Genomic DNA, 111,051 nt, shown 5'->3' on the forward strand with positions numbered 1-111,051 from the left:
AGCGCGGTTTGTAGTTTGGGTCGCAAGCTGCAAGGGCGGCCAGCGAAAGGATCAGAAGGAAGGTTTTCATCAAGAGTTTTTCGTTCTTTCGTTCGGCCGGTCAGACACCAAAGAACACACCGACGGGGCCGCGCCAGAACCCGACGCCTGCGCCGACGTGAACGCCATTTGATCCGACACCGACACTGGCGCTCATGGTTGGGGTGGTCGGCTCGCCGTCCGCACCGCACCCGGCCAGAGCAACTCCGACCGCGATCAGCATGAGGATGCGCATGACTTGTTTCACACCAGTCCCTTCCATCGCTCGGCCTGGGCGCGGACCTGATCCGGTGCCGTGCCGCCATAGGACTGACGTGAGTTTACCGAATTTTCGACGGTTAGGACAGAATAGACATCATTCGTGATATCGGCATGGACAGACTGCATATCCTCAATGGTCAGATCGGGCAGGTCGCAGCCCTTGCTTTCAGCCATAGCCACAAGCGCGCCGGTGACGTGGTGGGCGTCGCGGAACGGCAGGCCCAGAACGCGCACCAGCCAGTCAGCCAGGTCGGTGGCGGTCGAAAAACCGGAACCGGCGGCTGCGGCAAGACTGTCGCGGTTGGCGGTCATGTCCTTGACCATGCCCTCCATCGCCGCCAGCGCCAGCATCCAGTTGTCGGCGGCATCAAAGACCTGCTCTTTGTCTTCTTGCATGTCCTTGGAATAGGCCAGCGGCAGACCCTTCATCACCATCATCAGAGCAGTGTTGGCCCCGAAAATGCGTCCCACCTTGGCGCGGATCAGTTCCGCCGCATCCGGGTTCTTCTTTTGCGGCATGATCGACGATCCGGTCGAGAACCGGTCGGACAGCGTCACAAACCGGAACTGGGCCGAGGACCAGATTACCAGCTCCTCGGCAAAGCGCGACAGATGCACGGCACAGATCGAGGCGGTCGAAAGGAATTCCAGCGCGAAGTCGCGGTCGCTGACCGCATCCAGCGAGTTCGCCGCGGGGCGGTCAAAACCGAGCGCCTCGGCCGTCATGTGCCGGTCGATCGGGAAAGAAGTGCCCGCAAGCGCGGCGGCACCCAGCGGCGATTCGTTCATCCGGGCTCGGGCGTCGCGCACGCGGGATAGATCGCGGCCAAACATCTCGACATAGGCCATCATGTGGTGACCCCACGTCACTGGCTGCGCGGTTTGCAGATGGGTAAATCCGGGCATGACCCAGTCCGCCCCGGCCTCGGCCTGCGCCAAAAGCGCGCGGATCAGGGCCAGCAACCCGGTTTCCGCCGCGTCCAGCTGATCGCGGACCCAGAGTTTGAAATCGGTTGCCACCTGATCGTTACGGCTGCGGCCCGTGTGCAAACGGCCTGCGGGCTCTCCGATTACTTCCTTCAGGCGCGCTTCGACATTCATGTGGATGTCTTCCAGCGCGGTCGAGAACTCAAACTCACCCCGTTCAATTTCTGACAAAACGGTGAGCAGCCCTTCCCGAATGGCCTGCGCGTCACTATCAGTTATAACGCCCGTGGCAGCCAGCATGGCGGCATGGGCGCGCGAGCCTGCGATGTCCTGGGCTGCCATCCGCTGATCGAACCCGATCGAGGCGTTGATCGCCTCCATGATCGCGTCTGGTCCGGCGGCAAAGCGGCCGCCCCACATCTGGTTCGAGGATTGATCGGTCATGTTGGAAAACCCGGAGTTGATATGCGCCTGTTACGTCTGATCCCCCTTTATATGGCCCTTGCGCTGGGTGCAAATGCGGCTTTGGCCAGTGATGCCGAAACTCTGGCGCCGCTGCGGGACGGCAGCCTGAAACGGCTGATCCTGCACAAGGAACCCAAACCGGCCAAGACCATCGAGTTCCAGTTGGAAGACGACGGCGGGGTCGGCACACTTGAAGATTACGCCGGCAAATATGTGCTGGTGAATTTCTGGGCCACCTGGTGTGCGCCCTGTCGCAAGGAAATGCCCCAGATTGCAGAGTTGCAGGAAGAATTTGGCGGCGACAAATTTCAGGTTCTCACCCTGGCCACCGGTCGAAACACCCCTGCCGGGATCAAGAAGTTCTTCGACGAGAACGGAATCGTCAACCTTCCGCGCCATCAGGACCCCAGCCAGGCCGCCGCGCGTGAATTCGGCATCATCGCCTTGCCGATCACCGTCATCCTGAACCCCGAGGGACAGGAAATCGCGCGCCTGATCGGGGATGCGGAATGGAACTCGGACAGCGCCAAGGCGATCATCGCGGCGCTGGTCGGCACAGAGGGTGAAAGCTGAAAAAGACCATCGGTACAATCCGGTAATGTAGGCCCGTCCATTTCAATCTCGTGATATACTGTACCCGCCCCTCCTGTTGGGCGGGGCAGTTTGCGTTTTGGGAATGGAGGTGACGATGAGACCTGTGGTTTTGCTGATTGGACGCTTGCCGAATGTGATCGGGGATGTCGCGCAGCAACTGGATCACCTGCCGATTCAATGGCTGGGTGCACATGACCCTGAGGAGGTGCGGCGGCAACTGGACGCCGAACCCCGGATCGCATGCGCCATCATGGGTGCGGGGCTGGATGACAAGGTACGGGGTGAAATGGTTGGCATTATCGCCTCCCGCCGTCCGGATATCTGCATTCACCTGAAAGACCGCACATCGGGTCCCGAAGGTTTGGTTCCGTTCGTCCGGCGCGTGGTGCAGCATGAAATCCTGGAAAGTCTGGAAAAAGGCTGACGCGACGCCACCTTTGACAGTCCGTTATCCGCCTTGCAACTTGTCGGCGGGAGGACGGAATGCCGCTTGAAATCCTGCTGGTTCTGGTGGTCGGCGGTATCGCCGGAATTACCCTGTTGCTGCATGCGACGGGCAAATCCCGTTTGCGCCTGCTGACATCGGACACGGCGCGGTCGGAATGGCTGCGACATGCCCCGGAGGACTACATCATTGATGTCATGATTGCCCATGACGGCCATACGGCGCTGATCCGCACGGACGCTGGCAAGGGGCTTTTGTGGTCGTTCGGTGCGGATACCGTGGCGCGGCATTTGCTTGATTTCGACTGGATGGACCATCCCAAAGGCATCGAGGTTCAGTTTCATGATTTCAGCACCCCACGCGTAATCCTCAGCCTTGATGACAGCGAACGCCAGCACTGGCGTCTGATGATGGACCCTTCATGACCGACCAATTGAGCTTTCCCGACGCCGTGCAATGGGCCGTCCCGTTCTTCATCGCCGCCATTCTGGCCGAGTTCCTGTGGATCGCCATCAAGGGCCGCGGTGGGCGGTATGAGACGCGCGACGCAGTGACCTCGCTGGTCATGGGCGCGGGCAACATCGCCTCGGGCTTTATGCTGGGCTTCATCGCATACGCCTTTTTCATGTGGCTGTGGCGGATCACGCCGCTGGACCTTGGCACCTCGATCCCGGTGATTATCCTGTGCTTCGTGCTGGATGACCTGCGCTATTACTGGGTGCACCGGTTCGGCCACCGCATCCGCTGGGTCTGGGCCAGCCATGTGAACCATCACAGTTCGCAGCATTACAACCTGACCACGGCGCTGCGGCAGACCTGGACCTATACGTTCACCTTCATGATGGTGGTGCGCGCGCCGCTGATCCTGCTGGGGTTCCACCCCGCGATGGTGCTGTTCGTCGGCGGGCTGAACCTGATCTATCAGTTCTGGATTCACACCGAAGCCATCAGCAAAATGCCGCGTTGGTTCGAGGCGGTGATGAACACGCCCAGCCATCACCGCGCGCATCATGGCCGCAATGCGCGTTACCTGGATTGCAACTATGCCGGTGTCTTCATCATCTGGGACAAGATGTTCGGTACTTTTGTACCGGAACAGGATGATGACCGAGTCGACTATGGGCTGGTGCATAATATCGGCACGTTTAACCCGCTGCGCGTGGCCTTTCACGAATGGGTCGGCATCTGGCGCGACACGACGCAGCCCGGGCTGACATGGCCGCAGCGCCTGGCCTATTGCTTTGCGCCGCCGGGCTACAGCCATGACGGAAGCCGGAAGAATTCTGAGCAGATCAAGGCCAGCCATCTGGCCCGACATCCCGAAGATCGCGGAACGCCCGGATTTGAACATCTCGAGGAATTTCTGCCCGCAAAACAGGCGGAACAATCCTGAGCGCAACGACTACCTTACGCTGAATACTTGAAATTATTGGCCCGGGCTTCATATTAGAACGATGTTTTGATTTAGCGTGCCCGGAGGCCATTATGTCTCGTACAACGACCCTTTATACTGTTTTTGGCCTGACCGGCCTTGTCCTTGCCATGCTGACAGCCATTGGCGGAGGACCTTCGGTATTCCTGGGTTTGGGCTTTGCAATGATGACGCTGGGCCTTCTTGGGGCCCTGATCGGCGCAGCAACCACATTGCGCCAGACCAGCCGATCGGCCAAGTGATCCCCGGCACATAGCAGCTTTTACGCTTCTGTCTCGATTAACGTCAGATTCACTTCTTTGCTCTGATATGGGCATCAGACCCCTATCAATTTTACGCAAGGGTTGGGCGTGCCCATGCGGGACAGGAAACTGGCTGATCTGCCGGAAGGCGCGGACAATCCGCTGAACGCGGCGGTGGCTTCGCGCGATTTGTCGACGGTGCAAATGGCGACGGAGGCGGTGAAACACAAGCAATGCAAGCTGGCCTTTCAGCCGGTCATGCAGGCCAATGCCCCCCACGGCGTGGCGTTCTACGAAGGGTTTATCCGGGTGCTGGACGAAACCGGGCGGGTCATTCCCGCGCGCGAGTTCATGCCCGAGGTTGAAAACACGCCAATCGGGCGCGAGCTGGACTGTGTCGCGCTTGAAATGGGTTTGCGCACCCTGACGCGCAATCCGGGGATCCGACTGTCGATCAACATGTCGGCCCGCTCGATCGGTTACGCCCGCTGGTCGCGTATTCTTGAGCGGTTCATGAAAAATGACCCCGCTCTGGGTGAACGCCTGATCCTGGAAATCTCGGAAAGTTCGGCGATGCAGGTACCGGAACTGGTGGTCGATTTCATGGATCGTCTGCAGGCCCGCGGCATCGCCTTTGCGCTGGACGATTTTGGCGCCAGCAACTTTAGCTTTCGCCACTTTCGCGAGTTTCTGTTCGACGCGGCCAAGATCGACGGACAATTCGTGCGTGGTGTCAGCACGAACCCCGACAATCAGGCGCTGGTCAGAGCCCTGATCGCGGTTGCCTGCGAATTCGAAATCCTCGTGACCGCCGAATCGGTCGAAACCAAGCAGGATGCCGAGTTTCTGGTGGCCAGCGGTGTCGATTGCCTGCAGGGCTTTCTGTTCGGCGCGCCTTCGGTCAAACCGACGTGGAAAGCGGAAAAGACACAGGAGACAGGGACTTAACACCTGCCGCAACACATTTCAGCCTACGACCTGCCGCCCTGAGACAAGCTGCCCGTTGCTGCGCGTGCAGCATTGCGATATCCAAATGGTGCTGGAGCGGGGATCACGGGGCGCTCTTGATTGCAGGGGGATCCTCTACGATCTGCGCCGTCACATTTCCCACAGGACCATGACGGTAAAGGATTAATCGAATGACCAACGTAGTAATCGCATCCGCCGCACGTACCGGTGTCGGCAGCTTTGGCGGCTCGTTTGCCAACACCCCCGCCCACGATCTTGGGGCCGCTGTGCTTGAGGCCGTTGTCGAACGCGCGGGAATCGACAAAAGCGAGGTTAGCGAAACCATCATGGGCCAGGTTCTGACCGCCGCTCAGGGCCAGAACCCCGCGCGCCAGGCGCACATCAATGCCGGCCTGCCGCAAGAAAGCGCGGCCTGGGGCATAAACCAGGTCTGTGGCTCGGGCCTGCGTGCCGTTGCTCTGGGCGCACAGCACATCCAGCTGGGCGATGCCGACATCGTCGCCGCCGGCGGCCAGGAAAACATGACCCTTTCGCCCCATGCTGCCGCCCTGCGCGCCGGTCACAAGATGGGCGACATGAAATACATCGACACGATGATCCGCGATGGTCTGTGGGATGCCTTCAACGGTTATCACATGGGTCAGACCGCTGAAAACGTCGCCGAGAAGTGGCAGATCAGCCGCGACATGCAGGACGAATTCGCCGTTGCCTCGCAGAACAAGGCCGAGGCCGCGCAGAAGGCCGGCAAGTTCGCCGACGAGATCACGCCGTTCACCATCAAGACCCGCAAGGGCGACATCGTGATGGACAGCGACGAATACATCCGTCACGGCGCGACCATGGAAGCCATGGCCAAGCTGCGCCCTGCCTTCACCAAGGACGGTTCTGTCACCGCGGCAAACGCCTCGGGCCTGAACGACGGCGCGGCCGCAACCCTGCTGATGTCTGCTGAAAACGCCGAAAAGCGCGGGATCGAGCCGCTGGCCCGTATCGCATCCTACGCCACTGCCGGTCTGGACCCGTCGATCATGGGCGTGGGCCCGATCTACGCGTCGCGCAAGGCGCTGGAGAAAGCCGGCTGGTCGGTAGACGATCTGGATCTGGTCGAGGCGAACGAAGCCTTTGCCGCGCAGGCCTGCGCCGTGAACAAGGACATGGGCTGGGACCCGTCGATCGTGAACGTGAACGGCGGCGCGATTGCCATCGGCCACCCGATCGGTGCCTCGGGCTGCCGTGTTCTGAACACGCTGCTGTTCGAAATGAAGCGCCGCGACGCGAAGAAGGGTCTGGCAACCCTGTGCATCGGCGGCGGCATGGGTGTCGCCCTGTGCGTGGAGCGCGACTAAGTGCGTTGAGAACCAAATAGAAAAGGGCGTCCCACGGACGCCCTTTTTTGTTACAATCAAGCCTTACACCGTAGCTGCGACAATTTCGCTGAGCAGAAAAGCAAAGACCTGAACGAAACGATATTGCGCACCAATCTCTCTCAGAGTAACAGAATTACCAAGCCGACTAAATTTGGAGGACTCCTAAATGGCACGTACAGCACTCGTAACCGGCGGCTCCCGCGGCATCGGCGCAGCAATTTCCAAGGCGCTCAAGGCCGAAGGGTACAACGTTGCAGCCACCTATGCGGGGAATGACGAAGCCGCCGCGAAATTCACTGAGGAAACCGGTATCGCCACCTATAAGTGGAACGTCGCCGACTATGACGAGTCCAAGGCGGGTATCGAAAAGGTCGAGGCCGAAGTTGGCCCGATCGACATCGTTGTGGCAAATGCCGGCATCACCAAAGACGCCCCTTTCCACAAGATGACGCCTGAGCAGTGGCATCAGGTGATCGACACTAACCTGACCGGCGTGTTCAACACCGTGCACCCGGTCTGGCCCGGCATGCGCGAGCGTAAGTTTGGCCGCGTGATCGTCATCAGCTCGATCAATGGACAGAAGGGCCAGTTCGCGCAGGTGAACTATGCCGCAACCAAAGCGGGCGATCTGGGCATTGTGAAATCGCTGGCGCAGGAAGGTGCACGTGCGGGCATCACCGCCAACGCCATCTGCCCGGGCTACATTGCCACTGAGATGGTGATGGCTGTTCCTGAAAAAGTCCGCGAATCGATCATCGGTCAGATCCCGGCCGGTCGTTTGGGTGAGCCCGAGGAAATCGCGCGCTGCGTGGCGTTCCTGGCATCGGACGATTCCCAGTTCATCAACGGCTCGACCATCTCGGCCAACGGTGCGCAGTTCTTCGTCTGATCAAGAGCGATTGCAATTTTGAACGGGCCGGTCCAAATGGGCCGGCCCTGTCAATTTCAGATTCCCGAAGAGGCTGCCCCATGACCAGAATGCGCGCAACGGCCATTGGTTTTATTGCTGTGCTGCTGTGGTCCCTGCTGGCCCTGTTCACGGTCGGCTCGACACCGACACCACCGTTGCTGCTGAACGCCGTCTGCTTTTCAATCGGCGGCACCCTGGGCCTGATCTGGACCTGGGCCACCGGCGGAATGCAACAACTTGGGCGCGTACCCTGGACAACCTAACTGTTCGGAACGCTGGGTCTGTTCGGCTATCACGCCCTGTATTTCTCGGCACTGAGGATGGCCCCCGCGGCCGAGGCGGGTCTGATCGCCTATCTCTGGCCTTTGCTGATCGTGCTGCTGTCGGGGCTGTTGCCCGGCGAGCGGTTGCGCATCGGGCATCTGATTGGTGCCTGCTTCGGTTTCGCGGGCGCGGCGCTGATCATTGCCGGTGGCGGCAGCACCGGGTTTCAGGTGCAACACCTGCCCGGATATGCGCTGGCACTGATGTGCGCGTTGACCTGGTCGGGCTATTCCGTTCTGTCCCGGCGTCTGGGCGATACACCCACCAGTTCGGTTGCCGTTTTCTGCATGGCCGCGGCAATTGCCTCGGGCGCGCTGCATCTTGCCGTGGAAGAAACGCTCTGGCCCGCGACCGCATTCGGCTGGGCATCGATCCTTGCCCTGGGTCTGGGACCAGTCGGGCTGGCGTTTTATGTTTGGGATATCGGGGTCAAGCGGGGCGACATTCAGATACTGGGCACCGCGTCCTATGCGGCACCATTGCTGTCTACGCTTGCGCTGGTTCTGGCCGGGATCGCCGCCCCGTCCTGGGGTCTGGCGGTCGCGGCGCTGTTGATCACCGGCGGGGCCACAATTGCGGCGCGGGCCAGTCTGAAGTCCTAGTTCGCCCTGCCCTGAACTTGCATCGCCAATAACCTGTCGCGCCTTTGGTGCTTTCGGGACATTGGCGATACAGAGTGATTCAGGTCAGGTGCTGGACGCTTTAATTGGACAGGCGTTCGATCTCTTCCTTCAGCTTGAGCTTCTGCTTTTTGAGCTGCGCAATATGGAGATCATCAATTCCTGGCGAGCGTTGGGCTTTTTCCACTTCGAGACCGAGACTTTCGTGTTTTTTCTTCAGTTCCGTCAGATGTGCGCTCACGCTCATGGCGATCCTCCTTAGTTGGATGTCTGAGTATTACATGGGAAGTTGACCACATCGTTTCCAGCCTGTCACGCCGCAGACGCACAGAATCTGTCACAAATCCGACAAATTCGGCCGGTCACCGCCTATCAATCCGAAAATCCGGGCAGCGCGGCCCCGTTCCGCAGCACCGAAGTTACCTGGGGCGTATAGCTCTCACCGTCCCTCTCGTGCCGTGCGCCTTGGTGCAGGATCAGCGGGGAATGGAGCTGGAAGGCAGCGCGCCCCTCTTTCCGCGCGCGCAGAATGACCAGTTCGGCGTTTCGGGTCGCGCGCGGCGTCAGCGGCAGGACCTCGACTGAACCCAGTCTGCCGGCACAGGCCGACAACATGTCCGGCAGGCGTTCGGCCTTTTGGATCATGTGCAGATAGCCGCGCGGGGCAAGTCGCCTGGCGGCCACGCCGATCCAGTCCGACAGCGGTGTCTGCTCGCCCAGCGCCACCTGTCGCCCCGGATCCTGCGCCGGGCTGTGTGCGCCGGGGCGGTAATAGGGCGGGTTGGCGATAATGTGATCGAACTGTCTTTGCCTCAGATCATCGGGCAGATCGGTCAGGTTTGCCTGTATCACTTCCAGCGGCACATCGTTCTCTGCGGCGTTGCGCCGCGCCAGATCGGCGTAGGCGGGTTGCAATTCGACCCCCGTCAGGTGCAGGCCCGGCACGCGGGCGGCAAGGCAGAGGATGGCGGCGCCTGCCCCGCAGCCAAGCTCCAGCACGGTTTGGCCTGCCGTGGCTGGAACCGAGGCCGCCAGCAGAACCGGGTCAACACCTGCGCGATAGCCAGACAAAGGCTGCCACAGCCGCACGCGTCCGCCGAGGAACTCGTTGCAGCTCAGCTCGCTGTCGGAGAACCCGCTCATCGGCCTAAGGGGATGTCGTTGTCACGCATTACCCGTTCGGCGCGGATCAGGTCGTCGGCGCGCACCATCAGGCGGCGGGGGAAAATTCCTATACCGCCTTCGAGGATGCTCATATTTACGTCCATCTGAAAGCAGTCTATATCCTCGCCTTCAAGGAGAGCGGATGCAAAGGCCAGGATTGTCGGATCGGTGCTGCGCAATAGTTCTTCCATGGGGATGGATGTAAGGGCAAGGAGCGGCGGAAGTCGAGCCTTGTATCAGGAGTGTGATGAACGTCAGCACAATCTCGAAACCACATGAACGGCTGGCCGACATTCTGGCCGGTGAAATGGATGCGGTAAACCATCTGATCCGCACGCGCATGGCGTCGGAACACGCCCCCCGTATCCCCGAAGTGACCGCTCATCTGGTTGAGGCGGGCGGCAAGCGTCTGCGCCCCATGCTGACTCTGGCCGCAGCCCGTCTGTTTGGCTATTCAGGCGACCACCATGTGCGTCTGGCCGCGACGGTCGAGTTCATTCATACCGCCACGCTTCTGCATGACGACGTTGTGGACGAAAGCGCCCAGCGGCGCGGGCGGCCCACGGCAAACCTGCTGTGGGACAACAAATCCAGTGTTCTGGTTGGCGATTACCTGTTTTCCCGCAGTTTCCAGCTGATGGTGGATACCGGGTCGTTGCGCGTTCTGGACATTCTGGCAAACGCTTCGGCCACGATTGCCGAGGGTGAAGTGTTGCAGATGACGGCAGCCACCGACCTGGGCACCCACGAGGACATTTATCTGCAGGTGGTGCGCGGAAAGACGGCCGCGCTGTTTTCGGCTGCAACCGAGGTAGGCGGCGTGATTGCCGGTGCATCGGAAGAGCAGGTGAAAGCGTTGTTCAACTATGGCGACGCGCTTGGCATTGCCTTTCAGATCGCCGATGACCTGCTGGACTATCAGGGCGACAGCAAGGCAACCGGCAAGAATGTCGGCGATGATTTCCGCGAGCGCAAGCTGACCCTGCCGGTGATCAAGGCCGTGGCACAAGCCACTGCCGATGAACACGCCTTCTGGGAACGCACGATTGGCAAAGGCCGCCAGCAGGACGGCGATCTGGATCATGCACTGAGCTTGATGAACAAATACGGCACGCTGGAGGCCACCCGTTCTGATGCCATCGCCTGGGCTGCCAAGGCCAAAACCGCGCTGGAGTTGCTGCCCGATCACGAGATCCGGTCGCTGCTGCGCGATCTGGCCGATTACGTGGTCGCGCGCCTCAACTAAGCTGCGTTGCGCGACACCACCATTCGGAATGGGCCGCGCCGATCTCATAGGCCGCGAAATGCGCGGCCTTCATGGACGGGTAAAGCCCGAAACAGGTCGAGCCCGAGCCGGACATTCGCGACAGAAGAACACCGCGAGAGGCGTCGAGCTCATCCAGAACCCGCCCGATCTGAGGCGCAATGCCCATGGCTGGTACCTGCAGATCGTTGCGCTGGCCTTTCAGCCACGCGGCGCAGTCTTCCGCCGTTTCAAATGCAGGGATATCCTCGGGCATGGCCGGGTTGTCGCGCGTTTCCATCGCCTTGAACACGGAACCGGTCGGTACCCCGACGCAAGGGTTGACCAGAACCGCATAAAGCGGCGGCAAGGAAACTGGCTTGATCTGTTCGCCTATGCCCCGCATTCGCGCGGCTTTCGCCATCAAACAGACCGGAATATCAGCACCCAGTGACACCGGGTTCGGCGGCTTTCCGTTGCCCGATCCGGCGAGCACACGCAATGTCGCAGCCGCATCCGAAGACCCGCCGCCGATACCGCCCCCATGGGGCAACGACTTGTTCAGGGTAATTCGGCCTGTCCAGCCAACTGCATCCGCCGCCTGCCAAACCAGATTACGCTGATCGGATGGAACACCCCGGGCATGTTCACCGGTGACGTCTATGGAAAGGTCCGGGCCGGGCTCGAACGTCAGGTGGTCACCGATATCTGCGAACACGACCAGAGAATCCAGCAGGTGATAGCCATCTTCGCGCTGGCCGGTCACATGCAGGGTCAGGTTGATCTTGGCGGGGGCAAATGCCTCAGCCTTCATTGGCAACCTGAAGCGGCTCTGCGCCTTCTTCCGCCAGAACCGCGTCCAACCCGATCTCGAGCTTGCGCCGGATACGATCGGGATCGGCCTCACCATCGGTGTCGTCGGGGTCGATGAAGGACAGGGCGCGTTTCCACTGGAACTCGGCCTCGCGGTCGCGTCCAACGGCCCAGTAGACGTCGCCCAGATGATCATTGACCACCGGGTCGACCGGCATCAGTTCGATGGCGCGTTCCATATGCTCAACGGCTTCTTCATAGCGGCCGAGCCGGAACAGAACCCAGCCGAGGCTATCCACGATATAACCGCTGTCCGGGCGCGTGGCGACGGCGCGTTCGATCATTTCAAGCGCCTCGTCCAGCTTTTCGCGCCTTTCGACCAGCGAGTAGCCGAGGTAATTCAGCACTTGCGGCTGATCCGGGTTCAGTTCAAGCGCGCGGCGGAAATCCGCCTCGGCCTGATCCCAGTTCTTGAGACGCTCATGCGAAATTCCGCGGGCATAATGCAGAAACCAGCTGCCGCCCGCCCCGGTTTCGGTCAGCTCGATCGCCCGGTCGTAGGACGGCACGGCGGCGGCATAGTTTTCGTCCCGGCGCAACAAATCGGCCAGTGCCACATGAACGGACGGCAGGTTAGGGCGTTGTGCCGCCAGGTTCTGCAGAACTTCCGCTGCAGCGTCTTTCTTGCCTGCGCGCCCCAGAACCTCGGCCCGGCCCAGTTCGGCAACGTGAAAATCGGCGCTGTCGGAAGGCACTGTCCGATAGGCCGCAACTGCAAGATCAAACTGTTCCAGATCGTCCAGCAGCTCTGCCCCCAGCAAAATCGCGTCGACGTGATCGGGGCGCAGAAAGGTCGCCACACGTGTGTAGAGCAGAACATAGTTCTGTGCCGCTTCGCCATTCAGTGCCGCGCCAACCGAAAAGAAAACCTCGGCCATGCCGTCCCGCACCGAACCTATATGTGTGAAAGGCAGGGTTTCGCCGTCGGTCAGACGCGTCTCGTAGCCTTCGATGGTCGGGTCGCTGCCTATGGAAAACACTTCGTCCAGAAATGCCAGCGCATCGGCATTGCGGTCCAGTTGCGACAGGACCTCGGCCCGGGCAAGTGCAGCGCGGCGGCTGAAGCGGGCAATGGTTCCGTTGTTTTCGGCAAAAATTGCCTCAGCCCCTTCGAAATCGCCCACGGACGCAAGGGCCATTGCCTTATGATACAGCGAAAACTCCCTCAGACCGTCCTGCGTGGAAACCTTGTCAAACTGCTCCATCGCTTTGGTCATGGCGCCCTGCGCCATGTAGGTCCAGGCAATCATTAGCCCGTCAACCAGCGGCCCGACGCCTTGCGTTTCCGGATCAAGCGCCAGAAACGCGTCATATTTTTCGTCTGCCACCAAAGTCGCCGACAGCACCATGCGCGCGGCCTGGCTTGGCAAGTCGTTGTCCACGATTTTCTGCGCGACGGGCAGGGCCCGCTGGATCTCGCCCAGCGCGAGACGGGCCACGACCACGCTTTCCAACAGGTGCAGGTTTTCCGGATCAAAGCGCAGGGCCTGCGAGTAGTATTTCTCGGCCGCCGTATAGTCGCTTTCATAGATCGCCTGACGACCCGCAAGATACGCCCCGGCGCCAGTATCGGCCAAAACCGGAACGGCAATAGGGGAAGAAAGCACTGCAGCCAATGCCACGCGTCGAACCAGGGAAATCACCAGAATTCTGCCTCGCTATCGTTATCTGAACGACAAGCTAGGGCTTTGGCCCCTGAGAGGCAATGGCAGAGCCTTCACGACGCCGCCATTGCCCGGGTTTTCGCTTACATGTTTGGATAGTTCGGCCCGTCGCCGCCCTGCGGTGTGGTCCAGGTGATATTCTGGCTGGGATCCTTGATGTCGCAGGTCTTGCAGTGGACGCAGTTCTGGAAGTTGATCACGAATCGCGGACCGTTTTCATCCTCGACCATCTCGTAGACGCCCGCCGGGCAGTAGCGCTGCGCCGGTTCGTCGAACCTGGGCAGGTTGACCTTGACCGGGATCTCGGGGTCGGCCAGGCGCAGGTGGCAGGGCTGGCTTTCCTCGTGATTGGTGGCCGCGAAGGAAACGTTGGTCAAACGATCGAACGACAGCGTTCCGTCAGGTTTGGGATAGTCGATCGGCTTGTGCTTGCTGGCATCTTCGGTCGATTCCGCGTCGTTCTTGCCATGACCCAGAGTACCCAGTAACGAGAAGCCCAGCGTGTTGGTCCACATGTCCATGCCGCCCAGCACCAGCGAAGCAGTCAGGCCGTATTTCGACCAAAGCGGCTTGACGTTGCGCACCTTCTTGAGGTCGCTGCCGATTGCGCCTTCGCGCACGTCGGCCTCGTAGGCGGTCAGTTCGTCGCCCGAGCGGTCGGCTTTGATGGCGTCATAAGCAGCCTCGGCTGCGGCCTTGCCCGACAGCATCGCGTTGTGGTTGCCCTTGATGCGCGGCACGTTGACCATGCCCGCAGAACAGCCCAGCAGCGCCACGCCGGGTGCGACCAGTTTCGGCATCGACTGAAGGCCGCCTTCGGTGATCGCGCGGGCGCCGTAGGCCACGCGCTTGCCGCCTTTCAGCAGTTCGGCGACCATCGGGTGATGCTTGAAGCGCTGGAATTCCATGTAAGGATACAGGTGCGGGTTCTTGTAGTTCAGGTGCACCACGAAACCGACATAGACCTGATTGTTTTCAAGATGATAGATGAACGACCCGCCACCTGCGTTGCTGCCCAGCGGCCAGCCCATGGTGTGCGTGACCGAGCCTTCCTTGTGCTTGGCCGGGTCGATCTCCCAGATCTCTTTCATGCCGACGCCGTATTTCTGCGGTTCTTTACCGGCCGACAGGTCGTACTTGGCGATGACTTCCTTGGACAGTGAACCGCGGACACCTTCGGACAGGAAGACGTATTTGCCGTGCAGTTCCATGCCCGGTTCGGTGTTCGGACCATAGGAACCATCCGCTTCCAGACCAAAGACACCGGCCACCACGCCTTTGACTTCGCCATTGTCGCCGTAAACCAGTTCAGAACACGCCATGCCCGGGAAGATCTCAACGCCCAGCTCTTCGGCCTGTTCCGCCATCCAGCGGCAGACATTGCCCATCGACACGATGTAGTTGCCATGGTTGTTCATCAGCGGTGGCATCGGGAAGTTGGGGATGCGGATCTTGCCCGCCTCCCCCAGCATGTAGAAATTGTCTTCGTGCACAGGCACGTTCAGCGGCGCGCCCTTTTCCTTCCAGTCGGGGATCAGCGCATCCAGACCGCACGGATCCAGTACCGCACCCGACAGGATATGCGCGCCCACTTCCGAGCCCTTTTCCAGAACAACGACGTTCAGGTCGGCATCCAGCTGTTTCAGACGAATGGCCGCCGACAGGCCCGCGGGGCCTGCGCCCACGATCACCACATCGTATTCCATCGCTTCGCGTTCAATCTCGGCCATCGCGGGCTCCTTAGCTAACTTTCGGAATTGGCGCTTTCACTGCGTGGTCTGCGCAATTTTGTTTCACGGCTGATTACCCGGTCGGCAAGACCTTGGTCAATCAAAACACGGCGTAAAACAGCAGCAATACGGCAGTTCAGCCGTCTGGTGTATCACCCATGAGATACCTGGGACCGCTACCATTGGATTTTGCCCGGTCATCGGGGTTGTAAAGGGCGCATTTCGGCAGGCTGAGGCAGCCGCACCCGATGCAGCCATCCAGATTGTCGCGCAATCGTGTCAGGGTATCGATTCGCTGATCCAGCCGGGCGCGCAGGGTGGTGCTGATCTGCTTCCAGTCCTGCGGTGTGGGGGTGCGGTTTCCGGGCAGGCCCGACAGCACCTCTCGGATCTCCGGCAGGGTCAGGCCGAATTGCTGGGCGATCATGACAAAACTCAGCCGCCGGATATCGGCACGTTGATAGCGACGCTGCCCGCCTGCATTGCGCCAGGGAGCAATCAGGCCCTGCGCCTCGTAATACCGGATGGCTGAAACAGCCAGTCCGGTGCGCCGGGCCAGTGCGCCAATTGCCAGCCCTTCGGATGCAGCCATCGGAACCTCAAAAAAATTTCTTGACCTAAAGTTAGGTTTAGAAATTACGGTGAGTCGTGACAAGCCTGAATTCGCAAAGGAGATCCCATGATGGCGACGCTTGAACACACCAATTTCACTGTCCGCGACCCAAAGGCTTCGGCAGACTGGATGGAGAAGGTCTTTGGCTGGAAAACCCGGTGGGAAGGTCCGGCAATCGCTGGCGGCTATACGGTCCACGTGGGCAGCGCACACACCTATCTCGCGCTCTATGCGCCGGGCAAACCCATGCGCTCGGGTGAGAACAGTTACGATTATGTCGGCGGGCTGAACCATGTCGGCGTGCTGGTCGAGGATATCGATGCCACTGAAAGCAAGGTGCGCAAAGCGGGATTCAAGCCGCACAACCATGCGGATTACGAACCCGGCAGGCGGTTCTATTTCGAGGATGACAACGGCATCGAATTCGAGGTGGTGCAGTATGATTGAGTTGCTGTGGCTGGGAACCGAAGCGCATCACTGGCGCAGGGGCGACCTTCTGGGGCATCGCCGCAGGTATGCCTTGCCCCATCCAGACGGCGCGAGTTCGCGAATAAAGCACCGGAACCGCTGAGCCCCCTTGCATTTCACGCTGCATTTGGGTCAGGTATCTGACGACCCATCATTCGCCCCGACGCTTTGAGCGGCGGGGCGACTCAATTTATGCGTGGACGAAGACAAAATGGAAAAAATTCCCATGACGCCCGCGGGCAATGCCGCGCTTGAGGCGGAATTGAAGAACCTGAAGTCCGTCGAACGCCCGGCGATCATCGAGGCCATCGCAACGGCGCGGGAACTGGGCGACCTGAAGGAAAACGCCGAGTATCATTCGGCCCGTGAAAAACAGGGTTTTATCGAAGGGCGCATCAAAGAGCTGGAAGGTATCCTGTCGCTAGCTGACGTAATTGATCCGGCCAAACTGTCGGGCGCGATCAAGTTCGGCGCCAAGGTCAGGCTGGTCGATGAAGACACCGACGAAGAAAAGACCTGGAAAATCGTGGGTGAATATGAGGCCAATATCGAAAAAGGCCTGTTGAACATCAAATCCCCCCTTGCCCGCGCCCTGATTGGCAAGGAAGAGGGGGACAGTGTCGAAGTCCGCACCCCCGGCGGTGTGCGGTCTTATGAAATTCTGAGTATCGAGTACGCCTGATCGGAGCGTTGATCATGTCGGGGTCCAATCCTGACCGCGAAACCAAGCAACCGACATCTCTGGGCATCTATGATCGCCCCGGAGCGCCGTCGGTGAGCGGCATCGAGATCGCGGCTGTTGTTCTCAGCCTGATCTGGCTGGTTGTTTCAGTGGTTTTTCTGGTGCTGCCCGGCCGGGTCGAAACCAGCAGTTTTATCGTCACGCTGCTTGCAGTGTTCATGCCCGTGGCCATGATCTGGGTGGCGGCCATGGCCATGCGCGCCAGCCGTGTCATGCGCGAGGAAAGTGCCCGACTGCAGACGGCAATCGACGCGATCCGAAACGCCTATGTCACACAGCAGCAGCGCGCCGCCAGTACGTATGAGCCCGCCGTCAGCAAGAAGCTGGATGAAATCGCGCAGACGGCGAAGAAGACCGAAAGCGCGTTGGCTACGTTTTCTTCCAAGCGCCGCGAACCTGTGCGCAGGGCGGCACCATCACCGGGAGACCAGACCTCACTTGCGCTTGGCACACCAGCGGAAGACATCGCGCGCCCTCTGCCGACCGGTATCTTTATCCGTGCCCTGAACTTTCCTGAAACACAGGACGATGCCGAAGGGTTCGACGCCCTGAGGCTGGCGCTGAAGGACAGGAAGACCGCACAACTGGTGCAGGCCTCGCAGGATGTGCTGACCCTTCTCAGCCAGGAGGGGATCTATATGGACGACCTGCGTCCCGACATGGCCCGACCTGAAATCTGGCGCCAGTTCGCGCAGGGCGCACGCGGCCGTGCAGTGGCCGCTCTGGGCGGCATTCGGGACCGGTCCTCGCTGGCCTTGACGGCAGCGCGGATGAAGCAAGACCCGATTTTCCGCGACGCCGCGCACCATTTTCTGCGCCGGTTCGACAACATGATCGTGGAATTCGAGCCCATCGCCAGCGATGCTGAACTGACCGCGCTGGGTGAAACCCGAACCGCCCGCGCATTCATGCTGCTGGGGCGTGTCGCCGGTACGTTCGACTGACAGGCCGGGCTACAACCCGAAACTGGCATATGGAATGAACCGGACGGGGTCGCCGGGCCGGATATGACGCGCGCCGTCTTCGATCTCGACCAGTCCCTCGGCCCAGCTGAGGCCGCTGATCCGGCCCGAACCTTCTGACGCAAATACTTCGGCACGACCGTCCCGGACCCGAGCACGCAGATATTCTCGGCGACCAGGTTTCTTGCGTTTTTCAAAGCCGGCGGGCAGGTCAAACGCTTGCGGTTCCTGCCAGCCTTCACCGGCCATCAGCCCCAGGGCCGGGCGCGCAAAGATCAGCGTGCAGACCAGTGCCGCGACCGGATTGCCCGGCAAACCGAAGACCGGAGTGCCCTTCCACATCCCCAGCGCCAGCGGACGGCCCGGTTTCAGCGCAATGCGCCATTCATGCATCGCCCCGGCCTGCCGCAGCAGAGCGGAGACATGATCTTCGTCGCCGGAGGATGCGCCACCACTGGTCAGAATCACATCGGCCCGCTCGGACGCCTCGTCCAGCCGCGTCGCCAGCGCGTCACGATCATCGGCCACACGGCCCAGATCGACCGCAGAGAATCCCATCCGGGCTGCCAGAGACAGCAACATCGGGCGGTTGGCATCGAATATCTGCCCGGGTCCGGCGGGCTCTCCGGCTTCGACCAGTTCGTCACCGGTGGACAGAACCGCCACGCGCAGGGTCTTGCGCACCGGAACCTCGGCAATTCCCACTGCTGACAGCAGCGCCAGATCCGGGGGTGTCAGGCGGCGACCTGCGGCCAAAGCCAGATCGCCGGAGGCCACATCCTCGCCTGCCTTTCGGGTATTCGCGCCCTTCTTCAAAGGGCCGTGAAAGGCAATGTGGCCGTCCTGAACGGTCACATCCTCTTCCAGAATGACGGTATCCACACCCGCGGGCAGAGCCGCCCCGGTCAGAACCCGAAGGGCCTGACCGGGGGGAACGGTGCCTTCAAACGGTATACCCGCCGCCGCGCGCCCTTGGATCAGGGGCAGAACCTGTGCGCCTTCTGCAAAAGGCCCTACAAACCCATAGCCATCTACCGCCGTATTGGGTTGCGGCGGATTGGAGCGTTTCGCGATCTGATCCGCCGCCAGAATACGACCTGTCGCCTGCCCCAGTGGCACGGTCTCAGCCCCCTTCACCACAGCAAGCCGGTCCTGCAGCAAGGTCAGTGCCTCATCGACCGGGGTCCAGTCCACGCCTGCGGGCAGCGCAAAGCAGTCGTTTTGCAATGGCGGTGGTGTGATATTCGGTTTGTCCTGTGGCACGCCCAAAATCCATCCTTCTTCGGCTGCGCTGACGGTCAGCAGCCGGTTCAGTTCCGCCTCTGGCATCTGCGCCAGAGACATCGCGACCTGTTCGACCTGCCAGGCATCCCTGATCCGGTCATCGGGTTCCCTGCCCAGTGTCAGTGAGGGCCAGATTTCGACAAAGGCGACCGGTTTGTCCAGCACTTCGAACGGCCAGACGGCCACCTGCCCTGCAAATCGCCGGCGCAGGCGGGACAGAACCGGCAGCCCGGTCATCACCTGCCCGCCAACCGCACCGGATCCGCCCATCTGCCAGCAGGTGAAGCTGCCCTTGGCCAGAATTTCCACCTGTCGACGATCCGGGAAGGGATTGTGGTAGTCCGTTTTGGTCTTTGGCAGGCCCGGGACTTCGCGGGCCAGACCGTTGAACCAGAATGGCCCCTTGCCGCCGAATCCCTGGTTGATCCGGCCGGCAAGGTCGAAACGGTTATTGGCCTTTGGCGCGTCTTCGATCCGGTGCTCGAACCAGTCCCACAAGACCAGCGGATCGTCCGAGCCGGTCAGCGCGCGGGCAAACCCCCGGGGATAGCCAAACGGGAAGTCGAACCCCAGACACAGACGACGGCCTGCGCTCAGTTCCGTTTCGATCAGCCTTGTCAGCCAGTCTTCCGCTACTTGCCGGTTGCGCAGGTACTCCGCTTCGCCAGGGCCCCCATCGCGTACCACGCACCCCCAGATCGCATCCTTGCGGGGCGTTAGCCCGGTGTCATTTCCACCAAACCAATCGACCATCGCAAAGGTGTCGAATGCGGTCACAAACCAACCTCTTGCAGGATGAACGCAGCAATGCGCGCAGTGTCGTTCAGGTCAAAGACCGGGCGATCCAGATCCAGTGGCGTGTCGCTGGCCACCGCCCGGATCGTTTCATCCTTTAAAGCGATCAGCGGGTTGCCGGGTTCGGCCCGAAATGCCTCGACCTTGGGGTGGCCTTCACGTTTGTATCCTTCGATCAGGACCAGATCGACCGGTGATAGCCGGGCCAGCAGCGAGTCCAGAGACGGCTCGGGTGCGCCGCGCAGTTCCTGCATCAGGGCGACACGCTGCCCGGACGCCAGCAGAACCTCGGAGGCGCCGGCATCACGGTGACGGTTGCTGTCGGTGCCCGGCTGATCGACGTCAAAGGCATGATGCGCGTGTTTGACGGTTGAAACCGTGAACCCCCGTCCGGTGATCTCGGCCACCAGTCGCTCCATCAACCCGGTCTTGCCCGCGTTTTTCCAGCCGGTGACGCCGTAGACCCTCATGCCTGCTCCGGCAGGGTCTGCGCCCTTTCGAGGTCTTCGGGCGTGTTCACGTTGAAGAACGGATCGAAAGGGTCTGCCGGAAACAGCGCCTCGCGACCGTCATGTTTATCGGTCCACAAGACGACCTTGCGCAGCCCGTCCTGCAACGCGGCCCGCAGATCGTCGCGCAATGCGACTGGCCACAACCCGAATGTCGGGTGCCGGTTGACCCGCTTTCCACCGCCGGATTTCAGAGCTTCGTCACCCGTGCGCGGGGTCGTCGCCAGTACAAGCGGATGCGCCTGTCCTTCAGCCGCCTGCATCAGCCGCGCCACCAGATCGCGGGGAAAGAACGGCGTGTCGGCAGCAGCGGTGACGATGCTATTGGCGCCCTGCTCCGCGGCCCAGTCGAGACCGGCCAGAACACCGGCCAGCGGACCGGCAAAACCTTCGATTGTGTCCGGCAGCACAGGCAGGTTCAGGGCACTGAACCGGGACGGATCGCCATTGGCGTTCAGCGCCAGACCATCGACCTGCGGCGCCAGCCTGTCAATTACCCGGGTCAGCAGGCTTTGCCCGCCCAGTTGCAGCAGGCCCTTGTCGCCTCCGCCCATCCGGGTGGCCAGACCGCCTGCAAGGATCACGCCCTTTGGTTTGGTCATCCTGCGCTTTTCCTGCGATGTTTTTTGTCCTCAACCGCCACGGACGAGGGGTTGATATCCCGAACAAGACGATCCTCGCCGGACAGGCATACGAACCGCTGGCCGCGCATCCGACCGATCAGGGTCAACCCGACCTCACGTGCAATTTCAACGCCCCATGCCGTGAATCCCGATCGCGAAGCCAGAACCGGAATGCCCATCATCGCGGTCTTGATCACCATCTCGGACGTCAGGCGGCCCGTGGTGTAGAGGATCTTATCCTCTGCCAACTCACTCTCGGACAGCATCCAGCCTGCAATCTTGTCGACGGCGTTGTGGCGGCCCACGTCTTCCATATAGACCAGCGGGCGGTTTTCCCGGCACAGGACGGTGCCGTGAATCGCCCCGGCCTGAAGATACAGCGACGGGGTGCGGTTGACCCGGGCCGCAAGTTCATAAAGCCATGAGGTGCGGACCGAAACCTGCGGCAGGCGAACATCCTCAAGCCCCTCCATCATGTCGCCAAAGACGGTTCCGACTGCGCAACCGCTGGTGCGGGTCTTTTTCTTCAGCTTTTCCTCGTACGAGGTCTGGCGCGCTGTGCGAACAACCACGGTTTCCAGATCGTCGTCATAATCGACGCCGGTGATCTCATCATCCGCCAGCAGCATCCCCTGATTGCGCAGAAAACCCAGCGCCAGATATTCGGGGTAGTCGCCGATGGTCATCGCCGTCACGATCTCCTGCGCATTGAGGAAAATCGTCAGCGGGCGCTCCTCGACCACCGAGATCTGGCTGACCTCGCCGTTCTGGTCCACGCCTTCCACCGCGCGGGTCAGGCGGGCCGCGCCGGGATCAGGCGCGATGATGTAGTCCGACAGGTCCGTGTGCGTGGCCAATTGCAACCCTTTCCTAAGACCGCTAGTTGTGCTGGCGACACCATAGGATCTAGCCATGGCAGACACCACATCCAAGTCTTACTTCTGGAAGGGTTTTCGGGACGGCACGCCGTTTATCTTCGTGGCCATCCCCTTTGGCACGCTGTTTGGTGTTTTCGCGACCGAGGCCGGGCTGGATATCGTTCAGACCATCGCGTTTTCCGCAACGGTGTTTGCGGGTGCCGCGCAGTTCACCGCCCTGCAACTGTTGCAGGACAACACGCCTACGGCGATTGTGCTGATCTCGGCGCTTGCGGTGAACCTGCGGGTGGCAATGTATTCCGCCTCGCTGACACCTTATCTGGGGGCCGCCCCGTTGTGGCAAAGGGCCATTGCGGCCTACCTGACGGTCGATCAATCCTATGCTTGTGGGATCGTCCAGTTTGAAAAAGAGCCGAAGATGACTGTACCGCAGCGGATGGCCTATTTCTTTGGCTCGGTCACACCGATCACCCCGCTTTGGATATTCGCCACCTATCTCGGGGCGGTGCTGGGCGCGCAAATCCCGGAAAGCTGGGCGCTGGATTTCGCCCTGCCGATCACGTTTCTGGCCATGATTGGACCAATGATGCGGACGCTGGCGCATGTGATTGCGGCGCTGGTTGCGATCATTGTCGCCCTGCTGGCCGTTTCGGTGCCATTCAATCTGGGCCTGCTGATCGCTGGCGCGGCGGGCATGATGGCGGGCGCGCAGGCCGAACTGATGCTGGAACGCAGGCTGGAGCGGAAAGAGACATGACCCAGATTGACCCGGCAACCATGTGGATCATCATCGTCGGCCTGGCCGTCGGCAGCTTTGCCCTGCGTTTTACCTTTATCGGCCTTGTCGGAGATCGCCCCATGCCGCCGTGGCTGCTGCGTCATCTGCGGTACACGGCGGTGGCGATCATTCCGGCGCTGATCGCACCACTTGTTGTCTGGCCCGCCGCAACCGAAGGTCAGCCGGACCTGCCCCGCATGGCTGCCGCCGTGGTGGCGCTGTCGGTCGGTCTGGTCACCAAGAATGTTCTGGCGGCAATCTTTTCGGGCGCCGCCACGCTGTACGGGTTGCTCTACCTACTGAGTTGAGGTCGCGTCCAGTTGATTGAGGCGCGCGTTGTTCGCAGCCAGTCCCTTTTGCAGGTCCGCGTCGTCGTATTCACGGTATTCTTCCGTCACCACGCCCGGAATCTGGGCGAACTGTTCCGACAGTTTGACCGGGTAGAATGTGACGTCGATCTGTTCGAACCCCGGCACTTGCCTCAGGATACTGGCCGTCGAATGGGCGCAATACGCGCTGGCGACCGGGCCGGACTGCTTGGCCAGTTGATAGGCGATCTCGGCCTGTTGCGGCGTGACCTCGATGGTCTGGATGCGCGCATAGTGCGTCTCGCGCGCGTGCGAGCTGCGATAGGCGCGTTCGACAGCGGGCGTGATACCGTATAGGACATCATCCTTGTTCGGAACCACATCCGCACGGAACGATCCCGCAGGGTCAAAGATCACCCGCTCGCTGGCGCTGATCATCAGCGACGTATGCGCACCCGATCCGGTCCGGGTGTTGATCATCGTGTAAAGCGTCAGCGTCGACGGGCCGGGGTCACGGTAGGACCGTGCAGCGACCTCGGCCAGGTCTGCCTGCGGACGATTCGATCCGGTGCAGCCAGCCACGGTCACTGCCAGCAGGCAGGCAACAATTATTCTGAGCACGGTTCGCCCCGTTCAGGTCAAGACGCGAAAACCGCCAGGAACAATCCCAGGAAAGCAATGGCCACACAGCACCAGACTGTGGCTTTGACGAACCCTTCGAAGGTTTTGGTTTGAACTGTGATGTCCATCTCGCCGTGCTTGTGTTCGGCCATGTCGGAAGACTCCTGAATTCGCGTGTTTGGGCTTTGGATAAAGGAAAACGAAAGCGCTGTCACCACGTCATTCGCGCGCAGGTGACTGTGACCCGAATACCGAACAGCCCGGGAAACCAAAGCCCCATCGCCATGGCAGGCCGGAACAGGGGCCGCCACCAAATCGCACCGCCATATACATGGCATCCGCGGTGACCGAATGGGCGGTTCGGACCTGCTCGGGTGTCACCCCGTAGCGATCCGCGTATTCTTCGGCATGTTTATCGCCGTGTTGTTCGACGCAGGCGTGCAGTGCATCGTCCGCCGACAGGCGGGCGTCATAGCTGTCTTCGGCCCGCGTTGCGCCGCCGGCGTTGTGATAGGCGCTGTCATGGGTAACGCAGCAATATTCCCACGGAGGGTCGTTTTCATAGCGTGCGGCGAAGCTTGGGATCATGTCAGCCACCAATCGCCAGCTGGCCGACAGCCCGCCCGAGCAGCCATCGGTTTCAAATGGCGCCGCTTCAGCCCCGGCCGATTGTGCCATCAGGGCCTGATGGCCGGGCATCTCGATGCCGCGCATCAGATCTTGCGCGGCGGCGGATGTGCCAAGGGCGATCAGGACAAGCGCCGGTTTAAGGGCTCGCATCGCGCATCGCCTCTGTGTCCACGGTCATCCCGAACTCGGTGGCCAACCACAGCAGCAAACGTTCCGCCGGACCCATCTCGGCTCGGACGCGCAGAACCTCGCGGGCCATGGCAGGCCGGTCGGTGATCAGACCATCGACGCCCATCGACGCCAAAGCCGACATCTGCAACGGATCGTTCACCGTCCACACATACAAATCCTTGCCGGCAGCATGGACAGACCGGATTAGCCCGGGTGTCGCCATCGCCGCGTTCACCGCCAGAAAATCGCCATCCAACCCCGACAGATTGCCAACTGCGGTCGCGGCCAGAACACCGGCGCGCCATTCCGGGCGAAGGGCCTTCATCTTCTGCACCGCCGGATATTTCAGGGACATTGTGGCGATGCCGTCCTGCATCCCCATTTCTTCGACAATTGTGGCAACCCGGTTTTCCAGATCGACGTCATGGCCGTAATATTTCAGTTCGATGATCACCTTCGATCGGCCTTTTGCGGCTTCCAACACCTCACGCAGAGTCGGCGTGCGTTCCGAGGCGTATTCGGGTCCGAACCAACTACCGATGTCGATGTCCGCGACGTCGTCCATTGTGACATCCCAGACCTTGAGGTTGACGCCCGCCAGTTTCATGAAATCGCTGTCATGGGCGACGATGACCTCACCATCGGCCGTTTCCTGCACATCGATCTCAACCCAGTCCGCGCCATCCTCAATGGCCTTCAGAACGGCCGCCATGGTGTTTTCGGGACGCAAGGCCGCGGCCCCACGGTGGCCGATGACATCCGCGTGGTCGGGGGCCTGTACCTGTTCAAGCAACCGCTGCCCGAACCAGCCACCGACCAGCACTGCAAGGACGGCAGCCCCCAGAACACCAAATAGCGGCAACCTCAAGTTGCCCGGTTCGGGGTGGAGGATGTCTGACGTTTTTGCCTCGAAGAAACCGTCCAGCAGCACCGCCAAAGCGCCCAGCGCGACGGCTGCCAGAACAAGACCGGCCAGCGACCAGAGCGCGGCAATCACCAGCGTGTAGGTCAGTGCCAGTTGCAGACGACCACCTGGTTGCAGGGGCACGAGATCGAACAGAAACCCGGCCACAGCCGCAATTCCGGCTGCGATCGCAATGCGAATACCCAGCCACTGCGCCAATTCGATCTTGAGGCGTCCGCGTTTGCCCTCCATCCGCCCGGTGCTGGCCTCAAACGCGTCTGCGGGATTGCAGCTTTCAAACAGAACCAGATGCAGCGACAGGGCCCAGGCCGACAGCCTGCGGATCAAAACCCAGGCCAATGCCAGAACGATTAACCCGATCAGCAAAACCGCCACCCAGAACGAGGGTGGCTGGAAGGTCAGGTAATAGTTGATGTCGTATTCCGTCAGTGTCCACCACGCGACAACGGCGGCAATGGCTGCAAAGGGCAGAACCAGCAGCAACACGCGCAGGACAAACCGGACTGCAAAGCCGAACAAAGCGGGCAGTCGGGACAGGATCAGCCGGATGGCGGAACTGCCGGCGCGCCAGGGATCGGCCTCGCCCATGCGCAGAGAACCCGCCATGACGGAGAAGACAAACACTTCGGCCAGCAGAAACAGGCTGAGCGCAAGGATCGCCGCGATAAAGCCCACCGGGGACAGGATGAACCCGGCAATGGCCTGATCGGTCAGGGCGCTTTGATTGGACAGCGACACCGCCAGTTGCACGGCTATCGCCACGCCCGGCGCAATCAGCGCCACCAGCAAAAGTCGCACCGCAACATAGATCGGTACGAACACCCGACGGCGCGCCCAAGCCCCCCGCCAGGCCTCTGTAACGGTTGAGAAATGTGTCACGCGGCGCTCTCCTGAATGATACGCTCATTCAAGGCTGCGATTGCGTGAATTGCAAGCGGGACTGTCAGCTTTCTTCCAGATCCGCAGCCAGCCGAAAACCGATGCGGTTGGCAGGCTTGTCCTCGACCGATTTGGGCAGCGCGCGCAGCATCACGTTCAACTGGCTGACATGCTGTACCAGTTGGGTGCGCGCACCGGTGGCGTCCGAGCCGAAAAAGGTGATCACGTCAGGGTCGAAATAACCCATCCCCTCGATCCGCATCACCCCGGCATCGCCGCCGGTGAAGCCCATGGCAACCTCCTGATCGCCGTCCAGCGTCTTTTCAAAATTCTGGATATACAGGATCAGGCGTTCATAGGCCCACTGCGCCGGGCTTTTGGTTTCGACCGGTTTTTTCAGGCGGCCGGGAAGATCCTTGTTGCCCGATTGCGCACTGGAGTTGGCGTGGACCTCGTAACAGCGTGGCAATGCGGCGGATTCTGCGGCCTCGGCCGAGGTTTCGATCTGATCCTGCATGGCTTACCCTTTGCGCTGAAACTCCCACGCCCCGTCCGCGCGGCGCGACCGGGTTACAGCATCAATGTGGTAGAGATGGTTCAGATGTGCAACCGCCTCGACCAGCGCGAGACCGTATTCACCTTCGCCAATCGGACGCTTGAACAGGGGGGCAAAGCACTCGGCGGCAGAATTGGGCCGGTCCAGATGATCCAGCAGCCGCCGGAGCGCGCCGTGATGATTGTCGACCAGTTGCCGCATGCGAACCGGCAATCCGGTGAAGGGCAGCTTGTGCCCGGCCAGCACCAGATGATCGGGACGCGCCAGCGCCGACAGCCGCTCGCAGGCTTCCAGCCACTCGGCCACCGGATCCGCCATGGGTTCGGTGACATAGACACCCAGATTGGGGCTGATCGAGCTGATGATCTGATCGCCGGACAGGACAAGATTGTCATCGCGGCTCCAGAACGTGGCGTGTTCGGGCGCATGGCCATTGCCCATGTGAACGTCCCAGTCACGCCCGCCCATGCGGATCACGTCGCCCTGTTTGATCCGGGTATAGCCCAGCGGCATCGGATAGACGGTGTCGGCAAAGTTGAAGGGCCGGTCCGACATGCGCTTTGCCAGAATTTCATGCGCCATGCCCGCGCTGCGGTAGTAGTCCAACGTTTCTTGCGGCCAGGTTTCCTGCACGTCCAGCGTCAGCATCCGCGAAAACAGCCATGCGGTGCGGCTGGCCACCAGTTCAGCGCCGTGTTCGGTCTGGAACCACCCTGCATTGCCAACATGGTCGGGGTGATGATGCGTAACGACAACACGGGTCACAGGCTTGCCCGCCAGTGGCCCATCCATCAGCGTTTGCCAGATGCCACGCGACTTTCTGGACGAAATTCCGGTGTCGATCACCGTCCAGCCGTCGCCATCATCCAGCGCATAGACATTGACGTGATCCAGCGCCATGGGCAGCGGCAGGCGCAGCCAAAGGACGCCTTCGGCAATCTCGATCGCCTCACCGGGGGCCGGAGGGTCCGGCCAGGGGTAGTGCGTCGTCAATCGTTGCTCACCATCCTTCATGCCAGCAGCTCGTCCACGTTGAGCGCGAAGATGTCGTCCGCACCGTTTTGCGCCTGTGCCAGTAGGCCCGCATATTCGGGCAACAAAGCGTTGATGTAGAACCGCGCCAGCTTGAACCGCGGCCCATCGGGTTCCGCCAGCGCCGCCGCCAGATGATAATGCGCGCCCAGAACCCTCGCAAAAGCTTGCAGATATGGGACGGCCCCGGCAAAGCGGTTGTTCATTTCCGACTGGGAAACCAGCCATTCGGTGACCTCACGCAGGCTTTCGGTGGCTTCCCAGACCGGGCCGGCCAGTTCCGGCATGGTGGCTCGCGCCTGTTCTGCGTGATCTTCGATTTCATCCAGCAGCCGTGCCGCAGCCTCACCGCCGTCCATCATTTTGCGGGCGACCAGATCCATCGCCTGAATGCCATTGGTGCCTTCGTAAATCGCGGTCACGCGAACGTCGCGGTAATACTGGGCCGCTCCGGTTTCCTCGATAAAGCCCATGCCGCCGTGAACCTGCACGCCGGTTTCAGCGACACGCATGCCGGTCTGGGTGCCAAAAGCCTTACCAATCGGCGTCAGCAGTGCCGCGCGGGCCGACCAGTCCGCATCGCCGGTCGCGTTGGCCATGTCGATGGCCACTGCATTGGCCAGCAGGATGGCCCGTGCCGCGAACACATCCGCGCGCATTTCCATCAGCATGCGGCGCACATCGGCATGGTCGATGATCGTACCCGAGGGCGTCTTGCCCTGCCTGCGCTCAAGCGCGTAGGCCAGCGCATGCTGATAGGCGCCTTCCGCAACGCCGACGCCCTGCCCGCCAACACCCAGACGGGCATTGTTCATCATCGTAAACATCGCGGCCATGCCGCCATGTTCCTTGCCAACCAGCCAGCCCCTGGCCCCGTCATATTGCATGACGCAGGTCGGTGAGCCGTGCAGGCCCATCTTGTGCTCAAGCGACACAACCTTCAGATCGTTCGCCACGCCCGGATTGCCGTTCTCATCCGGGATGAACTTGGGCACCAGAAACAGGGAAATTCCCTTGGTCCCGGGAACGCCGTCCGGCAGGCGCGCCAGCACCAGGTGGCAGACGTTTTCCGCGAAATCGTTGTCGCCCCACGAGATGAAGATCTTCTGACCCGTCACCGCGTAGGTGCCATCCCCGTTCGGTTCCGCCTTTGAGGCCAGGGCGCCCACGTCCGACCCGGCCTGCGCCTCGGTCAGGTTCATCGTGCCGGACCATTCGCCCGACATCAGTTTGGGCAGGTAAAGCTCTTTCAGCTCGGCGCTGGCATGATGCTCCAGCGCCTCGATCTGGCCCTGGCTCATCAGCGGGGCCAGTTGCAGCGAAAGGCAGGCCGCGCTCATCATCTCGTTCACTGCGCTGGTCAAGGTCATCGGCAGGCCCATGCCGCCATATTCAGGATCGCCGCTTATCCCGATCCAGCCCCCTTCGGATATCGCCTTCCAGCCATCGGCATACCCCGGAGACGAGCGCAGAACCCCGTTTTCCAGCCGCGCCGGTTCCAGATCACCGGGGCGTTGCAGCGGGGCCATCACTTCTTCGCACATCCTGCCTGCTTCGGTCAGAATGGCGCTGACCACATCCGTACTGGCCTCTGAAAACATCTCGGTGGCTGCGATCTGGTCGAAGTCGATCACGTTGCGGAACAGGAATTCATAATCTGGGACTGGGGCGCGATACGTCATGGCTTCCCTCGGGGCTGTCAGTTCGGTTTGCGCAGGCGGGCTTGGAATCATCCGCGCACGGCACTATGCATCTGGGCTCGAAGGCATTACCTACTCTTCCCCATGTTACAAGCAATCAAAACGCGGCGTCACCAGTCATGATCCCCCACGGCACACTCGACCTGAGCGCAGATCCGGCCGGCATTTCGCGTGCGGCGGATCTGCTGCGGCAGGGTCTTCTGGTCGCGTTTGCGACCGAGACGGTCTATGGCCTGGGCGGTGATGCCCGTAATGGCGAAGCGGTCGCCGCGATTTATGAAGCAAAGGGGCGGCCCAGCTTCAATCCGCTGATCGCGCATGTCGCATCCGTTCAGGCAGCGCAGCGGTTCGTCCACTGGTCCGATCAGGCCGATCGACTGGCCGCCGCGTTCTGGCCCGGGCCTTTGACGCTGGTCCTGCCGCTGCGCGACGGACATGGCATTTCATCGCTGGTCACAGCCGGGCTGGACACGCTGGCCGTCCGGGTGCCTGCGCATCCCAGCGCGCGGGCATTGCTGGCCGAATTCGATGGTCCGGTGGCCGCACCATCCGCCAACCCCTCAGGACAGATCAGCCCGACCACCGCCGAGCATGTGCGCGCCGGCCTGGGTGGGCGTATCGCAGCCATTCTGGATGACGGCCCCTGCGGTGTCGGGCTGGAATCGACCATCGTCGGCCTGGCCGGAGAACCGGCGCTGCTGCGTCCGGGCGGCGTGGCGCTGGAACAGATCGAGGAAGTTCTGAACACGCGACTGCATCATCACCAGCCCGGGGACCTGCTGACAGCGCCGGGACAATTACAGTCTCATTATGCGCCGGACGCGCCTGTTCGGCTGAATGCGCTGTCCCGACAGGGCGATGAAGTCCTGCTGGGCTTTGGGCCGGTCGACTGCGATTTGAACTTGTCGGCTGATGGTGTTCTGACCGAAGCTGCGGCCAACCTGTTTTCTGCCCTTCATGCGCTGAACACAACAGGCCGCCCGATTGCGGTCTCCCCGATCCCCGACCATGGCCTTGGGGCGGCAATCAACGACCGGCTGCGCCGCGCGGCGGCCCCGCGCGACGGCTGATCAGGCGCGTCCTGCGCTGGCCGACAAGGTCAGGGGATCAACGCCCAGGGTTGCCAGCGCGGCTTCCCACTTTTCGTCATCAGCGACATCGAACACCAGTTTCGAGGTTGCATCGGTCGTCAGCCAACCATTCATGGCAATCTCGTCCTCAAGCTGGCCCGGGCCCCATCCGGAGTATCCCAGCGTCAGCATCGAGTTCAAAGGCCCCCGCCCCGAAGCCAGATCTTCCAGCACGTCCAGCGTGGCCGTCATGCTGAAATCGGTCGAAATCTGCATCGAGTGCAGGTTGGCTTCGTAATCAGCACTGTGCAGGACGAAGCCGCGCGACATCTCGACCGGACCGCCGAAATGGACCAGACGCTCACCTATGACGGGAATGTTGCAGGCAATATTGAGCTGCCCCAGCAATGTCTTGATGCGCAGGTCCGACGGTTTGTTGACAATCAGCCCCATGGCGCCGTCTTCACCATGGCTGCAGATATAGACAACCGAGTGGTCAAAGCGCGGATCGCCCATTCCCGGCATCGCAATCAACAGTTTTCCGGTAAGATCCATAAGCCGCCGTTTCTGACTGAGTCCTGTCTCAACAATGAACCCGTGGGACCACAATTGGCAAGGGATCGTCCGACATTTAGCGGTATTTCACCCCAGTGACCGGAACGTGACTTGGATTCGCGCGCCAGAGCGCGCATTTATGTAGTATGCGATCACTTCTCAGACCCGCCGCAGTTGCGCTGACCGCCTGTTTTGCCCTTGCCTCGCCTGCCCTGTCGCAGAGCGCGGGCAAACCTGTGCAACTGGATATTCTGGATGGCGGGCGCACTGCCAACGGTACCTATCTGGGTGCGTTGCGCCTGACCCTGAAAGACGGGTGGAAAACTTACTGGCGCGCGCCGGGCGATGCGGGCATCCCGCCACAGTTCGACTGGAAAGGGTCGCGCAACGTTGGCGACATTTCGATCACCTGGCCTGCGCCGGATGTTTTTGACCAGAACGGGTTGCGCTCGATCGGGTATCAGGATCAGCTGGTCCTTCCGGTCGAGATCACGCCAAAGAATCCTGCCAAACCAGTACGTCTGCGCGGTGAGATGGATCTGGGCGTGTGCAAGGATGTCTGCATCCCCGAGCGGCTGGGTTTCGATCATACTCTGGACAAGAACGCAGGACGCAACCCGGCCATTGCCGCCGCATTGGCACAACGCCCCTATTCCGCCAACGAGGCCCGTGTGGCCAGCGCCAAATGCCACCTGTCGCCCACAAAAGATGGCATGCAAATCGAGGCGCGCATCACCATGCCGTCGGCCGGAGGGACCGAGGTCGCCGTGATCGAGCCGGGCAATCCGGCTTTGTGGGCCGCACATCCCGAAACCCGGCGGCAGGGCGACACGCTGATCGCCCGGACCGAGGTGGTCAATGCATCGGGCAGCCCCTTTGCGCTGGACCGGTCAGCCGTCAGGATCACCGTGCTGGGCAGCAGCCACGCGGTTGACATTCAGGGATGCAGCGCGGGCTGATCCGGTGATGCAATACCCAAAAATCGGCGCTCTGGCCGTTGTTGTCCATCAGGATCAGGTGTTGCTTGTACAGCGCTGCAAGCAACCGGATGCCGGACTTTGGGGATTTCCCGGCGGTCATGTCGAATGGGGCGAGACCGTGATGCAGGCCGCGCAGCGCGAGCTGCACGAAGAAACATCGGTGATGGCTGAACCTCTGCAGTATCTGGACAATCTGGATCTGCTGCGTCGTGATCCCAACGGGCAGGTTCTGTCGCATTACCTGCTGGTCGGCGTAGCCTGCCGGTATCAGTCCGGCGATCCGGTTGCCGGCGATGACGCGATGGACGCGCGCTGGTTTCCCATCGATCAGATCACGCGCGGCGAATTGAGTATGAGCGCACGTGTCGCCGACCTGCTGGAGACCGCATTGGACGGGGTCAAGCCCCGATCCGGCCTCTGAGCCGCGCGTAAATCAGACCGGAAAGCGCAACGCTCAGCACCAGGATCAGCGCCGCACCAGCAACGAACACACCCAGTCCCATACGTAGAACCGCAGAACCATCTTCGCCGGGGTAAAAGTCGGTCAGAGCGGTCAGCGGCGTGCCCGCGACAGCGGGCCACACCATCGTCACCGCAAACCAGGCCAGCAATGCCAAACCGGTTATGACAATCATCCCTTGCACCACCCTATCCGGCGCGCGCAGGGCGCGACGCATTGAGGTCATCGGACGTGTCACGTCATTCAGGATGGCCAGCAGCGCAGGTACAAGCAACAGAACCAGAAGCATTCCGAACCCAAGACCGTAGACCAGCGTGATCACTGTGGGCTTGAGGAACTGCGCCTGCTGCGAGCCTTCGTACAGCAGCGGAGTGAGACCCAGAACCGTGGTCAAAGTGGTCAGCATCACCGGCCGCAACCTGTCGGCTGTGCCTTCGACAATGGACGGAAACAACCCTCTGTCCTGTTGATAGGCGTCGATGGTCGTCACCAGCACGATGGAGTCGTTGATGATTATCCCTGTCATCCCCAGCAGGCCCACGACCGTGAACATGCTAAGCGGTACAGCCCAGATGTAGTGGCCCCAGATGGCACCCACGAGGCCAAATGGAATGATCGCCATGACCAGCAACGGCCGTGTCCAGCTTGCAAAGACCCAGGCCAGAACCAGATAGATGCCTGTCAGGCACAGGATCAGACCGGTGCGCGCCTGCGACAGGAAATCATCTTCCTGCTCACTCAGCCCCGACATGCGCCATTCGACCTGCCGTTCGGAGGCGATTTTGGGCAGGATTTCCTGACTGAGGGCGCGTTCAATTTCAGCGGCGCGATCGGGGTCATCTTCAGAGATGTCGCCATTTACCGAGACCACCCGCAAGCCATTCTCGCGCCGGATCGTGGAAAAGCCCGACTTTCGCTGAACGGAAACGATATCGGCCAGCGGTACGTATATCCCTTCGGGCGACCGCATCAGTGTGCGTTCCAGAAAATCGGCCGTCAGTTCGCTTTCGGGCAGTTCAACCCGTATTTCGGCGCTGCGCGGACCATCTGGAAAGGTTGCGGCCTCGATGCCGTTCAGGCGGCTGCGCAAAACCCGGCCCAGCGTTTCAATCCGGAAGCCCAGGGCCTGACCCTGTGCTGTGAGTTCCAGGATGAAGTCTTCCTTGTCATAGGCCAGATCGTCCTGCAGCGCGGAAACCTCGGGGTATTTCGACAGTTCGGTCTGCAAATCCTCGGACGCCGATTTGAGCGTGTCGATCTCAGCCCCATAAAACTGGACATCGATCGCATCGCCGCCCGGGCCGGACCGCCAGCCACGAAACGTGACAAGCTCGACCTTGGGGTGGCGCGGAACATATTCCTGCAATTCGCCGACAAACTCGAAACTGGAATAGGGGCGCTGATCGGCATCGATCAGTTCGATGGAAATACCCCCCAGCAGCGACCCGTCCTTGCCGTCTGCCGCCGCAAGCCCATAGCCCGGCGTGTCGCCGATCTGGGCCAGCGCATATTCGATTGGATTGCGCCCATGGCGCTCCGCATAGATCTGACCCATCTCTTCGGCGGCCTGCTGCAACATGCGCATCATTTCCAGCGTGTCATCCCGCGTCGCCCCTTCGCGCATGATGAAGCTGCCTGTGACCGAACCACGCTCGGGCGCGTTGAAAAAGCGCCAGTTCACATCTCCACGGATAAACAGAGCGACCTGACTGGCCAGAATCACCACCATCACCGCGACAACCACATAGCGGGCCCAGACCACCCAGGCGATCAGTGGTCGGAACAGGTGGTCGCGCACCCAGCGAAAACCCTTGTTCACCACCCGGTTGGGCAGGTCATACCAGTGTTCCTTGGCCGAGTGTTTTATGGCATGGGCCATATGGTTCGGCAGGATCAGGAAACACTCGATCAGTGAGGCGATCAGGACGGCAATCACGGTAAACGGGACATCGCGGATCAACACCCCGAAGCGCCCGCCAACCAGGGTCAGGCCAAAAAAGGCGATAACCGTCGTGACTGTTGCAGCAAAAACCGGCATCGCCATGCGCCGGGCGGCCCGTTCTGCTGCAACCATCGGTGCCTCGCCCAATCGACGTGCACGGAAATCGGCATGTTCACCGACCACGATGGCGTCATCGACCACAATACCCAGTGTGATGATCAGGCCGAACAGTGAAACCATGTTGATGGACAGCCCGCCGATATACATGAACGCGATCGCGGCGGACATGGCGACGGGAATTCCGGCTGCAACCCAGAACGCAATACGCGCATTGAGAAAGAGAAACAGCAGGCAGACCACAAGACCCAGGCCGAGCAGACCATTGTCGACAAGAATGTTCAGCCTGTCGGTGATGGCCTGCGCCCGGGTCCGGATCAGTTCGATCGTGACACCATCGGGCAGACTGGCTTGCATCTCGGCGACGACATCCTCGACCCGATGCTGGATGTCGATCGCATCCCCAAGATTCGAGCGATCGACGCGGATCGACATGGCCGGGTCGTCATCGACGAAATAGCTGCGATGACGGGTGACGCCTTCGACGAAAATCCGCGCCACATCGCCGACCACCAGCTTCGCGCCGTCCTCGAACGTGCGCAGCGCAATGCCTTCGATTTCTTCGGGCGTACGTTTTTCTGTGCCGGCTTTGATGCGTGCATTTGCCCCAGTTACCAGCCCCGCAGGGCTGGCATTGACCTCGGCCGCAATGGCCGAGGCGATTTCGGACAGGGTGATGTCATTGGCAATCAGCTGCGCGGTCGGCACCTCGACCACCACACGCGGCGCGGCAATGCCGCGGATCGATGTTCGGGTCACACCGGCTGCGAACAGGCGGCTGATCAGTTCATCGGTGAAGTTCGCAAGCTGTTCGGTCCCGACCGGTCCGGTCAGTACAACGTCCGTGACGCGGTCCCGCCAGGCGCCGCGCCGGATAATGGGCTCGTCAGCGTCGTCCGGCAGATCGGTCACAGCGTCAACGGCGGTGCGCACCTCCTCGACGGCCCTGGCCATGTCCCAGTCCGGTTCGAACTCCATCCGGATGCGCGAATGTCCGGGATGCGAGCTGGATTCGGTGCTGGTCACGCCCTCGACAGCCAGCAGGGCCGGTTCCAGAACCCTGACGATGGCACTGTCCATATCCTCGGGGCCGGCCTGATCCCAGTTGACGGTGACGTCCACCCGTTCCAGCACCACATCGGGAAAGAACTGCGCCCGCATGTTCGGAATCGCGGCGGCGCCCAGAACCAACATCACCAGCAGCAAAAGATTGGCCACGGTCCGGTGTCGGATGAAGTAGCTCAGGATACCGCCTGCCGCACCGGGGATTTCGCGCATCATGACGCTTATCCCCCTGTCGGGCTTTCAAGACGGCGCACCAGCGATGCAGGCACTTTCGTCTCGCTCAACTGGCCCAGCACGCGGGCCTTGGCGTCCTGCGACATGCCTGCACTGGCTTCGACCTGAGCCACAAGCTGCGCGCGTTGTTCATCCGACAACTCGACCATATCCGTGTCCGGTTGCGCCCGGGCTTCGGCCCGCAAGGGACGAACACGTACGCCCGCGCCTAGCAACGGGGTGCGCCCGATCACCACCTCGCGTCCTTCCAGCCCCTGCCCGCGCAGCAGAACCTCATCGCCCTGTCGGCGGATCAATTGCACAGGCAGCGCCTCAAGCCGGTCGCCATCACCCAGCACCAGTACGGTGCCAAACGCATCAAGGGCCGTCGACGGCAGGCGAACAACATTCTCGACGGGTTGTTCCTCGACCGAGACCGTTACGAAGTCACCGGGTTTGAAGCCAAACGCATCATTCAGGCGGGCATAGATCAACCGACCGGTCTGCCCTTCCCCCGCCGATCCGCTGTCGCGGCTGATCCGGCCAAGGGCGACCAGGTCGGTGCCGGTCACTTCCAGCGACACGGAAACGGGGGCTTTGATCAGCTCGCCCCGCGCGTCCAGCAGGCGCACATACTGCGCGGTCGACACCCGAAACGCCACTTCCAGCGCGTCCGGATCGACCAGTTCGGCCAGTTTTTCATTGGCCGTCACCAATCGGCCCTCGACCAGTGTGACATCGGTCAGCGTGCCGCCAAACCGGGCGCGGATCGTCATGTCGTCCAGATCCCGCTCGGCCGCTTCTAAGGCGATCCGCGCGCGGGCCAGCAACGTGGTGGCCTGATCGACGCGGGATTCGGCCTGCGCCAGTGCGATCCGCCGGGCCAGAACCGATTGCTGAGCCGACGCTGCGGCCAGTTCAGCCTCTTCCACGCTGGCGGCGGCACCAACGCCACGGCTTTGCAGATCCTTCTGGCGCTGCAGGGCGCGTCCGCGCAACTCGGCCTGAGCTTCGGCCGAGTTCAACTCGTCCTGCGCCAGCAGCAGCGACCGCTCGGCATCGCGCTCTTCGAACTGGGCATCCAGCAGATCGGACTTGGCACGGTCCAGCGCCGATTGCGCATCGGCGGGGTCCAGTTCAACCAGTACCTCGCCAGCGGACACAACGCCGCCATCTTCGAATTCCTCGGCCAGGGATACAACCCGCCCGCCCAGAGCTGCGCGCAACTCAAGCCTGCGGCGGCTTTGCACTTCGCCAAACGCATCCAAATAGGGGATTACCGTTTCCACCAGCGCGGGTTTGACGCTGACCGCAAATACCCTCTCCTGCGCTGGCGGGCGGTTTTCGTCCGTGGTCAGCACATCCTGCAGCGCATTTGCGATCATCTGTGCAGCCACAAACAACAGAGCCAGCGTCAGGGACGCCAGAAAGACACCGACAAGGCTTTGCCTCAGAAATCGCATCAATCATTCACCCAAGTTGCAACAGGCTGCCATACGCGAAATGTAGCTGGACCGGAAAATAAGCCAAGCCACAAGGCGGTTATTAGGACTTGAACGTGTGACCAGTCTACTTCCGTCGCAGATGTTCGTCCAATCGGGGCATTATTTCCACAAAATTGCAGGGGCGATGCCGGTAATCGAACTGTTTTTCCAAAATCCCGTCCCAAGCGTCCTTGCACGCGCCGGGACTACCGGGGAGGGCAAACAGATAAGTCCCGCCCGCCACGCCGCCTGTTGCGCGCGACTGAACAGCCGAAGTGCCGATCTTTTCCATCGAGATGATGGTGAAGACGGTTCCGAACGCCTCGATTTCCTTTTCATAGACGTCGCGATGCGCCTCGACCGTGACATCACGCCCCGTCAGGCCAGTTCCTCCGGTCGACAGGACGACGTCAATATCGGGCTCGGCGATCCAGGCGCGCAGCTGATCTGCGATCTGGCTGCGCTCATCCGGCAGGATTTTACGGTCAGCCACAGTGTGGCCGGCCCGTTCAATCCGGTCGACCAGGGTCTGGCCTGACCGGTCTTCCTCGACCGAGCGCGTATCTGACACGGTCAGAACGGCGATACGGACTGGGATGAACTCCATGGTTTCATCAATGCGTGACATTTGGCGTCAGGCCCTTTCCATGATGGCAAGCCGGATCGCCAGAGCGGTGAAGATGCCGCCACTGACCCAGCCCAGAATTCTGGACGCGCGCGGGCTGTTGATCAGCATTTGACCCGCGCCCCCGGCAAACACGCCCACCAGCCCGTTGATAACGAACCCGCCGATGGAAATGATCGCCCCGAAGATCAGGAATTGCAGCAGAACGGACCCCGAGGCGGGGTTTACGAATTGCGGAATAAAGGCGAGGACAAACAGAATGACCTTCGGGTTGGTCAGGTTGACCAGAAACCCGTCGCGAAAGGCATAGCGTGTCGGTTTTGCCAGACCTTCGGCCGAAATCGCGCTGTGCCGTATTGCACCCCATGCCAGATACAGCAAATAGGCGACACCCAGCCAGCGGATCGCGTCGAACACCCACGGAACAGCGGCAACAACCGCGCCCAATCCCAGTCCGGCCAGCGAAACATGGATCATCGAGCCCATTGAAATTCCGGCGCTGGCGGCAATCGCGGGTTTTGTGCCGGATCGCAGCCCCTGCCCGAAACAGAACATCATATCCGCACCCGGCGTGAGGTTCAGTGCGATGGCCGCAGGCACAAAGGCCAGCAGCGTCACGGTCTCGATCATGCGCGGAACTCGAACCAGTTGACTTGCGGACCGAGATTGGCGACCTGCGACCGGCCGATCGAACCGCGATACCCCCAGCTGTCATGGATATGGCCACCAAGCACCAACGCGGGCTGAATCCGTTCTATTGCATTCCGGATGGCCGTTGACCCGACAGAAAGCCCCTGAGATGTCTTATCGCCGTACCCTTTCGGCGGTGAATGCGCGATCAGGATGTCGGTCCCGACGCATCGTGCCAGCATTTCGGTCGCATCGCCTTCGGTCATGTCACAGGACCAGTCGCCAAAAGGCGTAACCGGCACGCCGTAACCCAGACCGAACAGCCGCAGCCCGTCGACGGTCATACCGGACCCGTGCAGCACATGCACCCCGTCAGGGACGGCATCTGCCAGCTCTTCCGCGCTTTCGGCATTGCCCGGCACCAGAACCATCGGTGCAGCGATACCGGACAGCATGGCCATCGCTTCGTCCAGACCCTGACGCATGTTGCAGTAATCCCCGGCCCCAATCACCAGATCGGCCTCTGCACTGGCCGCAACCAGATCGGCGGCGCGGTTGCGCGCCATATGCAGGTCCGAGAACGCCAGTATTTTCATCGCTTCGCCTCCAGACACGCCCTGAGTTCCAGCAGATCGACCCAGGCCTGCCGCTTCATCTGCGGCTGCCGCAGCAGATAGGCAGGGTGAAACATTGGTATGACCGGCAGATCCAGCGCCTGTTCCCATTTCCCGCGCAGCCGCGTGATGCCGCGTTTGCCCAGCACGGCCTGACAGCTGATATTGCCCATCACCACAAGAACCTCAGGGTTTGCCAATGCGATATGACGCTGCAGAAACGGCTTCATCATGCCGATTTCCTCGGGCTTCGGATCACGGTTCTGCGGCGGGCGCCATGGCAGGACGTTCGTGATGTAGACATTCTCGGCCCGGTTCAGATCAATGGCAGCCAGCATCCGGTCCAGCAATTGCCCGGCGCGACCCACAAACGGCTTGCCTTCGCGATCCTCATCGCGGCCTGGCGCCTCGCCAATGATCATCACCCGCGCGCCGGGGGTGCCATCCGCGAACACCAGCTGCCGCGCTCCCCGCTTCAGGTCGCACAGATCGAACGCATCCATCGTTGCGCGTAATTCCGGCAGCGACCCTGCCCCGCGCGCGGCTTTTTCGGCAACCGCAATTGGGTCCGCCTGTCGCGGCTTTTCTTGCGACGAATGTTCAACAACCTGTTTCCGGGCCTTCGGCGCGGTATCCGGCAAGGCATAGCGGTCAACCGGCGCGTCACCGATAGCGTCGGTGACGCCCAGTTCAACCTGCCATTCCAGCAGGGCGCGCGCGGTATGATGGTCCATTGCCGATTCCATGCCTCATAATCTAACCAGCTTTGGCCCGAGGGAAAGCGAATAGACCTTGCCATGGCACCCGGTCGCACCGACGATGGTCATGTTCATGCTGATTGCTCTGAGATATATCCTGCTCCTGCTGCTGTTCAACGTCTTTGGCTGCGGCCCGGCCATGGCCACCTTTCACGACAAGCACGGACAGTGCCGCGCAGGGCAGTTCCAATGCGGCAGCACGTGCTGCAGCGGAGGCCAGCGGTGCAGCTTTGACGGCCACTGCATCCGCGCAGGCGGAACCTATTGCGGCGGGGGCCGGTCTTGCGGGCCATTTGAACGCTGCGTGGCAGGCGGCACCCGCTGTGCGCCTGCAGGGGCAAACAAATGCACGTCACGCCTGGATTGTCCAAGCAACAGTTTCTGCAACGGGCGCGGAGAATGCGAACGGATCACGCCCGATTTCAACCCCGGGCTGCCAAGCGCCTGCGACGATGGAAATGTCTGTTCTGCGGGATCGTCCTGTCTGCCGGCTGGCGGTTGCTCCCGCCCGGGCTGGTTTTTGTGCGAAAAAACCGGATCGCAGTGTCGTCCCGGCTTCAAATGCTCCAGAAATCAGGGCTGTGTGCCGGTCCGGGCCATCGATTGCGGTTATGGCAAATGGTGCAAACCCGGCGAGCAGTGCCTGCCGAAAGGCGGGTGCGAGAAACTGCCCGAGAGCTCTGATCCTTAGGTTGCCTTGCGCTGCCTGGCTTCTTATAAGCGGCCCGATTGTCAGACAGGAGCCCGCCCATGCGTTTCGCCCATCGTCACCTTCTTGGCATCGAGCATCTGTCGCAATCCGATATCACCGCCATTCTGGATCTGGCCGAGAAATACGTCGACATGAATCGCCAGTCGTCGAAACACTCGGATGTGCTGGCGGGGCTGACCCAGATCAACATGTTCTTCGAGAACTCGACCCGCACGCAGGCAAGTTTCGAGATTGCGGGCAAGCGGCTGGGCGCGGATGTGATGAACATGGCGATGCAGGCCAGTTCGATCAAAAAGGGCGAGACGCTGATTGATACGGCTATGACACTGAACGCGATGCATCCCGATCTGCTAGTGGTGCGGCACCCGCATTCCGGCGCGGTCGATCTGCTGGCGCAGAAGGTGAACTGCGCCGTGCTGAACGCGGGCGACGGGCGGCACGAGCACCCGACCCAGGCGCTGCTGGACGCGCTGACCATTCGGCGCGCCAAGGGCCGGCTACACCGTCTGAACATCGCCATTTGCGGAGACGTGGCCCATTCCCGTGTGGCACGCTCGAACCTGATCCTGCTGGGCAAGATGGAGAACCGCATCCGCCTGATCGGCCCGCCGACGCTGGTGCCTGCGCAATTCGCCGAGTTCGGAGCCGAAATCTACGACGACATGAACGAGGGCCTGAAAGATGTCGACGTGGTCATGATGCTGCGCCTTCAGAAAGAGCGGATGGATGGCGGGTTTATCCCTTCGGAAAGGGAATACTACCATCGCTATGGTCTGGACGCCGCCAAGCTGGCGCTGGCAAAACCCGACGCGATCGTCATGCACCCCGGCCCGATGAACCGTGGCGTCGAGATCGACGGCACACTGGCCGATGACATCAACCGGTCCGTCATTCAGGAACAGGTCGAGATGGGCGTCGCAGTGCGGATGGCCGCGATGGAACTGCTGGCCCGCAACCTGCGCGAGGCCGCATGAGCGATCTGACTGTCGCCCCCCACGAACGCGGCGTGATCCGCCTGTTCACGCTGGACATGCGTTCCGAAGAGGCGAAGTTCCTGCGCGAACCGGGCGCTGCCGATCAGGTTCTGGGGGTTGACGGACTGGACCCGGACCAGATCGACGTCTTTCCGGTCTCGGACCTCGAAGACCTCGGGCTTTACGGCTATCTGAACGAGGGCTGCGGCGTCTCTGCCGACCAACTGGACCGCGCCGCGTTGGACGCCATCGAAGGCTGGGTGATGGTCGTGCGCAGTGCCGCCTTTGGCGACCGCCCGGTAACACTGACGCCGGACCCGAGGCTGCACCTGACCGGTCTTTATACCGAAGAGGCCACCAACTGGACCGGCGGCCCGATCGAAACCGAAAGCGCGAAACCGTTCTCGGCGCCTCAGGTCGCCCCTGTAGATGACAAGCCACGCCGTATGGGGTCGGCCATTCTGGCTCTGATGATCTTGCTGGTAATCGGAGGTGTCCTGTGGCTGATCCTGTAAGTTTCGCACCGGACAAAGGCGCCTATATCCGCACCAACGCCTGGCTCGCTGCCGGGGCCATGGCGTGTGCGATGCTGGTTCTCTGGCTGATCGGCAACCCCTACGTCTGGACCGGCGCACCCGCCGGGCTTGCCGCCATCGGCATCCGCGCCTGGTATCTGGCCTCCGAAGAACTGGTTGCCACATGGCAGATGACGGATACCACCCTGACCGGCCCCGGCCCCCGCAATGTGCCGCTGAACCAGATCGATGCGGTCAACATCCTAGGCAGCTTCGTCCAGATCGTCACCAAAAGCGGTGACAAACATCTGATCAAATACCAGGCAGACCCTGCCGCCACCAAAGCCGCAATCGAAAGGGCTATTTCATGAGCACCGTTCTCTTCTCAAACGCTCGCCTGATCGACCCTGAGGCCGGAACGGATGCAACCGGGTGGCTGCAGGTCGCCGAGGGCCGGATTGTGGCGCGCGGAGAGGGGCAGGCACCGGTTTGCGACTCCCAAATCATCGACTGCGGCGGCCACTGTCTGGCACCGGGTATCGTCGATATTGGCGTCAAGGTCTGCGAACCGGGTGAACGGCACAAGGAAAGCTATAAATCCGCAGGTCTCGCCGCTGCTGCCGGAGGTGTGACCACCATGGTCACCCGGCCCGACACCAGCCCCGCCATCGACACGCCGGAAACGTTGGAATTCGTCACCCGCCGGGCTCAGGCCGATACACCGGTTAACGTGCTGCCGATGGCCGCCCTGACCAAGGGCCGCGAGGGCCGCGAAATGACCGAGATCGGTTTCCTGCAAGACGCAGGAGCCGTTGCGTTCACCGATTGCGATCACGTTATCGCCAATACCAAAGTGTTCTCTCGCGCGTTGACCTACGCGAAATCCTGCGGCGCGCTGGTCATCGCGCATCCGCAGGAACCGGGCCTGAGCGCCGGGGCCGCCGCGACCAGTGGCAAGTTCGCTGCCCTGCGCGGCCTGCCCGCCGTATCGCCGATGGCCGAGCGGATGGGGCTGGACCGCGACATCGCCCTGCTGGAAATGACCGGTGCAAAATACCACGCCGACCAGATCACCACCGCCCGCGCCCTGCCCGCACTGGAACGCGCCAAGCGCAATGGGCTGGACATCACCGCCGGGACCTCGATCCATCATCTGACGCTGAACGAGTTGGACGTGGCCGACTATCGCACCTTCTTCAAGGTCAAACCCCCGTTGCGGTCCGAAGACGACCGGCTGGCGGTGATCGAGGCGCTGCGCACCGGGTTGATCGACACGATCAGCTCGATGCACACGCCACAGGACGAAGAAAGCAAGCGTCTGCCGTTTGAAGAAGCCGCCTCGGGCGCGGTGGCGCTGGAAACACTGCTGCCCGCCGCGCTGCGCCTTTATCATGCCGAGCAGCTGGACCTGCCGACGCTGTTTCGCGCCATGGCCCTGAACCCGGCGAAACGGTTGGGCCTGGAGTGCGGTCGCCTGTCCGAAGGCGCACCGGCCGATCTGGTGCTGTTCGATCCCGATGTCCCCTTTGTGCTGGACCGGTTCGCCCTGAAATCCAAGTCGCAGAACACACCGTTTGACGGCCAGCGGATGCAGGGTAAGGTCACAGCGACTTTTGTCGCTGGCAAAGAAGTTTACCGGAGAACCTGATGCCCCTGATCGACAGTACCATGACCCAACTGATCCTGTGGGCTGTGATCGGTTACCTTATGGGGTCCGTTCCCTTCGGCATGATCATCGCCAAGGTCATGGGACTGGGCAACTTGCGCAGTATCGGGTCCGGCAATATCGGCGCCACCAATGTTCTGCGCACCGGCAACAAGGCCGCCGCCGCGCTGACCCTGATTTTCGATGCGGCCAAGGGGGCGGTGGCTGTTCTGCTGGCACGTTCACTGGCCGGAGAAGACGCAGCCCAGATTGCCGCCCTGACCGCTTTTCTGGGACATTGCTTTCCGGTCTGGCTGGGCTTCAAGGGCGGCAAGGGTGTCGCGACCTTTCTGGGCCTGTGGCTGGCGCTGGACTGGCGGGTCGGAGTTGCCTGCTGTCTGAGCTGGCTTGTGGCGGCGGCGATCTGGAGGATCTCCTCGGTTGGCGCGCTTGCAGCGGCGGCCCTGCTGACGGTTTGGATCGTTGTTCTGACGGATGGCGCGACGTTCATTCTGGGGATAATTCTGACCCTGTTGGTCTACTGGCGGCACAGTGCCAACGTCGCGCGTATCAAGGCCGGGACCGAGCCGAAAATCGGCAAATCGTGACCCCGCCAGACGAATTTCTGAACGCGTTCTTTGCCCTGCCCATGGGCACTTTCACCGGGACGAGCCGCAACGGGCGTTATGTCGTGTGCCGCCAGACCGTGGCGAAAGGCAAGTCGCACAAGCTGGTGGCGCATCAGCTGGACGGCACAGATTTCATCAGCCTGAACCTGTATCAGACCAAGAACAGCGGTGCGCTGCTCCGACCCTGCGAGATGTCTGCAGCCAAGGTGATCGCGTTCACGATGGCGCTGGTGCCCGATCCGCAACCGGTCGGCTGAAACCTTCGTTCCCGCACATCACCTATTCATAACCGCACAATCACAATTGATTGCTTTGAACGTGAACAGCCCGCTTCCCAACTGGGGTGTTGTGACGGCCAATTACCGACCGCACAGGACAAAATCACGAGGGAAACCAAGGTGCAATTCCAACGCCATCTGGTGACCCGGTTCACGAAAGGTGAAGCAATGAACAAGATCAAATCCCTTATCGGCGGCGTCGCGCTGTCTGTTGCAATTGCAAGCTCGGCCATGGCGGCGGGTGTTGAACTGAACGCAAGTTCGACCGGCCTGGCCTTGCAGGGCTACGACCCGGTGGCCTATTTCACCGCAGGTGAAGCGACCAAAGGCGACTACCGCATCACCGCGCTGCACAACGAAGCCCTGTACCGCTTCTCCTCGGAAGAAAACAAAGCCGCATTCGAAGAGAACCCAGAGGCTTATCTGCCGGCATATGGCGGCTACTGCGCCTTCGGCACGGCCATGGGCTTCAAGTTCGACGGTGATCCGAACTACTGGAAAATCGTTGACAACAAGCTGTACCTGAACCTGTCGGCGGACATCCAGGAACGCTGGGAAGGTGACATCCCGGGCTTCAACGAAAAAGCGGACGCGAACTGGGAAACCATCGCTCATAAAACCCCTGCTGAATTGCAGCAGCAGTAATTTTCTGATCCTTTCAGAACAAACGGCGGCGGAGATTTCCGCCGCCATTTGCGTTCAGGGTTCAAGAACCGTGCTGCCGGTCGTCTGGCGCGCCTCCAGCGCCCGATGCGCATCGGCGACCTGTGACAGGGCAAAGCGCTGATCGATGTGCAGCCTGACTTCCCGGCCTTCGACCTTGCCGAACAGACGCCGGGCCATGGCCTGGCATACCGAATGATCCGCGATGTGGGTGAACAAGGTCGGGCGGGTGATCTTCAGAGAGCCTTTACGGCCGAGTATGCCGATATCCACCGGTGGCACCGGTCCGGACGCATTGCCGAACGAAATCATCATGCCCAATGGTTTCAGGCAATCCAGAGAACCTTCGAACGTATCCGCGCCGATTGAATCCATGACCGTGTCCACCCCCTTGCCGTGGGTGATCTCGGCCACGCGTTCGGCAAAATTTTCGGTCCGGTAATTGATGCATTCGGCGGCCCCGTTGAACCTGGCCAACTGGCATTTTTCATCCGTGCCCGCCGTGCCGATCAGGGTGATGCCCTCGGACTTGGCCCACTGGCACGCGATCAGTCCCACCCCGCCGGCAGCGGCATGAAACAACACCGTGTCGCCGCGTTTCAGGGGCGTCGTCCGGTGAAACAGATATTCGACCGTCATCCCTTTCAGCATCATGGCAGCGGCGGCATCGAACGGAATGCTGTCGGGCAGCGGGCAGACCTGCGCCGCCGGCATTACGCGTGCCTCGCAATAGGCGCCCGGGGGAGCCGCTGCATAGGCGGCTCGCTGACCGGGTTGAAGGTGGGTCACGCCCTCGCCGACGGCTTCAACCACCCCGGCGGCCTCCATGCCAAGGGCGTGTGGAAGTTCCAGCGGATAAAGGCCGGTCCGCTGATAGACATCGATAAAATTCAACCCACAGGCGTGATGCCGAATGCGAATCTCTCCCGGACCGGGATCGCCCACGGGCCTGTCTTCGATTCGCAGAACTTCGGGGCCGCCGGTTTCATGAATGACCACGGTACGTGCTGTTTGCTGCATGCTCACCTCCTTGCGCCTGCAACCAAGCTAACATGACTGAGGCACAGGGCAATTGACCTGTCTCAGAATTATGGCGGCGCAAAAGAAGATACTGTGCTATAGTGATTTCACACGTTGTCGGCTGATCCGGCCACGACCCCCTGCGCCGGACATGATCCGAGACGCAACCTCGTTAGGGGAGGGGATGAGTATGGCAAAAACAATCGGTAATCCAATCAGCTGGGCCGCCAGAAACATCAGTGCGTCCGGCGATCATATATCGGAAAGCGTATCGCGGATCGGAAGCGCCGATACCAAGCACCTGCCGGTGGTTCAGACGCTGACACTTCAGGACCTGCGTTCCTGCCTGAAAGCCGGATATCAGGACTTTCTGGAAACGCGCGCCGACGCGATCTTCGTGGTGCTGATTTACCCGATTGCCGGGCTTCTGATGGTCGGGTTCGGGCTGAACATGAACATGGTGCCACTGCTGGCGCCCCTGATTGCGGGCTTTGCCCTGATCGGCCCGGTCGCAGCCGTGGGTCTGTACGAAATCAGCCGCAAGCGCGAACAGGGCGAAGTGGTTCAATGGCTGGACGCGTTCGGTGTCTTCCGGTCGCCGTCCTTCGGTGCCATATTGGCGCTTGGCTTCTACCTGGTCATGTTGGTGCTGATCTGGCTGATGGCCGCACAAGCCATCTATGCACAGACGCTGGGACCGGAACCGCCCGCCTCTCTGAGTGTGTTTGCAGCGCAGGTGTTCACAACCGGCGCAGGCTGGACCATGATCGTTGTCGGAACCGCCGTCGGTTTCCTGTTTGCGCTTGTCGCCCTGGCGATCAGTGTTGTCAGCTTTCCGCTTCTCCTGGACAAGCAGGTCGGGCTGCCGGTGGCTGTGGTAACGTCCTTCCGCGTGACGCGCCAAAACCCGGGTGTGGTGTTGACCTGGGGCTTCATCGTCGCGGCCCTGCTTATTCTGGGGGCCATCCCGATGCTGCTGGGCCTGATCGTGGTGATGCCGGTTCTGGGCCATTCGACCTGGCATCTGTATCGTCGGGCCATCGCCTGACGCGGTCGCGCGCGGGGCACCCCCGCGCGCTGTTCCCTTAGCCTGCGACGTTCAGAACGATCTTGCCAATATGGCCCGAGCTTTCCATGCGCGCATGCGCTGCCGCCGCTTCGGCCAAGGCAAACTCGCTGTCCATCACAGGTGAGATCTTTCCGGCATCCAGAAGCGGCCAGACCGCCTCGCGCAAGTCCTGCGCGATCTTTGCCTTGGCCAGATCGCTTTGCGGGCGCAGGGTGCTTCCGGTCAGGGTCAGGCGTTTCACCATCATCATGGCAAAGTTCAACTCGACCTTCGGACCCTGCAGGAACGCGATCTGCACCAGACGTCCATCCTCGGCCAACGCCTTGACGTTGAGCGGGATGTAATCGCCCCCCACCATATCGAGGATCAGATTCGCCCCGCCTTCGACCCGCATCGCCGCCACGAAATCTTCGTCCCGGTAGTTGATCGCCTTTTCTGCTCCTAGCCGGACACAGGCTTCGCATTTCTCGGCAGATCCGGCTGTTGCAAAGACCCGTGCGCCAAAGGCATTGGCCAACTGGATCGCCGTTGTGCCAATTCCGCTGGATCCGCCATGGACCAAAAACCGCTCACCGGCTTTCAGCCCGCCGCGCGTGAAGACGTTGGACCAGACGGTGAAGAAGGTTTCGGGCAGGCATGCGGCTTCTTTCATGCCCATACCATTTGGCACAGGCAGACAATGGGCGGCGGGCGTCGCGACATATTCGGCGTAACCACCGCCTGGCAGAAGCGCGCAGACCTGATCGCCGAGTGACAGCCCTTCAACCCCTGATCCGATGGAAACCACTTCGCCGGAAGCTTCCAGGCCCGGCAGATCACTGGCGCCCGGAGGGGGATCATATGCACCTGCGCGCTGCAGCGCGTCGGGGCGGTTCACCCCGGCATAGGCGACCTTCAGGATTACCTGACCATTGGCCGGTTTCGGAATCGGGCGTTCGGTCAATCGCAGAACATCCGGGCCGCCAGGCTCGGATATTTCAACGGCGCGCATCGTCTGGGTCATGGGCAAATCTCCTTTGCCCAATGCCTAGCAGGCAATTTCTGGAAGGCCCAGACGCTTACTTGCGCGGATTCAGCATCCCGGGCAGATCGGTCCGCATTTTCATCGGCGGCTTCACCTGCCCGGCCAGCCAGTTCGGAACCGCAAGGAACGGCTTGAATAATGGATTGTCGTTCACCTGTGCCTTGAGCTTCTCGAACTGCATGACATTGTCGATGCGCCTGTCCAGAAACTCCCATGTCTTCTGATGCGCGGGGGCCTCATCACCCAGCCAGAACAGCAGGGTCGAAGAATACACTCCCGACAGGGTGGCGCGCTTAGTGTACCAGTTCACATCATCGGAAGTGTCGCCAAGCGTATCCCAGATCAGGTCGCAGGTCTGCCACAGGGCCTTGGCCCCGTCTGCCGCATGAAGGGGCAGCGCAAAAAGGGTCATACCCTTGCGGACCAACTCCTTATCCTCGACGGCCTGCAACCGAAAGCGCACTGCGGCAGCAACCCGATCGCGGAATTTCAGATCGCCCAGATCTTCGGATTTCAGACGTTCGACCATGACTGCATCGCCGCGTGCGTGGAAAGCCAGCGCCAGATCGACCGCGCCACGCGGACAGATCGCGCGCGCCAGACCTTCATCCATGTCACAGTCCGCAATAGCCGCGCGAAAGCCCACCTCGGACCAGCCGTCAAACGGAACGTGGGTCAGCATCGCGTCCAAAAGCTGTTGCTTTGCATCTTCATAAGTGGTGGTCATAGCGGTTCTCCGGTTCTCAGAGCCAGTACTAGACAAGATATAACGACTTTGCTATACGGCCAACTCCTGCAATTTCCTTGCAACTCTATCTAGAAAGGTGGTGACAACCACATGCAGGTTAGTGTTCGCGACAATAACGTCGATCAGGCGCTTCGGGCCCTGAAGAAAAAGCTGCAGCGCGAAGGCGTGTTCCGTGAAATGAAGCTGAAGCAACATTTCGAGAAACCGTCCGAGAAAAAAGCGCGCGAGAAAGCTGAAGCGATCCGCCGTGCCCGTAAACTGGCACGTAAGAAAGCACAGCGCGAAGGTTTGCTCTAAGCACCTTGCTCGTCCAGCTTTGGATGACACTATTTGACGACCCCCGAGGCCCCGCCCGGGGGTTTGTCGTTTTCAGGGGGCATCGCCCGTTTGCCGGTTACATTCCGCCGACCCGTGGGACAGACCGCGCGACAAGCTGCCATTTTCCCATAAGCAGCATTTTGCCCGGCATTTTGCAGCGCAGCGAATCCTGCCCGGAAAGCGCTGCGTCGCCGTAAACCGCCGATCTTTCGACAGTCTCTATCGCTGTCGCGCCTTGCACCTCTAAGTGGCGTCGTCCGAAAGGACTCAACCATAAACGGAGGCAACAATGTCGACTGCAAACACGTTCGAACGCGAAATGCTGGCGCTGATCAATCAGGAGCGCACATCCCGCGGGCTGAACCAGCTGAAACTTGAAACCCAGCTGAACGACTCGTCGGAAAACCACAGCAGCTGGATGCTCAACACGGATACCTTCAGCCACACCGGATCGGGCGGATCGAGCGCGACTCAGCGGATGGAAAATGCCGGGTTCGACCTGGAAGGCAGCTGGCGCACCGGCGAAAACATCGCCTGGCAATCCGAACGGGGTGCCCCAGGCATCAGTGACGATGTTGCCCAGCTACATCAGGGTCTGATGAACAGCCCGGGCCACCGCGCCAATATCCTGAACCCTGAATTCGAGTATATCGGTATTGGCATTGAAACCGGGGACATGCAGGGATTTGACGCGGTCATGGTCACCCAGAACTTTGCCGCAACCGATGCCGCTGTTCTGCCGGACACCGGAGAACCCTCGGCACCCGACCCGGAGGAAACGGATACCGAGATGACGGGAACAGATGTAACTGAGCCAGAGGAGCCGGATGGCGAAACGACCGATACGGAGGTGACGGAAACGGAAGAACCGGAGACCGAAACGGAAGAGCCGGGGACTGAAACAACGGACACGGACGAAACCGAGACTGAGGAACCGGAGACCGAAACAACTGACGCGGATGATACCGAGACCGAAGAACCGGAGACCGAAACAACTGACGCGGATGATAGCGAGACGGAAAATCCGGAAACCGAAACGCCCGATATCGAAGTGACCGATTCAGGCGAACCAGAGTCCGATTGTTTTGACGTACAGGCCTTTCTGGACGAGATCGCTTCATTCCTGGAAAACCTGCAGGCCCAGTTCGATCAGTTTGATTGGGATGGCACCGAAACCGCAGGCGACGAAACCGGTGACATGGATGACTTTGATCTTGTGACGGGTGAAGACAGCGAACAGATGGAAGACCCTGCTGATACCGGCATGGTCGCCGAAGACGGCTGTGACTTCATGATGTTCAATATCTTCAACGTAGACTGCATGATGGACGCCGCCTGATCCGACGTTCCGGTGCGAGGCTGGACAACCAGCCTCGCACAACGTCATCAATAGATCTTTGGAACGTAAAGCTCATCCGGCAGGATGCGCCGTTCGTATTCGGGATTATATCGGCGGTCGGGCAGATTGACCTTGTCCTGCGGCACGTCTTCGTAGGGGATCTTGGTCAGCAGATGCTCGATACAGTTCAGCCGCTCGCGCTTTTTGTCATTGCCTTCCACAATGTACCAAGGTGCCTCGGGGATATTGGTGCGAAAGAACATGTCCTCCTTGGCCTTGGTGTACGCCTCCCAGCGGATGCGGGATTCCAGATCCATGGGTGACAGTTTCCACTGTTTCATCGGGTCGTGAATCCTCATGAGGAATCGCAGTTGCTGTTCTTCATCGGTGATCGAGAACCAGTACTTCAGAAGAATGATCCCCGACCGCACCAGCATCCGTTCAAATTCGGGAACGTCCTGAAAGAACTGCTCGACCTGGTTTTCATTGGCAAAGCCCATGACGCGTTCGACACCGGCCCGGTTGTACCACGAGCGGTCGAAGAACACGATTTCGCCCGCCGCAGGCAGATGCGGAACGTATCGCTGAAAATACCATTGGCTCTGCTCCCGGCGGCTGGGCGCGGGCAAGGCCACAACTCGGGCGACGCGCGGGTTCAGGCGTTGAGTGATGCGTTTGATCACCCCCCCTTTGCCGGCGCTGTCACGGCCTTCGAACAGAATGCAGACCTTGGCGCCGGTGTGAACCACCCAATCCTGCACCTTGATCAGCTCGGCCTGCAGGCGCAGCAGGTTCTGAAAATAAACCTTGCGGTCCAGCATGTCGGGATGCTGGTCCTTGTAGATCTTGCGGACCTCCATCGAAAGCATTGGTTCGCTGAACTCGATTTCGAAATCTTCGTCCAGCGTGTCTTCCAGTTCCGCCTCAAGCCAATCTTTGGGGGTACTGTTGTTTTCGTATGTCAAGGTCTGCTCCTTATCATTCGTCGGGTCTGGACCGTACCGGGCAAGTGTAACTGCCGGATGTCACCGAAAATGCGGTGACATCGCCAAATCCCCGGGCAAGTGGCGCTGACCTGACAGGTGCAGACCACGAAAACAGGGCCGTTGTGCGGTCTTTGTCCTGAATGTGGACCCATGGTGCCGGGGATACAAGCGTTAGAATTGACGCAATGCCAACAGGTTGAAACCAATAGGCCAGAGCGATATTGCCATTTCCCGCAATCAGGCGGCAACAATGCCGGCATCGAATGCATGAGGCTTTTGTGGACCATTTTGTTTCTCTGTTGCCCATGATCTGGCCATGGGAGGTCCTGATAACCGCTCAGGTAAGCACCTTGGCCGGGCATCTGCGGCTGGGTCTTGCGTTGCTTTCGGTTTTCGCGGTCGCCGCGCTGCTGACCGGGCTTCTGGCGCCGCTGGCAACCGGACTTGCCGTGTCGGGCTTGATCGGGGCCTGGTGTCTGCATCGACTTCAGGGCCGGTGGGTTCTGGTCGGGCATCTGGCGTTGATTGTCTGGTGCATCGCACTTGGCGCACATCTGCTGCCCGGATTTCGTAATCTTCTGGTCCTGGATCAGGTTCGCGCGGGTCCAGACAGCGCGCTTTTTTCAATGCACCTGAATCTGGACAAGCCACTGGTGTTCTTCGCGGTTGTGCTTGCTTGCCCTGCGATGTTGAGCCGAAAATCTCCGGTACGCTGGATGCCTCTTGCACTTGGTCTCGTGACTTTGCCGCTGCTCTTTGCGACAGGATTACTGACTGGGGCCGTGCATCCGGAAGTCGGCCTGCCCGAATGGTGGCTGACCTTTGCCCTTTCCAACCTGTTCCTGACCTGCCTCGCGGAAGAGGCCTTCTTTCGTGGCTACCTGCAAACGGTCCTTGCGACCCAGTTCGGGTCTGCCGCAGGAATTGCGGTCGCAAGCCTTCTGTTTGGCGTGGCCCATGCGGGCGGTGGCGTCCCTCTGGTCCTGTTTGCATCACTGCTTGGGCTGGGCTGCGGTCTGGGTTATTTCGCGACGGGACGAATTTGGGTTCCTGTTGTGATGCATTTCGCCTTCAACGCCCTGCATCTGGCCCTGTTCACCTATCCCGGCCCAGCCTGAAGATCACACGGGCAATGCGGTGGTCTTGAAAACGGTCCGCAGCGCAAAGGAACTCTGCATCTGCGCCACGCCGGGCAAACGTGACAGGTATTGCCGGTGGATACGGGCAAAGTCCTCGGTGTTTTCCGCGACGACCTTCAGGATGTAATCCGCTGTACCCGCCATAAGATGGCATTCCAGAACATCCGGTATCCGGGATACTGCCTTCTCGAACGCATCCAGAACCTCTTCGGCCTGACCCTGCAACGTGATCTCGACAAACACGGTTGTCGGAACGTTCATCTTGCGCGCATCCAGCAGTGCCACGTAGTTGCGGATATAGCCTTCGACCTCCAGCCGCTGTACACGTCTGTGGCAGGCAGAGGGCGACAGATTCACCTGCTCTGAAAGCTCGGCATTGGACATTCTGCCATTGCGCTGCAGGGCGGCCAGAATCTTTCGATCAGTCGAATCTATGCTCATTCACGCAAATCCTTTGCAAGATTCTGACAGTATATCGAAGAATCCACCGAAACAAACCTAGTTTCCGGGCAAAGTTTCACAGAAATTGCGGCGGTGAGTGCCCATAATTTAGGCAGTTTATGGATGGAGAGCCCAAAATGAAAATCGGTTGCCCAAAGGAAATCAAACCTCAGGAATTCCGTGTCGGCATGACGCCCAACGCCGCACAGGAAGCTGTCGCGCGCGGCCATGAGGTCATCATCGAAACCGGAGCCGGCCTGGGATCCGGCTTTGACAATGACGCCTATACCGCTGCCGGTGCCAGCATCGTCGACACCGCGGCCGAGGTGTTCGCGACGGCGGACATGATCGTGAAAGTCAAGGAACCGCAGGCGGTCGAGCGCAAGATGCTGCGCGAAGGCCAGCTGCTGTTCACCTACCTTCACCTGGCCCCCGATCCGGATCAGACCCGCGACCTGCTGGACTCCGGCTGCACCGCCATTGCCTACGAAACCGTGACCGACGCCAATGGCGGCCTGCCGTTGCTGGCCCCGATGTCCGAAGTTGCTGGCCGTCTGGCCCCTCAGGTCGGCTCGTGGACGCTGCAAAAGGCCAATGGTGGCCGCGGGGTTCTGATGGGCGGCGTTCCCGGTGTTGGCCCGGCAAAGGTCGTCGTGATCGGCGGTGGTGTTGTTGGTACCCACGCCGCCAAGATCGCAGCCGGCATGGGCGCGGACGTCACCGTTCTGGACCGTTCACTGCCACGTCTGCGGTATCTGGACGACGTCTATGGCGGCACGTTCAAGAACCAGTACTCGACCGCTGGCGCAACGGCTGAACTGATCCAGACCGCAGACATGGTGATCGGCGCCGTTCTGATCCCCGGCGCAGAAGCTCCCAAGCTGGTCTCGCGCGCACAACTGTCCACAATGAAGCCGGGTGCGGTGCTGGTGGACGTGGCCATCGACCAGGGCGGCTGCTTTGAAACCTCGAAAGCCACCACCCATGCGGAACCGATCTACGAGGTCGATGGCATCATGCACTATTGCGTGGCCAACATGCCGGGCGCGGTTGCGCGCACCTCGACCATCGCATTGGGCAACGCGACCATGCCGTTCATGCTGGCGCTGGCGGACAAGGGTTGGAAACAGGCCTGTCAGGATGACCCGCACCTGCTGAACGGTCTGAACGTTCACGCCGGGCAGCTGACCTATTTCGCGGTCGGCAAGGCGCTGGGAATTGATGTCGTCTCTCCCAACGTAATTGTTAAATCCTAAGCCCTCCCGCCGTTGAAAGCGCCCGCTGATGCGGGTGCTTTACAGCGTTAGGCATAGCGCCGCGCCTCCGGGCGCGGCGCCGGACCCAACAGGAGAAGGGCATTTCCAATGCCCGCCCGACGGGCGGGAGCCATCAGCCCTGTTTCTGGATCTCCACTGAATGCGGATAGGGGATCGATACACCCTTGGAGTCAAAGGCTTCCTTGATCGTCTTGGTGAGTTCGAACCTGACGTCCCAGTAATCCGCCGCCGCACACCACAGGCGCGCCGTCAGATCGACCGAGCTGTCACCCAGATTGGTCACACGCACCCAAGGCTCCGGATCACTGTGAATACGTTCATCCGCCTTGGCCACATCCAGAATAATATTCATCGCCTCATCTGCGCTGTCGCCATAGTCAATGCCAAACACCAGATCGACGCGGCGCGTATCATGTGCCGAGTAGTTGGTGATAATTGATCCCCATGACTGGCCATTCGGAACGATGATCTGCACGTTGTCCGGCGTCACCAGTTCCGTCGTGAACAGATTGAGGTCTTTTACGGTTCCCGCCGTCCCGCCGATATCGACATACTGGCCCAGCTTGTAGGGGCGGAACACGACCAGCATGACACCAGCGGCCAGATCGCTCAGCGTTCCCTGCAGGGCCAGGCCGATGGCCAGCGATGCGGCACCCAGAATGGCCACGATACTGGTCGCCTGGATCCCAAAGATCCCAAGTACGGCAACTACAACCATCGCGAGAATGACCCATTTGATGATGCTGGCGGCAAAGTTGCCCAATGTTGGATCGATCTGAGGTGTTCTGTTGATCCGGCGACGGACCATACCGCTGATTGCACCCGCTGCGATCCAACCCAAAATCAGAACAATCAGCGCCTTGCCTGCATTCAGCACAACCGGCAGATAGCCGTTTGTCATTTCTACAATCTGGTCCATTTCCATTCCCGATCACTCCCTAAGCCGCAGTTTTCGCTATTATTAAAACAGATACCTATACATCTGCGCAGATCCCAAACAATTGATGCAGCAGCAGACACTTTTTCAGCACGCCGCGAGCCTCCGTACGTTTATCCGGTTCGCTCTGGCCTGCCCGCGCTTCTTCGGTCCGTTCTTTTTGCCTTTTTCGCGCGTTCCTTCGCACGATTCACCAGTTTGTCCAGCAGGGGCAAACCCCAAGTGTTGGGATTTCGTATAGGATGACTGCGCCATTCTCACAAACGCGCAATCATTTTCATGGGAAAGGCGGCATGTTTTTCCCCAGTGATGCCAGTGGTTGGGATCCGATCGGCCACGCGGAAGACGCCAGTCGGCAGCAATCAGCGCGGACCGGGGCCGTTTGCAAGGACGCCTGCATTCAGACGGTAAATCCGAGGAAAATGACCTGCGTTCGGTCCGCAGATCACTTCGGCAGCGCGCCGGTCAACACATACCGCAGGACACCGACAACCTGTTCCGGTGTCTCGGTCACGGCCAGCGCGGCAGCGTCCACCTCTTTCAGCGCGTGCTGATGATCTGGCCCGTGCATCACGATCAGAGACTTACCCAAAGCCGCCGCATAACCGGCATCAAAGGCGGCGTTCCATTGCTTGTATTTGTCGCCAAACCGAACCACGACCACATCCGCATCGGCGATCCCCTTGCGCGTTCTGATGGCGTTGACCATCGCGCCTTTGTGGTCATGCCAGTATTTGTCCGGCTCGGCGCCCAGAATGGCAACGCCGCAATCGTCACTGGCCGCATGATCCGTCACCGGGCTGTTGAACCCGATGCTCAGCCCCTTGGCACCTTCGATGATCTGTTCACGCCAGTCCGTATGGATTTCCCCGGACAGATAAACGTTCAGCATGGCTTTCTCCTCTCCAGACAACAAAGGGGCGCAACCGCCCCTTCATCTTTTTGAAAATACTCCCGCCGGAGGCGGACTCCATCAGCCCCGCAGCGTACCGCCCGTGGCCTTGGCGACCTTTTCAACGATCTTGGCGCTGACGGCTTCGATGTCTTTTTCCTTCAGTGTCTTGTCCGTCGGCTGAAGTCGCACGGTAATGGCCAGGGACTTTTTGCCTTCACCCACACTTCCACCGATAAACTCGTCGAACACACGCACGTCCTCAATCAGCGCCTTGTCGGCACCTGCCGCAGCATTGACCAGTGTCAGGGCCTCGACCCCGGCATCGACAACAAAGGCAAAATCGCGCTCGACCGCCTGCAGGTCACGCAGTTCCAGCGCCGCGCGGGTGGCGCCGGATTTTCGGGGCAAAGGCACCTCGTCCGGCCAGATCGTGAAGGCCATTGCCGGGCCCTTGATATCCATCGCCTGCAGGACGCGCGGGTGCAGTTCGCCAAATACACCAAGTACCTTCTTCGGGCCCAGACAAATCCTACCGTGACGACCCGGATGCCACCAGGTGTCACCGTCACGCAGAACCTGAACCTTGGCAGGTGCGCCGATCGCGGCCAGAACGGCTTCGGCATCCGCCTTGGCGTCGAACGCGTCGACCGGGCGCGACGCGCCATGCACATCCTTGGGGCCATTTCGACCGACCAGCAGGCCGGTGATCTGGGTCTTCTGATCGCCGGGTTCGCCATCATGAAAAACCGGACCGACCTCAAACAAAGCCACGTCCGCGTACCCACGCGCCTGATTACGGGCCGCAGCCTGCAGCAGCCCCGGCAAAAGGTCCGGGCGCATATGGCTCATCTCGGACGAGATCGGATTTTCCAGCTTCGTCGTGTCATCGCCCCCGCCAAACAGCGCGGCCGAGGCCTGATCGATGAACGTGTAGCTGACGCATTCGTTGTACCCGAGCGCCGCACAGGTGCGTCGCGCCATCGACTGCCGCCGCTGCGCCGGGGTCATCACCGGCTTCGGAATGCCGTCTGTGACCCGCGGCAATGGCTTTCCCTGCAGCTTGGTCAGGGATGCAATCCGCGCGACTTCTTCCACCAGATCGGCCTCACCCATGACATCGGGGCGCCAGCTGGGAACATGGGCCATCTCGCCTTCCAGACGAAAGCCCAGCCGGGTCAGGGTCTGGCGCTGCTCGCTTTCAGGGATGTCCATGCCGACCAGGGACCGAACCCGCGCCGCGTCCAGCTTGTAGGCGCGCGCGTGGTTCGGCGCCTTGCCTGCCTCGACCACGTTCGAAACTTCACCGCCACAGATATCAAGGATCATCTGCGTCGCATGCTCCAGCCCTTCACGGGTGTATTCCGGATCGACGCCACGTTCAAAACGGTAACGGGCATCGGAATTAATCCTGAGCGCCCGGCCCGTCAAAGCAATCTGAACGTGATCCCAAAAGGCGCTTTCGAGGAAAACGTTAACGGTCTCTTCGGTGCAGCCGGTTTCCTGCCCGCCCATGATGCCCGCAATCGATTCCGGGCCCTTGTCATCCGAAATCACCATCATGCCGGGCTGGATAGTGTATTCCTTCTCGTCTAGTGCCACCAGCTTTTCGCCGCCTTTGGCGCGGTGAACGCGCAGGTTGCCCTGCACCTTGTCCGCGTCGAAAACGTGCAGAGGGCGGTTGTGGTCAAAAGTCATGTAGTTGGTGATGTCCACCAAGGCCGAAATCGGGCGCAGACCGATTGCCTTCAGCTGATCCTGCAACCATTGCGGGCTGGGGCCGTTCTTCACGCCCCGGATCAGACGGCCGGTGAAATGCGGACAGCCATCCAGCGTGTCCTCGTCAATCGTCACCTTGATCGGGCTTTCGTAGTCACCCGGGACCGGCACGTAGTCACGTTGTTTCAGGGTGCCGATGCCACGCGCGGCCAGATCGCGGGCGATCCCTTCGACGCCCAGCGCGTCCGGACGGTTCGGAGTGATCGCAATCTCGATCATCGGATCGACTTTCGAGGGGTCATTCTCGGCCAGCCAATCGACAAACTTGTCGCCGACTTCGCCTGAAGGCAGTTCAATGATGCCATCATGTTCATCCGACAACTCAAGCTCGCGTTCAGACGCCATCATGCCGAAGCTTTCGACGCCTCGGATCTTGCCCACGCTGATCGTCAGGTCCAGACCGGGGATATACATGCCGGGTTTGCAAACAACGACCGTGATACCCTCACGCGCATTCGGGGCACCGCAGATGATCTGCAACTCACCCTCATCGGTTTCGACCTTGCAGACGCGCAGCTTGTCCGCGTCGGGGTGTTTCTCGGCATGTTTCACATAGCCGAGCCTAAAGTCCTTCAGCCGGTCCGCCGGGTTCACGATCTCTTCGACCTCAAGCCCGAGATCGGTCAGCGCCTCGGCGATCTCATCAACCGAAGCGTCAGTGTCGAGGTGGTCTTTCAGCCAGGACAGAGTGAATTTCATTGCACGGGGCCTTTTTTGGCAAACATCCAGTCGGCAAAGGCAATGGCAAAGATTGCGCCGGGGTGCAAGCGCTGCGCGTCACGGATAGCTGGGGGTGCGGCCCAAAAGCTCATCCAACTGCCGCCCGATCCAGCCATGGGGGATGAAATGCCCGCCGGGATGGGTATCCAGCGTGACCTGCCCGCGCGCGCAATCGGTCCATTCCACCCGGCTGAGGGTCAGGATCGGCACGACACTCCAATCCCCGCGCGGGGCCGCGTCTGTGCAGCCGTATTTCTGCCGCCACAAAGCCACCGGATAGGTCGTATCGCCATTCGCGCCATACGGAAAATCCATCACCGTATCGCTGAGCCCATGCACATGGCGCACCTCGCGCGGGGCCTGCGGGCAGTCCTCGGTCTGGCGGATCGAACCCGCAACAGCCAGCAGCGCGGCAACATCGTTCCCCGACTGACAGGCATAACGCCACGCCATCGCGCCGCCAAAGGAATAGCCCGAAACATAGATGCGATCCGGATCGATCGGGTATCGCCTGGCCACATCCTCAAGCACCCGGTCGGCAAAAGCCACATCATCGGTGTCCGACGTCCAGAAATCCCAGCTTTTGCCCAACCCGTTCGGCGCCACCAGCAACGCGCCGCGCAGTTTCGTGGCCCCGGCGATGCGCTCGTGGTTCACCACAACCGTCCCCTGCCGCGCCCAGCCATGGAAATGCAGCAACACCGGCAAGGGCGTCTCGGCATCCCAGCCATCGGGTTCCAGCACATGATACGAGCGATCACCGACCTGACAGGCGATATCGCCGTGACAGGATTCAATGGCGGTGGCTCGGGTGGCGATCAGCAGGAAGAGGCAGAGCAATCGGTAAATCATCCGTCGAACCCTAGCGAGCCTGCGCCCGCTGTCACGTCACAACCCCGTGGGCGCATGTAACAAGCCGCGCTGTCGCCAGACTGTGAGGTGGTCGACCTTGAACTTAATTCAGCGGATACGACGACAAGCTCGCAGCACCCCGGGAAAAGCGCTTCAGTTGTCGACATCTTCCGCAGTTTGCGATTGCTGCTCGCCCTCTACAACAACTGCCTCATTTGGAAGGATAAAATTGACAATATCAGTCACATACAGCCCAGCGTAGTATGCAGCTAGCACAGCCAAAACTATTGTCATCCCAGAATAGGGTTTTTTAAGATAGTGTTGGAAAACGACGCCTTCCGCATCGCGTTCAATTCTATCACCATCCAAGAAAACCCCGGAAACATCGAAGCTATCTATTCCAAAAATCGTCAACTTCGAAAGCGATTGCGTACCCACGGAGGAGATTTTTAGTTCCACGTGGCCATTTGCGCTTGGCAGCTTGTCAACAGCAACACTAGGTTCGATCAATAGACTTGAAGGCGCAGCGTTCAGCAAAACTGTGACGTTCCTAGCGGGAGCATTTCCGCTATTTGCCAACCCTAAACAGAGCGCTTTTCCCCCGTCAAATAAGCCCTCACGTAGAGAATGCCGAGTATCTGGCGACATAATTGTGCTGTCTTCATATGATGACTCGATGAGTTGAGAAATCTCACCAAAGTAGCCTTCACGTCTTGGTATTTGGTTTGCATACAAAACAAACCATCTAAGGTTGGCACGACTGCGACTTCTTTGCCAAAGCCAATTGACTACCAACCCACCAATAATCGTTGCCAGTATCCCGGCCAAAAACGCCGGAAACACTTCGCTCACCGAGACAAACCACCATGCAGATTCGGCATATCCAGCGCCGCGAACCCATAATGCCTCAACCAGCGAAGGTCTGAATCAAAGAACGCCCGCAAATCCGGGATGCCGTATTTCAGCATCGCCAAACGGTCGATGCCGATGCCGAAGGCAAAGCCCTGATAGACCTCCGGATCAATGCCACCGGCGGCGATCACTTTGGGGTGGACCATGCCCGAGCCCAGAATCTCCATCCAGTCGTCGCCCTCGCCGATCTTCAGCTGACCGTTATCCCAGGAACAGCGGATATCGACCTCGGCCGATGGCTCGGTGAAGGGAAAGTGCGAGGCGCGGAAGCGCAGTTCGACGTCGTCAACCTCGAAGAAGGCTTTCACGAACTCTTCCAGAACCCATTTCAGGTTCGCCATCGAGATGTCCTTGTCGATGGCAAGCCCCTCGACCTGATGGAACATCGGCGTGTGGGTCTGGTCATAGTCGGCGCGATAGACACCGCCCGGGCAGATCACGCGGATCGGCGCGCCCTGTTTCTCCATCGAGCGGATCTGCACCGGCGAGGTATGCGTCCGCAGCACATGCGGCGGGCGGTTGTCGCCTGCGGCGCGGTGCATGTAGAACGTATCCATTTCGGCCCGCGCGGGGTGGTGGCCGGGGATATTCAGTGCGTCGAAGTTGTGCCAGTCGGTTTCGATCCGCGGCCCTTCGGCCACCGAGAAACCCAGTTCGGCAAAAATCGCGGTCAGTTCCTCGGTCGCCTGGCTGACCGGATGAATCGAGCCCTGACGGCGGGCGCGGGTCGGCAGGGTGACGTCCAGCCATTCGGTGCGCAGACGCTCATCCAGCGTGGCGTCGGCCAGAGCGGCTTTTTTGGCGGATAGCGCCGAGTTGATCTCATCCTTCAGGGCGTTCAGCGCCGGGCCTGCAACCTGGCGTTCCTCGGGTGTCATTTTGCCCAGCTCGCGCATCTTCAGCGCGACTTCGCCCTTTTTGCCCACGGCGGCCACGCGGATCGCTTCGAGCGCGTTCTCGTCGCCTGCGTCTGCGATCTGACCCAGATATTTTGCCTTAAGATCGTCCATGACGCTTCCTGACTTTGGCCCCTGAATGCTGTTGCGGACCTGCTATCACAGCAGCCCGCGAAAGCAAGAGGGCGCGCACATTCAGGCGGAACGTAACAGCGCGGTGGTTCTGTCCTGCCGCACCGGGCGCGCAGCAAGACCATATGCCTCGGGGTGATTGCGCAGCTGGGGAAATAGCGCCAGCAACTCGTCCTGAGTGTCCGATCCCAAACCCGCAAGCCCCTCCTGCCCCGGAAAAAAGCTCTCGGAGATCAAGCCAGAGGTGGTGACAAGCTGATGGCGGTCAAACAGCAGGTGGATGTACCTGACAATGTCGCAAGGGTATTGTGTCACGGTGGTGCCGTTGACCAGAGATATCGCGGGAACCAGTACCTCATCTTCGCCAAACAGCAATTCGGCCTGCCAACCGGTGATCAGGATACGATGCTGGGGAGAGACCAGAATATCGGCCTCGGCCCCAAGTGTACCCGCGTGGATCCGGATCGGCGCAAAGCGGCCACGACCTGAGACCGTGCGCCCGCCAACCCAGCGAACCGGCAGCGGCCCGGCGTCGATTGTGTGCACCAGATCACCCAGCCGCAGATTTTCGACAGCGCAACGTCCGTCGGGCGTCTCCACCATTGTGCCCGCCGTGAAACAGGCCGCACCACTGTCGCCGGGGGCCACTGACCCGTAGGTCAGGATATCCGGATCGGGCTGATTGAATTGCAACGTTGTCGTGGTCTGGTTCGGTCCGACCAGAACCGGCAGGTTGACCGAAGTCTGCCCCGCCGCAAGCCCGTTTTGCGCGACGATGTTCGTTGTGCCGCCACCGATATCGTAAAAATCGATGACCTGACCAGTGTTCGTATTGGTCAGTGCATAAGTTTCGTAGTTGGTCGGCCCGCCCCCGTTGGGGTCTGTCAAAAGGATCGGGAAGTCATCCGCCGATATGACAAAAACAAGCTCATTGTTGTCGGCATCGACCGACATCTGAACTGAGGGATGATCCAGCGGAATTTCGATCCCGACCTGCCCGTTTGCCTGGTAGAACGAGACCGTGAAATCTGCCGGAATCTCATCTGGGCGCAGTGCGACTTCAAGAAATTCGTTTACGCCCGAACTGGCGGCGTAGGCGTTGGAATAATGAAGTTCACTGATACGGGCCATGGATCACTCGCGCGACGGAATGCGTGCTAGTATCTGACGGCCCGCAAGAAGTACAAGACATTAGGCCTGTTTTGGCAAATCATGCCTTAACGCGCCCGATGGTCTCAGTAGCTGTATTCAGGGTAAATACGGGTCAGATCGCCGTTCCAGTCTCCATAGAAGTGATCCAGCAACTCGTCTGCCGGAATCTTACCGGTCTCGATACTGTCCTTCAGCGCATTCAGGAAATGGGTCTCATCGGGGACCAGACCTCCGGCGCCGGGGCGGGCACGGGATTTCAGGCCGGCCTCGGAAATGGCCACCACTTCGCGTGCCAGATCATGCATGCTGATGTTGCCAACCCGCGCCTGCAGCCCGTCTTTGGCGGCCTCAACCCGCAGCGCCTCGCGGGTTTCCGCGTCCCAGCCTTTGACCAGATCCCACGCCGCATCCAGCGCGCCCTGATCGTAGGTCAGCCCGACCCAGAAGGCAGGCAGCGCGCACAGGCGGCGCCACGGGCCGCCGTCGGCACCGCGCATTTCCATGAACTTCTTGATCCGCGCTTCGGGGAAGGCGGTGGTCAGGTGGTCGGCCCAGTCGGACAGGGTCGGGGTTTCCCCCGGCAGCGCCGGCAGTTTGCCCTGCAGGAAATCACGGAAGGACATGCCCAGAGCGTTGATATACTGTCCGTCGCGATAGACGAAATACATCGGCACATCGAGCGCATACTGAACGTAACGCTCGAACCCGAATCCGTCCTCGAACACGAAGGGCAACATCCCGGTACGGGCATCGTCCAGATGCCGCCAGATGTGGCTGCGCCAGCTTTTCTGTCCGTTGACCTTACCTTCAAAGAACGGAGAGTTTGCAAACAGCGCCGTTGCCACCGGCTGCAACGCCAGTGCCACGCGCAGTTTCTGAACCATGTCGGCCTCGGAGCCGAAGTCGATATTGACCTGTACCGTGCATGTGCGCCGCATCATGGCGCGGCCCATGGTGCCGACTTCTTCCATATAGTCGTTCATCAGCCGATAACGGCCCTTGGGCATCAGCGGCATCTGGTCATGGGTCCAGATCGGAGCCGCCCCCAAACCAATGAAACCGACACCAATCTCGTCGGCGATATCCTTCACCTCGCGCAGGTGAGTGTTCACCTCGTCACAGGTTTCGTGGATGGTCTCCAGCGGAGCACCCGACAATTCCAGCGCGCCGCCCGGTTCCAGGCTGACATTCGCGCCGTCCTTTTCCAGACCGATCAGATGCCCGGCTTCGCGTACCTCGCTCCAGCCGTGACGGTCGCGCAAGCCTTCAAGCACCGCAACGATGGACCGGGTGCCTTCAAACGGCAGCGGTTTCAGCGTGTCCTTGCAATACCCGAACTTCTCATGCTCGGTACCGATACGCCAATCGGCCTTGGGCTTGCAGCCCGATTCCAGATATTCGGCCAGTTGCTCGTGGCGTTCGATCGGCCCGCCGCCGGACTGGGGAATGGACATGAACCGCGCTCCGCTCCTGAAGTGTCTGTTGCTGGGTCAGTCGTGGTCGCAAACGCGGCCAGTGTCAATGCAGGCGCATATGCGAAGGGCGCGAGGGCGTGCGTTCCCAGATTACCACCGGATGCGCCGATCCGCCGTTGAGTTCCGACAACATCTGTTCGGTTTTCAGCCCCGGCAGGGCCGAGAACACATCAAACAGCGCCTCGGCGCCTTCGGCGTTCACAGGAATGTGAAGTGCGGGCTGTCCCGGCTGGTCCAGCACCCAATGCGCCGGGTCCGAGGTCGGGTCCAGCGCCAGCCTCTCGATTTCGCGCGCTGCGACAATGCCGCCATCCAGAGGCCCGAGATAGGTGATCTGCCCCTCATCTATTGTCACGACACCGGGACCACCGGCACCCATGCGGAATCGCACCCGCTGCACCCCGATCACCGCCAGCGCCACCGCCACGGCGACCAAAATCCATCCCATCCAGCCCAGCAGCCCGCCGGGCCCGCTAATCCAACTCAGGCCTACCAGAAAAACGGCGACAGCCACCAGCACTTCGCGCCAGCGCCAAAGGGCCAGTTTCGCTTCCGGGCGGATGAAACTCATGCGGCGGCCTCCTTTTCCGTCTTGAACAGGTTCACCGAGAACTGACCTGCCCGAACAAATCCTACTGCGATATAGGCCCGCGCCGCAAAATCTGAAGCGGCAAAAAGTACGGCACGTGACACACCCTTTGCGCGCGTCTCGGCCAGATGCAGCGCGACGGCGGTTCGGGCATAGCCGCGGCGGCGCAGTTCAGGCGGCGTATAAACCCCGCCGATCTGAACCACGTCTGGCAAAACGGCGTTGAAACCGGTCATGCAGACAGGTTGGTTGTTCAACAACAACGCCCGGTGGCTGTCCAGGCTCAGATACCCGTCAATGTCGCGCTCGGCCTGATGTTGCGCCTGATCCGAGTCCTTTCCCAAGGATTCCAGATGGTAGCTGTGCCGCCAGTGAACGGCCAGCGCCCGGTCAATTGCCGACAAGGGGACAAGGCGCGCTCCCGGCAGGTCTGGAATAATCAGCTGTTCCAGTTCCAGCGAAAAGGCAGGCTCATCCCGGCTGAGGATAGCGGGTCTGTTTTGCCAGCCAGCCAGTTGCAAAATGCGCCGGGCTTGGGCGGCCTCACCGATCACACCGATGACCGGGCGGCTTTTCAACATCTTTAGTACCGCTTCAAGCTCGGCATCGGTGCAATCCCGGCACTGCGGCAACAGCATTCCTTCGTTCGTGATGGCCAGAACGGCGCGCGGCGGCTCGCCCAGCATCCAGACCTTTAGGGACCGGGGTTCCGATCCGTTCAGTCCGAAATCCCGCAGATTGGCCAGCGGAAACATTGAAGATTGCAGGTGACGGCGCAGAAATTCCTCGATCGCGGGCAGGTCGGCCGCCTGCGCCAAACACCAGGTCACGACCAATCCCCCAGCGCCTGCTGCCACATGGTCAGGGCCGCCACAGTCGCAGTATCCGCGCGCAGAATGCGCGGGCCCAGACTGACCACATGCGCATAAGGCAATGCGGTCAGGCGGTTGCGCTCACGCTCGGAAAACCCGCCCTCGGGACCGATCAGAATGGCCCAAGGCCCGCCCTTTTCCTGTTCGGCCAGACGCCGAGCCGAGCCTACTTCCGCCTCGTTGCAGAACATCAGTTGCCGCCCATCGGGCCAAGCATCCAGCACACGTTCCAGGCGCTGCAGCTCGCAAACTTCGGGTACGAAGGTTCCGCCGCACTGTTCGGCGGCCTCAACCGCATGGGCCTGCAAACGGTCCTGCCGGATGCGTTCGGAATTGGTGAATTCGGTCTGCACCGGCATGATCCGAGCGGCACCCATTTCCGCCGCCTTTTCAACGATGAAGTCGGTGCGTGCCTTTTTAATCGGCGCGAACAGAAACCAAAGGTCGGGCGGCATCTGCAACGGTCTTGTCTGTTCGACACAGGCCAGCGTGCCGCCGCGTTTGCCTGCCTCGGCCACCTCGGCCAGCCACTCTCCGTCCCGACTGTTGAACAGGGCAACGTGCCCCCCGACAGCCAGGCGCATGACGCCGAACAGGTAATGTGCCTGCTCGCGCGTCAATTCAACGGATTGCCCCCGACCCAGAGGGTGCTCTACATACAGTCTGATTTTTGCACTCATGAGACCTTACATATGCAAGGCAATGCCCCAACACCAGATGGTCAGGTCGCCGATGCCGTCAGCGGCAACTGGGTCGACACCCATGCGCCCGCCTTTGCGCGGCCCTACCTGCGCCTCAGCCGCGCGGACCGGCCCATCGGCACGTGGCTGCTGCTGATTCCCTGCTGGTGGGGCCTTGCGCTGGCAATTCTCAGCGACGGAAACCCACGCTGGGAGGATCTGTGGATCGCCATCGGCTGCGCCATCGGAGCCTTTCTTATGCGTGGTGCAGGCTGTACCTGGAACGATATCACCGACCGCGAATTTGACGGGCAGGTGGAGCGCACACGGTCCCGGCCGATCCCGTCCGGACAGGTCAGCGTTCGGCAGGCCGTTGTCTGGATGGGCCTGCAATGCCTGCTGGCGCTGGGGATTCTTCTGACTTTCAATCAGGCGGCCATCGCCATGGGCGTTCTGTCCCTGTTGCCCGTGACCATCTACCCTTACGCAAAGCGGTTCACTTGGTGGCCTCAGGTCTTTCTGGGCCTGGCCTTCAATTGGGGCGCGCTGCTGGCCTGGGCCGCCCATAGCGGCACGGTAGGCTGGCCCGCAGTTACCCTGTACCTGTCAGGCATCGCCTGGACGCTGTTTTATGACACCATCTATGCCCATCAGGATGCCGAGGATGACGAACTGATCGGCATCAAATCCACTGCGCGGCTGTTCGGGACGGATACGGCGAAATGGCTCAAGTATTTTCTGGTCGCAACCGTCGCGCTTATGGGACTTGCCATCATCGATGGCGCGGCCCAGCAGGCGTCCATCATGGCACTGGTCGTTGCCCTGACCGGGCCATGGGCGATGGGCTGGCACATGGCCTGGCAATTGCGCGGGCTGGATATCGAAGACAACGCCAAACTGTTGCAACTGTTCCGGGCCAACCGCGACACCGGCTTGATTCCGCTGATCTTCCTCTGCGTCGCGCTTCTGCTCTGATTGCACCCCAGGCCACGCCTCTGTAAGAGTCCCGACCAATCGCCCGAGGAGTCCCGAAACCGCACATGCGTTTGCCTTTTTCCATCGCTGTTGTCCTGATCTTTCTCGTGTCGGGCGGTTTGTCGCTGCTGGCGGCCAGTTATGCCGTGACAAAGGTCGAAGAAGCTTCGGAATTTGCCGTGCGGCGGGCGCTGGATCTCAAGGGTCACGACTGGACCGAAGTGCATTCAGACGGGCTGCGCGTGGTTCTGACCGGCACCGCTTCGGACGAGGCAACGCGTTTCAACGCGCTGACCGCTGCCGGAACCGAAGTCGATACATCGCGTGTCATCGATGAGATGGAAGTTGCGCCCACCACAACGTTGGCGGCACCGCGGTTTTCGACCGAAATCCTGCGCAACAACAGTGGCATCTCGGTCATCGGTCTGATCCCGGCCAGCGTGGATCGTGACGCCATGATCAGCCAGTTGGAAAAACTGGTTCCAAACACCCCCGTGTCAGATCTGCTGGAAACGGCTGACTATCCCAAGCCGAAGGGTTGGGACGACGCGTTTACTTACGCGCTGAGCGCGCTGGCGAAGCTGCCCCGGGCCAAGATCTCGGCCAGCCCCGGGCTGGTGCGGATCACGGCCATCACCGACAGCCAGAAGGAAAAAGAGATGCTGGAGCGCGACCTGACGCGCGCAGCACCGCCAAGCCTTCGGATCGGCCTGTCGATTTCAGCACCGCGCCCGGTGATCACACCTTTTACGTTGCGCTACCTGATCACCGAAGAAGGGGGGCGTTTCGACGCCTGTTCGGCGCAGGATGACGAGGCCCGTCAGACAATCGTGGCCGCCGCGCAAGCAGCAGGATTGTCCGGTCCTTACCATTGCACCATCGGGCTGGGTGTCCCCTCGCCTCGCTGGGCCCGCGCAGCCGAACTCAGCATCGGGGCGCTGGCCGATATCGGGCAGGGTTCGGTGACCATGTCCGATGCCGACATCACGCTGATCGCGGCGCAAGGCGCGGACCCCGCCACATTCGACCGGGTCGTGGGTGAATTGGAAAACGCATTGCCGGAAGTGTTTGCCCTGCACGCCGTTTTGCCCGAACCAGATGCCCAAGACCAGGCCGGCCCGCCCGAATTTTCCGCAACCCGCAGCCCGGAAGGCCTGGTGCAACTGCGCGGGCGTGTCGGGGATGAAACCCTGCGGGACATGGTCGACAGTTTTGCCCGCGCGGCCTTCGGCTCGGAACAGGTGCACGTGGCAACCCGCATTGTTCCCGATCTGCCCGCCGACTGGCCGCTGCGGGTGCTGGCCGGGCTTGAGGCGTTGTCGGAACTGCAAAACGGTGTTCTGACGGTCACGCCCGAGGTGGTGGAACTGTCCGGTGTCAGCCATGAGGAAGATGCAAAGGCCCGCATAGCCGGGCATCTGTCTGACAAACTGGGTGAAGCGCAGGATTTCACCCTGTCGATCACCTATCAGGAACCGCCCGAACCCGAAGATGCCCTGCCCGATCCGGAACTTTGCGAATCCCGGATTGCCGAGATTCAGGCGACAGGCAAGATCGCGTTTGAACCCGGTTCGGCCACCGTTGCCACCGAATCGCGGGATACGCTGAACCAGATCGCAGAGATCCTGCGGGAATGTGGCCCCATCCGGCTTGAAATTCAGGGCCACACGGACAGTCAGGGCCGCGAAGAGATGAACCAGCAGCTGAGCCAGTCCCGCGCCCAGTCCGTTCTGAGTGAGCTGCGCGCGCGCCGGATCCCGACGGCAAGCTACTCGGCCGTCGGCTATGGTGAAACGCAACCCATCGCGGACAACGACAGCGAAGAAGGCCGGGAAGAAAACCGCCGCATCGAGTTTCGCCTGATCCGGCCCGAACCGGTTGCGGACAGGGAAACCGGGTTAGATGCGCTGGAGGCAACGCCATCCGAGCCTGAAGAACCGGAAAACAGCGCATCTGATGCGGATGCAGGGGATCAGTAAAGTGAACAGAACCGAATTCATCATCGCCACTGCCGTTATCCTGTTTGCAGCTTTCTGCATGGGCTGGTTCGCCAACTGGCTGGCTCATCGTCTGTCCCGCGTCCGCCAAAGCGACGTCGCTGATCTGGACCGTATGAGCCAGGAGTTACATGAAGCCGAAGAAACCCGCGATCAGGCGATTACCTACCTGCAACAGCGCGAGGCCGAACTGTCCAACCAGCTGACCCAGACCGAAGCCGAACTTGCCGCCGCGATGGACGGCCTGCGCGCGGCGCGGCAAGAAGCGGAAGAACTCCGCGGGCGGATAAACAACGCCGACTGAACCTTGGCGTCGACTGCACAACCTGAGCTTGCCTCAGGACAACAGTAAACAAGATCGGCGTGTTTTGGCCGGTCTGTTTCTTTCGCCTTCAATATTGACGACAAATTCAATACTACGAATTGGTGTGTTTTTACCTACACACATCACTGTCCACTATCCAGAAAATTGGAGTGTACTATGAATTTCCAAGATACTTTGAAAACCGCCACAGTGCTTTGCGCATTTTCCGCAACCTCAGCCCTGGCTTCCGGCGATGTCATCCCCTCGGAAAACGATACGTTTTCAAATTGGGGGAAGAATCCGGATGGACCATCTTTGTAGATGATACGCGCGGGTCCTGCCTGATCGAGCGCATGGACGAAAACCAGAACGTCGTTCAAATGGGCCTGACCAAAGACCATGAGATGGGCTATCTGGGGGTTTTTACGAAGAATGACATCGGCCTGAAAGGTAAGAAGGAAAAGATTTTCCTGTCACTGGACGGCAACGTTTATGAGGCCGAAGCGCACAAGAAAACCAAGCACCTGGCCGATGGATATACCGGCGGGTACATCCTGGCGAACAACGCTCAGTTCGTTGACGACGTCATCAACAAAAACGAAATGATCGTGTTCCCGGAAAAGGAATTCGCATTCACCGTCAACCTGGATGGAACAAAGAAAGCCATTGAGGCAGCACGGACCTGCAACGCGGAACAATCCAGCTAATCTGCCCTGACACGCGCCGGCATCCGCCCGACGGGTGCCGGTTCGCGTATTACCAGCGGGTCAACGCGTCTTCGTCTTCATCTTTCGCGGCCACCCACTCTGCCCCGCCCGAGGTGATCTCTTTCTTCCAAAAGGGCGCGCGGGATTTCAGATAGTCCATCAAGTACTCTGCCGCCTCGAATGCATCCTTGCGATGCCGCGCAGCCGTGGCGACCATCATGATCCGGTCCCCCGGGGCCAGCCGCCCGTGGCGGTGGATTACCAGAACATCCCCCAAAGACCAGCGTTCCTGAGCCTCTTCGGCGATCCTGGTCAGCGCGCGCTCGGTCATGCCCGGGTAATGCTCAATCTCCATCACATCCAGATCACCCGTGGCCAGATCGCGCACGATACCGGTAAAGGTCACGATGGCGCCGTTGGCTGAATCTCCTGACGCAAAAGCGTTGGCTTCGGCGCCAAGGTCAAACGCTTCTTCCTGAACGGCAATACGCATCGCGTCAGCCGCCGGTCATGGGCGGAAAGAACGCCACTTCACGCACACCGGCCAGCGAGGCGTCAAAGTCCGAAAGTTCCTGATCCAGCGCTACCCGCAATGCGGACAGGTCCGCAAAGGCGGCGGCATAGCGGTCTTCTCGCGCGCTCAGCTCGGCCACAAGGTCGGATACGGTTGCGGCCTCGGTCTCGACCCTTTCTTTCGGCAGACCGATGCGTTCGCGCACCCATGCGAAATACAGCACATCCATCGCTCAGCTCTCCTTCAGATGCGGCATGGCTTTACGTAGGTAGTCGTAGCCCGTGATCAACGTCAGAGTGGCCGCGATCCACAACAACCAAAGCCCGATCCGCCCGGACCAGAACATCCCCTCAAGATGCCAGCGCAGGCCGTTCAGGTCCTCGATCTCGCCCATCAGGACCCGATCGAGAGTTTCGGCATCCATGCCAAAGGACCCCATCACAAAATGGTGCTCGAATATCCCTTGCGAAAAAAGGATGGCAATCGCCACCATCTGCGCAGTGGTTTTCCATTTGGCCAGCTTCGTGACTTTCAGCGTCCCGGCCACGTCACCCAGATATTCACGCAAGCCCGAGACGAAAACCTCGCGAAACAGGATGACGGTCGCGGGCAGTACCAGCCAGGGCGTCCAGTGCTCGGCGGAATAGCCGACCAGAATCATCAGGGCGATCACAACCATCGCCTTGTCGGCAATCGGGTCCAGCATGGCCCCGATCTTGGTTTCCTGTTTCCACGCACGCGCCAGATATCCATCGAACCAGTCGGTGATGGCGGCCGTCAGAAACAGGATCAAAGCGAACCAGTCCGCCCAGGGGCGGGTGAAATACAGAAACATCACGGCCAGACCGGGTGCCGCCAACAGGCGCAGGACGGTCAGGATATTGGGCAGGTTCCACTTCATGGATCGACACTACATCGCCACTTCGGGACAGAAAAGACAGCCATGCAAAAAACTGACCCGATCACAGGCGGTTGCGGCACTGGTGGTCAAAGGGTCGCAAGCCGGACATCTCAACCAGATACAGCTTGGCGCGCGCGCGCTTTGCCGTCAGATTGGCGTGCGGACCGGTTGGGGAACGACAGCAGCATGACACCGCATATTCAAACGGACCCCCGGTCAAACCTGATCGGCAGTTTATGGATGATCTCGGCAATGGCGCTGTTTGCGCTCGAGGACGCGCTGCTGAAAAGCGCCTCGGCCGCGTTGCCGATCTGGCAGGTCCTGATTCTGTTCGGCGCGGGCGGTGCGCTTGTGTTTGGAATTGCCGCCTTGCTGCGCGGCACGCGGCTGTTTCAGCCTGACGTGCTATCGCGCCCGATGAAGGTGCGCGTGGTCTTCGAAATCCTTGGGCGTTTGTTCTACGTGCTGGCCATTGCGCTGACACCCCTGTCTTCGGCCACGGTAATTCTGCAGGCCACGCCCCTTGTCGTGGTCGCCGGAGCGGCCCTGTTCTTTGGTGAAACCGTCGGCTGGCGGCGGTGGAGCGCAATCCTGATCGGGCTGATCGGCGTCGTGATCATCATCCAGCCGACCGGGGACAGTTTCTCGGCCCTCTCCATCCTCGCCGTGTTGGGAATGCTGGGCTTTGCCGGACGCGATCTGGCCAGCCGTGCCGCACCCGCGTCGCTGGGAACCGAAGTGCTGGGGTTCTATGGCTTTCTTTGCATCGTCGTTGCCGGTTTAGCCTATCGGTTCTGGGAAAATGTGCCGATGGCCGCTTTGACCCTGCACACAAGCCTGCACCTGGTTGGTGCCACACTGATGGGCACAATCGCCTATGCGTCGCTGATGAAGGCGATGCGCACGGGCGAGGTCTCGGCGGTCACGCCCTTCCGCTATTCCCGGTTGTTGTTCGGTATCGGACTGGGGGTCGTCATGTTTGGCGAGCAATTGGACCGGACCATGTGGACCGGCAGCGCGCTGATCGTTGCCTCGGGGCTGTACATCCTGTGGCGCGGGCGGAAGGTCTAGCCCTTGTCGTGGAAGTAATCGTAAACCTTCTGCGCCAGCCCGGCTGAGATCCCCTCGACCGCCTTCAGGTCTGCCAGATTGGCTCGGCTGACGGCCTTGGCACTGCCGAAATGCGCCAGCAACGCCCGTTTGCGCGCGGCGCCCACCCCCGGGATTTCGTCCAGAGGTGTCGCGCCCACCGCCTTGGCCCGTTTCGCGCGATGTGTTCCGATGGCAAACCGATGCGCTTCGTCCCTTAGGCGCTGAATGAAATACAGCACCGGGTCGTTACGTTTCAGCGCAAAGGGGCGCTGACCGATGCGGTGAAATTCTTCTTTGCCGTGATCTCGATCAACGCCCTTGGCGACACCCACCATCGGGATGTCTTCCACGCCATGTTCGACCATAATTTCGTGCACGGCACTCACCTGCCCAGCGCCGCCATCGATCAACAGCAAATCGGGCCAAAGCCCCTTGTCCCGGTCTGGGTCCTCCTTTTGCAGACGGGTGAACCGGCGGGTCAGAACCTCTTTCATCATGCCGAAATCATCACCGGGGGTCAGATCATCGCCCCGGATGTTGAACTTGCGATAGGCGTTTTTCATGAAGCCTTCCGGGCCCGCAACAATCATGCCGCCCACCGCGTTGGTGCCCTGAATGTGGCTGTTGTCGTAAACCTCGATCCGGTTCGGCTGACTGTCCAGATCAAACGCCTCGGCCACGCCGCGCAACAGCTTGGCCTGCGTCGCGCTTTCCGACATGCGCCGGGCCAGAGATTCACGTGCATTGCGCAAGGCCCCAGCCACCAGCTCCTGCTTTTCACCGCGCTGGGGCACAAGGATTTCGACCTTTCGGCCAGCCTTCTCAGACAGTGCCTCCTGCATCAGATCGGCGTTTTCGATCCCGTCTGACAGGATCAATTGCCGGGGCGGTTCCTTGTTGTCGTAAAACTGACCCAGAAAAGCTTCCATGACCTCGGCCGCCAAGACGTCTGGCCCCACGCGCGGATAAAAATCCTTGTTGCCCCAATTCTGGTTGGCGCGGATGAAAAACACCTGAACGCAGGCCTGCCCGCTGTCCATGTAAAGACCGATGATATCTGCCTCGGCCACCCCGCGCGGATTGATGCCCTGCGAGGTCTGCACCTGCGTCAGCGCCCGGATGCGATCACGCAGACCGGCGGCGCGTTCGAACTCCATCGCCTCGGAGGCGACCATCATCTGTTCGGCCAATTCTTCCTGCACCCGAGTGGACCGCCCCGACAGGAACCGTTCCGCATCCTTGACGCTTGCGCCATAGTCAGCCTCGGATATCAGGCCGACGCACGGTCCGGAACAGCGCTTGATCTGATAAAGCAGACAAGGTCGTGTGCGGCTGTCGAACATGGAATCCGAGCAGTTGCGCAGCAGGAACGCCTTTTGCAGCTGGTTCAGGGTCCGGTTCACCGCACCCGCACTGGCAAATGGGCCGAAATAGGCCCCCTTTTCCTTTTTCGCCCCGCGATGTTTCTTGATCTGCGGAAAAGAATGATCCTTTGCGACAAGAATATTCGGAAAGCTTTTGTCATCGCGCAGCAGCACGTTGTATTTCGGCTTGAGCTGCTTGATCAGGTTCTGTTCCAGCAGCAGCGCTTCGGTCTCGGTCCGGGTGGTCAGGAACATCATCGACGACGTCGCAGCAATCATCCGCTCGATCCGCCCCGAATGCCCCGGACGCGCATAGTTCGACACTCGCGCCCTGAGGTTCCGCGCCTTTCCCACATAAAGAACGCGGCTGTCGCTATCCAGCATGCGATAAACACCGGGTGAGCTGTCCAACGTTTTCACGTAACGCTGAATGCAGGCATAGCCGGTGGGCTGCGTGTCTGATGAAGGGTCGTCCTGGGTGGTCATTGGCCTGAGATATGATTCTCTGACCATGGCTGCAATCTTGTCGGCCTCAGATCAAGAGTAAACAAGTCCACGGTTTTTGTGGATAACTGTGCAGATAACTTTTGTATCGCCTCGTTTTTCCCTTGTTTCATTGCCTATTTCCCTGTTTGCCTAATAATTAGGCGATCATATAACCACCTGTTATTTATAGAGATTTTTTCTCACGCGTGACAAGTGTATGAAAAAAAAGACATTTTTGTAACGTGCCGGTAACACAAATGAGAGCGGTGCAAAACTTACAGCAAAATTGCCTATTCCAGTCCCAGCACGTCAGGCGTCCGCCAGCCAAGGTGCTGGCCGCCGTCGACGCAAAGCAACTGCCCGGTTACGGCATGGGCATCCAGAAAATACCCCAGTGCAGCGGTGATATCGGAGGGATTCGCGCCGCGCTCCAGAACGGTATTGGCGCGTTGCGCTTTGAAGTGCCCTTCGCTTTGCCGGTGGCCCTGCATGGTCGGACCCGGCCCGATCGCATTGACTCGGATCGCGGGCGTCAGCGCCTGCGCCGCGGTGCGTGTCAGCGCCCAAAGTCCCATCTTGGCAATGGTGTAGGACATGAATTCCGGCGTCAGCTTGCGCACCCGCATGTCGACCATGTTGACGATCAAACCGATGGCAACAGGCTCGCCCGCGTCGTCCTTTTCAGGCTCCAGCCCCTGCGCGGCCATTGCCTGCGTCAGCACAAACGGCGCGCGCAGATTGCTGTCGAGATGGCGGTCCCAGCTTTGCCGAGTGGCCGTCCGGATATTGTCGTACTCAAAGACCGAAGCATTGTTGACCAAACAGGTGATCGACCCGCCCAGCGCCTCGACCGCGCGAGGCAGCAACGCCTGGACCTGGGCTTCGTCCAGCAGGTCGGCCTGTAGTGCAACGGATTTGCGCCCCATCGCCTGAACCTCGGCCACGGTCTCCTCTGCCGGGGTCCGCGAACTGGCGTAGTGAACCGCGACGTCATATCCCCGCCGCGCAAGATAAAGCGCCATGGCCCGGCCAAGACGAATGCCTGAACCGGTAACTAGAGCTCGGGTCATGGATCACCTTTCTTCGTCAGATCACGCCAGCAGGATGATGACATAAATCACGTAAAGGATGGACAGGACAAAACCCCAGGTCCGTGTGATGTCTTGCTTGAGGAAAACAAAAGGGATCAGCAGAAGCGATGCGCCCAGCATGACCCACAGATCAAAATGCAGGAACTCGGGATCAACCGGAATCGGTCCGACCAGAGTCGCAATCCCCACAATCGCCAGCAGATTGAACATGTTCGAACCGATGACGTTCCCCAGCGCCACATCTGCCTGCCGACGCAGCGCCGCCATGACCGTTGTCGCCAGCTCGGGCAAAGATGTTCCGACGGCCACCAGCGTCAGTCCGATCACGGTTTCACTGACACCGTAATGCCGCGCAATTACTGTTGCGTTTTCGACCAGCAAATGCGCACCCATCGGCAGGCCGACCAGACCCAGAACCAAAAAGATCGACACTTTCCAATAGGGCATTTCGGGATCGGCTTCTTCCAATCCTTCCAGCTCCTCATCGTCGGCGCAGGCTTCGCCACAGGCCTTGCGATGGGCACGGGCTTCCCGGAACGCGTGCCACAGCATCAGGGCCAACGCACCTAGCAATATGAGGCCACTGATCACGGTGAACGTGCCGCAGAAGGCCAGCCCAATGAACAGAACCGAGGCCAGCAACATGAAAACATAGTTCTTGCGGCTGTCGCATTCACTGGTGTGAAGCGTGGCAAGCAGCGCGGGAAGGCCCAGCACCAACAGGATATTCGCCGTGTTCGACCCAACCACGTTCCCCAGTGCAATACCGGGCGCGTTTTCCAATATGGCGCTGATGGAAATCAGAAGTTCCGGCGCCGATGTGCCAAAGGCAACAATCGTCAGACTGACAATCAAGGCAGGCACGCCCAGACGCAGACTCAGGTTCACCGCCCCCCGAACCAGCGCGTCACCGGCCAGCAAAAGGATCAGCAATCCGAGGCCGGATAGCAGCCATGCCGTCATGACCGCCCTCCTTTTTCGCAGGCGCAGGGGCCTTTACCGATCCTGAACCGCCCGCAGCGGGGACATCTTGAGGACTGCAGCCGCTTCTGCCCAGGAAAGCGCAGCTTTCCGAACATCGCCAATACACCCATGGCGATCAGAAAAAGAGTGACGGCCTTGATGATCACGTTACAAACCGAAGCGCGCGTAAGCCGCCCGCTCCTCCAGACCGGCAATTGCATCCTGCGCCACGGCGGCCCCAAAGCGGGACCAGATCGGTTTGCGGACGCCATAGCGGCGGAATTTCACCTTATCGCCAAACCGCTCCTGCATCTTCGGTTTGAGATGCGCGATACCATCGATCAGCCCCAGCTCCTGCGCGCGTTTGGCCAGCCAGATTTCGCCACTGAAAAGGTCCGCCGCGTCATCCAGCTTGTCACCGCGCCGTGTGACGACATGGGTGATGAAGTTATCGTGGATATCGCCCAGCAAACCCTGCAGTCGTGCCACATCCTCTTTCTTTTCCGGCGCGAAGGGGTCCAGCATGGATTTCGACTGACCCGCTGTGTGTACGCGCCGTTCGAGCCCCTGGCGTTTCAGGAAAACATGCGCACCAAAGCCCGAGGATATCACGCCAATCGAACCCAGCACGGAACTATCATCGGCAAAGATCTCATCCGCAGACGCCGCCAGCCAGTAGCCACCCGAGGCCGCGACATCCTCGACAAAGGCGAAAACAGGGATGTTAAGCTCCTCCGCCAGCCGCCGGATACGTGCGCCGATCAAGGAACTTTGCACCGGGGAACCGCCGGGCGAGTTGATCTCAAGCGCGACGGCAGCAGGCTTGCCCTTGCGAAATGCCTTTTCCAGAATCGGGGCCAGCGTGGTGTCGTTCAGCGACCCGCGACCGGCCATCCCGATCGCGCCGGACAAACGCACAACGGCCACAAGCGGCTGCTTTTTGACAAACGGAAGGCTGAGTTTCATGGATGCCGATGTAGAGTGCTGCCTGACGGTAAACAAGAGACGGACGCGGCCATAAACGCGACGTGAACCAAATAAACACATCCGATGGGCAAAAATGCAACGCCCTAGCTGCGAATGCGCCAGCCGGTTTTGAAGATCCAGCCGATGATGCCCAGACAGATCCCGGTAAAGGCCAGAATGGCCAGCAGGCTAAACACGATGGGCACATCCGCAAGCCCGTAGAAGGACCACCGGAACCCCGAAATCAGATAGACGACCGGATTGAACAGGGTGATTGTCTGCCACACCGGCGGCAGCATCGAGATCGAGTAGAATGTCCCGCCCAAAAAGATCAAAGGCGTGACCACAAGTTGCGGCACCAGCGACATCTGCTCGAAATTGCTGGCCCAGATACCAATGATGAAGCCCAGCAACGAAAAACTGAGGCAAGTCAGCACCAGAAAGGCCATCATCGCCAATGGGTGTTCAATCCTGAGATCCACAAAGAAGGTAGCGGTAATCAAAATCACCACGCCCACAAACAACGCTTTTGTCGCTGCCGCGCCAACGTAACCGATCACGATTTCGATGAAATTGACCGGGGCCGACAGGAGTTCGTAGATCGTGCCCAGGAATTTCGGGAAATAGATGCCGAAAGATGCGTTCGAGATCGAAAGCATCACCACCGACAGCATGATAAGCCCCGGCACGATGAAGGCGCCATACGATACGCCCTCAACCTCCTGGATGCGGCTGCCGATGGCCGTGCCGAAGACCACGAAATACAAAGAGGTCGACAACACCGGCGACAGAAAGCTTTGCGCCAGAGTGCGGAAAAAGCGCTGCATCTCGAACCGGTAGATGGCGGCAATGGCAGACCAGTTCATGCGGGTTCTCCCGACACCAGGTTGACGAAAATCTCCTCAAGGCTCGACTGCCGGGTCTGCACGTCACGCAACACCAGACCGGCCTGTGCAACATCGTTCAGCAACGTGGTGATACCCGTCCTGTCGGCATGCGTGTCGTAGGTGTAGACCAAGGTGTCCCCGCTTCCGTTCAGAACCAGATTGTGCGCGGCAAGACTGTCCGGGATGGTCGGGATCGGCTCGGTCAGCATGACCTCGATCTGCTTTTTCCCCATCTGCGCCATCAGGGTGTCCTTGTCCTGCACCAGCAACAACTCACCCTTGTCGATGACGCCTACACGGTCGGCGATGGCCTCGGCCTCTTCGATGTAGTGGGTGGTCAGGATGATGGTGACACCGGCCCGCTTCAACTCGGCCACGATCTCCCACATGTCCTTGCGCAATTCGACATCAACACCGGCGGTGGGTTCATCCAGAAACAGCACGCGTGGCTCATGAGCCAGCGCCTTGGCAATCAGCACCCGCCGCTTCATGCCGCCCGACAATTCCCGGATGGCGTTTCTGCGCTTTTCCCACAGCGAGAGCTTGCGCAGAATCTCCTCAAGCCGGGCGTTGTCACGGCCCAGCCCGAACAGACCCCGGGAAAACCGCACCGTGTTCCAGACCTTCTCAAACGGTTCCAGCGCAATCTCCTGCGGCACCAGACCGATCATCCTGCGGGCGGCGCGAAACTCTGTCTGAATATCGTGACCACCCACCGTGACAGACCCGGAACTGGGCGTGGTTATCCCGCAAATCGTTGAAATCAGAGTTGTCTTTCCGGCCCCGTTTGGCCCCAGCAGTGCCAGTATTTCACCTTGCTCGATATCCAGAGAGACGCCTTTCAGCGCTTCAAAACCATCGGCATACGATTTTCGCAGATCCCTGATGGACAGAATGGTGGTCATGCATATTCCCTGTGGTGACAGCGACCCATCCGTGCCGCGCCGTTACCGAACGGACCATTTACAAACGGATCAGTCCCGGCCCGTCAAGCGCCCCAGCCATCCTTTACCGCTTTCCCCATCCCCGTCTTCCGCAGTTTCTTCTGCCGGACCTTCGAAATGCGACTGCAGGTTTACGAAGAACTGATCTGCCATTTTCTTGGCAAACCCGTCGATCAGACGGCTGCCCAGTTGCGCAAGTTTGCCACCGACACTGGCATCGACGTCATAGCTCAGAACTGTGCCGCCCTCGGCGTTTGGCTGAAATGTCACCGTGGCGCGACCCTTGGCAAAACCCGCCGCGCCGCCCTTTCCCTCACCAGCAATGGTCAGCCGTTCGGCCTCGACCATGTCCGACATTGTGACGATGCCTTTGAACGTCGCCTTTACCGGGCCAACCTTCTGCACAACCGTGGCCTCGTAGCCGTCCTGCGGGTTGCCCGAAACCTCTTGCGCGCCGCTGACACAGGCTTTCAAAACCTCCGGGTCAAGCAACGCGGCATACAACTCGGCAGGCGATGCCTTGATTTCACGGGTATCACTCATCTGCATGGTCGCGGACCCTTTGTCGTTTCTCTGACGGTTCTCACAGACCTAGCGCTGAATAGTGGTGGCAGGCAAGCACGCCGGATTCGAAACGCACCCGCCCGGCAACTCCGACCTTGCATTTTTGCGGCCATCCCGAAATTTTGCGCGACAACGGAGGACAGTCATGCTGCACGGAATACGCGTCATCGAAATCGAAGCGCTGGGACCTGGCCCATTCGCGGCCATGTTGCTGGCGGATCTTGGGGCGGACGTCATTACCATTCACCGCAAGGGCGGGGCTGTGACACCCGGAATGCCGGAACGTTCGCTGCTGGATCGTGGAAAACGCTCAATCGATCTGGACCTCAAAAATCCCGATGACCTTGAAACGGCCAAACGCCTGATCGCCTCGGCCGATGCGCTGATCGAAGGATTTCGCCCAGGTGTCATGGAAAAACTGGGCCTCGGTCCGCAGATCTGCCAGGCCCGGAACACCAGGCTGGTTTACGGCCGCATGACCGGATGGGGACAGGACAGCCCGCTGTCGGGCGACGCTGGCCACGATCTGAACTATATCGCCATGTCGGGCGCACTCTGGTACGCCTCTGCTCCGGATCACCCGCCGCAAACACCGGCAACGCTGGTCGGCGATATTGGCGGAGGGGCGATGTATCTGGTCGCCGGTGTTCTGGCCGGACTGATCAATGCGCAACGAACCGGACGAGGCACCGTTGTCGATGCGGCGATCTACGACGGATCCGCCCATATGATGAACCTGCTGATGAGTCTACGCCAGACCGGCAACCTGTCAGACACCCGCGGTCAAAGCCTGCTGGACGGTCCGCACTGGAGCCGCACCTATCGCTGCGCCGATGGTGGCTTTGTCTCGGTTCAATGCCTCGAACCGAAATTCTACGCTGTTTTCCTGAGCGTTCTGAATCTGTCCGGGGATCCGGCTTTCAAGGAACAGTTCAAGCCACAGCTCTGGCACGACCAGACGCGGCGGCTGAGCGCCATATTTGCCGACAAGCCCCGCGATCACTGGGCAGACCTGTTCAATGGCACCGACGCCTGTGTCGCCCCGGTCCTCAGCCCGCAAGAGGCGCAGAACCACGAGATGAACCTCGCCCGCCAAACCTGGCGGGAGGTTGACGGAACCTTGCAGGCTGCCGGCGCGCCGCGGTTTTCAGACGCCAATTGGCAACCCGGCGTCAGCCCTGCTCGCGGTGAGCACACTGGGGAAATCCTGGCCGAACTCGACAACCTGCGCTGATCCGCCCCTCATCTGGCCGGAAATATCCCGGGGGATGAATTGGCCGAAGGCCAAGAAGGGGGCTGGCCCCCTTGCCCGTCGTTAACGACCGCGCACCGTATCGATCATCAATTGCACGTTGTCCGGGTTCGCGTCCGGCGTGATCCCATGCCCAAGATTGAAAATGTGCGGCCCATTCGAGAATGCCTCGACAATTCGCCGCGTCTCATCGACCAGCGCCTGCCCACCTGTCACCATATGCGACGACGCCAGATTTCCCTGAACACATCCATCGGCCTGCACATGTTCTGCAGCCCACTCGGGCGACACGGAATTGTCCAACGCGACACAATCCACACCGGTGGCCTTGGCAAAACCGACATAGCCGTCCCCTGCCTCACGCGGAAAACCAATGATAGGGATGCCCGGGTGACGTTCCTTGATGGCCTTCGTGATAACCCGACAGGGCTCAAGGGCGTATTTGCGGAACGCTTCACCCTTCAGCGACCCGGCCCAGCTATCGAAAATCTTGACCACCTCGGCCCCGGCTTCGATCTGGGCGGAAAGGTATTCGATCGTGGCCAGGGTGATCCGGTCCATCAATGCTTCGAACAAGGCAGTGTCACCTTCGCGCAGCGCATGGGCTGGGCCCTGATCCGGCGTGCCGCGCCCGGCAATTATGTACGTTGCCACGGTCCAGGGCGCGCCAGCAAATCCGATCAGCGTGGTTTCGGAGGGCAGTTCCCGCGCCAGAATCCGAACCGTTTCGTAGACCGGAGACAAGGTTTCGTGGATGTCCTCTACCGGCTTCAGAGCGTCAAAATCGGACTGCCGTGTGATGGTCGACAGGCGCGGCCCTTCACCCGTGACGAACCACAGGTCGGCACCCAGCGCCTGTGGCACCAGCAGGATATCGGCAAACAGAATGGCTGCGTCGAACCCGTAGCGGCGGATCGGCTGCAAAGTGACCTCGGCGGCCAGTTCGGGGTTGTAGCACAAGGACAGGAAATCCCCTGCTTGCGCCCGTGTCGCGCGATACTCCGGCAGATACCGCCCCGCCTGACGCATCATCCAGATCGGCGGCACGTCCTGCACCTCGCCCGCCAGCGCCCGCAGCAGTTTCTTTGTCTCGGCCATATTTGTCCCCAATCGTCCGGTTTGCCGCAACGGGTCTGCCTTCGGCGGCAATTTGTCAAGCTCTGCCCCCATTGTCAGGGCAATGTGACGCGACTAAAGCTGTGCGCATGACATTGACTCTGCCGACCCCCGCATCGCCGCTGAAGATTGGAACCCGTGGCTCGCCACTGGCGCTGGCGCAGGCCTACGAAACCCGTCAAAGACTGCGCGATGCGTTTGATCTGCCCCAAGAGGCGTTCGAGATCGTGGTCATCAAGACCACCGGCGACAATCGCGCCATGATCGACGCGGACCGCCCGCTGAAGGAGATCGGCAACAAGGGCCTGTTCACCAAGGAAATCGAAGAGGCGATGCTGCGCAGCGATATCGACATCGCCGTGCATTCGACCAAGGACATGCCGGTCGAACAGCCCGCGGGACTGGTACTGGACACGTTCCTGCCGCGTGAGGATGTTCGCGACGCTTTCATCTCGCCGGACCTGAGTTCCATCCATGACCTGCCCGATGGCGCCGTGGTCGGCACGTCGTCGCTGCGCCGCAAGGCGCAATTGCTGAACCGGCGGCCTGACCTGAAGGTTGTCGAGTTCCGGGGCAACGTTCAGACCCGGCTGAAAAAGCTGGGCGACGGGGTGGCGGACTGCACCTTTCTGGCCATGGCCGGACTGCGCCGACTGCAGATGGACGACGTCCCCGCCACGGCCATTGCGCCCGAGGACATGCTGCCCGCCATCGCGCAGGGCACTATCAGCATTGAACGCCGGGCGTCCGACACCCGTTCGGCTGAAATGCTCGAAGCCATCCACCATGCCGAGACCGGACAGCGCATGTCGGCGGAACGCACGCTGCTGGCGGCGCTTGACGGTTCCTGCGAGACACCGATCGCCGGCCTAGCCGAAATTCTGAATGGACAACTTCGGCTGCGCGGAGAAGTCCTGCGCCCAGACGGGTCAGAATCAATCGCCGAGGATGTGACCGGAGATGTTGCAGACGGCGCGGAAGTGGGTCGCCAGATGGCAGCGAGACTGCTGCAACAGGCCGGACCGGGCTTCTTCGACTGGAAAAAATGAAAAAAGTTTTAACAATGTGAACTGCTTCACTGTGAGCCTCGAAGTTTATCGGCATTACAGTGACATACCGATCAGCAAGGCGGGTCAGTTTCGAAAGTATCGAAAGATTTTCTGGTTGCTGGTGTTTTAAGTGGTTTTCGAGGGGGCGAAACCGATCCCCGAACTCTGATCGGTAAGGGCCGCTGTCATAGCCTGACAGCGGCCCATTTTGTTTTGCGATCCTCACCAGCTAATACGATCAGAAAAAGTCAGTTCAACGACTGACAGTCTGACAGAGTGAACGACTTCGAAATCGCGCCGGGCAACCTGCGGTATTCGGTGAAGCCCATTGCACCATAATAGGACAACCCCCCGACATTGGTTTCCCCAATGGTGGCATCTATCGCAGGCAAGCCGACTTTCTGCGCAGCCTGCAAGGTGGATCTGAACAAGGCCCGTCCGATTCCCTGCCGGGCCGATGACGGGTTGATATGCGTGCCAATAATGCCCAGCCCCTCAGCGACCTTGTACGGTTTGCCTGCAGTTGCAAGCTTCAAAGACTGGAACCCCAATGCTGCTCCCCGGGGGTCGATGGCGACCGAACACCGGATCTGCTGAGGGTGGCAAAGATAATGCGACAGCGCAAAGGCCGCATCCGATGGTTTGCTGCGTTGTCCGGCAAGAACAAGGGCCTTCAGAACGACGGCCAACCCCTCGGCATCGTCCGCAACGGCGGGGCGAATGGAATAGCTGCTCAATCTATGCCTGCAAGTTTTCCGTCATACACCGTGTGCATGCCGCTCTTCCAATTCACGGGCAAATTCGCTCAGGCGAATCTGAAACTGTCGGCGGAACCGCGATTGTCCCAGCTTCAGGGACTGAAGCAACAGGCGAGCCGGTAGTGACTTCGCAGCAAGCGACATTTCGACACTCAGCCGGGTTTTGCGTTGGGACAGGGCAAGAAAGTCAACCGATGTCACCCCTTTCATACCCTTGCTGGACATCTCAAAGCACATGCGGGACGGGGTATCGCAATCGGTCATCTGTATTTCGACCCGACGCGGTTTTCCCCGCAGATTGAAATCCGTCAGCCAAGTGGCACCAGTTGTTATCGGGGCCTGTTCGTTCAGTCGCCGTACTTCGACACCCCGGCGCATGGCCATCCGCTCGAACCGCTCAAAATCCGCGACCATGTCGAAAACCGCGTCAATCGGGGCCTCGATATCTTCGCGCGCTGAAAACTGCATGTCCGCCCTCGGTGCCTTTGCCTTCGTTCAGTGTCTCGTCAGTCCAGAGTGTCTGCAAGCCAGTTTTGCAGCAAGAAATGCGCAATGGCGCCTTTTCGGGCCGGCAACAAGACCGGATGCTCTCCGGAAAAAGCGCGCATCATTTCCGATTTGCTGACCCACATCGCGTCTTCGATCTCGACCGGATCAATCCTGAGTTCGCGGGACAGGGCCTCACCCGCGCAGCCGAACATCAACGAGGCCGGAAACGGCCACGGCTGGCTGGCCAGATAGTGAACGGCACCAACTGGCACGCCTGCCTCTTCCATTACTTCGCGCCGCACAGCGGCTTCCAGCGTTTCACCCGGTTCGACAAATCCCGCAAGCAGCGAGTACATGCCTTCGGGCCAACCCGGAGACCGCCCCATCAGGACCGAGTTTCCATGGGTAATCAGCATGATCACCACAGGGTCGGTACGCGGAAAATGCTGCCCGCCACAAGTGGGGCAGCTGCGCTGCCACCCCGCCTGTGCAATTTCACTGGCAGCCCCGCAACGCGCACAGAACCGGTGCGTTTCATGCCAGCCGATCACGGCCTTGGCCGCTGCCGCAAGCTCGGCATCGCGGGCGCTCAGCCGCGTCATGATCCGGCGCAATTCGGCAAACACGTACCCGTCCGGCAGGTCCGGATGCTGCTGCTCGGACCGGTCTACAAAAGCACCGATATCCGACAAATCCTGCCCATCCGCCGACCAGTCCGATATATCCGCCGCAAAAATCGGTGCATCGTCTTCACGAAGGCCCAGAAATACCGGGGCTTCCACAACCCCTCCGGGACCTTCGCGCACCAGGCTATGTGCCATCGCGACCAATCCAAGCCGGTCCAGACCTTCGCCCTGCACCAATATCTTGCCACGCCAGACCAGCAGGCATTCGGCGCGTGGATCAGTTTTCATCTGTTCCAGCCTGTCCGAATCTCCCCGGAGATGCGCTGCGCGATCCAGGACCGAGCCGCCAAATGTCACTGTCTCCGCGTTTTTCATTTAATATCCTCAGTGTGTTGCGCACAGGGCTGCCACGACTGCCGAGTTGTTGCAATGCCAATTCATGAACACCTGGACGTGGCAATGCCGCTGAATGGTCCCACCGGCGCCAAGTTATTTGCACTTACTCATTCTTTTGGTGAACATGGCTTAGATTGAATTGCCCAAAGTAGAAAATTGCACCCGACCACTGTTTCGTCTCAGCGCCAACACACTTCAGCCGGTCGCATTCGGATTTTGGCCACGACCGATCTGCATATGAATCTGACAGGGTTCGACTATCACGCGGATGAACCGGATCCGGCGCGGGGCTTCACCCGAACGGCCAGCCTGATCCGCGCTGCCAGAGAAGAAGCGCAGAAAGACGGAGCACTGGTATTCCTGTTCGACAACGGAGATGCCCTTCAGGGAACGCCGTTTGGCGATTGGGCGGCAGAGCAGACTGATGACAACCACGTGTTGATTCAGGCCTTCCGGGAACTTGGCTATGACGCAATCGGACTGGGCAACCATGATTTCGACTTTGGCCTGCCGACGCTGAATCGTATTCTGGACGGCGCACCGTGCCCGGTGATTTGCAGCAATGCCCGGCAATTGACCACCGGGGCCAAATGGAATGACCGCGCAATACTAGAACGCTCTCTTCTGATCGACGGCGTCGAAACCCCGTTTCGTCTGGGTCTTTTGTCGATCCTGCCGCCGCAGACGGAGCAATGGAATGCCCACAGGGTTCAGGATGTGGTCGTGTTCGAAGATATTCTGGAGGCCGCGCAAAAGACGGTCGAGGCCCTGCGCACGGACGGCAGCGATGTGATTGTCGCGCTGGCGCATTCGGGCCTTGGACCTTCGGAACCCGCGCGCGGATTGGAGAACGCCGTCATACCGTTGGCCGCGATCGACGGGATCGACGCCATTGTTGCAGGCCATACGCATCTCACACTTCCCGGCAAGGATCACGAAGGGCTGGATCATACGGACGCAACCCGGGGGCATGTACATGGCAAACCGGTTGTCATGCCTAGCGTCGCCGGGACGCATCTTGGCATCATCGACCTGCATGTGCAGAAAACCTCTGCCGGGCCATGGAAGGTTGTCGGGCAGCAGGTTCAGCTGCCTCCTGTTCTTTCCCGGCACGGGAACGGAGCGGTATCCGAAGACCCCGGAATGCGGCATCTGTTCAGTTACGGCCACAAAGAAACCCGTGCACTGGCCTCAAGACCCGTGGGCCACAACAATCAAAGCCTGCAAAGCTATTTCAGCTTTTGCGCACCGGATCGGGGCCTCGCTTTGGTCGCCAGCGCCCAGGCAGCGGCATTGAACCTCCATCTGGACGAAGACCTACGGGGGCTTCCACTGTTGTCCGCTGTTTCGCCCTGCAAGTTCGGAGGCCGCGCGGGACCGCGCTCCTACACGGAAGTACCGCCCGGAAAGGTTCGTTTGCGCAATGTTTCGGATCTTCATTCTTTCCCGAATGAACTGCGCGCCGTGCTTGTCACCGGCGACATGGTCCGTGACTGGCTTGAAATGTCGGCGGGCATTTTCAATCAGGTTGATGCAGGAGCTGTCCGCACTCTGACCGATGAAACACGGGCCGGGCATAACTTCGATGTGCTGTTCGGCCTGACCTATCGGATCGATCTTTCTCAGCCGGCGCGTTTTGATTCTCACGGAATGCTGGTCGATCCCACCGCAAACCGTGTCTGCGAGATTTGCTGCGGTGGAATCCCTATTGAACCCACCCAGAAATTCGTTGTGGCCCTGAACAGTTACCGGGCCAGCGGCGGCGGACACTTCCCAGTTGCGCATCAGGCCCGGCAGATCGATCTGCCGACCTTACCCATCAGGGACGTCCTGCGCGACTATCTTTCGGGGGGATTACCGGGCGACCCGATGCAATCTGCGCCCTTCCCCTTCAGCCTTGTCCGGCTTCCCGGCCACGCTTCGATTCTGAAAACCGGGCCGGGAGCAAGGGCGCATCTCTCCGAACTGGACGCATACGATCCGCATGTGCTGGGGCATGACCCGGAAGGCTTTCTGCGGATCAGACTGTCACTCTGACGGGTTGTCTTCCTGGCGCAACTTCCCTATATCGACGATTGAGAGGTTGGCGCGGGCGAGCGCCTCGCCAACCTGGTCAGGTCCGGAAGGAAGCAGCCACAACGAGCCCCGCTTGGGTCGATGTCCAACCTCTCACTTCATCCCGCAATCGTCACATCTTTCCGGTCGGAACGGACTTGCTGCTCCGCAGACTCGATCAGCCTCGGCCAGACCGCTTTGTTTTTGCGCGCAAAAACACCAATGTGGCCAATGGATTTCAGCCCGAAATCCTTTGGTTCAAGCACATGACGGTTGGCGTCCGGGCCGTATAGCTCGGCCAGCCTCCGGACCGCATTTTCAGGCACCATCTGGTCGTCCGAAATCGCAAACAGGTCAACCGGACCACCGGCCCGCGACCAGGTCACTGCGGGCAGGCCTTGGCCAATTTCAGGCAGATAGCTGTTCGGCGAGGTGCACCATTTTCGCCATTGCCAGTAGACCTTTGACGGCAGGTCCGAACCAAACCCAATGGCCTTGCCGGGCAGATACCCCAGCATATGTACTGCAAAAGGCGCATGCCCGTACCAGAAGATTCCGGCCAGCCCCCGGTAGGGCCAGGGATGATCCGACAACGTAACCAGGCCGGAACACACACAAATCATCCGGTCGATCTGATCCACATCCGATTGCAATGGCCCAAGCATACCCCCCAGCGAATGACCAATGGTCCACTGCCGCGCACTTGGGAATCGCCGCCGCATCTCGGCCCGGGCCGCGGGAATATCGATCAGCGCCCAATCGAACATGGTGACACGCGAATCCTTCAAACGCCCCGATAGCGATTTTCCGAAATCGCGGTAATCATAGGTCAGACAGGCAATGCCCTGCTCTTCCGCCAGCCACCGGGCAAAATGCTGATAATAGTCCTGGGGAACGCCGGTCGCGCTGTTCAGAACAACTACGATATCAGGCGCTGCAACAGGCAGGTACAGACGACCCGACAGCATAGCCGTCCCGGCGGGAAATCGTATGTCTTCGGTCAAGACCTGTTCCTGTATGTCCAACATCTCATGCTCCGCTCTCAACTGAACAGTTCAGTTCACCTATCTGTCAGGCCAGTCGCCCGCTCAAGTCAACCCGGTGCAAACATGACCAAACGTCCGCTTTCCCGACCACGCATCGGACCAAATGCCTCGGCCCGCGCAATGCGCTTGACTCGGGGACCCCGCAACCGCTAGCGATGAGGCGATGGTTTCCGCGCCCTTTCCGGGGCCGGGATGAAAAGGGAACACGGTGCGGTTCTGTCTGGCATTGCCGGAAGGAACCAAGGCCGAGACTGCCCCCGCAACTGTAAGCGGTGAGCAATGCCGAAACACCACTGGCCGAAAGGCTGGGAAGGTCGGCAAAGCGATGACCCGCAAGTCAGGAGACCTGCCATCGATACTGAAACCGAAACTCGGGCGGGGTGTCCGGGCAGGTCCTGATGGCATAGCCCCGTCACACCTGATCCTTGCCCCGCGCCGCGCGCGGAGGGCGCATTATGATCTGGAAGACAAGGACACACGAATTTTCTGCCACTGTGTGCCAGCGCACCGGCAAACCCTGTCCGGCACTGGCGCAAATGGCGCGGGCTCTGACGCGCGCCGTGGCAAGCGCCGGCCCGGCCGCAACCCCGCAATTCGCCATTGAAGGCAGCAGCGAGCTTGCCCATTGCCCCGAAGGGTGCATGGCCCGGTTCCACGCGCGGCCAGACAAAATCCGGGTGTTTTGCGGAACGAATGAGGAAACTCCGGGCGACAGGTTGGAGGATTATGCAGACATGATGTTCTGCGCAGAGTTCCGTGCGCTGCCGTCCGCAATTCTGTCGGACCCGCCCTGCGCCATGCTTGAAGCTTCGGCCCTGGCAGGTCGCCAAGTAGCGGCCCAGGCCGGACATTTGTCGGCCTGACCTACGGGTCCGCGCTGGCCGGAATCAATTGCGTGGCCCATGCCAGTTGTGCATCTGTTTCAACCGCACAGGGCCGCACCGCCCTCAACCGTTTCAGGGCTGCACCCGGTTGCTCGCCACATTCGACCATCAGGCGCAACACCACCATTCCGGACCGGCCACAGCCGCCCCGGCAATGCACCAGAATGCGCCCGCCCCCTGACAGGGCATGGCGGACGGCCGCGCTTACATCGGGCCAGCGCGCGGTCACGGCGTCGGGGGGTGCACCGAAATCTTCGACCGGCAGATGGACCCAGCGGCAGGCGCGCGCCTGAATGTCGGTTCCGAAGTCACGCGCGCCGTCCTGCAGCATCTCGACTTCGGTCGTCATTGAAATGACAAGACCTGGCTTCCAGTCGGAAATCGCATTCAGGTCCTGGGCATATTTACCCCCGCGCCCCGGCATTGATGTCAGGGCCAGAGTACCTCCTCCGACCTGCAGCGCATGAATAATCATCTGAGACATGCAACGCGCCCTCCTTAATCGTTACGCACAAGAATCCGGTCAAAAATGCTTTCGCCTTCATTTTTACGCGCATCCCGAAGCATTCCCAAATGAATTTCGCGAACCGGCTGTGGACGCAGGCGGCGGCGCACTCTACGCTGCACTTCTGATACGAATCCGACAGAGCAGAAATGACCGACTCGCCACGCCCCGCTTATCAGGTTCTTGCCCGCAAATACCGCCCGGAAACCTTTGCCGACCTGGTTGGTCAGGATGCCATGGTGCGCACCCTGAAAAACGCGTTCGAGGCAGACCGGATCGCGCAGGCCTTCATCATGACCGGCATCCGCGGCACCGGCAAAACGACAACGGCGCGGATCATCGCCAAGGGCATGAACTGCATCGGCCCCGATGGCGACGGCAAACCGACGACCGAACCCTGCGGCCAATGCGAACATTGCGTGGCGATCATGGAAGGCCGCCATGTCGACGTGATGGAGATGGACGCGGCCAGCCGCACGGGCGTGAACGACATCCGCGAAATCATCGACAGCGTCCGCTATCGTGCAGCCAGCGCACGCTACAAGATCTATATCATCGACGAGGTTCACATGCTTTCGACCAGCGCGTTCAACGCGTTGCTCAAGACGCTTGAAGAACCGCCCGAGCATGTGAAATTCATCTTCGCCACGACGGAAATCCGCAAGGTTCCGGTGACGGTCCTGTCGCGCTGCCAACGCTTCGACCTGCGCCGGATCGAACCCGAGGACATGATCGGTCTTCTGAACAAGATCGCCGCCGCCGAGGGCGCCCAGATCGCAGAAGACGCACTGGCGCTGATCACCCGAGCGGCCGAAGGTTCGGCGCGTGATGCAACTTCGCTGCTGGATCAGGCGATCTCGCACGGGGCCGGGGAAACCAGTGCCGATCAGGTCCGGGCGATGTTGGGCCTGGCGGACCGGGGCCGCGTCCTGGACCTTATGGACATGATCCTGCGGGGCGACGCGGCGGGGGCTCTGACAGAGCTCAGCGCTCAGTACGCCGAGGGTGCCGATCCGCTTGCCGTGCTGCGCGATCTGGCCGAAATCACCCATTGGGTGTCCGTGGTCAAAATCACGCCGGACGCCGCCGAGGACCCGACCGTTTCGCCCGACGAACGCGCACGCGGTCAGCAAATGGCCGAAGCCCTGCCGATGCGCGTTCTGACCCGCATGTGGCAGATGTTGCTGAAAGCACTCGAAGAGGTCTCAGCCGCGCCAAACGCCATGATGGCAGCGGAAATGGCCGTCATTCGGCTGACCCATGTGGCCGACCTGCCAAGCCCGGAAGAACTGATCAAACGTTTGCAGGACGCACCTCCACCCACGCCGAACGGAGGCCCCGGTGGCGGCATGGCCGTACCCTCGCACGCCCCGGTACAACCTCAGGCATCGGCAAGGTCTTCCTACGTTTCCGCTCCGCATGGCCCTGCCGGCGCGCCGACTGCGGCCCTGGCACAGGACGTCCAAACCGCTCTGGCGCGCTATCCGACCTTCGAACATGTGGTCGAACTGATCCGGTCAAATCGGGACGTAAAGCTGCTGGTCGAGGTCGAAAACGGTGTGCGGCTGATGGCCTACTCACCGGGCCGGATCGAATTTACGCCGACCGATCATGCCCCGACAGACCTTGCCCAACGGCTGGGTACGGCGCTGCAGCGCTGGACAGGCAATCGGTGGGCCGTGTCCATCGTGGCAGATGGCGAAGCCGCCACGATTGCCGAGGTCCGCGACGCGGCCGACCTCGCGCTAAGGGCCCAGGCCGAGCAACACCCGCTGGTTCAGGCGGTACTCATGCAGTTTCCCAAGGCGCGCATCAAATGGATCGAAACCCCGGAACAGCGCGCCGCCAAGGTCGAAACCGAGGCTCTGCCCGAGGTCGAAGACGAATGGGACCCGTTCGAAGAGGACTGAACATCTGCCTGGAAGACAGGAGGATGCCCATGCCCCTTGTGTCACGCAGCCACCCTTCGTATTTAGGCGTCAAATCGATTTACAGGAGAAACCCGATGCTCAAAGGTTTAGGCGGTCTGGGCGATATGGCCAAGATGATGAAATCCGCGCAGGACCTGCAGACCAAAATGACCGAAATGCAGGAAGAACTGAACAACCTCATGGTTGTCGGCGAATCCGGCGCCGGTCTGGTCAAGGCCACCGCCACCGCCAAGGGCGAACTCAAAGGTCTGGACATCGACCCGTCGATCTTCAACGGCGACGACAAGGAAGTGGTCGAGGATCTGATCCTGGCCGCCATCAAGGACGCGCAGACCAAGGCCGCCGAGCGCTCTCAGGCGGAAATGGCCAAGCTGACCGAAAGCATGGGGCTGCCGGCAGACATCAAGCTGCCGTTCTGATCTTCATCTTTTCCAAAATACTCCCGCCGGAGGCTCCCTTCGGTGCCAAACAGGACAGGCCGTGAGTTCGAACAGCGACATCGACAACCTGATCGACCTGATGGCCAAGCTGCCGGGCCTTGGCCCGCGCTCGGCCCGTCGCGCGGTTCTGCACCTGATCCGAAAACGCGCCCTGCTGCTGACACCGCTGTCGGACGCAATGCAGCAGGTCGCCGCCACCGCCCGCGAATGCCTGAATTGCGGCAATGTCTGTACCGCTGACATCTGTGACATCTGCGACAGTGAGGCCCGCGCCACCGGAGAGCTTTGTGTCGTCGAGGATGTCGCTGATCTTTGGGCGATGGAACGTGCCGGTGTCTTCAAAGGCCGCTATCACGTTCTGGGCGGTACACTGTCGGCCTTGGACGGTGTCGGCCCGGACGAGTTACGCATTCCCCGCCTCAAAGACCGCGTGACGGCCGAGGGCATCACCGAGATCATCCTTGCCCTGAACGCCACAGTCGACGGACAGACCACCGCGCACTACATTGCCGACCAGTTGGAGGGACAGGTTCGCCTGACCTCACTTGCGCAGGGTGTGCCAATTGGGGGTGAGCTGGATTATCTGGACGACGGGACGATCACGGCTGCGCTGAGGGCGCGGAAAGAACTGTAAGGTCACAGAACCTGTCCAGAGAACATATTTGAATCATGCTTTGATTTTCCAGAGTTGTGCGTGACTTATGAGCAGATATCCCGATCTATTCATACTGCGACACGGCGAAACCGAGTGGAATACTCTTGGGAAATTTCAAGGCCGCAAGGACTCTCCGCTGACCGAAACGGGCAAGGCGCAGGCGCGCACTCAAAACCAAATTCTGAGCCGCATTCCGAACACACCGTCTCGGGTCGTCGTCAGCCCGCAAGAGCGCGCGCAGCACACGGCTCGGCTCGCGATTGCACCCCAGCTGCAACAGGAAACTGACCACCGCCTTCAGGAAATCGCATTTGGCCAATGGGAAGGTGTAACCAAGAACGTCATCAGGTCGCAGATCGACTACGCTTACGAAAGCTATTTGTGGTTTTTTCGCAGCCCTGGCGGTGAGAGCTTTGAGGAGATATCGGCAAGAGTCCGATCCTTTCTGGATGAGCAAGAAGAACCCTCAATCATTGTGACCCACGGTGTAACTTCTTTGGTGCTGAGGGGGATCTGGCTGGGTCTAGATCAGGAAGGCCTGCTTAAGCTGCCTCGCACACAAGGGTGTGTCTTCCATCTTTCCAACAGTACGGAAACGATACTTCGGTAGAGGCGGCCGCATTATTATTCGACACGTGCCTGCTGCACGCTTTCGGATCACAGCCTTTGGTTATGCGCAAAACTGCGCTAAGGATATCCAAACACTACCATTTTAGCTGGAGCATTCCTCGATGACCCGCCTTCTCGCCTTCACCTTTGCAGCTTTCACCGCAACCTCCGCTCTGTCACAACAACTTGTCGACAAAGGCTTTGTCGAGGGCTGGAACATCATGATGGACCCCGCACTTGGCAACGGGTGCCTGATCCAGACGATCTATCAGGATCTGTCGGTCGTGCGGCTGGGCTATGACGCGTTGGGTGATCGCGGATACTTCACCGTCTACAACAAGGCATGGGGCGATATCGAACCCGGGAAAAACTATCCGATCCGGTTCGATCTGGACGGCAAGAGCTTTGACGCCACCGCCATCGGGTTCAGGCAGGATCGCGTGCCAGGGGGGACGGTGTTTTTCACCGACCGCAACTTCGTAAACGCGATTGCGCAGAACAGAACCATGACCGTCTACAACCCGGCGGGTGAGCGTGTGATGGCAATCGACCTCAAAGGCACGGCCAAGGCGCTGGAGTATGCGCGGGACTGCCAGAACAAGAAGCTCTAACGAATCGGATCGAACAGGGCGTCCTTGGCGGTGCAGTCGCGGATCACATCCCGTCCGCAGGGCACTGGTTTCAGATCACGCGACAGACACAAGCGGACCTCTTCTATATAACCCTGTTTGCAGGTTACGGTGACCATATCGCGCTCAAGACCGGGGTTTGCTTTCAAAAAAGCGTCCTCGACGACCGAGGCGGGCAGTTTCACCGACGCATCCAGTTTACGAAACACCGGTGGGCGTTCAACGCGTTCATAGGCTTGGCGGGACAATGTGAAATAGTCAGTCGCGCTGAGACCCGAACAGGTGCCGTGCTTTTTCCACTGATGCCACGCCAGACCAGAACTGCCCTGAATGTCTTCCATTTCCCGGGTCATGCGGCGCGTTGGCGGTGACTCTGGCGTGCGGCAGTAGGCTGGCCAGCCCTGATGGTATTGCGGCCAGAGACCATGCAAAATCCAGCCGTGATCATGCCGCGCATCGCATTGCTCCGATCCGCGCGCATCGCCTTCGCGGGCGCACCAGTTGGGCGACCAACTGAGCGCCAGTACGTAATAGTCGAACTCACCCGCCTTTTCGCCATCGGCCAGCGCCGCCATTGAACCGAACACCCACAAAACCAGCCCCGCAATTCCTTGGCGCATTCGCCTCTTCCCTTCTTGCCTTCCCGCGACTATAAGCGGGCCAAGTTCCCCGACAACGGAAACCTGCCCCAACACCAAGGGGCCGCCGAATTCCGGCGACGGGAAAGATGTATTTATAGGAGATGGGCTGATGGCAAAACCGCTTATGGCCAAGGCAACAGCCGTATGGCTGGTGGACAACACCACGATCAGCTTCAAGCAGATCGCGGATTTCGTAGGCATGCACGAGCTTGAAGTGCAGGGCATCGCGGATGGCGATGTTGCTGCTGGCGTCAAAGGGTTCGACCCCATCGCCAACAACCAGCTTACCCAGGAAGAAATCGACTCGGCGCAGAACAATCCGCTGCACAAGCTGAAGCTCAAGTTCAACCCGGCCGCCTCGGGCGAGGAAAAGCGCCGTGGCCCGCGCTACACCCCGCTGTCCAAGCGTCAGGACCGCCCGAACTCGATCCTGTGGCTGGTCAAGTTCCATCCCGAACTCAGCGACGGTCAGATCGCCAAGCTGGTCGGCACCACCAAGCCGACCATCCAGTCGATCCGCGAGCGTACCCACTGGAACATCGCCAACATGCAGCCGATCGACCCGGTTGCGCTGGGCCTGTGCAAACAATCCGAGCTGGACGCGATCGTTCAGAAGGCCGCCGCCAAGAAAGCCGCCGAAGGCGGCGTCATGAGCGACGACGAACGCCGCAGGTTGGTGTCGACCGAGCAGTCGCTGGAAATGGACGCCGCGCCCAAGATCCCGACTGCCATCGAGGGTCTCGAGACCTTCTCGCTGTCCGATGACGGTGATGACAAGGAAGAGAACGAACCGATCGTGGACGCCGACAGCTTCTTCAACCTGCCCAAGGGTGGCGGCGAGGAAGAGGATGAAGACGATCTTCGCCCATAATTGACGTGTGACCCCGGCCCGACTGGTCGGGGTTTTGCTTTTGGAAGAACCATGCTGAACGTACTGTCAGCCATTTTTGGCCCGCATCGCGCTGTATCCATCTATGCTTTTGTCCAGACGAAGGGTCTGGCCATTGCTGGTGTGCTGGCCCTCATCGCCGTAACGGCAGGTTTGCTGATCCTGAATGACGACGGCGTGCACGAACACGACTCTTATTTTGTCGCCGATGTTTTGACCGCTTCGCCGATCAATGGCGACCTGAAGAATGGCGTGGTGGCGTCGGTGCGCCTGCCGGATGGTTCAGCGGCATCGATAACGTCGACCGAAGCTCCGATTGCACAATCCGTGGGCACCAGCGCCTGCGTCGAAAAACGGGTTTACGTGGAGAGCGGCGAGGCGCGGTACCGGTTCAAACTGCCGCGATATTGCGAGGCTGGCTGAGCCGCCTCGACCTAATTGAAACCGCCCGGCCTGAAAGCCGGGCGGTTTTTCATTTTCAGATCATCTGGAACAGTATTCCGGCGATGATTGCACCGCTGATCCCCAGACCCAGATAGGTTGCGAAGACACGGGGTTTGACCAGCGACCAAACCGCTGCCATCGCCGGGATCGAACTGACCGCGCCTGCGATCATGAAGGACATGGCGGCACCCGCGCTCATCCCCTGCTCGGTCAGGCCAGCCAGCAACGGCGGTGCGACGTAGGAATTCAGATAGGCAGGCATACCAACCAGCGCCGCGATCACGATCGGCAGAACACCGTCCCCGCCGACAACCCGGGCGATCATGTCAGCAGGTACGTAGCTGACCAGAAGCGCCTCGAGCACATAGGCCAGCGCAAGCCATTTGAGCAGGAAAACACCATTGTGCACAAACTCGGACCGGAAGCGCACGCGGCGATCGGGATCCTGCCAGAAACGCCAGACCGGTTTGTCGTCCTTCTTCGGGCCGCAGCCGCAGCAACCGGCGGGTTTGTATTCACGCAGAGGCTGCGAGAAGGCGCCGTTGCGCATCAGGGCACGCACCACGAACCCGCCGAACAGCCCAAGCGCCACTGCCGCAACGGCTTTGCCTACGGCAAACGGCCACCCCAGTGCCCCGGCCGTGATCAACAGCGTTGGCGGATCGATCAGGGGTGAGCTGAGCCAGAAGGCCATAACGGCCGACAAAGGCGCGCCCAGGGCCAGAAGTCCGGCGATAAACGGGATGACCTCGCAGGAGCAGAACGGAGCCAGGCCACCAAACAAGGCGGCCAGAAAGATCATTCGTGTCTCGCGCCCCTCAAAGGCCCGTGCCACCATGACCTCGGCCCCTGTTGCCTTGAGATAGGACAGCAGCAACACGGCAAACAGGATGTATTGACCGGTATGGGCCAGCGCCTTGCCGGCAAACGTCACCACCTCGGTCCAGTTTCCGGGATCCAGAAAAGCGACGGCTGCAAGAAGCGCCACGATCACTGTCCAGGGCGTTTTAATCAGATCGGCGACGGATCTGGCCGGTACCTTCGGATTTTGTGTCAGCTCAGCCATCGTTCGCGGCCTTTCCCACTTCGTCCATGCAGCACTCACTCAGAATGAACTGGGCAAGATCCCGAAGCTCATCGAAACAGGCGCGGTTAATCGTGGTGCGCCCGATCTTTTCCTGTTCCACGACACCACCAGCGGCAAGGAACCGCAGATGATGGGCCAACGTCGATGGCGCAATGCCCGTGCGACTTTGGATTTCGCCCACGGTCAGGCCCGCCTGCCCGGCGCGGACCAGGGTCTTAAGAACTTTCAGCCGGGCCTCGGACCCCATGGCTGAAAACCCTGCAGCAGCGGTTTCCCACATTTTCATCACCTCTATTAAACTAATTTTCTAGTTATTTAGGTTTATAGTTTCTTCGTGTCAACAGATTTTTGCCTAATCGTACCAATAGAGGTTAAGTCCAGATTGCCCCGCGATTAAGTCCACTCTATAAGGCCCTATGGGGATATCGGTCGACACATTCTTTCTTGAGCTGAACGGACAGGGCACGCTGCAGGCGCAAATCCAGCAGATGATTGCCGAAGGCATCTTGTCAGGGCGGTTTCACGTCGGGGAAAAACTGCCCTCTTCCCGCAAACTGGCCGCGCATCTGGGTGTCAGCCGGATCACGGTGACTTTGGCCTACACCGAGCTTCTGGCAAATGACTACCTGACTGCAAAAGGGCGGTCCGGGTATTACGTCTCAAACAACGCGCCGGTGCCGCCAAAATACACTCCGGTTCAGCGTGGGGCTGAAAACGTTGACTGGAATACCGCGCTGGCACGCCGGTTCTCCGAAGGCGATGTCCTTCCCAAGCCCAGCGACTGGCGCGACTACCGGTATCCATTCATCTACGGCCAGGCAGACCGAACCCTTTTCGATCATGCAAACTGGCGTCTGTGCGCCGTGCGGGCGCTGGGTCACAAGGATTTTGCCTCGCTGACCGGCGACTATGTGGATCAGGATGATCCCCTGCTTATCGAGTTCATCGCCCGTCATACCTTGCCGCGCCGGGGAATCGCGGCGCGCCCAGAAGAGATTCTGATCACGCTGGGTGCCCAGAACGCGCTTTGGCTGGCCTCGCGTATACTGCTGAACAAAACACGCAAGGCGGCGATCGAGGACCCCTGCTATTACGCCCTCCGCGAACTGTTGAGCCACTCCGAGTGTCAGCTCACACCGCTGAAGGTCGACCGGGACGGCCTTTCGCCGGACATCATCCCCGACGATACGGACGTCATCTTCACCACGCCAAGTCACCAAAGCCCGACCACCGCGACCATGCCGGTGTCCCGAAGGGGCGAACTGCTGAACAGGGCGCGCCAATTAAACGCGATGATCGTCGAAGACGATTACGAATTCGAGATGTCCTTTCTGGGCGCACCTTCACCCGCTTTGAAATCCATGGACCGGGACGGGCGTGTGATCTATGTCGGCAGCTTCTCGAAATCTTTGTTTCCCGGTTTGCGCCTGGGCTACATGGTCGGGTCCGAGCCCTTCATTCGCGAAGCCCGCGCCCTGAGATCCCTGGTTCTGCGCCACCCGCCCGGCCATATCCAACGCACGGCCGCCTATTTCTTGTCGCTCGGCCACTACGACGCGCAGATCCGACGCATGTCGAACGCGCTTGCCCAAAGGCGGGATGCCCTTGAGAAAGCCGTTGAACAATACGGCCTGACGGTCGCCGGTCGCGGTATGTTGGGCGGATCATCGATATGGATGTCGGCACCCGACCATTTGGATGCGACACAGCTTTCGCGCAACCTCCAAAGCCAGAGCGTGCATATCGAACCGGGCGAACCATTCTTTTCCGGACCGGACCGCCCGCGGAACTTTTACCGCCTCGGATATTCGTCAATCACTTCGGATCGCATAGCCCCGGGCATCAAGTTGATTGCCGACGCAATCCGCGCGTATTAGGACGCCCGGCTTTCAAACAGAATCCCCCTGTATCTCCAACGCCCCAAGGACGCCAACGGCGCGACAGGGGACCGGCGGTACCTTTTTTTGGCGAGCGATCCGGCCCGACTCTGGACATATTCCGCCGCGCGTTCTGGCCCTAACGCAGCTGCCACCCTTGCGCCAAAACCATATGCAAAGGCAAGGCAAGGTGCCTGGCCCGTTCCACCTTTGCTTGGAGAGCGCACACATGAAAATGACCACGGAAGAGGCCTTTGTTAAGGTCCTGCAAATGCACGGAATCGAACACGCGTTCGGGATCATCGGGTCGGCTATGATGCCGATCTCCGACATTTTTGGAAAAGCTGGCATCACTTTCTGGGATTGCGCACACGAAGGCTCGGGCGGCATGATGGCCGACGGCTATACCCGCGCCACCGGCAAGATGTCGATGATGATCGCGCAGAACGGCCCCGGCATCACCAACTTTGTCACCGCCGTCAAAACCGCCTACTGGAACCACACCCCGCTGCTGCTGGTCACCCCGCAGGCCGCGAACAAGACCATGGGTCAGGGCGGCTTCCAGGAAATGGAACAGATGCGCATGTTCGCGGACTGCGTCTGCTATCAGGAAGAAGTGCGCGACCCCTCGCGGATGGCCGAAGTCCTGAGCCGCGTGATCACCAAAGCCAAGCGCGCCTCGGCACCGGCACAGATCAACGTACCGCGCGACTTCTTCACCCAGGTTGTTGATATCGACCTGCCCGCCGTCGTCGAATTCGAACTGCCGTCGGGCGGCGCATCCGCAGTCACCGAAGCCGCCGCGCTGCTGTCGGAAGCCAAGAACCCGGTCATCCTGAACGGCGCCGGTACTGTTCTGTCCAAGGGCGGAATCGAGGCATCCAAGGCATTGGCCGAGCGTCTGGACGCGCCGGTTTGCGTTGGATACCAGCACAATGACGCTTTCCCCGGATCGCATCCGCTGTTTGCCGGCCCGCTGGGCTACAACGGTTCGAAAGCGGGTATGGAACTGATCAAGGAAGCAGACGTTGTTCTGTGCCTTGGCACCCGTCTGAACCCGTTCTCGACCCTGCCCGGCTATGGAATGGAATACTGGCCCACAAACGCCAAGATCATCCAGGTTGACATCAACCCCGACCGTATTGGCCTGACCAAGAAGGTCTCGGTTGGCATCGTGGGCGATGCGGCCACCGTTGCAACCAATATTCTGGCGCAGCTTTCGGACACAGCAGGCGACGAAGGACGCGACGCGCGCAAGGCGAAAATCGCGGAAACCAAGTCGCGCTGGGCGCAGGAACTGACCTCGATGGATCACGAGCAGGACGATCCGGGCACCACCTGGAACGAACGCGCCCGTGCTGCCAAGCCCGACTGGATGAGCCCGCGCATGGCGTGGCGCGCCATTCAGGCCGCACTGCCGAAAGAGGCGATCATCTCGTCCGACATCGGCAACAACTGCGCCATCGGCAACGCCTACCCGTCGTTTGAGGCAGGCCGCAAATACCTGGCCCCCGGCCTGTTCGGCCCCTGCGGCTATGGCCTGCCATCGGTGATTGGCGCCAAAATCGGCTGCCCGGACACTCCGGTCGTTGGCTTCTCGGGCGACGGTGCCTTCGGCATTGCCGTGACCGAACTGACCGCCATCGGTCGTGACGAATGGCCCGCCGTGACCCAGATCGTCTTCCGCAACTACCAGTGGGGTGCGGAAAAGCGGAACTCGACCCTGTGGTTCGACGACAACTTCGTCGGCACCGAACTGGACACCAAGGTCTCCTACGCCGGAATCGCGCAGGCCTGTGGTCTGAAAGGCGTCGTTGCCCGTACCCAGGACGAGCTGACCGCAGCACTGAACCAGGCGATCGAAGATCAGAAGAACGGCATCACCACCCTGATCGAAGCCTTGATCAACCAGGAACTGGGCGAACCGTTCCGCCGTGACGCGATGAAGAAACCCGTCGCCGTTGCCGGTGTGTCCGCGGACGACATGCGCGAACAGATCGTGTAATTGCAGGACGGAGCCGGAGCGCATGACCCTGACACCCATCGAGCTGTTGCGTCAGCGCGCCCCGGCAACCCGACCTGTAATTTCCTTATGCGAAGGCAGTGATCCCCGCATTGTTGCGGGGGCGCTTGCCGCCCATGCGGCTGAACTGGCCGATGTCATTCTGGTCGGCGTACACGCCGACATCGAGGCCACTCTGAAAGACCTGGGCGCGTCCGAATCAGATGGTGCGACTATACACGACCCTGCAACTTCGGATCTGACCGAAGAGTTTGCCCAAACCTATTTCGAACTGCGCCAGCACAAGGGCGTGGATCAGGCCAAAGCCCGAAAAGCCGCCGAATCTCCTCTGGTTTATGCCGCCATGCTGGTTCGCAGCGGGCGCGCCACCGGAACGGTCGGCGGCGCCGTCCATACCACCAGTGATATCGTGCGGACGGCCATTCAGGTGATCGGCACGGCGCCGGACGCGGGAATGGTGTCCTCATTCTTCCTGATGTACCCGCCAGAAAACGCAATGCCGGGCGCACGGGCGATGCTGTATTCCGATTGCGGCCTTGTGATCGACCCCAGCGCTTCAGAGCTGAGTAGGATCGCACTCGCATCATCCAACTCCGCACGGGCATTGCTGTGTGTTGATCCCAAAATCGCCATGCTCAGCTTTTCAACCAAGGGCAGTGCGAAACACGCCGCTGTGGACAAGGTCATCGAAGCCACCGAAACCCTGCGGCAGACGGCACCAGATCTTGAGGTCGACGGCGAATTACAGTTCGATGCGGCCTTCGTACCATCAGTCGGAGATCGCAAATCCCCCGGATCGTCTGTGGCCGGTCAGGCCAACGTCATGATCTTCCCCAATCTCGACGCGGGCAATATCAGCTACAAGATCACTCAGCGCCTTGGCGGGTATTCTGCCATCGGCCCGGTTTTGCAGGGGCTGGCCCAACCGGCCAATGACCTGTCACGCGGCTGCAGCGCCGAGGATGTGACCCAGATGATCGCCGTGACCGCCCTGCAGGCCGACGGAACATAGAACTTATATTTGCGCCGTTCACAGAACGGTGTTCTCAATTCGGAATGAAAGTGACAAGTTCATCCCGACACAACCGACAGGACCCGCCAATGACGCATCAGCAGCCGATCCTAGACACTTCTCCCAAGGTCTCGGACGAGATCAGGCGGACCACCTGCTATATGTGCGCCTGCCGTTGCGGCATCAATGTGCACATGAAAGACGGCAAGGTCGCCTATATCGAAGGCAACCGCGATCACCCGGTGAACAAGGGCGTTCTGTGCGCCAAGGGCAGTGCCGGGATCATGCAAGTCAACGCGCCGTCACGGCTGCGCGCACCGTTGAAACGGGTTGGGCCACGCGGCTCGGGCGAATTCGAAGAAATCAGTTGGGACGAAGCGCTGGACATCGCCGTCGGCTGGCTGAAGCCCCTGCGCGAAGACAACCCCGAGAAGCTGGCCTTTTTCACAGGCCGCGACCAGTCTCAATCCTTCACCAGCTTCTGGGCGCAGAATTTCGGCACCTGTAACTATGCAGCCCATGGCGGGTTCTGCTCGGTCAACATGGCGGCTGGCGGCATCTACACGATGGGCGGCGCATTCTGGGAATTCGGACAGCCCGACTGGGATCACACCAAGCTGTTCATGCTGTTCGGCGTGGCCGAAGACCATGACAGCAACCCGATCAAGATGGGCATCGGCAAAATCAAGGCGCGCGGCGCGCGGGTGATCGGCGTGAACCCGATCCGGTCGGGCTATAACGCTGTTGCCGACGACTGGGTCGGGATCACGCCCGGCACCGATGGCCTGTTCATCCTGTCGATGATCCATGTGCTCATGAAGGCCGGCAAGATCGATCTGGACTATCTCAGCCGCTACACCAACGCGCCTGTGCTGGTAAACGCCTCGGACGGACCGGAACAGGGTCTGTTCCTGCGCGATACAGACGGCAAACCGCTGGTCATTGATCGTGCAACCGGCGAACTTACCGCCTTTGACAAACCCGGCGTGCGCCCAGACCTGTCGGCCACATACGAAAAAGACGGCGTCACCCACCGCCCGGTCTTCCACCTGATGGCCGAGAAATACCTCAGCGAGGAATACGCCCCCGAAGCCATCGCCGAAAAGTGCGGCATCCCCGCCAAGCGTATCCGCGCCATTGCAGCGGAACTCGCCCGCGTCGCCTTTGACGAGGCCTTCGAGATCGATCAGGAATGGACCGATTTCCGGGGCGAGAAACATGACAAGATGATTGGCCGCCCCGTCGCCATGCACTCGATGCGCGGCGTCTCGGCCCATGCCAACGGATTCCAGACCTGCCGGGCGCTGCATGTGCTGCAGATCATTCTGGGCACGGTCGAGGTGCCCGGCGGCTTCCGGTTCAAACCGCCCTACCCCAAACCGGTCGAGGCACACCCGACGCCACACTGCAAGGTCACACCGAACTCACCGCTGGACGGCCCGCATCTGGGCTTTGTACGCGGTCCGGATGATCTGGCGCTGAAGGCCGACGGCAGCGCGGCACGGATCGACAAGGCATTCACCTGGGAAAACCCGATGTCCAGCCATGGACTGATGCATATGGTGATCTCAAACGCACATGCCGGCGATCCCTACAAGATCGACACGCTGTTCATGTACATGGCCAACATGTCCTGGAACTCGACCATGAACACCAAGGGTGTTATGGACATGCTGACTGACAAGGATGAAAACGGCGACTATGTGATCCCGCATATCATCTATTCCGACGCCTATTCCTCGGAAATGGTCGCCTATGCCGACCTTATCCTGCCCGACACCACCTATCTGGAGCGGCACGATTGCATTTCGCTGCTTGACCGCCCGATCTGCGAGGCGGACGGCGCCGCAGACGCCATCCGCTGGCCGGTGATCGAGCCTGACAGGGATGTGCGCGGGTTCCAGACGGTTCTGATCCAGCTTGCCAACAAGCTGGGCCTGCCTGGTTTTACCGACGAAGACGGCGGCGCCAAGTACACCGATTACGCCGACTATATGGTCAACCATCAGCGCAAGCCGGGCATCGGCCCGCTGGCCGGCTTCCGCGGCGAGAACGGCGATCAGGCCGGGCGCGGCGAGGTGAACCCGGATCAGTTGGACCGCTACATTGAAAATGGCGGGTTCTACATCGAACATGTCCCGAATGAGGCGCTGTACTACAAACCCTGGAACAGCGCCTATCAGAACTGGGCCGTCAATCTGGGTCTCTATGACAGTCCACAACCATACCTGTTCCAGCTCTACTCCGAGCCGATGCGGAAATTCCAACTGGCAGCCGAAGGGCATGGCGAGCGCCAACCGCCCGATCATCTACGCCAGCGCATCAAGGACACGATGGATCCTTTGCCGATCTGGTACGAAACCGATCAGACCGGGAACGAGGGGTTCACCGTCAACGCCCTGACCCAGCGGCCCATGGCAATGTATCACAGCTGGGGTACCCAGAATGCGTGGCTGCGCCAGTTGCACGGACGCAACCCGCTCTATGTTCCGACCAAACTGATGCGGGAACACAACCTGTCGGACGGCGACTGGGCCAAAGTCACGTCTCCGCACGGTGAGATCACCGTGCCGGTGATGGAAATGGCGGCGCTGAACGACAATACTGTCTGGACCTGGAACGCCATTGGCAAACGCAAAGGCGCGTGGGCCCTGCAGGAGGACGCCCCCGAGGCCACCAAGGGCTTCCTGCTGAACCATCTGATCCACGAGCTTTTGCCCCCGAAAGGTGACGGGTTGCGTTGGGCAAACTCCGATCCAATCACCGGGCAGGCCGCATGGTTCGATCTGAAAGTCAAAATCGAAAAAGCAGCCGCGCCGCAGGAAATGACGGAAAGCCAGCCGGCCTTCCCACCGATCAAGTCACCTGTCGGAACCGGACCGACCGATCTGGCATGGAAGGTGGGCAAATGACCGGGATCCAAACTTCATCTGGCCAGAAATATCCCGGGGGTGAATTGAGCCGCAGGCTCAAGAGGGGGCTGGCCCCCTCCCCGGCAGCGGAGATCCAATGACATGACCCAACTCCCTCAGTCAACCGAGCGCAAGATGGGTCTGGTGATCGACCTGGACACCTGTGTCGGCTGCCACGCCTGCGTGATTTCCTGCAAAGGCTGGAACACCGAAAACTATGGCGCGCCTTTGTCGGATCAGGATGCCTATGGCGGCAACCCGTCGGGGACTTTCCTGAACCGGGTACACTCGTATGAGGTGCAGCCCGCCGAAGGTCACGCCCAACTGATCCACTTCCCCAAATCCTGCCTGCACTGCGAAGACGCGCCTTGTGTCACCGTCTGCCCGACCGGAGCCAGCTACAAACGGGTCGAGGATGGAATCGTACTGGTCAATGAAAGCGACTGCATCGGTTGCGGCCTGTGTGCATGGTCCTGCCCTTACGGCGCCCGCGAACTGGATCAGGCCGAAGGGGTGATGAAAAAATGCACCCTCTGCGTCGACCGGATTTACAACGACAACCTGCCCGAGGTGGATCGCATCCCGTCATGTGTGCGTACCTGCCCCGCCGGGGCCCGGCATTTCGGCGATCTGGGCGACCCGAACAGCGATGTATCAAAACTGGTCGCCGAACGGGATGGCATGGATCTGATGCCGGAAATGGGCACCAAGCCCGTCAACAAATACCTGCCGCCGCGCCCGAAGGACACCGTCGAAGACCAGATCGACATCCTTGCACCACTTCTGGCACCCGTCGCCGAAGAACCTAAGGGCTTTCTGGGCTGGCTCGACAAAACACTGGAGAAGCTCTGATGCATCCGGCACCTTCTGTTATCATCTTCACCACGCTGTCCGGCCTTGGTTTTGGCCTGCTGTTCTTTCTTGGCCTTGGCAGCCCGGACGTCACCGGCTGGGTGGCTTTTGTTTTCTACGCAATCGCTTACGGTCTGGCCGTTGGCGGCCTGATGGCGTCGACCTTCCATCTGGGCCACCCCGAACGCGCGCTCAAAGCCTTTTCGCAGTGGCGATCAAGCTGGCTGTCGCGTGAGGGCTGGTGCGCGGTCATCGCATTGGTTCTTATGGGCCTCTATGCCTTTGGCGCGGTCTTTCTGGGCCAGAGCTGGAGCGTTCTGGGCGCATTGGGGGCGCTGTTTTCACTGGCGACCGTGTTTACCACCTCGATGATCTATACCCAGCTGAAGACCATTCCACGCTGGAACATGAAACTGACCCCGCTCATGTTTCTTACCTTCAGCCTGGCCGGCGGTGCCTTGCTGGCCGGACAGACGGGATTGGCCCGTCCCCTGCTGATGATTGCCGGGTTGGTTCAGATTCTGTACTGGGTGCGGGGCGACAAAGCCCTTGCGGCTTCAGGGACCGATCTGGGCACCGCAACCGGGCTTGGGTCGAGAGGGTCTGTCCGGGCGTTTGAACCACCGCATACCGGGACCAACTACCTGTTGCGCGAATTCGTGTATGTGGTCGGACGCAAACACGCCGAGAAGCTGCGGATCATTTCGTTCACGCTGGCCTTCCTTGTCCCCGTTGTGTTGCTGGTATTGCCGTTCAGCCATTTCTTTGTGCTGTTGGCCGTGCTGTCGCACCTGGCTGGCGTTGCCGTATCACGCTGGCTGTTCTTCGCTCAGGCCGAGCATGTGGTCGGACTGTATTACGGCAAGCGTTGAAACGAGGGGGCCAGCCCCCTCCTGAACCTTAGGCTCAGTCCACCACCGGGGGATTTTCGAACAAAAGAAGTCCGGTTACCGAAAAGAAACAGGGCGGCTTCACCCGGTGAATGCCGCCCTTTTTTCGTGTCGAGCGCGTTCAGAGAAGTCCGGCGTGTGCCATAGCCGCGTCGATGGCGGATTTTGTGCTGCCGTCCAGCCCGGTCAGGGGCGAGCGCACGTCCTCACTGCAACGGTTCAGTTTGCTGAGCGCGTATTTTGCGCCGACAAGGCCGGGTTCGATGAAGATCGCTTCGTGCAGGGGCATTAGACGGTCCTGATAGGCCAGCGCCTTGGCGTAGTCACCGGCAAGGGTCGCCTGCTGGAATTCGGCGCACAGGCGCGGGGCCACGTTTGCCGTCACCGAGATGCATCCGACCCCGCCATGAGCGTTGAAGCCAAGAGCGGTCGCATCTTCCCCGGACAATTGGCAGAAATCGGTACCGCAGCTTGCCCGCTGCTGGCTGACCCGCGCCAGATCGCCGGTTGCATCCTTCACCCCGACAATGCGCGGCAGCTGTGCCAGTTGGCCCATTGTCACCGGTGTCATGTCGATCACCGAGCGGCCCGGGATGTTGTAAATGACAATCGGAATATCCGCGCAATCATGCAACGCCCTGAAATGGGCAATCAGACCCTTTTGGGTCGGCTTGTTGTAATACGGCGTGACAACCAGAGCCGCAGCCGCGCCGACCTTCTCGGCGAACTGTACGAACCGGATCGCTTCGACGGTGTTGTTGGATCCGGCACCCGCGATGACCGGTACGCGGCCGGCAGCGGCCTTGACGACCTCTTCCACCACCACTTCGTGTTCTTCATGGCTGAGCGTTGGGCTTTCGCCCGTGGTTCCCACCGGCACCAGCCCGGTCGAACCTTCCTGGATCTGCCATTCCACCAGATGTTTGAGCGTGTCCAGGTCCAACTCACCGTTTCGGAACGGGGTGACGAGTGCTGGCATCGAGCCTTTGAACATGGAACGCTCCTTAGCGTACAGTTTGCTGTGAACGCGCCACCCTTTATCACAATCTTCGGTTTGTGAGTTGATCCCGGCGGCGCAAGGTTTATCCTGAATGGCTGTATCCTTGGTTGGTTGGGAAATGCAAGGGATGACACGTTTTCTGGCGGTATTGATCACCGTGATTCTTTGTTCGACGGCTCAGGCGCGCGCGGATGCCGCCGCGGACCTGCGCGCCGCGCTGAACGAGATGCGCAAAGGCGACTGGAACGAGGCCCTGCGCGTCGCAGGAACGCGCGGGTCGGTGTCTCGTGATATCATCGTCTGGCACTGGTTGCGCAGCGGCTTTGGCAGTTCGGGCGATGTACTTGTGTTTCTCGACCGCCGGTCGGACTGGCCCGGACTGGGGTGGCTGCGCCGCAAAAGCGAACCTTCGTTCACCGGGGCCGACCCGGACCGGGTTTTGAAGTTCTACGACGGCTCACCGCCGCAAACCGCCGAGGGTGCCTTGAATTTCGCGGTTGCCCTAATGGCCAAGGGTCGCAGGGGCGATGCCGAGGCGGATATCGTGATGGCCTGGCGCACGATGCCCATGGGGTCGGGTTTGCAGAAGGACTATCTGGAAAACTTCGACAAATTGCTGAAACCGCATCACGCGGCCCGGCTGGACCGTATGCTCTGGGACGGGCATCTGGTCAGCGCTGATCAGATGTTGCCGCTGGTCAGTGCGGATGAACGGAAATTGGCCGAAGCCAGAATCGCGCTGCAAAAACGTCAGCCCGGTGTGGATGCCAAGATTTCGGCAGTGCCGGACTCGCTGGCGTCGTCAGCCGGGTTGGCCTTCGACCGATTCGTATGGCGGGACGGCAGGGAACTTGACGACAGCGCCATCGATTTGATGCTGGAACGCTCGACCAGCCCACAGGCGTTGGGCGAGCCGGACAAATGGGCCGAAGGTCGGCGCAGGCTGGCGCGGCTGGAGATGCGCAACGGAAATATCGCACGCGCTTATGACGTTGCGGCCAACCATCACATGACACCCGAAATGGGCTATGGTTACGCTGATCTGGAATGGCTCGCCGGGTTCCTCGCGCTGCGCAAACTGAACGATCCGGACACGGCCGTGCGCCATTTCCAGAATTTCTCGGCCGCAGTTCAGTCGCCAATTTCCAAAGGGCGCGGCGGCTATTGGCTGGGCCGGGCTCATGCGGCGCAGGGCGATGCGGACAAGGCCTATGACGCCTACGCAATCGGCGCGGATTACCAGACTTCCTTCTATGGCCTGCTGGCTGCCGAGCGCATCGGGCGCCCGTTTGACAGCGAGCTTGCCAACCCGCGCCGTGCACCGCATTGGAAACAGGCCGGGTTTGCGAATTCCAGTGTATTGGAAGCTGGGCTTCTGCTGCTGCGAGCCGGCGAAGACAATCTGACAGAACAGTTTCTGACCCATCTGGTGGAAGGTCTCGATCCGGTTGAGGCCGGTCAACTGGGTGATCTGGTGCTGGAACTCAAGGAGCCACATCTGGCAGTCATGATCGCCAAGCGCGCCGCCAGAACAGGATCGGTTCTGCCTGCGGCCTACTACCCTGTCCATCCGGTGGCCGATATGGGCCTGCCCATGGCGAAGGAAATGACCCTGGCCATTGCCCGCAGGGAAAGCGAGTTTGACCCGGTCGTGGTCAGCGGAGCCGGCGCACGTGGTTTGATGCAGGTCATGCCAGCCACCGCCAAGCTGGTCGCGCAGGAGATGGGTATCCTCAGCGGCCATCAGACCGGACGCCTCACATCGGACTGGCAATACAACGCCAAGTTGGGGGCGAACTACCTGTCCGGGCTGGCCGCCGAGTTCAACGGCAACGTGGTCATGATGGCGGCCGGGTACAACGCGGGACCCAAGCGTCCGATTTCGTGGATGGAACGCTTTGGCGATCCCCGCGCCGGAGAGGTCGACGTCATCGACTGGATCGAAACCATCCCGTTCAGCGAAACGCGCAACTATGTCATGCGCGTCGCGGAAAGCATGCCCGTCTATCGCGCGCGTCTGGGCAAGCCGGCCCTGCCCATTCCGTTTTCGCAGGAACTTACCGGCTCAACCCTGGCGTCTTTCGCGCCATAGGGTGAACAGACCTGCCGCCACGACAAGCGCCGCGCCCACGACAACAGCTGGGCGCAGCGTTTCGCCAAATATCGAAATGCCCAACAATGCGCTCCAGACCAGATGGAAATAGGCAAAGGGCTGAACTGCGCTGGCTTCCGCCATTTCATAGCATTTGATCAGCAACCAATGCCCTGTCACGCCGCTGACGCACAATAGTGCCATCCACAACCAGTC

General features: G+C 60.4%; 119 protein-coding genes, 1 other RNA gene, 1 pseudogene and 1 riboswitch (2 of these 122 running past the window's edge). Of the genes and pseudogenes, 55 read left to right on the forward strand and 66 right to left on the reverse strand.

From position 1 onward, the window contains the following. The 3 genes in view from ACR0J8_RS02150 to argH are tightly spaced (at most 30 nt apart) and all read right to left on the reverse strand, a layout consistent with a single transcriptional unit that may run on beyond the window. Positions 1-70, reverse strand: the 5' end (the start) of a protein-coding gene (locus ACR0J8_RS02150) for a hypothetical protein (protein WP_170614389.1). Its footprint begins 80 nt before the window's first position; 70 of the gene's 150 nt are visible here — the first part of the coding sequence; it begins with the start codon at positions 68-70; the stop codon falls past the left edge of the window. Between the two features lie 30 nt (positions 71-100). Further along, positions 101-286 (reverse strand): argininosuccinate lyase, encoded by a 186-nt coding sequence (locus tag ACR0J8_RS02155; protein WP_480440899.1) that lies wholly within the window; start codon positions 284-286, stop codon positions 101-103. Then, positions 283-1,671: an argininosuccinate lyase gene (argH, locus tag ACR0J8_RS02160; protein ID WP_480888818.1), complete on the reverse strand. Its 1,389-nt coding sequence runs from the start codon at positions 1,669-1,671 to the stop codon at positions 283-285. Before argH ends, ACR0J8_RS02155 begins: the two co-directional genes overlap by 4 nt. A gap of 21 nt (positions 1,672-1,692) precedes the next feature. Between argH and ACR0J8_RS02165 the strand changes: the two genes are divergently transcribed. The 9 genes and pseudogenes from ACR0J8_RS02165 (at position 1,693) to yddG (ending at position 8,577) form a co-directional block, all read left to right on the forward strand. Continuing rightward, positions 1,693-2,265: a TlpA disulfide reductase family protein gene (locus ACR0J8_RS02165; protein ID WP_480522867.1), complete on the forward strand. Its 573-nt coding sequence runs from the start codon at positions 1,693-1,695 to the stop codon at positions 2,263-2,265. A gap of 115 nt (positions 2,266-2,380) precedes the next feature. Then, positions 2,381-2,710 (forward strand): hypothetical protein, encoded by a 330-nt coding sequence (locus tag ACR0J8_RS02170; RefSeq protein ID WP_480522866.1) that lies wholly within the window; start codon positions 2,381-2,383, stop codon positions 2,708-2,710. Between the two features lie 59 nt (positions 2,711-2,769). Beyond that, complete coding sequence (locus tag ACR0J8_RS02175; protein ID WP_480522865.1) at positions 2,770-3,156, forward strand: hypothetical protein; 387 nt, start codon at positions 2,770-2,772, stop codon at positions 3,154-3,156. Beyond that, on the forward strand, positions 3,153-4,124 hold the full coding sequence (locus tag ACR0J8_RS02180; protein WP_480888820.1) for a sterol desaturase family protein: 972 nt from the start codon (positions 3,153-3,155) through the stop codon (positions 4,122-4,124). The genes ACR0J8_RS02175 and ACR0J8_RS02180 overlap by 4 nt, the downstream gene beginning before the upstream one ends. Before the next feature lie 92 nt (positions 4,125-4,216). Next, positions 4,217-4,405 carry a hypothetical protein gene (locus ACR0J8_RS02185; RefSeq protein ID WP_170614382.1) on the forward strand — a complete coding sequence of 63 codons (189 nt, stop codon included), beginning with the start codon at positions 4,217-4,219 and terminating at the stop codon, positions 4,403-4,405. 114 nt (positions 4,406-4,519) lie between these two features. Beyond that, the gene (locus tag ACR0J8_RS02190) at positions 4,520-5,353 is read left to right on the forward strand and encodes an EAL domain-containing protein (protein WP_480522863.1); all 834 of its coding nucleotides are present in this window, start codon (positions 4,520-4,522) and stop codon (positions 5,351-5,353) included. A gap of 191 nt (positions 5,354-5,544) precedes the next feature. Beyond that, complete coding sequence (locus ACR0J8_RS02195; RefSeq protein ID WP_170679668.1) at positions 5,545-6,720, forward strand: acetyl-CoA C-acetyltransferase; 1,176 nt, start codon at positions 5,545-5,547, stop codon at positions 6,718-6,720. A gap of 187 nt (positions 6,721-6,907) precedes the next feature. Further along, a complete protein-coding gene (phbB, locus tag ACR0J8_RS02200) occupies positions 6,908-7,630 on the forward strand; it encodes an acetoacetyl-CoA reductase (protein WP_170614379.1) in 723 nt (240 codons plus the stop codon). Between the two features lie 80 nt (positions 7,631-7,710). Then, a pseudogene (gene yddG / locus ACR0J8_RS02205) lies at positions 7,711-8,577 on the forward strand (aromatic amino acid exporter YddG). A gap of 100 nt (positions 8,578-8,677) precedes the next feature. Here the strand turns inward: yddG and ACR0J8_RS02210 are convergent. The 3 genes from ACR0J8_RS02210 to ACR0J8_RS02220 form a co-directional block, all read right to left on the reverse strand. Beyond that, the gene (locus ACR0J8_RS02210) at positions 8,678-8,842 is read right to left on the reverse strand and encodes a YdcH family protein (protein WP_170614377.1); all 165 of its coding nucleotides are present in this window, start codon (positions 8,840-8,842) and stop codon (positions 8,678-8,680) included. A 125-nt stretch (positions 8,843-8,967) separates the two neighbouring features. Then, positions 8,968-9,738 carry a tRNA1(Val) (adenine(37)-N6)-methyltransferase gene (locus ACR0J8_RS02215; protein WP_480522860.1) on the reverse strand — a complete coding sequence of 257 codons (771 nt, stop codon included), beginning with the start codon at positions 9,736-9,738 and terminating at the stop codon, positions 8,968-8,970. Further along, positions 9,735-9,950 (reverse strand): putative signal transducing protein, encoded by a 216-nt coding sequence (locus ACR0J8_RS02220; protein WP_170614375.1) that lies wholly within the window; start codon positions 9,948-9,950, stop codon positions 9,735-9,737. Before ACR0J8_RS02220 ends, ACR0J8_RS02215 begins: the two co-directional genes overlap by 4 nt. A 56-nt stretch (positions 9,951-10,006) precedes the next feature. On the opposite strand from ACR0J8_RS02220, the gene ACR0J8_RS02225 reads away from it, so the two are divergent. Continuing rightward, complete coding sequence (locus ACR0J8_RS02225; RefSeq protein WP_480888821.1) at positions 10,007-11,005, forward strand: polyprenyl synthetase family protein; 999 nt, start codon at positions 10,007-10,009, stop codon at positions 11,003-11,005. Here the strand turns inward: ACR0J8_RS02225 and ACR0J8_RS02230 are convergent. From ACR0J8_RS02230 to soxR, 4 genes are all read right to left on the reverse strand, one after another. Next, positions 10,998-11,816 (reverse strand): 4-(cytidine 5'-diphospho)-2-C-methyl-D-erythritol kinase, encoded by an 819-nt coding sequence (locus ACR0J8_RS02230; protein WP_480522858.1) that lies wholly within the window; start codon positions 11,814-11,816, stop codon positions 10,998-11,000. The two genes, ACR0J8_RS02225 and ACR0J8_RS02230, sit on opposite strands and share 8 nt — an antisense overlap. Continuing rightward, on the reverse strand, positions 11,806-13,521 hold the full coding sequence (locus ACR0J8_RS02235) for a tetratricopeptide repeat protein (RefSeq protein WP_480888889.1): 1,716 nt from the start codon (positions 13,519-13,521) through the stop codon (positions 11,806-11,808). Before ACR0J8_RS02235 ends, ACR0J8_RS02230 begins: the two co-directional genes overlap by 11 nt. Before the next feature lie 101 nt (positions 13,522-13,622). Beyond that, positions 13,623-15,269, reverse strand: a complete 1,647-nt coding sequence (locus tag ACR0J8_RS02240) for an electron transfer flavoprotein-ubiquinone oxidoreductase (RefSeq protein ID WP_170614371.1) — start codon at positions 15,267-15,269, stop codon at positions 13,623-13,625. A 136-nt stretch (positions 15,270-15,405) separates the two neighbouring features. Then, positions 15,406-15,861: a redox-sensitive transcriptional activator SoxR gene (gene soxR / locus ACR0J8_RS02245; RefSeq protein ID WP_480522857.1), complete on the reverse strand. Its 456-nt coding sequence runs from the start codon at positions 15,859-15,861 to the stop codon at positions 15,406-15,408. 87 nt (positions 15,862-15,948) lie between these two features. Between soxR and ACR0J8_RS02250 the strand changes: the two genes are divergently transcribed. From ACR0J8_RS02250 to ACR0J8_RS02260, 3 genes are all read left to right on the forward strand, one after another. Beyond that, entirely contained in the window at positions 15,949-16,329 is a 381-nt protein-coding gene (locus ACR0J8_RS02250) for a VOC family protein (RefSeq protein WP_170614369.1), read from the forward strand. 232 nt (positions 16,330-16,561) lie between these two features. After that, positions 16,562-17,032 carry a transcription elongation factor GreA gene (greA, locus tag ACR0J8_RS02255; protein WP_170614368.1) on the forward strand — a complete coding sequence of 157 codons (471 nt, stop codon included), beginning with the start codon at positions 16,562-16,564 and terminating at the stop codon, positions 17,030-17,032. A 14-nt stretch (positions 17,033-17,046) separates the two neighbouring features. Next, positions 17,047-18,036, forward strand: a complete 990-nt coding sequence (locus ACR0J8_RS02260) for a hypothetical protein (RefSeq protein WP_170807393.1) — start codon at positions 17,047-17,049, stop codon at positions 18,034-18,036. Between the two features lie 9 nt (positions 18,037-18,045). Here the strand turns inward: ACR0J8_RS02260 and ACR0J8_RS02265 are convergent, their stop codons facing one another. The 4 genes from ACR0J8_RS02265 to ACR0J8_RS02280 are packed head-to-tail and all read right to left on the reverse strand — an operon-like array spanning position 18,046 to position 22,179. Then, a complete protein-coding gene (locus ACR0J8_RS02265; RefSeq protein ID WP_480888822.1) occupies positions 18,046-20,115 on the reverse strand; it encodes a molybdenum cofactor synthesis domain-containing protein in 2,070 nt (689 codons plus the stop codon). Next, entirely contained in the window at positions 20,112-20,603 is a 492-nt protein-coding gene (gene mobB, locus ACR0J8_RS02270) for a molybdopterin-guanine dinucleotide biosynthesis protein B (RefSeq protein ID WP_480522855.1), read from the reverse strand. The genes ACR0J8_RS02265 and mobB overlap by 4 nt, the downstream gene beginning before the upstream one ends. Continuing rightward, entirely contained in the window at positions 20,600-21,244 is a 645-nt protein-coding gene (gene mobA / locus ACR0J8_RS02275; RefSeq protein ID WP_480522854.1) for a molybdenum cofactor guanylyltransferase MobA, read from the reverse strand. Before mobA ends, mobB begins: the two co-directional genes overlap by 4 nt. Beyond that, entirely contained in the window at positions 21,241-22,179 is a 939-nt protein-coding gene (locus ACR0J8_RS02280; protein WP_480522853.1) for a formate dehydrogenase accessory sulfurtransferase FdhD, read from the reverse strand. Before ACR0J8_RS02280 ends, mobA begins: the two co-directional genes overlap by 4 nt. On the opposite strand from ACR0J8_RS02280, the gene ACR0J8_RS02285 reads away from it, so the two are divergent. Both ACR0J8_RS02285 and ACR0J8_RS02290 read left to right on the forward strand, forming a co-directional pair. Then, on the forward strand, positions 22,178-22,900 hold the full coding sequence (locus tag ACR0J8_RS02285) for an AzlC family ABC transporter permease (protein WP_170614364.1): 723 nt from the start codon (positions 22,178-22,180) through the stop codon (positions 22,898-22,900). The two genes, ACR0J8_RS02280 and ACR0J8_RS02285, sit on opposite strands and share 2 nt — an antisense overlap. Beyond that, positions 22,897-23,229, forward strand: a complete 333-nt coding sequence (locus tag ACR0J8_RS02290) for an AzlD domain-containing protein (RefSeq protein ID WP_480522852.1) — start codon at positions 22,897-22,899, stop codon at positions 23,227-23,229. The genes ACR0J8_RS02285 and ACR0J8_RS02290 overlap by 4 nt, the downstream gene beginning before the upstream one ends. On the opposite strand, the gene ACR0J8_RS02295 is transcribed toward ACR0J8_RS02290, so the two are convergent. The 7 genes from ACR0J8_RS02295 to ACR0J8_RS02325 form a co-directional block, all read right to left on the reverse strand. Beyond that, positions 23,218-23,850, reverse strand: coding sequence for a hypothetical protein (locus ACR0J8_RS02295; RefSeq protein ID WP_170614362.1), 633 nt, complete (start codon positions 23,848-23,850; stop codon positions 23,218-23,220). The two genes, ACR0J8_RS02290 and ACR0J8_RS02295, sit on opposite strands and share 12 nt — an antisense overlap. A gap of 17 nt (positions 23,851-23,867) precedes the next feature. Continuing rightward, entirely contained in the window at positions 23,868-24,002 is a 135-nt protein-coding gene (locus ACR0J8_RS02300; protein WP_170614361.1) for an aa3-type cytochrome c oxidase subunit IV, read from the reverse strand. Positions 24,003-24,069: 67 nt separating this feature from the next. Then, entirely contained in the window at positions 24,070-24,630 is a 561-nt protein-coding gene (locus ACR0J8_RS02305; RefSeq protein WP_480522851.1) for a hypothetical protein, read from the reverse strand. Beyond that, positions 24,617-26,455, reverse strand: a complete 1,839-nt coding sequence (locus tag ACR0J8_RS02310) for a glycerophosphodiester phosphodiesterase (RefSeq protein ID WP_480522850.1) — start codon at positions 26,453-26,455, stop codon at positions 24,617-24,619. Before ACR0J8_RS02310 ends, ACR0J8_RS02305 begins: the two co-directional genes overlap by 14 nt. 64 nt (positions 26,456-26,519) lie before the next feature. Next, entirely contained in the window at positions 26,520-26,972 is a 453-nt protein-coding gene (locus ACR0J8_RS02315) for a DUF6173 family protein (RefSeq protein ID WP_170614358.1), read from the reverse strand. A 3-nt stretch (positions 26,973-26,975) separates the two neighbouring features. Further along, positions 26,976-28,025 carry an MBL fold metallo-hydrolase gene (locus ACR0J8_RS02320; protein ID WP_480522849.1) on the reverse strand — a complete coding sequence of 350 codons (1,050 nt, stop codon included), beginning with the start codon at positions 28,023-28,025 and terminating at the stop codon, positions 26,976-26,978. Continuing rightward, the gene (locus tag ACR0J8_RS02325) at positions 28,022-29,725 is read right to left on the reverse strand and encodes an acyl-CoA dehydrogenase family protein (protein ID WP_480522848.1); all 1,704 of its coding nucleotides are present in this window, start codon (positions 29,723-29,725) and stop codon (positions 28,022-28,024) included. Before ACR0J8_RS02325 ends, ACR0J8_RS02320 begins: the two co-directional genes overlap by 4 nt. Before the next feature lie 137 nt (positions 29,726-29,862). Between ACR0J8_RS02325 and ACR0J8_RS02330 the strand changes: the two genes are divergently transcribed. Next, positions 29,863-30,813, forward strand: coding sequence for an L-threonylcarbamoyladenylate synthase (locus ACR0J8_RS02330; RefSeq protein WP_480522847.1), 951 nt, complete (start codon positions 29,863-29,865; stop codon positions 30,811-30,813). Here ACR0J8_RS02330 and ACR0J8_RS02335 read toward each other — a convergent pair whose 3' ends face one another. Then, on the reverse strand, positions 30,814-31,368 hold the full coding sequence (locus ACR0J8_RS02335) for a YqgE/AlgH family protein (RefSeq protein WP_170679624.1): 555 nt from the start codon (positions 31,366-31,368) through the stop codon (positions 30,814-30,816). A gap of 146 nt (positions 31,369-31,514) precedes the next feature. Between ACR0J8_RS02335 and ACR0J8_RS02340 the strand changes: the two genes are divergently transcribed. Both ACR0J8_RS02340 and ACR0J8_RS02345 read left to right on the forward strand, forming a co-directional pair. Next, entirely contained in the window at positions 31,515-32,327 is an 813-nt protein-coding gene (locus ACR0J8_RS02340) for a protein-disulfide reductase DsbD domain-containing protein (protein ID WP_170679622.1), read from the forward strand. Between the two features lie 7 nt (positions 32,328-32,334). Then, positions 32,335-32,769: an NUDIX hydrolase gene (locus ACR0J8_RS02345; RefSeq protein WP_480522846.1), complete on the forward strand. Its 435-nt coding sequence runs from the start codon at positions 32,335-32,337 to the stop codon at positions 32,767-32,769. Here the strand turns inward: ACR0J8_RS02345 and ACR0J8_RS02350 are convergent. From ACR0J8_RS02350 to ACR0J8_RS02380, 7 genes are all read right to left on the reverse strand, one after another. Beyond that, positions 32,747-36,148, reverse strand: a complete 3,402-nt coding sequence (locus ACR0J8_RS02350) for an efflux RND transporter permease subunit (RefSeq protein WP_480888823.1) — start codon at positions 36,146-36,148, stop codon at positions 32,747-32,749. The genes ACR0J8_RS02345 and ACR0J8_RS02350 overlap by 23 nt on opposite strands. 5 nt (positions 36,149-36,153) lie before the next feature. Then, positions 36,154-37,608 carry an efflux RND transporter periplasmic adaptor subunit gene (locus tag ACR0J8_RS02355; RefSeq protein WP_480888824.1) on the reverse strand — a complete coding sequence of 485 codons (1,455 nt, stop codon included), beginning with the start codon at positions 37,606-37,608 and terminating at the stop codon, positions 36,154-36,156. A 106-nt stretch (positions 37,609-37,714) separates the two neighbouring features. Further along, complete coding sequence (gene moaB / locus ACR0J8_RS02360) at positions 37,715-38,257, reverse strand: molybdenum cofactor biosynthesis protein B (RefSeq protein ID WP_480888825.1); 543 nt, start codon at positions 38,255-38,257, stop codon at positions 37,715-37,717. 6 nt (positions 38,258-38,263) lie between these two features. Next, on the reverse strand, positions 38,264-38,884 hold the full coding sequence (locus ACR0J8_RS02365) for a LysE family translocator (protein ID WP_480888826.1): 621 nt from the start codon (positions 38,882-38,884) through the stop codon (positions 38,264-38,266). Further along, a complete protein-coding gene (locus ACR0J8_RS02370) occupies positions 38,881-39,480 on the reverse strand; it encodes a metallophosphoesterase family protein (RefSeq protein WP_480888827.1) in 600 nt (199 codons plus the stop codon). The genes ACR0J8_RS02365 and ACR0J8_RS02370 overlap by 4 nt, the downstream gene beginning before the upstream one ends. After that, a complete protein-coding gene (locus ACR0J8_RS02375; RefSeq protein ID WP_480522841.1) occupies positions 39,477-40,244 on the reverse strand; it encodes a uracil-DNA glycosylase in 768 nt (255 codons plus the stop codon). The genes ACR0J8_RS02370 and ACR0J8_RS02375 overlap by 4 nt, the downstream gene beginning before the upstream one ends. Positions 40,245-40,254: 10 nt before the next feature. Continuing rightward, positions 40,255-40,497, reverse strand: coding sequence for a hypothetical protein (locus ACR0J8_RS02380; RefSeq protein ID WP_480522840.1), 243 nt, complete (start codon positions 40,495-40,497; stop codon positions 40,255-40,257). 509 nt (positions 40,498-41,006) lie between these two features. On the opposite strand from ACR0J8_RS02380, the gene ACR0J8_RS02385 reads away from it, so the two are divergent. The 7 genes from ACR0J8_RS02385 (at position 41,007) to ACR0J8_RS02415 (ending at position 45,654) form a co-directional block, all read left to right on the forward strand. Next, complete coding sequence (locus tag ACR0J8_RS02385; protein ID WP_170679609.1) at positions 41,007-41,942, forward strand: aspartate carbamoyltransferase catalytic subunit; 936 nt, start codon at positions 41,007-41,009, stop codon at positions 41,940-41,942. Continuing rightward, a complete protein-coding gene (locus ACR0J8_RS02390; protein ID WP_480522839.1) occupies positions 41,939-42,457 on the forward strand; it encodes a hypothetical protein in 519 nt (172 codons plus the stop codon). Before ACR0J8_RS02385 ends, ACR0J8_RS02390 begins: the two co-directional genes overlap by 4 nt. Beyond that, positions 42,442-42,828 (forward strand): hypothetical protein, encoded by a 387-nt coding sequence (locus ACR0J8_RS02395; protein WP_480522838.1) that lies wholly within the window; start codon positions 42,442-42,444, stop codon positions 42,826-42,828. Before ACR0J8_RS02390 ends, ACR0J8_RS02395 begins: the two co-directional genes overlap by 16 nt. Beyond that, positions 42,825-44,105 (forward strand): dihydroorotase, encoded by a 1,281-nt coding sequence (gene pyrC / locus ACR0J8_RS02400; protein WP_480522837.1) that lies wholly within the window; start codon positions 42,825-42,827, stop codon positions 44,103-44,105. The genes ACR0J8_RS02395 and pyrC overlap by 4 nt, the downstream gene beginning before the upstream one ends. After that, entirely contained in the window at positions 44,105-44,710 is a 606-nt protein-coding gene (plsY, locus tag ACR0J8_RS02405; protein WP_321249377.1) for a glycerol-3-phosphate 1-O-acyltransferase PlsY, read from the forward strand. The genes pyrC and plsY overlap by 1 nt, the downstream gene beginning before the upstream one ends. Beyond that, positions 44,707-44,988 (forward strand): hypothetical protein, encoded by a 282-nt coding sequence (locus ACR0J8_RS02410; RefSeq protein WP_321249379.1) that lies wholly within the window; start codon positions 44,707-44,709, stop codon positions 44,986-44,988. The genes plsY and ACR0J8_RS02410 overlap by 4 nt, the downstream gene beginning before the upstream one ends. A 189-nt stretch (positions 44,989-45,177) precedes the next feature. Further along, the gene (locus tag ACR0J8_RS02415) at positions 45,178-45,654 is read left to right on the forward strand and encodes a YHS domain-containing (seleno)protein (RefSeq protein ID WP_170679775.1); all 477 of its coding nucleotides are present in this window, start codon (positions 45,178-45,180) and stop codon (positions 45,652-45,654) included. 54 nt (positions 45,655-45,708) lie between these two features. Here the strand turns inward: ACR0J8_RS02415 and ACR0J8_RS02420 are convergent, their stop codons facing one another. After that, complete coding sequence (locus ACR0J8_RS02420; protein WP_480522836.1) at positions 45,709-46,692, reverse strand: quinone oxidoreductase family protein; 984 nt, start codon at positions 46,690-46,692, stop codon at positions 45,709-45,711. A gap of 190 nt (positions 46,693-46,882) precedes the next feature. On the opposite strand from ACR0J8_RS02420, the gene ACR0J8_RS02425 reads away from it, so the two are divergent. Then, the gene (locus ACR0J8_RS02425) at positions 46,883-47,740 is read left to right on the forward strand and encodes a DUF2189 domain-containing protein (protein ID WP_480522835.1); all 858 of its coding nucleotides are present in this window, start codon (positions 46,883-46,885) and stop codon (positions 47,738-47,740) included. 37 nt (positions 47,741-47,777) lie between these two features. Here the strand turns inward: ACR0J8_RS02425 and ACR0J8_RS02430 are convergent, their stop codons facing one another. Together ACR0J8_RS02430 and ACR0J8_RS02435 are read right to left on the reverse strand one after the other, a co-directional pair. Further along, positions 47,778-48,764: an NAD(P)H-quinone oxidoreductase gene (locus tag ACR0J8_RS02430; protein ID WP_480888828.1), complete on the reverse strand. Its 987-nt coding sequence runs from the start codon at positions 48,762-48,764 to the stop codon at positions 47,778-47,780. Between the two features lie 55 nt (positions 48,765-48,819). Beyond that, positions 48,820-49,512, reverse strand: a complete 693-nt coding sequence (locus ACR0J8_RS02435; RefSeq protein WP_480522834.1) for a COQ9 family protein — start codon at positions 49,510-49,512, stop codon at positions 48,820-48,822. A 111-nt stretch (positions 49,513-49,623) separates the two neighbouring features. Here ACR0J8_RS02435 and rpsU point away from each other — a divergent pair, with 111 nt between their 5' ends. After that, positions 49,624-49,830 (forward strand): 30S ribosomal protein S21, encoded by a 207-nt coding sequence (gene rpsU, locus ACR0J8_RS02440; RefSeq protein ID WP_005614280.1) that lies wholly within the window; start codon positions 49,624-49,626, stop codon positions 49,828-49,830. Positions 49,831-50,140: 310 nt separating this feature from the next. Next, entirely contained in the window at positions 50,141-51,190 is a 1,050-nt protein-coding gene (locus ACR0J8_RS02445) for a CAP domain-containing protein (RefSeq protein WP_480522833.1), read from the forward strand. A gap of 47 nt (positions 51,191-51,237) precedes the next feature. Here the strand turns inward: ACR0J8_RS02445 and ppk2 are convergent, their stop codons facing one another. Then, a complete protein-coding gene (ppk2, locus tag ACR0J8_RS02450; RefSeq protein WP_170614336.1) occupies positions 51,238-52,155 on the reverse strand; it encodes a polyphosphate kinase 2 in 918 nt (305 codons plus the stop codon). 299 nt (positions 52,156-52,454) lie between these two features. Between ppk2 and ACR0J8_RS02455 the strand changes: the two genes are divergently transcribed. Continuing rightward, positions 52,455-53,294 (forward strand): CPBP family intramembrane glutamic endopeptidase, encoded by an 840-nt coding sequence (locus ACR0J8_RS02455; RefSeq protein ID WP_480888829.1) that lies wholly within the window; start codon positions 52,455-52,457, stop codon positions 53,292-53,294. Between the two features lie 3 nt (positions 53,295-53,297). Here ACR0J8_RS02455 and ACR0J8_RS02460 read toward each other — a convergent pair whose 3' ends face one another. After that, positions 53,298-53,756 (reverse strand): Lrp/AsnC family transcriptional regulator, encoded by a 459-nt coding sequence (locus ACR0J8_RS02460; RefSeq protein ID WP_170614335.1) that lies wholly within the window; start codon positions 53,754-53,756, stop codon positions 53,298-53,300. A gap of 137 nt (positions 53,757-53,893) precedes the next feature. Between ACR0J8_RS02460 and ald the strand changes: the two genes are divergently transcribed. Further along, positions 53,894-55,012, forward strand: coding sequence for an alanine dehydrogenase (gene ald / locus ACR0J8_RS02465; RefSeq protein ID WP_170614334.1), 1,119 nt, complete (start codon positions 53,894-53,896; stop codon positions 55,010-55,012). 133 nt (positions 55,013-55,145) lie between these two features. On the opposite strand, the gene ACR0J8_RS02470 is transcribed toward ald, so the two are convergent. From ACR0J8_RS02470 to ACR0J8_RS02520, 11 genes are all read right to left on the reverse strand, one after another. After that, entirely contained in the window at positions 55,146-55,952 is an 807-nt protein-coding gene (locus tag ACR0J8_RS02470) for a mechanosensitive ion channel family protein (RefSeq protein ID WP_480522831.1), read from the reverse strand. A gap of 463 nt (positions 55,953-56,415) precedes the next feature. Continuing rightward, positions 56,416-56,862 (reverse strand): YtoQ family protein, encoded by a 447-nt coding sequence (locus ACR0J8_RS02475; protein ID WP_480522830.1) that lies wholly within the window; start codon positions 56,860-56,862, stop codon positions 56,416-56,418. 81 nt (positions 56,863-56,943) lie between these two features. Continuing rightward, positions 56,944-59,340 (reverse strand): phenylalanine--tRNA ligase subunit beta, encoded by a 2,397-nt coding sequence (pheT, locus tag ACR0J8_RS02480; RefSeq protein WP_480522829.1) that lies wholly within the window; start codon positions 59,338-59,340, stop codon positions 56,944-56,946. Positions 59,341-59,418: 78 nt separating this feature from the next. Then, positions 59,419-60,213, reverse strand: a complete 795-nt coding sequence (locus ACR0J8_RS02485) for a CE1 family esterase (RefSeq protein ID WP_480522828.1) — start codon at positions 60,211-60,213, stop codon at positions 59,419-59,421. A 153-nt stretch (positions 60,214-60,366) separates the two neighbouring features. Next, on the reverse strand, positions 60,367-61,065 hold the full coding sequence (locus tag ACR0J8_RS02490; RefSeq protein WP_480522827.1) for a hypothetical protein: 699 nt from the start codon (positions 61,063-61,065) through the stop codon (positions 60,367-60,369). Continuing rightward, on the reverse strand, positions 61,062-62,135 hold the full coding sequence (pheS, locus tag ACR0J8_RS02495) for a phenylalanine--tRNA ligase subunit alpha (protein WP_480522826.1): 1,074 nt from the start codon (positions 62,133-62,135) through the stop codon (positions 61,062-61,064). Before pheS ends, ACR0J8_RS02490 begins: the two co-directional genes overlap by 4 nt. Positions 62,136-62,216: 81 nt before the next feature. Beyond that, complete coding sequence (locus ACR0J8_RS02500; protein WP_480522825.1) at positions 62,217-63,284, reverse strand: Hint domain-containing protein; 1,068 nt, start codon at positions 63,282-63,284, stop codon at positions 62,217-62,219. Between the two features lie 104 nt (positions 63,285-63,388). Continuing rightward, the gene (locus ACR0J8_RS02505) at positions 63,389-64,759 is read right to left on the reverse strand and encodes a glutamate--cysteine ligase (RefSeq protein WP_480522824.1); all 1,371 of its coding nucleotides are present in this window, start codon (positions 64,757-64,759) and stop codon (positions 63,389-63,391) included. A gap of 64 nt (positions 64,760-64,823) precedes the next feature. Next, positions 64,824-65,351: a hypothetical protein gene (locus tag ACR0J8_RS02510; RefSeq protein WP_480522823.1), complete on the reverse strand. Its 528-nt coding sequence runs from the start codon at positions 65,349-65,351 to the stop codon at positions 64,824-64,826. Then, entirely contained in the window at positions 65,348-66,199 is an 852-nt protein-coding gene (locus tag ACR0J8_RS02515) for a GNAT family N-acetyltransferase (protein ID WP_170807360.1), read from the reverse strand. Before ACR0J8_RS02515 ends, ACR0J8_RS02510 begins: the two co-directional genes overlap by 4 nt. Then, on the reverse strand, positions 66,196-66,921 hold the full coding sequence (locus ACR0J8_RS02520) for a 16S rRNA (uracil(1498)-N(3))-methyltransferase (RefSeq protein WP_480522822.1): 726 nt from the start codon (positions 66,919-66,921) through the stop codon (positions 66,196-66,198). The genes ACR0J8_RS02515 and ACR0J8_RS02520 overlap by 4 nt, the downstream gene beginning before the upstream one ends. Before the next feature lie 12 nt (positions 66,922-66,933). Here ACR0J8_RS02520 and ubiA point away from each other — a divergent pair, with 12 nt between their 5' ends. The 4 genes from ubiA (at position 66,934) to ACR0J8_RS02540 (ending at position 70,904) form a co-directional block, all read left to right on the forward strand. Beyond that, complete coding sequence (gene ubiA, locus ACR0J8_RS02525; RefSeq protein ID WP_480522821.1) at positions 66,934-67,896, forward strand: 4-hydroxybenzoate octaprenyltransferase; 963 nt, start codon at positions 66,934-66,936, stop codon at positions 67,894-67,896. A 65-nt stretch (positions 67,897-67,961) separates the two neighbouring features. After that, a complete protein-coding gene (locus ACR0J8_RS02530) occupies positions 67,962-69,875 on the forward strand; it encodes an OmpA family protein (RefSeq protein ID WP_480888830.1) in 1,914 nt (637 codons plus the stop codon). A gap of 1 nt (position 69,876) precedes the next feature. Further along, a complete protein-coding gene (locus tag ACR0J8_RS02535) occupies positions 69,877-70,197 on the forward strand; it encodes a hypothetical protein (RefSeq protein WP_170614320.1) in 321 nt (106 codons plus the stop codon). Positions 70,198-70,484: 287 nt separating this feature from the next. Continuing rightward, positions 70,485-70,904 carry a hypothetical protein gene (locus ACR0J8_RS02540; protein WP_480522819.1) on the forward strand — a complete coding sequence of 140 codons (420 nt, stop codon included), beginning with the start codon at positions 70,485-70,487 and terminating at the stop codon, positions 70,902-70,904. A gap of 49 nt (positions 70,905-70,953) precedes the next feature. On the opposite strand, the gene ACR0J8_RS02545 is transcribed toward ACR0J8_RS02540, so the two are convergent. Genes ACR0J8_RS02545 through pgsA form a run of 3 tightly spaced genes read right to left on the reverse strand, consistent with a single transcriptional unit; the run spans position 70,954 to position 72,319 of the window. Beyond that, the gene (locus ACR0J8_RS02545; RefSeq protein ID WP_480522818.1) at positions 70,954-71,397 is read right to left on the reverse strand and encodes a molybdenum cofactor biosynthesis protein MoaE; all 444 of its coding nucleotides are present in this window, start codon (positions 71,395-71,397) and stop codon (positions 70,954-70,956) included. Positions 71,398-71,401: 4 nt separating this feature from the next. Then, entirely contained in the window at positions 71,402-71,647 is a 246-nt protein-coding gene (moaD, locus tag ACR0J8_RS02550; RefSeq protein ID WP_058281820.1) for a molybdopterin converting factor subunit 1, read from the reverse strand. 3 nt (positions 71,648-71,650) lie between these two features. Next, positions 71,651-72,319 (reverse strand): CDP-diacylglycerol--glycerol-3-phosphate 3-phosphatidyltransferase, encoded by a 669-nt coding sequence (gene pgsA, locus ACR0J8_RS02555; RefSeq protein WP_170614317.1) that lies wholly within the window; start codon positions 72,317-72,319, stop codon positions 71,651-71,653. Here pgsA and ACR0J8_RS02560 point away from each other — a divergent pair. Next, on the forward strand, positions 72,318-72,509 hold the full coding sequence (locus ACR0J8_RS02560) for a hypothetical protein (RefSeq protein ID WP_170614316.1): 192 nt from the start codon (positions 72,318-72,320) through the stop codon (positions 72,507-72,509). The genes pgsA and ACR0J8_RS02560 overlap by 2 nt on opposite strands. Further along, positions 72,506-73,390: a DMT family transporter gene (locus ACR0J8_RS02565; RefSeq protein ID WP_170807355.1), complete on the forward strand. Its 885-nt coding sequence runs from the start codon at positions 72,506-72,508 to the stop codon at positions 73,388-73,390. The genes ACR0J8_RS02560 and ACR0J8_RS02565 overlap by 4 nt, the downstream gene beginning before the upstream one ends. On the opposite strand, the gene uvrC is transcribed toward ACR0J8_RS02565, so the two are convergent. From uvrC to ACR0J8_RS02600, 7 genes are all read right to left on the reverse strand, one after another. After that, positions 73,387-75,261: an excinuclease ABC subunit UvrC gene (gene uvrC, locus ACR0J8_RS02570; RefSeq protein WP_480888831.1), complete on the reverse strand. Its 1,875-nt coding sequence runs from the start codon at positions 75,259-75,261 to the stop codon at positions 73,387-73,389. The two genes, ACR0J8_RS02565 and uvrC, sit on opposite strands and share 4 nt — an antisense overlap. Positions 75,262-75,551: 290 nt before the next feature. Beyond that, positions 75,552-76,331 carry an SDR family oxidoreductase gene (locus ACR0J8_RS02575; RefSeq protein WP_480813042.1) on the reverse strand — a complete coding sequence of 260 codons (780 nt, stop codon included), beginning with the start codon at positions 76,329-76,331 and terminating at the stop codon, positions 75,552-75,554. Between the two features lie 21 nt (positions 76,332-76,352). Further along, on the reverse strand, positions 76,353-77,315 hold the full coding sequence (locus tag ACR0J8_RS02580; protein WP_480813041.1) for a calcium/sodium antiporter: 963 nt from the start codon (positions 77,313-77,315) through the stop codon (positions 76,353-76,355). A 168-nt stretch (positions 77,316-77,483) separates the two neighbouring features. Beyond that, positions 77,484-78,281 (reverse strand): S49 family peptidase, encoded by a 798-nt coding sequence (locus ACR0J8_RS02585; RefSeq protein WP_480888832.1) that lies wholly within the window; start codon positions 78,279-78,281, stop codon positions 77,484-77,486. Positions 78,282-78,385: 104 nt separating this feature from the next. Continuing rightward, entirely contained in the window at positions 78,386-79,147 is a 762-nt protein-coding gene (locus tag ACR0J8_RS02590; RefSeq protein WP_170614311.1) for an ABC transporter permease, read from the reverse strand. After that, on the reverse strand, positions 79,144-80,073 hold the full coding sequence (locus ACR0J8_RS02595; protein ID WP_170679543.1) for an ABC transporter ATP-binding protein: 930 nt from the start codon (positions 80,071-80,073) through the stop codon (positions 79,144-79,146). Before ACR0J8_RS02595 ends, ACR0J8_RS02590 begins: the two co-directional genes overlap by 4 nt. A gap of 69 nt (positions 80,074-80,142) precedes the next feature. Beyond that, on the reverse strand, positions 80,143-80,661 hold the full coding sequence (locus tag ACR0J8_RS02600; RefSeq protein ID WP_480522815.1) for an SRPBCC family protein: 519 nt from the start codon (positions 80,659-80,661) through the stop codon (positions 80,143-80,145). Between the two features lie 160 nt (positions 80,662-80,821). Here ACR0J8_RS02600 and ACR0J8_RS02605 point away from each other — a divergent pair, with 160 nt between their 5' ends. Then, the gene (locus ACR0J8_RS02605; protein WP_480522814.1) at positions 80,822-81,910 is read left to right on the forward strand and encodes a CaiB/BaiF CoA transferase family protein; all 1,089 of its coding nucleotides are present in this window, start codon (positions 80,822-80,824) and stop codon (positions 81,908-81,910) included. A gap of 81 nt (positions 81,911-81,991) precedes the next feature. Here the strand turns inward: ACR0J8_RS02605 and hemE are convergent, their stop codons facing one another. Then, a complete protein-coding gene (hemE, locus tag ACR0J8_RS02610; protein WP_480888833.1) occupies positions 81,992-83,026 on the reverse strand; it encodes a uroporphyrinogen decarboxylase in 1,035 nt (344 codons plus the stop codon). A 107-nt stretch (positions 83,027-83,133) separates the two neighbouring features. Here hemE and hemC point away from each other — a divergent pair, with 107 nt between their 5' ends. Then, complete coding sequence (gene hemC, locus ACR0J8_RS02615) at positions 83,134-84,093, forward strand: hydroxymethylbilane synthase (RefSeq protein ID WP_480888834.1); 960 nt, start codon at positions 83,134-83,136, stop codon at positions 84,091-84,093. 248 nt (positions 84,094-84,341) lie between these two features. On the opposite strand, the gene ACR0J8_RS02620 is transcribed toward hemC, so the two are convergent. From ACR0J8_RS02620 to nudC, 3 genes are read right to left on the reverse strand one after another with little or no spacing between them, the layout of a single operon-like run. Further along, positions 84,342-84,830 (reverse strand): N-acetyltransferase family protein, encoded by a 489-nt coding sequence (locus ACR0J8_RS02620; protein ID WP_480888835.1) that lies wholly within the window; start codon positions 84,828-84,830, stop codon positions 84,342-84,344. A gap of 21 nt (positions 84,831-84,851) precedes the next feature. After that, positions 84,852-85,319 carry an SRPBCC family protein gene (locus ACR0J8_RS02625; RefSeq protein ID WP_170679533.1) on the reverse strand — a complete coding sequence of 156 codons (468 nt, stop codon included), beginning with the start codon at positions 85,317-85,319 and terminating at the stop codon, positions 84,852-84,854. Between the two features lie 38 nt (positions 85,320-85,357). Continuing rightward, entirely contained in the window at positions 85,358-86,341 is a 984-nt protein-coding gene (gene nudC, locus ACR0J8_RS02630) for an NAD(+) diphosphatase (RefSeq protein WP_480522810.1), read from the reverse strand. 177 nt (positions 86,342-86,518) lie between these two features. Here nudC and ACR0J8_RS02635 point away from each other — a divergent pair, with 177 nt between their 5' ends. Further along, entirely contained in the window at positions 86,519-88,399 is a 1,881-nt protein-coding gene (locus ACR0J8_RS02635) for a bifunctional 2',3'-cyclic-nucleotide 2'-phosphodiesterase/3'-nucleotidase (RefSeq protein WP_480522809.1), read from the forward strand. Between the two features lie 39 nt (positions 88,400-88,438). After that, positions 88,439-88,537: signal recognition particle sRNA small type (gene ffs / locus ACR0J8_RS02640), an RNA gene on the forward strand. On the opposite strand, the gene ACR0J8_RS02645 is transcribed toward ffs, so the two are convergent. Then, positions 88,537-89,445 carry an alpha/beta hydrolase family protein gene (locus tag ACR0J8_RS02645; RefSeq protein ID WP_480888836.1) on the reverse strand — a complete coding sequence of 303 codons (909 nt, stop codon included), beginning with the start codon at positions 89,443-89,445 and terminating at the stop codon, positions 88,537-88,539. The two genes, ffs and ACR0J8_RS02645, sit on opposite strands and share 1 nt — an antisense overlap. A gap of 165 nt (positions 89,446-89,610) precedes the next feature. Next, a riboswitch (cobalamin riboswitch) is annotated at positions 89,611-89,831 on the forward strand. Positions 89,832-89,918: 87 nt separating this feature from the next. On the opposite strand from ACR0J8_RS02645, the gene ACR0J8_RS02650 reads away from it, so the two are divergent. Next, a complete protein-coding gene (locus ACR0J8_RS02650; protein ID WP_170679526.1) occupies positions 89,919-90,326 on the forward strand; it encodes a hypothetical protein in 408 nt (135 codons plus the stop codon). Position 90,327: 1 nt separating this feature from the next. Here ACR0J8_RS02650 and ACR0J8_RS02655 read toward each other — a convergent pair whose 3' ends face one another. Then, on the reverse strand, positions 90,328-90,831 hold the full coding sequence (locus ACR0J8_RS02655; protein WP_480522807.1) for a protein-tyrosine phosphatase family protein: 504 nt from the start codon (positions 90,829-90,831) through the stop codon (positions 90,328-90,330). 170 nt (positions 90,832-91,001) lie between these two features. Here ACR0J8_RS02655 and ACR0J8_RS02660 point away from each other — a divergent pair, with 170 nt between their 5' ends. The 5 genes from ACR0J8_RS02660 (at position 91,002) to ACR0J8_RS02680 (ending at position 95,098) form a co-directional block, all read left to right on the forward strand. Continuing rightward, entirely contained in the window at positions 91,002-92,762 is a 1,761-nt protein-coding gene (locus tag ACR0J8_RS02660) for a DNA polymerase III subunit gamma/tau (protein ID WP_480522806.1), read from the forward strand. Positions 92,763-92,857: 95 nt separating this feature from the next. Next, positions 92,858-93,202 carry a YbaB/EbfC family nucleoid-associated protein gene (locus ACR0J8_RS02665; protein ID WP_170328851.1) on the forward strand — a complete coding sequence of 115 codons (345 nt, stop codon included), beginning with the start codon at positions 92,858-92,860 and terminating at the stop codon, positions 93,200-93,202. Positions 93,203-93,263: 61 nt separating this feature from the next. Continuing rightward, entirely contained in the window at positions 93,264-93,857 is a 594-nt protein-coding gene (gene recR, locus ACR0J8_RS02670) for a recombination mediator RecR (protein ID WP_170614298.1), read from the forward strand. Positions 93,858-93,924: 67 nt separating this feature from the next. Beyond that, entirely contained in the window at positions 93,925-94,488 is a 564-nt protein-coding gene (locus ACR0J8_RS02675; RefSeq protein WP_480888837.1) for a histidine phosphatase family protein, read from the forward strand. A gap of 121 nt (positions 94,489-94,609) precedes the next feature. Further along, entirely contained in the window at positions 94,610-95,098 is a 489-nt protein-coding gene (locus ACR0J8_RS02680; RefSeq protein WP_170614296.1) for a hypothetical protein, read from the forward strand. Here the strand turns inward: ACR0J8_RS02680 and ACR0J8_RS02685 are convergent. After that, the gene (locus ACR0J8_RS02685) at positions 95,095-95,736 is read right to left on the reverse strand and encodes a ribonuclease T2 family protein (RefSeq protein ID WP_480522802.1); all 642 of its coding nucleotides are present in this window, start codon (positions 95,734-95,736) and stop codon (positions 95,095-95,097) included. The genes ACR0J8_RS02680 and ACR0J8_RS02685 overlap by 4 nt on opposite strands. 130 nt (positions 95,737-95,866) lie before the next feature. Here ACR0J8_RS02685 and ACR0J8_RS02690 point away from each other — a divergent pair, with 130 nt between their 5' ends. Both ACR0J8_RS02690 and ACR0J8_RS02695 read left to right on the forward strand, forming a co-directional pair. Further along, positions 95,867-96,628, forward strand: a complete 762-nt coding sequence (locus ACR0J8_RS02690; RefSeq protein ID WP_170614294.1) for a DUF1013 domain-containing protein — start codon at positions 95,867-95,869, stop codon at positions 96,626-96,628. Between the two features lie 51 nt (positions 96,629-96,679). Next, positions 96,680-97,069: a hypothetical protein gene (locus tag ACR0J8_RS02695; RefSeq protein WP_480813030.1), complete on the forward strand. Its 390-nt coding sequence runs from the start codon at positions 96,680-96,682 to the stop codon at positions 97,067-97,069. 55 nt (positions 97,070-97,124) lie between these two features. On the opposite strand, the gene ACR0J8_RS02700 is transcribed toward ACR0J8_RS02695, so the two are convergent. Beyond that, positions 97,125-98,156, reverse strand: a complete 1,032-nt coding sequence (locus ACR0J8_RS02700; RefSeq protein WP_480522800.1) for a permease — start codon at positions 98,154-98,156, stop codon at positions 97,125-97,127. Then, positions 98,149-98,457, reverse strand: coding sequence for an ArsR/SmtB family transcription factor (locus ACR0J8_RS02705; protein WP_170807456.1), 309 nt, complete (start codon positions 98,455-98,457; stop codon positions 98,149-98,151). Before ACR0J8_RS02705 ends, ACR0J8_RS02700 begins: the two co-directional genes overlap by 8 nt. 136 nt (positions 98,458-98,593) lie before the next feature. Here ACR0J8_RS02705 and pdxR point away from each other — a divergent pair, with 136 nt between their 5' ends. From pdxR to ACR0J8_RS02735, 6 genes are all read left to right on the forward strand, one after another. Further along, complete coding sequence (gene pdxR / locus ACR0J8_RS02710) at positions 98,594-100,054, forward strand: MocR-like pyridoxine biosynthesis transcription factor PdxR (protein ID WP_480522799.1); 1,461 nt, start codon at positions 98,594-98,596, stop codon at positions 100,052-100,054. A gap of 229 nt (positions 100,055-100,283) precedes the next feature. Further along, the gene (xsc, locus tag ACR0J8_RS02715; protein WP_170614289.1) at positions 100,284-102,059 is read left to right on the forward strand and encodes a sulfoacetaldehyde acetyltransferase; all 1,776 of its coding nucleotides are present in this window, start codon (positions 100,284-100,286) and stop codon (positions 102,057-102,059) included. 22 nt (positions 102,060-102,081) lie between these two features. Next, a complete protein-coding gene (gene pta, locus ACR0J8_RS02720) occupies positions 102,082-103,089 on the forward strand; it encodes a phosphate acetyltransferase (protein ID WP_480888838.1) in 1,008 nt (335 codons plus the stop codon). An 89-nt stretch (positions 103,090-103,178) separates the two neighbouring features. Beyond that, positions 103,179-106,001, forward strand: a complete 2,823-nt coding sequence (locus ACR0J8_RS02725; RefSeq protein ID WP_480522797.1) for a molybdopterin oxidoreductase family protein — start codon at positions 103,179-103,181, stop codon at positions 105,999-106,001. Between the two features lie 102 nt (positions 106,002-106,103). Next, positions 106,104-106,853 (forward strand): 4Fe-4S dicluster domain-containing protein, encoded by a 750-nt coding sequence (locus tag ACR0J8_RS02730; protein ID WP_480522796.1) that lies wholly within the window; start codon positions 106,104-106,106, stop codon positions 106,851-106,853. Beyond that, positions 106,853-107,725, forward strand: a complete 873-nt coding sequence (locus tag ACR0J8_RS02735; RefSeq protein ID WP_480522795.1) for a dimethyl sulfoxide reductase anchor subunit family protein — start codon at positions 106,853-106,855, stop codon at positions 107,723-107,725. The genes ACR0J8_RS02730 and ACR0J8_RS02735 overlap by 1 nt, the downstream gene beginning before the upstream one ends. Positions 107,726-107,864: 139 nt before the next feature. On the opposite strand, the gene dapA is transcribed toward ACR0J8_RS02735, so the two are convergent. After that, a complete protein-coding gene (gene dapA / locus ACR0J8_RS02740) occupies positions 107,865-108,737 on the reverse strand; it encodes a 4-hydroxy-tetrahydrodipicolinate synthase (protein WP_480522794.1) in 873 nt (290 codons plus the stop codon). A gap of 133 nt (positions 108,738-108,870) precedes the next feature. Between dapA and ACR0J8_RS02745 the strand changes: the two genes are divergently transcribed. Then, positions 108,871-110,835, forward strand: a complete 1,965-nt coding sequence (locus ACR0J8_RS02745) for a lytic transglycosylase domain-containing protein (protein WP_480888840.1) — start codon at positions 108,871-108,873, stop codon at positions 110,833-110,835. On the opposite strand, the gene ACR0J8_RS02750 is transcribed toward ACR0J8_RS02745, so the two are convergent. Further along, positions 110,809-111,051, reverse strand: partial view of a DMT family transporter gene (locus ACR0J8_RS02750; protein WP_170614282.1) — the end only. Its footprint extends 627 nt past the window's final position; only the last 243 of its 870 coding nucleotides appear in the window; the start codon falls outside the window, past its right edge; the stop codon is at positions 110,809-110,811. The genes ACR0J8_RS02745 and ACR0J8_RS02750 overlap by 27 nt on opposite strands.

It is taken from the genome of Ruegeria sp. N11 (assembly GCF_056531525.1).

Coding starts and splice junctions, on each gene's coding strand:
- ACR0J8_RS02305 (WP_480522851.1), bottom strand. CDS start 24,630: ATGCGAGCCCTTAAACCGGCGCTTGTCCTGATCGCCCTTGGCACATCC.
- ACR0J8_RS02330 (WP_480522847.1), top strand. CDS start 29,863: ATGATCCCCCACGGCACACTCGACCTGAGCGCAGATCCGGCCGGCATT.
- phbB (WP_170614379.1), top strand. CDS start 6,908: ATGGCACGTACAGCACTCGTAACCGGCGGCTCCCGCGGCATCGGCGCA.
- hemE (WP_480888833.1), bottom strand. CDS start 83,026: ATGGCCGAGACAAAGAAACTGCTGCGGGCGCTGGCGGGCGAGGTGCAG.
- ACR0J8_RS02415 (WP_170679775.1), top strand. CDS start 45,178: ATGAACAAGATCAAATCCCTTATCGGCGGCGTCGCGCTGTCTGTTGCA.
- ACR0J8_RS02350 (WP_480888823.1), bottom strand. CDS start 36,148: ATGATGCGCGAAATCCCCGGTGCGGCAGGCGGTATCCTGAGCTACTTC.
- ACR0J8_RS02285 (WP_170614364.1), top strand. CDS start 22,178: ATGGCAGACACCACATCCAAGTCTTACTTCTGGAAGGGTTTTCGGGAC.
- ACR0J8_RS02210 (WP_170614377.1), bottom strand. CDS start 8,842: ATGAGCGTGAGCGCACATCTGACGGAACTGAAGAAAAAACACGAAAGT.
- plsY (WP_321249377.1), top strand. CDS start 44,105: ATGCCCCTGATCGACAGTACCATGACCCAACTGATCCTGTGGGCTGTG.
- ACR0J8_RS02520 (WP_480522822.1), bottom strand. CDS start 66,921: ATGAGTGCAAAAATCAGACTGTATGTAGAGCACCCTCTGGGTCGGGGG.
- ACR0J8_RS02470 (WP_480522831.1), bottom strand. CDS start 55,952: ATGGACCAGATTGTAGAAATGACAAACGGCTATCTGCCGGTTGTGCTG.
- ACR0J8_RS02605 (WP_480522814.1), top strand. CDS start 80,822: ATGCTGCACGGAATACGCGTCATCGAAATCGAAGCGCTGGGACCTGGC.
- ACR0J8_RS02485 (WP_480522828.1), bottom strand. CDS start 60,213: ATGATTTACCGATTGCTCTGCCTCTTCCTGCTGATCGCCACCCGAGCC.
- ACR0J8_RS02370 (WP_480888827.1), bottom strand. CDS start 39,480: ATGAAAATACTGGCGTTCTCGGACCTGCATATGGCGCGCAACCGCGCC.
- rpsU (WP_005614280.1), top strand. CDS start 49,624: ATGCAGGTTAGTGTTCGCGACAATAACGTCGATCAGGCGCTTCGGGCC.
- ald (WP_170614334.1), top strand. CDS start 53,894: ATGAAAATCGGTTGCCCAAAGGAAATCAAACCTCAGGAATTCCGTGTC.
- ACR0J8_RS02345 (WP_480522846.1), top strand. CDS start 32,335: ATGCAATACCCAAAAATCGGCGCTCTGGCCGTTGTTGTCCATCAGGAT.
- ACR0J8_RS02220 (WP_170614375.1), bottom strand. CDS start 9,950: ATGGAAGAACTATTGCGCAGCACCGATCCGACAATCCTGGCCTTTGCA.
- ACR0J8_RS02695 (WP_480813030.1), top strand. CDS start 96,680: ATGCTGAACGTACTGTCAGCCATTTTTGGCCCGCATCGCGCTGTATCC.
- ACR0J8_RS02505 (WP_480522824.1), bottom strand. CDS start 64,759: ATGTCCATTCCCCAGTCCGGCGGCGGGCCGATCGAACGCCACGAGCAA.
- ACR0J8_RS02355 (WP_480888824.1), bottom strand. CDS start 37,608: ATGCGATTTCTGAGGCAAAGCCTTGTCGGTGTCTTTCTGGCGTCCCTG.
- ACR0J8_RS02320 (WP_480522849.1), bottom strand. CDS start 28,025: ATGAAGGATGGTGAGCAACGATTGACGACGCACTACCCCTGGCCGGAC.
- ACR0J8_RS02225 (WP_480888821.1), top strand. CDS start 10,007: ATGAACGTCAGCACAATCTCGAAACCACATGAACGGCTGGCCGACATT.
- ACR0J8_RS02735 (WP_480522795.1), top strand. CDS start 106,853: ATGCATCCGGCACCTTCTGTTATCATCTTCACCACGCTGTCCGGCCTT.
- ACR0J8_RS02655 (WP_480522807.1), bottom strand. CDS start 90,831: ATGTCTCAGATGATTATTCATGCGCTGCAGGTCGGAGGAGGTACTCTG.
- ACR0J8_RS02335 (WP_170679624.1), bottom strand. CDS start 31,368: ATGGATCTTACCGGAAAACTGTTGATTGCGATGCCGGGAATGGGCGAT.
- ACR0J8_RS02660 (WP_480522806.1), top strand. CDS start 91,002: ATGACCGACTCGCCACGCCCCGCTTATCAGGTTCTTGCCCGCAAATAC.
- ACR0J8_RS02435 (WP_480522834.1), bottom strand. CDS start 49,512: ATGACCACCACTTATGAAGATGCAAAGCAACAGCTTTTGGACGCGATG.
- pta (WP_480888838.1), top strand. CDS start 102,082: ATGACCCTGACACCCATCGAGCTGTTGCGTCAGCGCGCCCCGGCAACC.
- ACR0J8_RS02475 (WP_480522830.1), bottom strand. CDS start 56,862: ATGCTGAACGTTTATCTGTCCGGGGAAATCCATACGGACTGGCGTGAA.
- ACR0J8_RS02500 (WP_480522825.1), bottom strand. CDS start 63,284: ATGGCCCGTATCAGTGAACTTCATTATTCCAACGCCTACGCCGCCAGT.
- ACR0J8_RS02170 (WP_480522866.1), top strand. CDS start 2,381: ATGAGACCTGTGGTTTTGCTGATTGGACGCTTGCCGAATGTGATCGGG.
- uvrC (WP_480888831.1), bottom strand. CDS start 75,261: ATGACCACCCAGGACGACCCTTCATCAGACACGCAGCCCACCGGCTAT.
- ACR0J8_RS02585 (WP_480888832.1), bottom strand. CDS start 78,281: ATGAAACTCAGCCTTCCGTTTGTCAAAAAGCAGCCGCTTGTGGCCGTT.
- ACR0J8_RS02565 (WP_170807355.1), top strand. CDS start 72,506: ATGACACCGCATATTCAAACGGACCCCCGGTCAAACCTGATCGGCAGT.
- ACR0J8_RS02645 (WP_480888836.1), bottom strand. CDS start 89,445: ATGTTGGACATACAGGAACAGGTCTTGACCGAAGACATACGATTTCCC.
- ACR0J8_RS02690 (WP_170614294.1), top strand. CDS start 95,867: ATGGCAAAACCGCTTATGGCCAAGGCAACAGCCGTATGGCTGGTGGAC.
- ACR0J8_RS02340 (WP_170679622.1), top strand. CDS start 31,515: ATGCGATCACTTCTCAGACCCGCCGCAGTTGCGCTGACCGCCTGTTTT.
- ACR0J8_RS02175 (WP_480522865.1), top strand. CDS start 2,770: ATGCCGCTTGAAATCCTGCTGGTTCTGGTGGTCGGCGGTATCGCCGGA.
- ACR0J8_RS02385 (WP_170679609.1), top strand. CDS start 41,007: ATGCGTTTCGCCCATCGTCACCTTCTTGGCATCGAGCATCTGTCGCAA.
- ACR0J8_RS02375 (WP_480522841.1), bottom strand. CDS start 40,244: ATGGAATCGGCAATGGACCATCATACCGCGCGCGCCCTGCTGGAATGG.
- ACR0J8_RS02430 (WP_480888828.1), bottom strand. CDS start 48,764: ATGACCCAGACGATGCGCGCCGTTGAAATATCCGAGCCTGGCGGCCCG.
- mobB (WP_480522855.1), bottom strand. CDS start 20,603: ATGAGGGTCTACGGCGTCACCGGCTGGAAAAACGCGGGCAAGACCGGG.
- ACR0J8_RS02580 (WP_480813041.1), bottom strand. CDS start 77,315: ATGACGGCATGGCTGCTATCCGGCCTCGGATTGCTGATCCTTTTGCTG.
- ACR0J8_RS02315 (WP_170614358.1), bottom strand. CDS start 26,972: ATGCAGGATCAGATCGAAACCTCGGCCGAGGCCGCAGAATCCGCCGCA.
- mobA (WP_480522854.1), bottom strand. CDS start 21,244: ATGACCAAACCAAAGGGCGTGATCCTTGCAGGCGGTCTGGCCACCCGG.
- ACR0J8_RS02390 (WP_480522839.1), top strand. CDS start 41,939: ATGAGCGATCTGACTGTCGCCCCCCACGAACGCGGCGTGATCCGCCTG.
- ACR0J8_RS02560 (WP_170614316.1), top strand. CDS start 72,318: ATGGATCGACACTACATCGCCACTTCGGGACAGAAAAGACAGCCATGC.
- ACR0J8_RS02575 (WP_480813042.1), bottom strand. CDS start 76,331: ATGACCCGAGCTCTAGTTACCGGTTCAGGCATTCGTCTTGGCCGGGCC.
- ubiA (WP_480522821.1), top strand. CDS start 66,934: ATGCAAGGCAATGCCCCAACACCAGATGGTCAGGTCGCCGATGCCGTC.
- ACR0J8_RS02675 (WP_480888837.1), top strand. CDS start 93,925: ATGAGCAGATATCCCGATCTATTCATACTGCGACACGGCGAAACCGAG.
- dapA (WP_480522794.1), bottom strand. CDS start 108,737: ATGTTCAAAGGCTCGATGCCAGCACTCGTCACCCCGTTCCGAAACGGT.
- ACR0J8_RS02625 (WP_170679533.1), bottom strand. CDS start 85,319: ATGCAGTTTTCAGCGCGCGAAGATATCGAGGCCCCGATTGACGCGGTT.
- ACR0J8_RS02300 (WP_170614361.1), bottom strand. CDS start 24,002: ATGGCCGAACACAAGCACGGCGAGATGGACATCACAGTTCAAACCAAA.
- ACR0J8_RS02665 (WP_170328851.1), top strand. CDS start 92,858: ATGCTCAAAGGTTTAGGCGGTCTGGGCGATATGGCCAAGATGATGAAA.
- ACR0J8_RS02250 (WP_170614369.1), top strand. CDS start 15,949: ATGATGGCGACGCTTGAACACACCAATTTCACTGTCCGCGACCCAAAG.
- ACR0J8_RS02260 (WP_170807393.1), top strand. CDS start 17,047: ATGTCGGGGTCCAATCCTGACCGCGAAACCAAGCAACCGACATCTCTG.
- pdxR (WP_480522799.1), top strand. CDS start 98,594: ATGGGGATATCGGTCGACACATTCTTTCTTGAGCTGAACGGACAGGGC.
- ACR0J8_RS02705 (WP_170807456.1), bottom strand. CDS start 98,457: ATGTGGGAAACCGCTGCTGCAGGGTTTTCAGCCATGGGGTCCGAGGCC.
- ACR0J8_RS02190 (WP_480522863.1), top strand. CDS start 4,520: ATGCGGGACAGGAAACTGGCTGATCTGCCGGAAGGCGCGGACAATCCG.
- ACR0J8_RS02595 (WP_170679543.1), bottom strand. CDS start 80,073: ATGACCACCATTCTGTCCATCAGGGATCTGCGAAAATCGTATGCCGAT.
- ACR0J8_RS02425 (WP_480522835.1), top strand. CDS start 46,883: ATGGCAAAAACAATCGGTAATCCAATCAGCTGGGCCGCCAGAAACATC.
- ACR0J8_RS02600 (WP_480522815.1), bottom strand. CDS start 80,661: ATGCAGATGAGTGATACCCGTGAAATCAAGGCATCGCCTGCCGAGTTG.
- ACR0J8_RS02460 (WP_170614335.1), bottom strand. CDS start 53,756: ATGAGCATAGATTCGACTGATCGAAAGATTCTGGCCGCCCTGCAGCGC.
- moaB (WP_480888825.1), bottom strand. CDS start 38,257: ATGTCACGCATTGATGAAACCATGGAGTTCATCCCAGTCCGTATCGCC.
- ACR0J8_RS02590 (WP_170614311.1), bottom strand. CDS start 79,147: ATGAACTGGTCTGCCATTGCCGCCATCTACCGGTTCGAGATGCAGCGC.
- hemC (WP_480888834.1), top strand. CDS start 83,134: ATGACATTGACTCTGCCGACCCCCGCATCGCCGCTGAAGATTGGAACC.
- argH (WP_480888818.1), bottom strand. CDS start 1,671: ATGACCGATCAATCCTCGAACCAGATGTGGGGCGGCCGCTTTGCCGCC.
- ACR0J8_RS02700 (WP_480522800.1), bottom strand. CDS start 98,156: ATGGCTGAGCTGACACAAAATCCGAAGGTACCGGCCAGATCCGTCGCC.
- ACR0J8_RS02685 (WP_480522802.1), bottom strand. CDS start 95,736: ATGCGCCAAGGAATTGCGGGGCTGGTTTTGTGGGTGTTCGGTTCAATG.
- ACR0J8_RS02185 (WP_170614382.1), top strand. CDS start 4,217: ATGTCTCGTACAACGACCCTTTATACTGTTTTTGGCCTGACCGGCCTT.
- ACR0J8_RS02745 (WP_480888840.1), top strand. CDS start 108,871: ATGACACGTTTTCTGGCGGTATTGATCACCGTGATTCTTTGTTCGACG.
- ACR0J8_RS02680 (WP_170614296.1), top strand. CDS start 94,610: ATGACCCGCCTTCTCGCCTTCACCTTTGCAGCTTTCACCGCAACCTCC.
- nudC (WP_480522810.1), bottom strand. CDS start 86,341: ATGAAAAACGCGGAGACAGTGACATTTGGCGGCTCGGTCCTGGATCGC.
- pgsA (WP_170614317.1), bottom strand. CDS start 72,319: ATGAAGTGGAACCTGCCCAATATCCTGACCGTCCTGCGCCTGTTGGCG.
- pheS (WP_480522826.1), bottom strand. CDS start 62,135: ATGGACGATCTTAAGGCAAAATATCTGGGTCAGATCGCAGACGCAGGC.
- ACR0J8_RS02325 (WP_480522848.1), bottom strand. CDS start 29,725: ATGACGTATCGCGCCCCAGTCCCAGATTATGAATTCCTGTTCCGCAAC.
- pheT (WP_480522829.1), bottom strand. CDS start 59,340: ATGAAATTCACTCTGTCCTGGCTGAAAGACCACCTCGACACTGACGCT.
- ACR0J8_RS02230 (WP_480522858.1), bottom strand. CDS start 11,816: ATGAAGGCTGAGGCATTTGCCCCCGCCAAGATCAACCTGACCCTGCAT.
- ACR0J8_RS02165 (WP_480522867.1), top strand. CDS start 1,693: ATGCGCCTGTTACGTCTGATCCCCCTTTATATGGCCCTTGCGCTGGGT.
- ACR0J8_RS02365 (WP_480888826.1), bottom strand. CDS start 38,884: ATGATCGAGACCGTGACGCTGCTGGCCTTTGTGCCTGCGGCCATCGCA.
- pyrC (WP_480522837.1), top strand. CDS start 42,825: ATGAGCACCGTTCTCTTCTCAAACGCTCGCCTGATCGACCCTGAGGCC.
- ACR0J8_RS02240 (WP_170614371.1), bottom strand. CDS start 15,269: ATGGCCGAGATTGAACGCGAAGCGATGGAATACGATGTGGTGATCGTG.
- ACR0J8_RS02510 (WP_480522823.1), bottom strand. CDS start 65,351: ATGAGTTTCATCCGCCCGGAAGCGAAACTGGCCCTTTGGCGCTGGCGC.
- ACR0J8_RS02530 (WP_480888830.1), top strand. CDS start 67,962: ATGCGTTTGCCTTTTTCCATCGCTGTTGTCCTGATCTTTCTCGTGTCG.
- greA (WP_170614368.1), top strand. CDS start 16,562: ATGGAAAAAATTCCCATGACGCCCGCGGGCAATGCCGCGCTTGAGGCG.
- ACR0J8_RS02215 (WP_480522860.1), bottom strand. CDS start 9,738: ATGAGCGGGTTCTCCGACAGCGAGCTGAGCTGCAACGAGTTCCTCGGC.
- ACR0J8_RS02195 (WP_170679668.1), top strand. CDS start 5,545: ATGACCAACGTAGTAATCGCATCCGCCGCACGTACCGGTGTCGGCAGC.
- ACR0J8_RS02545 (WP_480522818.1), bottom strand. CDS start 71,397: ATGCGTATTGCCGTTCAGGAAGAAGCGTTTGACCTTGGCGCCGAAGCC.
- xsc (WP_170614289.1), top strand. CDS start 100,284: ATGAAAATGACCACGGAAGAGGCCTTTGTTAAGGTCCTGCAAATGCAC.
- moaD (WP_058281820.1), bottom strand. CDS start 71,647: ATGGATGTGCTGTATTTCGCATGGGTGCGCGAACGCATCGGTCTGCCG.
- ACR0J8_RS02420 (WP_480522836.1), bottom strand. CDS start 46,692: ATGCAGCAAACAGCACGTACCGTGGTCATTCATGAAACCGGCGGCCCC.
- soxR (WP_480522857.1), bottom strand. CDS start 15,861: ATGGCTGCATCCGAAGGGCTGGCAATTGGCGCACTGGCCCGGCGCACC.
- ACR0J8_RS02445 (WP_480522833.1), top strand. CDS start 50,141: ATGTCGACTGCAAACACGTTCGAACGCGAAATGCTGGCGCTGATCAAT.
- ACR0J8_RS02290 (WP_480522852.1), top strand. CDS start 22,897: ATGACCCAGATTGACCCGGCAACCATGTGGATCATCATCGTCGGCCTG.
- ACR0J8_RS02725 (WP_480522797.1), top strand. CDS start 103,179: ATGACGCATCAGCAGCCGATCCTAGACACTTCTCCCAAGGTCTCGGAC.
- ACR0J8_RS02280 (WP_480522853.1), bottom strand. CDS start 22,179: ATGGCTAGATCCTATGGTGTCGCCAGCACAACTAGCGGTCTTAGGAAA.
- ACR0J8_RS02650 (WP_170679526.1), top strand. CDS start 89,919: ATGATCTGGAAGACAAGGACACACGAATTTTCTGCCACTGTGTGCCAG.
- ACR0J8_RS02730 (WP_480522796.1), top strand. CDS start 106,104: ATGACCCAACTCCCTCAGTCAACCGAGCGCAAGATGGGTCTGGTGATC.
- ACR0J8_RS02180 (WP_480888820.1), top strand. CDS start 3,153: ATGACCGACCAATTGAGCTTTCCCGACGCCGTGCAATGGGCCGTCCCG.